This is a genomic window from Inquilinus sp. NPDC058860 (assembly GCF_042743185.1).
GTDB lineage: Bacteria > Pseudomonadota > Alphaproteobacteria > DSM-16000 > Inquilinaceae > Inquilinus.
Map to the genome: position 1 here is coordinate 1 of NZ_JBHYMS010000008.1, position 112583 is coordinate 112583.

104 protein-coding genes (1 of these 104 running past the window's edge) are annotated in these 112583 nt (G+C 70.4%); 48 read left to right on the plus strand and 56 right to left on the minus strand.

What is annotated here, in order from left to right:
• The 7 genes from ACFW16_RS07365 to ACFW16_RS07395 form a co-directional block, all read right to left on the minus strand.
• On the minus strand, positions 1–306 hold a 306-nt coding region (locus tag ACFW16_RS07365; protein WP_380303356.1), incomplete at its 3' end, for a bifunctional DNA primase/polymerase.
• A gap of 161 nt (positions 307–467) precedes the next feature.
• Positions 468–743: a c-type cytochrome gene (locus ACFW16_RS07370; RefSeq protein WP_380303358.1), complete on the minus strand. Its 276-nt coding sequence runs from the start codon at positions 741–743 to the stop codon at positions 468–470.
• A 32-nt stretch (positions 744–775) separates the two neighbouring features.
• A complete protein-coding gene (locus ACFW16_RS07375; RefSeq protein ID WP_380303360.1) occupies positions 776–2374 on the minus strand; it encodes a flavin monoamine oxidase family protein in 1599 nt (532 codons plus the stop codon).
• A gap of 237 nt (positions 2375–2611) precedes the next feature.
• Positions 2612–3121, minus strand: a complete 510-nt coding sequence (locus tag ACFW16_RS07380; RefSeq protein WP_380303362.1) for an OsmC family protein — start codon at positions 3119–3121, stop codon at positions 2612–2614.
• 9 nt (positions 3122–3130) lie between these two features.
• A complete protein-coding gene (locus ACFW16_RS07385; RefSeq protein WP_380303647.1) occupies positions 3131–3925 on the minus strand; it encodes an ABC transporter ATP-binding protein in 795 nt (264 codons plus the stop codon).
• Positions 3926–3941: 16 nt separating this feature from the next.
• Positions 3942–4769, minus strand: a complete 828-nt coding sequence (locus tag ACFW16_RS07390) for an ABC transporter permease (RefSeq protein WP_380303364.1) — start codon at positions 4767–4769, stop codon at positions 3942–3944.
• Positions 4766–5746, minus strand: coding sequence for an aliphatic sulfonate ABC transporter substrate-binding protein (locus tag ACFW16_RS07395; RefSeq protein WP_380303365.1), 981 nt, complete (start codon positions 5744–5746; stop codon positions 4766–4768). The genes ACFW16_RS07390 and ACFW16_RS07395 overlap by 4 nt, the downstream gene beginning before the upstream one ends.
• A gap of 190 nt (positions 5747–5936) precedes the next feature.
• Between ACFW16_RS07395 and ACFW16_RS07400 the strand changes: the two genes are divergently transcribed.
• Positions 5937–6323, plus strand: coding sequence for a nuclear transport factor 2 family protein (locus ACFW16_RS07400; protein ID WP_380303367.1), 387 nt, complete (start codon positions 5937–5939; stop codon positions 6321–6323).
• A gap of 104 nt (positions 6324–6427) precedes the next feature.
• On the opposite strand, the gene ACFW16_RS07405 is transcribed toward ACFW16_RS07400, so the two are convergent.
• From ACFW16_RS07405 to ACFW16_RS07460, 12 genes are all read right to left on the minus strand, one after another.
• A complete protein-coding gene (locus ACFW16_RS07405; protein ID WP_380303369.1) occupies positions 6428–6739 on the minus strand; it encodes a hypothetical protein in 312 nt (103 codons plus the stop codon).
• Between the two features lie 42 nt (positions 6740–6781).
• Positions 6782–8023, minus strand: a complete 1242-nt coding sequence (locus ACFW16_RS07410; RefSeq protein ID WP_380303371.1) for a chloride channel protein — start codon at positions 8021–8023, stop codon at positions 6782–6784.
• 103 nt (positions 8024–8126) lie between these two features.
• Positions 8127–8507 (minus strand): HesB/IscA family protein, encoded by a 381-nt coding sequence (locus ACFW16_RS07415; RefSeq protein WP_380303372.1) that lies wholly within the window; start codon positions 8505–8507, stop codon positions 8127–8129.
• 93 nt (positions 8508–8600) lie between these two features.
• A complete protein-coding gene (locus ACFW16_RS07420; protein WP_380303374.1) occupies positions 8601–9038 on the minus strand; it encodes an iron-sulfur cluster assembly protein in 438 nt (145 codons plus the stop codon).
• Positions 9035–9475, minus strand: a complete 441-nt coding sequence (locus tag ACFW16_RS07425; RefSeq protein ID WP_380303375.1) for a SufE family protein — start codon at positions 9473–9475, stop codon at positions 9035–9037. The genes ACFW16_RS07420 and ACFW16_RS07425 overlap by 4 nt, the downstream gene beginning before the upstream one ends.
• Positions 9476–9477: 2 nt before the next feature.
• The gene (locus ACFW16_RS07430) at positions 9478–10731 is read right to left on the minus strand and encodes a SufS family cysteine desulfurase (RefSeq protein WP_380303377.1); all 1254 of its coding nucleotides are present in this window, start codon (positions 10729–10731) and stop codon (positions 9478–9480) included.
• On the minus strand, positions 10731–12056 hold the full coding sequence (sufD, locus tag ACFW16_RS07435; RefSeq protein WP_380303379.1) for a Fe-S cluster assembly protein SufD: 1326 nt from the start codon (positions 12054–12056) through the stop codon (positions 10731–10733). The genes ACFW16_RS07430 and sufD overlap by 1 nt, the downstream gene beginning before the upstream one ends.
• A 7-nt stretch (positions 12057–12063) precedes the next feature.
• On the minus strand, positions 12064–12816 hold the full coding sequence (gene sufC / locus ACFW16_RS07440) for a Fe-S cluster assembly ATPase SufC (protein ID WP_380303381.1): 753 nt from the start codon (positions 12814–12816) through the stop codon (positions 12064–12066).
• A gap of 68 nt (positions 12817–12884) precedes the next feature.
• Positions 12885–14339, minus strand: coding sequence for a Fe-S cluster assembly protein SufB (gene sufB / locus ACFW16_RS07445; RefSeq protein WP_380303383.1), 1455 nt, complete (start codon positions 14337–14339; stop codon positions 12885–12887).
• Positions 14340–14573: 234 nt separating this feature from the next.
• Positions 14574–14900 carry a ferredoxin family 2Fe-2S iron-sulfur cluster binding protein gene (locus tag ACFW16_RS07450; RefSeq protein WP_034842035.1) on the minus strand — a complete coding sequence of 109 codons (327 nt, stop codon included), beginning with the start codon at positions 14898–14900 and terminating at the stop codon, positions 14574–14576.
• 83 nt (positions 14901–14983) lie between these two features.
• The gene (locus tag ACFW16_RS07455) at positions 14984–16081 is read right to left on the minus strand and encodes a cysteine desulfurase family protein (protein ID WP_380303385.1); all 1098 of its coding nucleotides are present in this window, start codon (positions 16079–16081) and stop codon (positions 14984–14986) included.
• Positions 16082–16091: 10 nt separating this feature from the next.
• Positions 16092–16559: an Rrf2 family transcriptional regulator gene (locus ACFW16_RS07460; protein WP_380303387.1), complete on the minus strand. Its 468-nt coding sequence runs from the start codon at positions 16557–16559 to the stop codon at positions 16092–16094.
• Between the two features lie 347 nt (positions 16560–16906).
• Here ACFW16_RS07460 and ACFW16_RS07465 point away from each other — a divergent pair, with 347 nt between their 5' ends.
• The 4 genes from ACFW16_RS07465 (at position 16907) to ggt (ending at position 21778) form a co-directional block, all read left to right on the plus strand.
• A complete protein-coding gene (locus ACFW16_RS07465) occupies positions 16907–17569 on the plus strand; it encodes an alpha/beta hydrolase (RefSeq protein WP_380303389.1) in 663 nt (220 codons plus the stop codon).
• Between the two features lie 35 nt (positions 17570–17604).
• Complete coding sequence (locus tag ACFW16_RS07470) at positions 17605–18456, plus strand: class I SAM-dependent methyltransferase (RefSeq protein WP_380303391.1); 852 nt, start codon at positions 17605–17607, stop codon at positions 18454–18456.
• Between the two features lie 128 nt (positions 18457–18584).
• Positions 18585–19829 carry a tyrosine--tRNA ligase gene (gene tyrS / locus ACFW16_RS07475; protein WP_380303393.1) on the plus strand — a complete coding sequence of 415 codons (1245 nt, stop codon included), beginning with the start codon at positions 18585–18587 and terminating at the stop codon, positions 19827–19829.
• A 179-nt stretch (positions 19830–20008) separates the two neighbouring features.
• Positions 20009–21778 (plus strand): gamma-glutamyltransferase, encoded by a 1770-nt coding sequence (gene ggt, locus ACFW16_RS07480; protein ID WP_380303395.1) that lies wholly within the window; start codon positions 20009–20011, stop codon positions 21776–21778.
• Here the strand turns inward: ggt and ACFW16_RS07485 are convergent, their stop codons facing one another.
• The gene (locus ACFW16_RS07485) at positions 21779–24991 is read right to left on the minus strand and encodes an AsmA-like C-terminal domain-containing protein (protein WP_380303397.1); all 3213 of its coding nucleotides are present in this window, start codon (positions 24989–24991) and stop codon (positions 21779–21781) included.
• An 80-nt stretch (positions 24992–25071) separates the two neighbouring features.
• On the opposite strand from ACFW16_RS07485, the gene ACFW16_RS07490 reads away from it, so the two are divergent.
• The gene (locus ACFW16_RS07490; protein ID WP_380303399.1) at positions 25072–28068 is read left to right on the plus strand and encodes a bifunctional [glutamine synthetase] adenylyltransferase/[glutamine synthetase]-adenylyl-L-tyrosine phosphorylase; all 2997 of its coding nucleotides are present in this window, start codon (positions 25072–25074) and stop codon (positions 28066–28068) included.
• A 34-nt stretch (positions 28069–28102) separates the two neighbouring features.
• Entirely contained in the window at positions 28103–28567 is a 465-nt protein-coding gene (locus ACFW16_RS07495; protein WP_380303401.1) for a peroxiredoxin, read from the plus strand.
• A gap of 6 nt (positions 28568–28573) precedes the next feature.
• Here ACFW16_RS07495 and ACFW16_RS07500 read toward each other — a convergent pair whose 3' ends face one another.
• Together ACFW16_RS07500 and ACFW16_RS07505 are read right to left on the minus strand one after the other, a co-directional pair.
• Positions 28574–28828: a hypothetical protein gene (locus ACFW16_RS07500; RefSeq protein WP_380303403.1), complete on the minus strand. Its 255-nt coding sequence runs from the start codon at positions 28826–28828 to the stop codon at positions 28574–28576.
• A 107-nt stretch (positions 28829–28935) separates the two neighbouring features.
• The gene (locus ACFW16_RS07505; protein ID WP_380303405.1) at positions 28936–29826 is read right to left on the minus strand and encodes a LysR substrate-binding domain-containing protein; all 891 of its coding nucleotides are present in this window, start codon (positions 29824–29826) and stop codon (positions 28936–28938) included.
• A gap of 97 nt (positions 29827–29923) precedes the next feature.
• On the opposite strand from ACFW16_RS07505, the gene ACFW16_RS07510 reads away from it, so the two are divergent.
• The gene (locus tag ACFW16_RS07510; protein ID WP_380303407.1) at positions 29924–30628 is read left to right on the plus strand and encodes a glutathione S-transferase family protein; all 705 of its coding nucleotides are present in this window, start codon (positions 29924–29926) and stop codon (positions 30626–30628) included.
• 21 nt (positions 30629–30649) lie between these two features.
• Here ACFW16_RS07510 and ACFW16_RS07515 read toward each other — a convergent pair whose 3' ends face one another.
• Positions 30650–31426, minus strand: coding sequence for a dioxygenase (locus ACFW16_RS07515; RefSeq protein ID WP_380303409.1), 777 nt, complete (start codon positions 31424–31426; stop codon positions 30650–30652).
• A 117-nt stretch (positions 31427–31543) separates the two neighbouring features.
• Here ACFW16_RS07515 and ACFW16_RS07520 point away from each other — a divergent pair, with 117 nt between their 5' ends.
• Both ACFW16_RS07520 and ACFW16_RS07525 read left to right on the plus strand, forming a co-directional pair.
• Positions 31544–32455 (plus strand): LysR family transcriptional regulator, encoded by a 912-nt coding sequence (locus ACFW16_RS07520; RefSeq protein WP_380303411.1) that lies wholly within the window; start codon positions 31544–31546, stop codon positions 32453–32455.
• Positions 32456–32493: 38 nt separating this feature from the next.
• A complete protein-coding gene (locus ACFW16_RS07525) occupies positions 32494–32862 on the plus strand; it encodes a cupin domain-containing protein (protein WP_380303413.1) in 369 nt (122 codons plus the stop codon).
• 93 nt (positions 32863–32955) lie between these two features.
• Here the strand turns inward: ACFW16_RS07525 and ACFW16_RS07530 are convergent, their stop codons facing one another.
• A complete protein-coding gene (locus ACFW16_RS07530; RefSeq protein WP_380303415.1) occupies positions 32956–33747 on the minus strand; it encodes a ferritin-like domain-containing protein in 792 nt (263 codons plus the stop codon).
• A gap of 313 nt (positions 33748–34060) precedes the next feature.
• On the opposite strand from ACFW16_RS07530, the gene ACFW16_RS07535 reads away from it, so the two are divergent.
• From ACFW16_RS07535 to ACFW16_RS07550, 4 genes are all read left to right on the plus strand, one after another.
• Positions 34061–34618 carry a YfiR family protein gene (locus ACFW16_RS07535; protein ID WP_380303417.1) on the plus strand — a complete coding sequence of 186 codons (558 nt, stop codon included), beginning with the start codon at positions 34061–34063 and terminating at the stop codon, positions 34616–34618.
• Positions 34615–35901, plus strand: coding sequence for a diguanylate cyclase domain-containing protein (locus ACFW16_RS07540; protein ID WP_380303419.1), 1287 nt, complete (start codon positions 34615–34617; stop codon positions 35899–35901). The genes ACFW16_RS07535 and ACFW16_RS07540 overlap by 4 nt, the downstream gene beginning before the upstream one ends.
• Positions 35885–36376: an OmpA family protein gene (locus tag ACFW16_RS07545; protein WP_380303421.1), complete on the plus strand. Its 492-nt coding sequence runs from the start codon at positions 35885–35887 to the stop codon at positions 36374–36376. The genes ACFW16_RS07540 and ACFW16_RS07545 overlap by 17 nt, the downstream gene beginning before the upstream one ends.
• A gap of 242 nt (positions 36377–36618) precedes the next feature.
• Entirely contained in the window at positions 36619–39507 is a 2889-nt protein-coding gene (locus ACFW16_RS07550; protein ID WP_380303423.1) for a hypothetical protein, read from the plus strand.
• A 2-nt stretch (positions 39508–39509) separates the two neighbouring features.
• Here the strand turns inward: ACFW16_RS07550 and rocD are convergent, their stop codons facing one another.
• Positions 39510–40721, minus strand: coding sequence for an ornithine--oxo-acid transaminase (rocD, locus tag ACFW16_RS07555; protein WP_380303425.1), 1212 nt, complete (start codon positions 40719–40721; stop codon positions 39510–39512).
• Positions 40722–40743: 22 nt separating this feature from the next.
• Positions 40744–41724: an arginase gene (rocF, locus tag ACFW16_RS07560; RefSeq protein ID WP_380303427.1), complete on the minus strand. Its 981-nt coding sequence runs from the start codon at positions 41722–41724 to the stop codon at positions 40744–40746.
• Positions 41725–41849: 125 nt separating this feature from the next.
• Here rocF and ACFW16_RS07565 point away from each other — a divergent pair, with 125 nt between their 5' ends.
• The 5 genes from ACFW16_RS07565 to ACFW16_RS07585 all read left to right on the plus strand — a co-directional run bounded on the left by ACFW16_RS07565 (position 41850) and on the right by ACFW16_RS07585 (position 44519).
• The gene (locus ACFW16_RS07565) at positions 41850–42287 is read left to right on the plus strand and encodes an Lrp/AsnC family transcriptional regulator (RefSeq protein WP_380303429.1); all 438 of its coding nucleotides are present in this window, start codon (positions 41850–41852) and stop codon (positions 42285–42287) included.
• Positions 42288–42407: 120 nt separating this feature from the next.
• Entirely contained in the window at positions 42408–43337 is a 930-nt protein-coding gene (locus ACFW16_RS07570; RefSeq protein WP_380303431.1) for a class I fructose-bisphosphate aldolase, read from the plus strand.
• 54 nt (positions 43338–43391) lie between these two features.
• The gene (locus ACFW16_RS07575; protein WP_380303433.1) at positions 43392–43853 is read left to right on the plus strand and encodes a thiamine phosphate synthase; all 462 of its coding nucleotides are present in this window, start codon (positions 43392–43394) and stop codon (positions 43851–43853) included.
• 91 nt (positions 43854–43944) lie between these two features.
• Positions 43945–44238, plus strand: a complete 294-nt coding sequence (locus ACFW16_RS07580; RefSeq protein ID WP_380303435.1) for an antitoxin of toxin-antitoxin stability system — start codon at positions 43945–43947, stop codon at positions 44236–44238.
• Positions 44235–44519 carry a type II toxin-antitoxin system RelE/ParE family toxin gene (locus ACFW16_RS07585; protein ID WP_380303437.1) on the plus strand — a complete coding sequence of 95 codons (285 nt, stop codon included), beginning with the start codon at positions 44235–44237 and terminating at the stop codon, positions 44517–44519. The genes ACFW16_RS07580 and ACFW16_RS07585 overlap by 4 nt, the downstream gene beginning before the upstream one ends.
• 10 nt (positions 44520–44529) lie before the next feature.
• Here ACFW16_RS07585 and ACFW16_RS07590 read toward each other — a convergent pair whose 3' ends face one another.
• The 4 genes from ACFW16_RS07590 to ACFW16_RS07605 all read right to left on the minus strand — a co-directional run bounded on the left by ACFW16_RS07590 (position 44530) and on the right by ACFW16_RS07605 (position 50485).
• Positions 44530–46755 carry a DUF3141 domain-containing protein gene (locus ACFW16_RS07590; protein ID WP_380303439.1) on the minus strand — a complete coding sequence of 742 codons (2226 nt, stop codon included), beginning with the start codon at positions 46753–46755 and terminating at the stop codon, positions 44530–44532.
• Positions 46756–46882: 127 nt separating this feature from the next.
• The gene (argS, locus tag ACFW16_RS07595; protein ID WP_380303441.1) at positions 46883–48649 is read right to left on the minus strand and encodes an arginine--tRNA ligase; all 1767 of its coding nucleotides are present in this window, start codon (positions 48647–48649) and stop codon (positions 46883–46885) included.
• Between the two features lie 30 nt (positions 48650–48679).
• Positions 48680–49495: a mechanosensitive ion channel family protein gene (locus tag ACFW16_RS07600; RefSeq protein WP_380303443.1), complete on the minus strand. Its 816-nt coding sequence runs from the start codon at positions 49493–49495 to the stop codon at positions 48680–48682.
• 426 nt (positions 49496–49921) lie between these two features.
• Positions 49922–50485, minus strand: coding sequence for a TetR/AcrR family transcriptional regulator (locus tag ACFW16_RS07605; protein ID WP_380303445.1), 564 nt, complete (start codon positions 50483–50485; stop codon positions 49922–49924).
• A gap of 111 nt (positions 50486–50596) precedes the next feature.
• Between ACFW16_RS07605 and ACFW16_RS07610 the strand changes: the two genes are divergently transcribed.
• Complete coding sequence (locus ACFW16_RS07610) at positions 50597–52006, plus strand: amidase (protein WP_380303446.1); 1410 nt, start codon at positions 50597–50599, stop codon at positions 52004–52006.
• A gap of 306 nt (positions 52007–52312) precedes the next feature.
• On the opposite strand, the gene ACFW16_RS07615 is transcribed toward ACFW16_RS07610, so the two are convergent.
• On the minus strand, positions 52313–53308 hold the full coding sequence (locus ACFW16_RS07615) for an NAD(P)-dependent alcohol dehydrogenase (RefSeq protein ID WP_380303448.1): 996 nt from the start codon (positions 53306–53308) through the stop codon (positions 52313–52315).
• Positions 53309–53438: 130 nt separating this feature from the next.
• Between ACFW16_RS07615 and ACFW16_RS07620 the strand changes: the two genes are divergently transcribed.
• Positions 53439–54344 (plus strand): LysR family transcriptional regulator, encoded by a 906-nt coding sequence (locus ACFW16_RS07620; RefSeq protein ID WP_380303450.1) that lies wholly within the window; start codon positions 53439–53441, stop codon positions 54342–54344.
• A 163-nt stretch (positions 54345–54507) separates the two neighbouring features.
• Complete coding sequence (locus tag ACFW16_RS07625; protein ID WP_380303452.1) at positions 54508–54768, plus strand: hypothetical protein; 261 nt, start codon at positions 54508–54510, stop codon at positions 54766–54768.
• A 135-nt stretch (positions 54769–54903) separates the two neighbouring features.
• Here ACFW16_RS07625 and ACFW16_RS07630 read toward each other — a convergent pair whose 3' ends face one another.
• The 4 genes from ACFW16_RS07630 to ACFW16_RS07645 all read right to left on the minus strand — a co-directional run bounded on the left by ACFW16_RS07630 (position 54904) and on the right by ACFW16_RS07645 (position 61386).
• Positions 54904–57981: an efflux RND transporter permease subunit gene (locus tag ACFW16_RS07630; protein ID WP_380303454.1), complete on the minus strand. Its 3078-nt coding sequence runs from the start codon at positions 57979–57981 to the stop codon at positions 54904–54906.
• Positions 57982–57988: 7 nt separating this feature from the next.
• Positions 57989–59143: an efflux RND transporter periplasmic adaptor subunit gene (locus tag ACFW16_RS07635; protein WP_380303456.1), complete on the minus strand. Its 1155-nt coding sequence runs from the start codon at positions 59141–59143 to the stop codon at positions 57989–57991.
• Between the two features lie 11 nt (positions 59144–59154).
• Entirely contained in the window at positions 59155–60678 is a 1524-nt protein-coding gene (locus tag ACFW16_RS07640; RefSeq protein ID WP_380303458.1) for an efflux transporter outer membrane subunit, read from the minus strand.
• Between the two features lie 87 nt (positions 60679–60765).
• Positions 60766–61386: a hypothetical protein gene (locus ACFW16_RS07645; protein ID WP_380303460.1), complete on the minus strand. Its 621-nt coding sequence runs from the start codon at positions 61384–61386 to the stop codon at positions 60766–60768.
• Between the two features lie 210 nt (positions 61387–61596).
• On the opposite strand from ACFW16_RS07645, the gene ACFW16_RS07650 reads away from it, so the two are divergent.
• From ACFW16_RS07650 to ACFW16_RS07660, 3 genes are all read left to right on the plus strand, one after another.
• Positions 61597–62325 (plus strand): response regulator, encoded by a 729-nt coding sequence (locus tag ACFW16_RS07650; protein ID WP_380303462.1) that lies wholly within the window; start codon positions 61597–61599, stop codon positions 62323–62325.
• Positions 62322–63602: an ATP-binding protein gene (locus tag ACFW16_RS07655; protein WP_380303464.1), complete on the plus strand. Its 1281-nt coding sequence runs from the start codon at positions 62322–62324 to the stop codon at positions 63600–63602. The genes ACFW16_RS07650 and ACFW16_RS07655 overlap by 4 nt, the downstream gene beginning before the upstream one ends.
• Before the next feature lie 98 nt (positions 63603–63700).
• The gene (locus tag ACFW16_RS07660; RefSeq protein WP_380303466.1) at positions 63701–65182 is read left to right on the plus strand and encodes an MFS transporter; all 1482 of its coding nucleotides are present in this window, start codon (positions 63701–63703) and stop codon (positions 65180–65182) included.
• On the opposite strand, the gene ACFW16_RS07665 is transcribed toward ACFW16_RS07660, so the two are convergent.
• Together ACFW16_RS07665 and ACFW16_RS07670 are read right to left on the minus strand one after the other, a co-directional pair.
• Entirely contained in the window at positions 65179–66090 is a 912-nt protein-coding gene (locus ACFW16_RS07665; RefSeq protein WP_380303468.1) for a LysR family transcriptional regulator, read from the minus strand. The two genes, ACFW16_RS07660 and ACFW16_RS07665, sit on opposite strands and share 4 nt — an antisense overlap.
• Before the next feature lie 37 nt (positions 66091–66127).
• Positions 66128–67012, minus strand: coding sequence for a LysR family transcriptional regulator (locus ACFW16_RS07670; protein ID WP_380303470.1), 885 nt, complete (start codon positions 67010–67012; stop codon positions 66128–66130).
• Between the two features lie 119 nt (positions 67013–67131).
• Here ACFW16_RS07670 and ACFW16_RS07675 point away from each other — a divergent pair, with 119 nt between their 5' ends.
• Together ACFW16_RS07675 and ACFW16_RS07680 are read left to right on the plus strand one after the other, a co-directional pair.
• Positions 67132–67860: a GNAT family N-acetyltransferase gene (locus tag ACFW16_RS07675; protein ID WP_380303649.1), complete on the plus strand. Its 729-nt coding sequence runs from the start codon at positions 67132–67134 to the stop codon at positions 67858–67860.
• The gene (locus tag ACFW16_RS07680; protein ID WP_380303472.1) at positions 67857–69050 is read left to right on the plus strand and encodes an MFS transporter; all 1194 of its coding nucleotides are present in this window, start codon (positions 67857–67859) and stop codon (positions 69048–69050) included. Before ACFW16_RS07675 ends, ACFW16_RS07680 begins: the two co-directional genes overlap by 4 nt.
• A gap of 124 nt (positions 69051–69174) precedes the next feature.
• Here the strand turns inward: ACFW16_RS07680 and ACFW16_RS07685 are convergent, their stop codons facing one another.
• Both ACFW16_RS07685 and ACFW16_RS07690 read right to left on the minus strand, forming a co-directional pair.
• Positions 69175–70023 (minus strand): hypothetical protein, encoded by an 849-nt coding sequence (locus ACFW16_RS07685; protein ID WP_380303474.1) that lies wholly within the window; start codon positions 70021–70023, stop codon positions 69175–69177.
• Between the two features lie 207 nt (positions 70024–70230).
• Positions 70231–70560, minus strand: coding sequence for an ArsR/SmtB family transcription factor (locus ACFW16_RS07690; protein WP_380303476.1), 330 nt, complete (start codon positions 70558–70560; stop codon positions 70231–70233).
• 124 nt (positions 70561–70684) lie between these two features.
• Between ACFW16_RS07690 and ACFW16_RS07695 the strand changes: the two genes are divergently transcribed.
• On the plus strand, positions 70685–71863 hold the full coding sequence (locus ACFW16_RS07695) for an MFS transporter (RefSeq protein ID WP_380303478.1): 1179 nt from the start codon (positions 70685–70687) through the stop codon (positions 71861–71863).
• A gap of 3 nt (positions 71864–71866) precedes the next feature.
• Here the strand turns inward: ACFW16_RS07695 and ACFW16_RS07700 are convergent, their stop codons facing one another.
• Positions 71867–72430 carry a GNAT family N-acetyltransferase gene (locus ACFW16_RS07700; RefSeq protein WP_380303480.1) on the minus strand — a complete coding sequence of 188 codons (564 nt, stop codon included), beginning with the start codon at positions 72428–72430 and terminating at the stop codon, positions 71867–71869.
• A gap of 141 nt (positions 72431–72571) precedes the next feature.
• Between ACFW16_RS07700 and wrbA the strand changes: the two genes are divergently transcribed.
• On the plus strand, positions 72572–73171 hold the full coding sequence (wrbA, locus tag ACFW16_RS07705; RefSeq protein WP_380303482.1) for an NAD(P)H:quinone oxidoreductase: 600 nt from the start codon (positions 72572–72574) through the stop codon (positions 73169–73171).
• Positions 73172–73223: 52 nt separating this feature from the next.
• Positions 73224–74213 carry a glutathione S-transferase family protein gene (locus ACFW16_RS07710; protein ID WP_380303484.1) on the plus strand — a complete coding sequence of 330 codons (990 nt, stop codon included), beginning with the start codon at positions 73224–73226 and terminating at the stop codon, positions 74211–74213.
• Between the two features lie 6 nt (positions 74214–74219).
• Here the strand turns inward: ACFW16_RS07710 and ACFW16_RS07715 are convergent, their stop codons facing one another.
• The 5 genes from ACFW16_RS07715 to argH all read right to left on the minus strand — a co-directional run bounded on the left by ACFW16_RS07715 (position 74220) and on the right by argH (position 78645).
• A complete protein-coding gene (locus ACFW16_RS07715; protein ID WP_380303486.1) occupies positions 74220–74618 on the minus strand; it encodes a low affinity iron permease family protein in 399 nt (132 codons plus the stop codon).
• A gap of 70 nt (positions 74619–74688) precedes the next feature.
• Positions 74689–75519, minus strand: coding sequence for an ABC transporter substrate-binding protein (locus ACFW16_RS07720; RefSeq protein ID WP_380303488.1), 831 nt, complete (start codon positions 75517–75519; stop codon positions 74689–74691).
• A gap of 32 nt (positions 75520–75551) precedes the next feature.
• Positions 75552–76316, minus strand: coding sequence for an amino acid ABC transporter ATP-binding protein (locus ACFW16_RS07725; RefSeq protein WP_380303490.1), 765 nt, complete (start codon positions 76314–76316; stop codon positions 75552–75554).
• A 3-nt stretch (positions 76317–76319) separates the two neighbouring features.
• Entirely contained in the window at positions 76320–77207 is an 888-nt protein-coding gene (locus ACFW16_RS07730) for an amino acid ABC transporter permease (RefSeq protein ID WP_380303492.1), read from the minus strand.
• 13 nt (positions 77208–77220) lie between these two features.
• Entirely contained in the window at positions 77221–78645 is a 1425-nt protein-coding gene (gene argH / locus ACFW16_RS07735; RefSeq protein WP_380303494.1) for an argininosuccinate lyase, read from the minus strand.
• A 125-nt stretch (positions 78646–78770) separates the two neighbouring features.
• Between argH and ACFW16_RS07740 the strand changes: the two genes are divergently transcribed.
• The 3 genes from ACFW16_RS07740 (at position 78771) to aroA (ending at position 81367) form a co-directional block, all read left to right on the plus strand.
• The gene (locus ACFW16_RS07740; RefSeq protein ID WP_380303496.1) at positions 78771–79673 is read left to right on the plus strand and encodes a LysR substrate-binding domain-containing protein; all 903 of its coding nucleotides are present in this window, start codon (positions 78771–78773) and stop codon (positions 79671–79673) included.
• 19 nt (positions 79674–79692) lie between these two features.
• Positions 79693–80037: a cupin domain-containing protein gene (locus ACFW16_RS07745; protein WP_380303498.1), complete on the plus strand. Its 345-nt coding sequence runs from the start codon at positions 79693–79695 to the stop codon at positions 80035–80037.
• A 70-nt stretch (positions 80038–80107) separates the two neighbouring features.
• Positions 80108–81367 (plus strand): 3-phosphoshikimate 1-carboxyvinyltransferase, encoded by a 1260-nt coding sequence (gene aroA, locus ACFW16_RS07750; protein ID WP_380303500.1) that lies wholly within the window; start codon positions 80108–80110, stop codon positions 81365–81367.
• Here aroA and ACFW16_RS07755 read toward each other — a convergent pair.
• Positions 81349–82311: a DMT family transporter gene (locus tag ACFW16_RS07755; protein ID WP_380303502.1), complete on the minus strand. Its 963-nt coding sequence runs from the start codon at positions 82309–82311 to the stop codon at positions 81349–81351. The genes aroA and ACFW16_RS07755 overlap by 19 nt on opposite strands.
• Positions 82312–82456: 145 nt before the next feature.
• On the opposite strand from ACFW16_RS07755, the gene ACFW16_RS07760 reads away from it, so the two are divergent.
• Complete coding sequence (locus tag ACFW16_RS07760) at positions 82457–83263, plus strand: hypothetical protein (protein ID WP_380303504.1); 807 nt, start codon at positions 82457–82459, stop codon at positions 83261–83263.
• A gap of 268 nt (positions 83264–83531) precedes the next feature.
• On the opposite strand, the gene ACFW16_RS07765 is transcribed toward ACFW16_RS07760, so the two are convergent.
• From ACFW16_RS07765 to ACFW16_RS07775, 3 genes are all read right to left on the minus strand, one after another.
• A complete protein-coding gene (locus tag ACFW16_RS07765; RefSeq protein WP_380303506.1) occupies positions 83532–84419 on the minus strand; it encodes a DUF72 domain-containing protein in 888 nt (295 codons plus the stop codon).
• A 114-nt stretch (positions 84420–84533) separates the two neighbouring features.
• Positions 84534–85688, minus strand: a complete 1155-nt coding sequence (locus ACFW16_RS07770) for a porin (protein WP_380303508.1) — start codon at positions 85686–85688, stop codon at positions 84534–84536.
• A gap of 340 nt (positions 85689–86028) precedes the next feature.
• A complete protein-coding gene (locus ACFW16_RS07775) occupies positions 86029–87207 on the minus strand; it encodes a porin (RefSeq protein ID WP_380303510.1) in 1179 nt (392 codons plus the stop codon).
• Positions 87208–87544: 337 nt separating this feature from the next.
• On the opposite strand from ACFW16_RS07775, the gene ACFW16_RS07780 reads away from it, so the two are divergent.
• Both ACFW16_RS07780 and ACFW16_RS07785 read left to right on the plus strand, forming a co-directional pair.
• Positions 87545–89134 carry a gamma-glutamyltransferase family protein gene (locus ACFW16_RS07780; protein WP_380303512.1) on the plus strand — a complete coding sequence of 530 codons (1590 nt, stop codon included), beginning with the start codon at positions 87545–87547 and terminating at the stop codon, positions 89132–89134.
• Positions 89135–89311: 177 nt separating this feature from the next.
• Positions 89312–90049: a creatininase family protein gene (locus ACFW16_RS07785; RefSeq protein ID WP_380303514.1), complete on the plus strand. Its 738-nt coding sequence runs from the start codon at positions 89312–89314 to the stop codon at positions 90047–90049.
• Here the strand turns inward: ACFW16_RS07785 and ACFW16_RS07790 are convergent.
• A complete protein-coding gene (locus ACFW16_RS07790; protein ID WP_380303515.1) occupies positions 90022–91776 on the minus strand; it encodes a VanW family protein in 1755 nt (584 codons plus the stop codon). The genes ACFW16_RS07785 and ACFW16_RS07790 overlap by 28 nt on opposite strands.
• 151 nt (positions 91777–91927) lie before the next feature.
• Here ACFW16_RS07790 and ACFW16_RS07795 point away from each other — a divergent pair, with 151 nt between their 5' ends.
• From ACFW16_RS07795 to ACFW16_RS07805, 3 genes are all read left to right on the plus strand, one after another.
• Positions 91928–92884, plus strand: a complete 957-nt coding sequence (locus ACFW16_RS07795; RefSeq protein WP_380303516.1) for a GlxA family transcriptional regulator — start codon at positions 91928–91930, stop codon at positions 92882–92884.
• Positions 92885–92991: 107 nt separating this feature from the next.
• Complete coding sequence (locus ACFW16_RS07800) at positions 92992–93915, plus strand: 3-keto-5-aminohexanoate cleavage protein (RefSeq protein ID WP_380303517.1); 924 nt, start codon at positions 92992–92994, stop codon at positions 93913–93915.
• Positions 93905–94882, plus strand: coding sequence for an L-carnitine dehydrogenase (locus tag ACFW16_RS07805; RefSeq protein ID WP_380303519.1), 978 nt, complete (start codon positions 93905–93907; stop codon positions 94880–94882). The genes ACFW16_RS07800 and ACFW16_RS07805 overlap by 11 nt, the downstream gene beginning before the upstream one ends.
• Positions 94883–94930: 48 nt before the next feature.
• On the opposite strand, the gene ACFW16_RS07810 is transcribed toward ACFW16_RS07805, so the two are convergent.
• Positions 94931–96034 (minus strand): hypothetical protein, encoded by a 1104-nt coding sequence (locus tag ACFW16_RS07810; RefSeq protein WP_380303521.1) that lies wholly within the window; start codon positions 96032–96034, stop codon positions 94931–94933.
• 77 nt (positions 96035–96111) lie between these two features.
• A complete protein-coding gene (locus ACFW16_RS07815) occupies positions 96112–97050 on the minus strand; it encodes a DMT family transporter (RefSeq protein WP_380303523.1) in 939 nt (312 codons plus the stop codon).
• Between the two features lie 355 nt (positions 97051–97405).
• Between ACFW16_RS07815 and ACFW16_RS07820 the strand changes: the two genes are divergently transcribed.
• From ACFW16_RS07820 to ACFW16_RS07835, 4 genes are read left to right on the plus strand one after another with little or no spacing between them, the layout of a single operon-like run.
• The gene (locus tag ACFW16_RS07820; protein ID WP_380303525.1) at positions 97406–98953 is read left to right on the plus strand and encodes a sugar ABC transporter ATP-binding protein; all 1548 of its coding nucleotides are present in this window, start codon (positions 97406–97408) and stop codon (positions 98951–98953) included.
• Positions 98950–99936 carry an ABC transporter permease gene (locus ACFW16_RS07825; RefSeq protein WP_380303527.1) on the plus strand — a complete coding sequence of 329 codons (987 nt, stop codon included), beginning with the start codon at positions 98950–98952 and terminating at the stop codon, positions 99934–99936. The genes ACFW16_RS07820 and ACFW16_RS07825 overlap by 4 nt, the downstream gene beginning before the upstream one ends.
• Complete coding sequence (locus ACFW16_RS07830) at positions 99933–100907, plus strand: ABC transporter permease (protein ID WP_380303529.1); 975 nt, start codon at positions 99933–99935, stop codon at positions 100905–100907. Before ACFW16_RS07825 ends, ACFW16_RS07830 begins: the two co-directional genes overlap by 4 nt.
• 29 nt (positions 100908–100936) lie before the next feature.
• Positions 100937–101938, plus strand: coding sequence for a substrate-binding domain-containing protein (locus ACFW16_RS07835; protein WP_380303530.1), 1002 nt, complete (start codon positions 100937–100939; stop codon positions 101936–101938).
• 94 nt (positions 101939–102032) lie between these two features.
• On the opposite strand, the gene purN is transcribed toward ACFW16_RS07835, so the two are convergent.
• Both purN and ACFW16_RS07845 read right to left on the minus strand, forming a co-directional pair.
• The gene (purN, locus tag ACFW16_RS07840; RefSeq protein ID WP_380303532.1) at positions 102033–102638 is read right to left on the minus strand and encodes a phosphoribosylglycinamide formyltransferase; all 606 of its coding nucleotides are present in this window, start codon (positions 102636–102638) and stop codon (positions 102033–102035) included.
• A complete protein-coding gene (locus ACFW16_RS07845) occupies positions 102635–103669 on the minus strand; it encodes a LacI family DNA-binding transcriptional regulator (protein WP_380303534.1) in 1035 nt (344 codons plus the stop codon). Before ACFW16_RS07845 ends, purN begins: the two co-directional genes overlap by 4 nt.
• A gap of 150 nt (positions 103670–103819) precedes the next feature.
• Here ACFW16_RS07845 and ACFW16_RS07850 point away from each other — a divergent pair, with 150 nt between their 5' ends.
• The 4 genes from ACFW16_RS07850 (at position 103820) to ACFW16_RS07865 (ending at position 110559) form a co-directional block, all read left to right on the plus strand.
• Positions 103820–104914 carry a hypothetical protein gene (locus ACFW16_RS07850; protein ID WP_380303536.1) on the plus strand — a complete coding sequence of 365 codons (1095 nt, stop codon included), beginning with the start codon at positions 103820–103822 and terminating at the stop codon, positions 104912–104914.
• Positions 104915–105103: 189 nt separating this feature from the next.
• Positions 105104–106348: a glycerate kinase gene (locus ACFW16_RS07855; RefSeq protein WP_380303538.1), complete on the plus strand. Its 1245-nt coding sequence runs from the start codon at positions 105104–105106 to the stop codon at positions 106346–106348.
• A 182-nt stretch (positions 106349–106530) separates the two neighbouring features.
• On the plus strand, positions 106531–109185 hold the full coding sequence (locus tag ACFW16_RS07860; RefSeq protein ID WP_380303540.1) for a beta strand repeat-containing protein: 2655 nt from the start codon (positions 106531–106533) through the stop codon (positions 109183–109185).
• Positions 109186–109347: 162 nt separating this feature from the next.
• The gene (locus tag ACFW16_RS07865) at positions 109348–110559 is read left to right on the plus strand and encodes a CHRD domain-containing protein (protein WP_380303542.1); all 1212 of its coding nucleotides are present in this window, start codon (positions 109348–109350) and stop codon (positions 110557–110559) included.
• A 157-nt stretch (positions 110560–110716) separates the two neighbouring features.
• Here the strand turns inward: ACFW16_RS07865 and ACFW16_RS07870 are convergent, their stop codons facing one another.
• Both ACFW16_RS07870 and ACFW16_RS07875 read right to left on the minus strand, forming a co-directional pair.
• Positions 110717–111484 carry an alpha/beta fold hydrolase gene (locus tag ACFW16_RS07870; RefSeq protein WP_380303544.1) on the minus strand — a complete coding sequence of 256 codons (768 nt, stop codon included), beginning with the start codon at positions 111482–111484 and terminating at the stop codon, positions 110717–110719.
• Positions 111485–111507: 23 nt separating this feature from the next.
• A complete protein-coding gene (locus ACFW16_RS07875) occupies positions 111508–111927 on the minus strand; it encodes a GNAT family N-acetyltransferase (protein WP_380303547.1) in 420 nt (139 codons plus the stop codon).
• Positions 111928–112023: 96 nt separating this feature from the next.
• Here ACFW16_RS07875 and ACFW16_RS07880 point away from each other — a divergent pair, with 96 nt between their 5' ends.
• Positions 112024–112583, plus strand: the 5' portion of a protein-coding gene (locus tag ACFW16_RS07880; RefSeq protein WP_380303549.1) for a GNAT family N-acetyltransferase. The gene runs 7 nt beyond the window's last position; only the first 560 of its 567 coding nucleotides appear in the window; it begins with the start codon at positions 112024–112026; the stop codon falls past the right edge of the window.

The window sequence follows — 112583 nt, forward strand, 5'->3', positions numbered from 1 at the left end:
CCGCTGGGCCGTGCCGGGCGCGGCGAACAGGAGCATCCGGCCCCGGAACTCGGCCACGGGACCCGAGCCCGGGCCCTCGTCCCACATCCGGTCCAGCATCCGGCGGCCGAAGACCGCGGGAACGCTCACCACGTCGAAGGCGGAGCCGCAGGGCAGGACGACCGGGGCCGCGGGCCGCTCCTCCCAGAGCGCGAGCGTGCTGCGCGGGTACGCACCCGCCGAGGCCAGCCAGGCGGCGCCGTCGGCGGTGACGTCCGAGGCGTGGGGCACTGCGTTGAGGGTGACGTTGCGCGTGCTGCTGCTCATGACGCATACATCTACCCGGCGTGAGGACCCGGCTCCGGCGGGTTGCGGGAAACCGGGACAGGAAGGCGGGGCGAGGAGTATCTTGCCCACCCGCGCGGCATATGCGGCTGTGCTAGTCGGTGCCGGTCCGCGCAGTGCGCGCCGGTCCGCGCCGGTCCGCGCTAGTCGGAGTGGGCGCCGCCGCGCATCAGGTCCCGCCCGAACTCCACCATCTTCTTGGCGTAGTCCTCGGTCCACTCGGCCCGCTCCGCGATGTCCGCCGTCGTCAGCCCCTGCCCGGCCGGCATGTGGCAGGCCTGGCAGACATTGGCGAACAGGGCCGCGCCGTCGGTCTCGGCGAAGGTCGAGGCCGGGCTGAGCATCGGGGCGTCCTGGGCGCCCGCGGCCGCGGACAGCAGCAGGGCGAACAGGATCGCGGCCACGGAGCGGACGATCATGGCAGGGCTCCTCATCGACAGGCTGAAGGCGGTCATGCGGCGATCACGCGGTGGTGCAGCCGCTCGATCGCGTTCAGCGCCGAGAGGATCGCCCCCTCCTGCCAGGCCGGGATGTAGGAGGCGTGCTCGCCGGCCAGCACGATGCGGCCGTCGATCTGGCACAGATTGTCGTAGTGCTGGGTCCGCGCCTCGTCGGTCCAGTCGCCGGCGCAACCCAGGGTGAAGGGCACGCGGTGCCAGGCCACCGAGATCCCGGTCTCGAACTCCGTCTCGTACTGCGGATGGATCTGCTGGCCGTATTCGACCGCGCGGCGCACCCGCTCGGCCGGGTCCATGGCGGTGAACTCGTAGGAGTTCGGGCCGTTCCAGCTGTAGGCGCCGAGCAGCACGCCCTTGCCGCCGAGATTGTAGCCGGTGCTGGGGTAGGAGATCTGCCGGATCGGCAGGTCGGTGTAGCTGATGCCGCCGTAGATCGCCTCGTCCTCCTCCCAGAAGCGGCGCTTGAACTGCAGCCCGACCTTGACCGAGGAGGCATAGGGCACCGCCTCGATCGCCGCCTGCATCTTGGCGCCGATATCGATCGGGATCTGGCTGAGGACGGTCAGCGGGATGGTGCAGACGCACCAGTCGGCCTTGGCCTGCAGCGGGCTGCCTGGGCTTTTCGTGTCCTCATAGGTCACGGTCACCCCGGCCTCGCCCTGCTGGATCCGGGTGACCTTGGCGTTGTACCGGATCAGGCCGCCGAGCTGCGCGGCGAAGGCCTTGCCGATCATGTCCATGCCGCCGACCGGCTGGAACATGGTGGTCTGGAACTCGTAGAGGGCGAAGCTCTGCAGGCTGCGCCACAGCCGTGAATTGAGGATGTCGGACAGGCCGATCGGCTCGCCGGGCACCGGCTCGGCCCCCAGCCCGCCGCCCGCGTCCTTGGCGTAGCCGCGGAACTCGGATGCGGTCTCGCCGGCCTTGTAGGCGTAGTCCTTGTCCAGCGCGCCCCAGGACTTCAGCGCCTGCAACAGGATCTCGCGATCCTCCTTCGACACCGCCTCGTCCAGCCTGCCCTGCTGCGTCGCCTTGGCCAGCAGCTCGGAGACGTGGCCCTGGAAGTCGGTCTTGATCTCGCGGATGCGCTGCGGCTTGCCGCCGAAGCCCTTGGTGTTGTGCAGGAGAGCGTTGTGGTTGAGCTGCTGGAACGGCTCCAGCGCCACGCCCAGGCGCCGGCAATAGGCCAGCACGCCGTGATGATGGTACGGGATGCGCCAGGGCCCGGGGTTGATGTACAGGCCCTGGTCGAAGCCGCAGGTCTGGGTGGCGCCGCCCAGCTCGGTGAAGCGGTCGCCGCCGCGCAGCGTCCAGTTGCGCCCGCCCGGCCGGTCGTTGAACTCCAGCACCTGCACCGAATAGCCGGCCTGGCGCAGCTCCAGCGCCGCGGTCATGCCGGCGAGGCCGGCGCCGAGCACCAGCACCATGGCACCCTTCGGGTCGCCGCTCAGGTCGACCGGCCCCTTGTAGCCGGACTCCGCCGCCAGGCCGAGGCTGGTCATGGCCTGATACATGGCGGCGCTGCCCGCCGTCATCCCGATCAGCGACAGCAGGCCGCGGCGGCTGACGCCGCCCCCCTGTTCCTCTTCCATCGTCCATGCCCCTTCGACAGTCGCGGCGGAGCGATCCGGCCGCGGATGGCGGCCACAGCAAGAACGATGCCAGAAGTGGCAAGAACGATGCCAGAACGGGAAAGCCTTGTCCCCGGCGCCGCCAGGGCCGGTCAGGCTCCCGTCCAGTGCCGAAGCAAAAGGCACCGGATCAGGCAAATATTAGGCAGCAATCAACCCAAGGATTCGGCTTGAATTTTCGCTAAATCAGCCATGGATTCAAGCATTCACCAAGTCGACCGTGAACTCGGCCGGCTGACGGAGCGTCTGGTAGACGACGCAGTAGCGCTCGGTCAGCTTCAGCAGGGTGGCCCGCTGCTCTTCGGTCAGGTCGCCCTCGACCGCGAAGCGCAGTCGGATGGCGCGGAAGCCGACCGGCGCGTCCTTCGCCACGCCCAGCGTGCCGCGGAAGTCGAGATCGCCCTCGGCCGAGACGGTGCCGCCGGTGATCGGCAGGGCCAGCGCCGTGGCCACCGCCTTCAGCGTCACCCCGGCACAGGCCACCAACGCCTCCAGCAGCATGTCGCCGGAGCACAGCGACAGGCCGTCGCCGCCGGTCGCCGGGTGCAGCCCGGCCTCGGCCAGGGCACGGCCGGTCTCGACCTTGCACGTCACGCCCTCCTCGCCCACCCGCCCCTTGGCGCGCAAAGTGATCAGGGCGGCGTCCGGCGCCTCGCGATACTTGTCCTTCAGCGGGGCCTGCAGGGCGCGCAGCGTCTCGGCATCCATCATCGTCTCTCAGATCGTGACGGGCACGGCCGAAGCCCGGGCCCCTGCGGCGCCCGCATCGCGGCCGGCCGCAGCGTCGCGCGGCGGCGCCAGCGAGGATAGCACGGCTTCGCGCAGCCGCAGCAGCTCCGGCGCCCCTGCCCGCTCGGCCCGCGGCAGCGGCACGGCGATGTCGGCCACGATCCGGCCCGGGCGGCCGGCCAGCACCACCACGCGGTCGGCCAGGGCCAGCGCCTCGTCGATGTCGTGCGTCACCAGCACCAGAGTGGGCTGCAGCCAGTCGCGGATCTCCAGCAGGTGGCGGTGCAGGTCGCGCCGGGTGAAGGTGTCGAGCGCGCTGAACGGCTCGTCCAGCAGCAGCACCTGCGGCCGGGCCACCAGAGCGCGGGCGATGGCGACGCGCTGGGCCATGCCGCCGGAGAGCTGGCGCGGCCAGGCCCGGGCGAAGCCGGACAGGCCGACCCGGGCGATCGCCTCCGCCGCCAGCCGCGCCGCCTCGGCCTTGGGCAGCCGGCCGAGGCCGAAGCGGATATTGGCCTCGACGGTCAGCCAGGGCATCAGCCGCGGCTCCTGGAACACCACGCCGACATCCTCGCCCGGCCCGTCGACCGGGTGGCCGGCGACCGACAGCGCGCCGGCCGTCGCCCGCTCCAGCCCGGCGATCAGACGCAAGAGCGTGCTCTTGCCGCAGCCGCTGGCGCCGACCACGGCGACGATGGCGCCGGACTCGACCGCGAGGTCGATGCCGGCCAGGGCGTCGAGCCCGTTCGGATAGCGCTTGGCGACGCCGGTGAGGGAGAGCATGGTCACGCCCCCATTCTCATGAGTTCTCTGGCCTGAAGCCGTCCTGCCAGCGCACCAGCCGGGCGCCGAGCGTGGCCAGGGCCATGTCGCTGAGCTTGCCGAGCACGGCGAACAGCAGGATCGAGGCCAGGATGGTGGCCGGGCGGCCTGTCATCTGCCCGTCGACCAGCAGATAGCCGAGACCCTTGCTGGCGCCCATGAACTCCGCCGCCACCACGAACATCCAGCCGAGGCCCAGCCCGCCGCGCAGGCCGGTGATGTAGGTCGGCAGGGCCGCCGGCAGCAGGATCCGGCGCACCAGGTCCCAGGTGCCGAAGCGGTAGATCCGCCCGACCTCGACCAGCTTGCGGTCGACCGAGGCGATGGCGCCGGCCAGGGTCAGGTAGACCGGGAAGAACACGCCGACCGCGATCAGCAGCACCTTCGGCGTCTCGAAGATGCCGAACCACAGGATGAACAGCGGCGTCCAGGCGATCGACGGGATGCTGCGCAGCGCCTGGATGCTGGGATCCAGCAGGCGGCGGGCCAGCGGCCAGACGCCGGTGGCGGCGCCCAGCGCCGTGCCGGCGGCGGCGCCGAGCAGGAAGCCCCACCACACCCGCCACAGCGTCGCCAGCACATGGTCGAGCAGCACGCCGCGGGTCGCGAGGTCGCCCAGGGTCCGCAGGATCTGCGAGGGCGGCGGCAGCAGGCGGGTGGAGACCAGCCCGAGGGTGGCCAGCACCTCCCAGCCCAGGGCCAGCCCGACCGGCAGGACCAGCCCGACGATCACCGTACCGAGCGCGCCGGCCGCCCTTGGCTCGCGGATCTCGGTTCCGGCCGCGGCTGGGTCAAGGCTGGTCATGGCTGCGCCAGGGCGGTCTTGAAGCGGGCGTCGAGCAGCGCGTCGACCGCGGCCGCGACATCGACCCCGGCATCGATCACCCCCGCCTGCTGCAGCGCCACCCCGGCGCTCAGGATGGTGTCGCGCTTCGGCGCATCGATCGCCGGGCCGGACAGGTCGGTGCGCTCCAGCTGCTTCGCCGCCACCGCGTCGGTCAGGCCGGCGGCCTGGACCAGGGCGGTGCGCAGCTCGTCCGGATGGGCCAGGGCGTAGGTGCGTGCCTGTTCATAGGCGCGGATCACGGTCTCGACGATCTCCGGATGGTCGGCGGCGAACGGCTCGTTCACGTTCAGCACGCCGTAGGTGTTCAGCTCGGGCTTGCGGTAGAACAGCCGCGCCCCCTGCTCCAGCTCCGCCTGCGCCATCATCGGGTCCAGCCCGGCCCAGGCGTCGACCTGGCCGGCGATCAGGGCGTTGCGGCCGTCGGCGTGCTGCAGCAGCACCACCTCGATGTCCTGTTCGGTCAGGCCGTGATCGGCCAAGGCGCGCAGCAGGAAGATGTAGGGGTCGGTGCCGCGGGTGACGGCGACGCGCCTGCCCTTGAGATCCTCGACCGTCTTGACGGGGCTGTCGCCGTTGGTCACCAGCGCCGTCCATTCCGGGCGGGAATAGGAGTAGACGGCCTTGATCGGGCTGCCGTTGATCCGCGCCAGCAGGGCCGCGGCGCCGGCGGTGGAGCCGAACTGGACGCTGCCGGAGTTCAGGAACTCGATCGCCTTGTTGCTGCCGGCGCTCTGCACCCAGGTGACCGACACGCCTTGCGGCTTCAGCGCCTCCTCCAGCCACCCCTTCTCCTTCAGCACCAGGCTGACCGGGTTGTAATAGGCCCAGTCGAGGGTGATGGCGGAGACCGGATCGGCGGCCCGGCCGAGCGCCGGAGCAAGAGCGGCAACGACGATCGAGCCTGCCAGCAGCAGGCGGCGCGACAGGGTGATCATGGTCGGTCCTTTCGGCCGGCAGGATCAACGATCCCGGCCCGTTGTTTGTCGGATGAAATACATTATTTTGGAAATGGTTTATGTCAAATGCATTAAATCACGCAATAACTTTGTTTATAACAGAACGCTCGACAACCGGGACTGCCTTCTGCATAATGAAACAAATTAGGAACAAATTGACCGAAATACCATGGACGACCACGTCGTCGCTGCTTTGTGGCGCGCTTTCGATGCGCGCGACTGGGCCCGCGCCCTGGGTTTGCTGTCCGATGATTTCGTGGCGGATTGGCCGCAGACCAGCGAGCGCGTCCGAGGCGCCGACGCCTTCATTGCCCTGAACGCCAACTACCCCGGCCGCTGGCGCTGCCATCTGCAGGAATTGATCGAGGCGGGAGAACGGGCGGTCTCCCGCGTGCTGATCACCAACGGCAACGACATCGTGCATGCGGTTTCGCTGTACCGCCTGCGCGACGGCCAGATCACCGAGGCGGTGGAGGTGTTCGCCGATGCCGGCGAGCCGCCCTACGACCGCAGCCGCTGGACCGAGCGCTACGAGCTGAAGCTGCCGACGGGGTGAGCTCGCAGGTTGGGTTCGCCGCGGCGAACCCAACATCGCGCAGCAGCACGGTGGTGGGATGCTGGGTTCGCGAATGCGAACCCAACCTACTCGCGAGCTCGCGCCTAACACGCCACCGTCAGCTCGACATACTCCGCCCGCATCGGGTTGTCGCCCGGGGCGACGTTGGTCACCTTGCAGGCCGACACCTGCTCGATCGCCTTGCGCTCGGCGGCCCGGACCTTGGCCCGGGACGGGCCGATCAGGCTCGGCCCCACCAGCCAGGCGCCCCAGGTCGACTGCGTCAGCCGGGTCACGCCGATGTCGAGACCGTTCACCGTCACCGTCCGCGACAGCACGGCAGGCGTCTCGACCGGCGGCTTCTGCGTGCAGCCGAAAAGCGCCAGCGCGATCAGCGCCGCAAGACCGTATCTCACCTGAACCCCCGAAGGTGTTTTTTTCCTTTGCGGGAGACGATATCAGGTTGTCGTCGAAGGATTCCAGCCGGCTCGCGCAAGAATTCGTTCGGCCAGCAGATGATACAGCCCGTGCCGCAGCACCAGCCGCGACCCGGCCCAGGCCAGGCCGACGGCCGGGATCAGGATGGCGAGGCCGCGGGATTCGCCCGTCATCTCCGCCAGCAGCACCAGGGCGGTGACCGGCGAATGGGTGACGCCAGTCAGGTACGCGGCCATGCCGACCAGCATCAGCGAGGGCACCAGGTCCGGACCCACCAGAGGGGCGAAGATCGCGCCGAAGCCGGCGCCGACCGAGAGCGACGGCGCGAACAGGCCGCCCGGGATGCCGGCCGAGGATGCCAGGGCGGTGGCGGCGAACTTGGCCGGGAAGAACCACCAGGCGAGGGCGTGGCCACCTTCCAGCGCCAGCCGCGTCGGCTCGTAGCCGGTGCCGAAGGTGGCGCCGCCGGCGGCCAGGCCGATCAGCCCGGCGACGAGGCCGCAGCTGGCGGCGGCGGCCAGCACCGACCAGCGGCCGAACCGGGCGAACAGCCGCGGCAGCAGCCGGGTCAGCGCCAGGACGCAGCGGCCGAACAGGCCGCCGAGGATGCCGGCGAGCAGCGCCACCACCAGAAAGACCGGAATCGCCCCCGCGGTGAAGTCGAGCGGGTGGCGGCCGAAATAGGTGTAGTCGCCGAGCACGGCGATGGCGACGGCCGAGGACAGGAAGATCGCGGCCAGCACCGCCATGCGGTTGCGGATGTCGAAGCCGCCGACCAGCTCCTCCAGCGCGAAGACGATGCCGGCGAGCGGCGTGTTGAAGGCACCGGCCAGGCCGGCCGCACCACCGGCGGTGATCACCCGCCGCAGCCGCGCCGGGGTGGCGCGCGGGGTCAGGCCGGCCAGGATCACGGCGCCGACCTGCACGGTCGGGCCTTCCCGCCCGATCGAGCCGCCGCAGGCCAAGCCGACCAGGCAGAGCAGGATCTTGCCGATGCCGGTGCGGGCGTTCAGCTGGCTCGGCACCAGCTCGAGCGGCCGGCGCATCGCGGCGATGCATTGCGGGATGCCGCTGCCGGGCGCGGCCGGGAACAGCCGCTGCGCCGCCAGGGCAGAGACGCCGAAGCCGATGGCGCCCAGGATCGGCGCCAGCCACAGCCGGCCGTCGGTGATCCAGAAGAAGAGCTGCTGCGCCTCGTCGGCGGCGCGGGCGAAAGCGACGGCCATGCAGCCGACCAGGATGCCGCCGATCGCAAAGCGCATCATCCGCCGCAAACGTGGCGGCGACAGCAGGCGGCGGAGGGTTCTCGGGGTCAGGTCCGGCGCGTCGCCGGCAGGATGTACCACGGCGACGTCGACGCCGGCGTCAGATGCCGGCGGGGGCCGGTTCCTTGCCCTCGGGCTGGGCCACCCGGAAGCTCTCGCCGCAGCCGCAGCGATCGACCTCGTTCGGGTTGTTGAACACGAAGCGGGCGCCGAACTCTTCCTGGACCCAGTCCATCTCGGTGCCGAGCAGGAACATGATCGCCGAGGGGTCGATCAGGACGGTGACGCCCTTGCTCTCGACCACATCCTCGAACTTCTTCCGCTCCTCGGCATATTCCATGAAGTAGCTGAGGCCGGAGCAGCCGCGCGCCTTGACCCCGACCCGCAGGCCGAGGATCGGCTTCGGCGACTTCGCGATCAGCTCGCGCACGCGGTCGGCGGCGCGGTCGGTCAGGGAAATCGGCGGCGGTAGGGCACGCATCCTGTTCACCTCTCGTCCTCGACCCATAAGATGGGCCGGTCGGGAAAAGACTTCAACGGTTTGCGGCGGCAGGGCTGGCCTGCCCGCCTCCCCTTACATCCCGAGCGCCAGGCGGGCATCCTCGCTGGCGCGCTCGATCGACCAGGGCGGATCCCAGGTCAGGTTGACCTTGGCCTCGGTCACGCCCGGCACCACCGCGGCGCCGCGCTCGACGATCGCCGGCATCGAGCCGGCCACGGGGCAGTTCGGCGCGGTCAGGGTCATGTCGATCTCGACCTTGCCCTCGGGCGACACCTCGACCCGGTAGATCAGCCCAAGCTCGACGATGTTGACCGGCAGCTCCGGATCGAACACCAGGGTCAGGTTGTCGAGCACGGCCGAGCGGGTGGCTTCGACATCGAGCGGATATTCGACCTTGGACAGCGGCGTGACGACATGGATCCAGTCCGGTTCCGGCACGTCGAGCGTGCCGGCGCGCATGAAGTCGTTCAGGCCGAGGCCGTCATCGGGGAAATGGGCGGGTCGCGTCATGATGATGTCGCCTCCCGCGCGGCCAGGTGGCGCCGCGCGATCTCCTTGATCCGTTCGACCATCGAGGCCAGGCCGTTGCGGCGGCCGCTGGTCAGATGGGTGTCGAGGCCGAGCCGGGTGAACAGGCCGCGCAGGTCCATCGCCGCCACCTCCTCCGGCCGGCGGCCGGAGAACACGCCGGTGACGATGGCGATCAGCCCCTTGACGATGCGGGCGTCGCTGTCGCCCTGGAACACGATATGGTCCGGCGCCTGGTCCTCGGGCCTGGCGATCAGCCAGACCTGGCTCTGGCAGCCATGCACCTTGTTGGCCTCGACCCGCTCCGCCTCCGGGAACGGCGGCAGCGCGTCGCCCAGGCTGATGATGTAGGCGTAGCGCTCCTCCCAATCGTCGAGGAGGGAGAAGTTCTCCTCCAGCTCTTCCGGGGACAGCGACATCGTCATCTCGCGAACAGCTTGATCACCTTGTCCAACGCCTCGGCCAACACATCGATCTCGGCCTTGGTGTTGTAAAGCCCGAAAGAGGCGCGCGCCGTGGCCGGCAGGTGCAGCCGCTCCATCAGCGGCTGGGCGCAGTGGTGGCCGGCCCGCACCGCGACGCCGGCCTGGTCGATGACCGTGCCGATGTCGTGCGGATGGGCGCAGTCCATGGTGAAGGAGATGATCGAGGCGCGCTCCCGCGCCCGGCCGACGATGGTCAGGCCCGGCACATGCGACAGCCGCTCGACGCCGTACTCCATCAGGTCGCGCTCATGCGCCGCAATGGTGTCGAGGCCGAGCCCGGTGACGTAGTCGATCGCCGCCTTCAGCGCGATGGTCTGGGCGATGGCCGGGGTGCCGGCCTCGAACTTCGCCGGCAGTTCGGCAAAGGTGGTGCCGGAGAAGCTGACGGTGCGGATCATCTCGCCGCCGCCCTGCCAGGGCGGCATCGCCTCCAGCAGCGCCTCGCGGCCGTACAGGATGCCGATGCCGGTCGGGCCGTACAGCTTGTGGCCGGAGAAGGCGAGGAAGTCGCAGCCCAGCGCCTGGACGTCGACCGGCATGTGGGTGATCGCCTGGGCGGCGTCCAGCAGCACCTTGGCGCCGACCGCATGCGCCCGCTCGATCACCGCCTTGACCGGAACGACGGTGCCGAGCGCGTTCGACATGTAGGCGACGGAGACCAGCCTGGTCCGCGGCGACAGCAGCTTCTCGAACTCGTCGAGCAGGAAGTTGCCGTCGTCGTCGATCGGGGCGACCTTGAGGACCAGCCCCTTCTCCTGCGCCAGCAGCTGCCAGGGCACGATGTTGGAATGATGCTCCAGCACCGAGACGATGATCTCGTCGCCCGGCTGCAGGAAGGCGCGGCCGTAGCTCTGGGCCACCAGGTTGATCGCCTCGGTGGTGCCGCGGGTGTAGACGATCTCCTTGATCGAGGCGGCGTTGATGAAGCGCTTCACCGCCTCGCGCGTCGCCTCGAAGGCGTCGGTCGCGGCGCCGCTGAGATAGTGCAGGCCGCGATGGACGTTGGCGTATTCCTCCTCGTAGACGCGGCTCTCAGCATCGATCACCGAGCGCGGCTTCTGCGCCGAGGCGGCATTGTCGAGATAGACCAGCGGCTTGCCGTAGACGGTGCGCGACAGGATCGGGAAGTCCGCCCGGACGGCGTTCACGTCATAGGCGTTGATGCCGCTCATGTGCAGCCGCGTGTCCATCATCCCTCCTGGTGCCGCGCGGCGAGCCACAGCCCGACCGCGGCCTCGAACTCCTCGCGCACCGCCTCGTCGGCGACCTCCTCCAGCGCCTCGCGCAGGAAGGCCTCGACCAGCATGGCCCGGGCGACGCGCTCGTCGATGCCGCGGGCGCGCAGGTAGAACAGCGCCTCGGCGTCGATCTCGCCGACCGTGGCGCCGTGGCTGCATTTGACGTCGTCGGCGTAGATCTCGAGCTCGGGCTTGCTGTCGATCTCGGCCGTCCTCGACAGCATCAGCGCCCGGTTCAGCTGATAGCCGTCGGTGCGCTGGGCGTCGCGGCGGACGATGATCTTGCCCTGGAAGACGCCCCTGCCCTTGCCGTCCAGCACGCCCTTGAACACCTCGCGCGACCGGCAGTCCGGCACGGCGTGATCGATCAGGGTGGTGGTGTCGATGTGGCGGGTGCCGTCCGCCAGATAGGCGCCGGTGACATGGCCGTTGCCGCCGCGGCCGGTGAAGGTCGCGACCACCTCGGTCCGCGCCAGGTCGGCGCCGAGGCTGAGGGTGAAGCTGTCATAGGTGGCGTCGCGGCCGATGCGGGCGCTGCCGTTCAGCAGATGCACCGCGTTCAGCCCCTCGCTCTGCCGCCGGTAGTGGCGCAGCCGGGCGCCGTCGCCGATCTCCGCCTCGACCACGGCATTGGTGAAATAGCCGGTGCCGTCGGTGCCGTGATAGGCCTCGATCAGCGTCGCCTGACTGTCGGCGCCGGCCAGGATCAGGATCCGGGGGTGGCTCGCCACCGCCACGGCGCCGGGGGCCGTCAGGAAGACCAGGCGGACCGGCGCTTCGATCACCGCGCCGGGAGCGATGCGCAGCACGGCGCCGTCCTCGACCAGGGCGGTGTTCAGCTCGACCAGCGAGGCCGCGTCGGCGGCCGCGGCGAAGCGGGATTCGACCTCGGCGTCGCCGGCCTCCAGCGCCGCGGCGTAGCCGTCGAGGCGCAGCCCCTGCGGCAGGCTGTCGAGATGCGACAGCTCCGGCCGCAGCCGGCCGTTGACGAAGACCATGGCCGGGCCCTGCGCCGGCACGAAGGCGCGCAGCGCCTCCGGCAGCGTCGCGTCCGCCGGCGCCGTGGCGCCGTTCAGGCCCAGCCTCTCCAGCCGCCGCAGGTCGGTGTACTTCCAGGCCTCCTGCTTGCGCGTCGGCAGGCCCAGGCTCTCGAACCGGGCCATCCCCGCCTCGCGGCGACGGGCGACGGTGCTGCGGCCGACGCCGGGCAGCGCCGACCGGCTGGCGGCGAATCGCTCGCGCTGGGCGGCGACGACGGGCGAGATCGCTTCGCTCATCTCTGCCTCACGCGGCCGCCGCCGGCACAACGCCGGCGTAGCCCTTCTCCTCCAGCTCCAGCGCCAGCTCCTTGCCGCCGGACCGGACGATCCGGCCGTCGGCCAGGATATGGACGTGGTCGGGGACGATGTGGCTCAGCAGGCGCTGGTAATGGGTGATCACCAGGAAGGCGCGGTCGGGCGAACGCAGCTTGTTCACGCTCTCGGCCACCACCTTCAGCGCATCGATGTCGAGGCCGCTGTCGGTCTCGTCCAGCACCGCGAGGGCGGGCTCGAGCAGCGCCATCTGCAGCGCCTCGTTGCGCTTCTTCTCGCCGCCGGAGAAGCCGACATTGACCGAGCGCTTCAGCATCTCGGTGTCGATGCCGAGGCCCTTGGCCTTCTCGCGCAGCAGCTTGGTGAACTGCATCGGGTCCAGCTCGGCCTCGCCGCGATGCTTGCGGTGGGCGTTGTAGGCGGTGCGCAGGAAGGTCACTGTGCCGACGCCGGCGACTTCGAGCGGGTACTGGAAGGCCAGGAACAGGCCGGCGCGCGACCGCTCCTCCGGCTCCATCTCCAGCAGGTCCTCGCCCTCGAAGGTGATCGCCCCGCCGGTGACCTCGTAGCCGTCGCGGCCGGCGATGACGTAGCTCAGCGTCGACTTGCCGGAGCCGTTCGGCCCCATGATGGCGTGGATCTCGCCCTTGTTCAGGGCGAGCGAGACACCCTTCAGAATCTCCTTGCCGTCGACGGCGACGTGCAGGTCCTTGATCTCCAGCATTCCGCGTTCCCTCGCCGCTTCACCGCGGCCTGTCCTCGAACAAGATGGCCGCGCAAGCGCGGCGGGTCTCAACCGACCGAGCCTTCCAGGCTGATGCCGACCAGCTTCTGCGCCTCGACCGCGAACTCCATCGGCAGCGCCTGCAGCACCTCGCGGCAGAAGCCGTTGACGATCAGGCCCAGCGCCTCTTCCGTGCCGATGCCGCGCTGGCGGCAGTAGAACAGCACGTCGTCGCTGACCTTGCTGGTGGTCGCCTCATGCTCCACCTGCGCCGTCGGGTTGCGGCTCTCGATATAGGGCACGGTGTGGGCGCCGCACTGGTCGCCGATCAGCAGGCTGTCGCACTGGGTGAAGTTGCGCGCGCCCTCGGCGCCCGGCAGGATCCGCACCAGCCCGCGATAGGTGTTGTCCGACTTCCCGGCCGAGATGCCCTTGGAGATGATCCGGGAGGTCGTGTTCTTCCCGATATGGATCATCTTGGTGCCGGTGTCGGCCTGCTGGCGGTTGTTGGTGATCGCCACCGAGTAGAACTCGCCGACCGAGTTGTCGCCCTGCAGGATGCAGCTCGGGTACTTCCAGGTGATGGCCGAGCCGGTCTCGACCTGGGTCCAGCTGACCTTGGAGTTGCGGCCGCGGCAGGCGGCGCGCTTGGTGACGAAGTTGTAGATGCCGCCCTTGCCCTCCTCGTCGCCCGGATACCAGTTCTGGACGGTGGAGTACTTGATCTCGGCGTCGTCGAGCGTGACCAGCTCGACCACCGCGGCGTGCAGCTGGTTCTCGTCGCGCTGCGGCGCGGTGCAGCCCTCCAGATAGGAGACGTAGCTGCCCTCGTCGGCGATGATCAGGGTGCGCTCGAACTGGCCCGTATTCTCCGCATTGATGCGGAAATAGGTCGACAGCTCCATCGGGCAGCGCACGCCCTTGGGGATGTAGACGAACGACCCGTCGGTGAAGACGGCCGAGTTCAGCGTGGCGAAGTAGTTGTCGGAATAGGGCACCACTGAGCCGAGATACTGGCGCACCAGCTCGGGGTAGCGCTGCACCGCCTCGGAGATCGAGCAGAAGATCACCCCGACCTTCTCCAGCTGCTCCTTGAAGGTGGTGACCACGGAGACGCTGTCGAACACCGCGTCGACGGCGACGCCGGCCAGGCGCTCCTGCTCGCGCAGCGGGATGCCGAGCTTCTCGTAGACGGCCAGGACCTCGGGGTCGACCTCGTCGAGGCTGCCGAGCTTCGGCTTCTTCTTCGGCGCGGCGTAGTAGTAGGCGCCCTGGTAGTCGATCGGCGGGTGGCTGATCCGCGCCCAGTGCGGCTCCTCCATGGTCTGCCACAGCCGGAAGGCGCGCAGCCGCCACTCCAGGAGCCATTCGGGCTCGTTCTTCTTGGCGGAGATGAAGCGGACGGTCTCCTCGGTCAGCCCCTTCGGCGCCGTCTCCATCTCGATGACCGAGACGAAGCCGTGCTTGTAGCGGCTGTTCGTGATCTCTTCGACCTGCCGGACCGTCTCCTGGACCGCCGCCATGCCTCGCTCCTCAACCCTGTGCCAGAACCGATTAACCGAGTGGGCTAGTCGGGTACTCCGATGCGGAAGGCCCCAAAGGTTGCCCCTTGGGAGGCCAATGTTGCCGCCCTTCTCTCGCCAATAGATAGGCGTTTCGGCGGCGAATGCCAGCGAAAACCCGACTGCGAGAGTCGTTCTCAGCCGCGCTCCGCTGGACCCCGGCATGCGGACCGCTCATGCCGGAAGGTCCTTGTATCACATCATGTTGTTGCTGCCGCCCGGCAGCCGGACGGTCAGCCCGTCGAGCTCGTCATTCATGATGATCTGGCAGCCGAGGCGCGAGGTCTTGGTCAGGCCCCAGGCGAGGTCGAGCATGTCTTCCTCGTCCTCCCGCGCCGGCAGCAGCTTCTCGTACCAGTCCGGCTCGACGATCACATGGCAGGTCGAACAGGCCAGCGAGCCCTCGCAGGCACCTTCCAGATCGACGTCGTATTTGTGCGCGATCTCCATGATCGACAGCCCGGCCGGGGCGTCGATCTCGCGCCGGTTCCCGTCCGGCTCGATGAAGATGATCCTGGGCATTCCGGCCCGTACTCCTGCTCGAAGACGTGGTGTTCTACGAAAGCGCCGCAAAGGGGGCAACCGGCGAAACCTCATGCCACCTCTCAAGCGACCGCACGGCTGCGCCTCCGCTGGGACAGATCGGCCCAGGCGGCAACGCAGCGGTCGATCGCCGCGGCGTCGGTTCCAGGGCCCAGGCTGATGCGGATGGCGCTTTCGGCCAGATCCGCCGGCAGCCCCATCGCCTCCAGCACATGGCTGCGGCGGACCTTGCCGGAGCTGCAGGCCGAGCCGGCGCTGACCGCCACGCCAGCGAGGTCGAGCCCCGCGACCTGGGTCTCGGCGGTGACGCCGGGCATGGCGACGCAGCTGGTGTTGGCGACGCGCGGCGCGGCGGCGCCCAGCACCACCGCGCCTTCGGCGGTCAATCTCTGTTCAAGCTCGTCGCGCAGCGCTGCGATCCGCGGCATATCCGCCCGGTCGGCCACGGCCGCCGCGGCGGCGCCGAAGCCGGCGATGCCGGCGACGTTCTCGGTGCCGGCGCGGCGCCTTCCCTCCTGCGCCCCGCCGCGCAGCAGCGGCGCCAGCGGCAGCCCGTCGCGCAGCGCCAGGGCGCCGATGCCCTGCGGCCCGCCCAGCTTGTGGGCGGAGAGGCTGAGAGCATCGATCTCGGCTCCGACCACAGGCAGCGCGATGCGTCCAGCGGCCTGGACCGCGTCACAATGCAGCAGCGCACCGTGACAGCGGGCGATCGCGGCGGCCTCGGCCACCGGCTGGATCACGCCGGTCTCGTTGTTGACCGCCATGATCGAGACGATCGCCGGCTCCGGATCGGCCGCCAGCAGCCGCTCGAGAGCGCCGAGATCGACCCGGCCGTCGCCGCCGGCCGGGATGCGGTCGGTGGCCCAGGCCAGGGCGCTGTCATGCTCGACGGCGGAGGCGAGGACCCGGCGCCGGCCGAGGCCGGTGAGCGCCAGGGCGTTGGCCTCGGTGGCGCCACCGGTGAAGACGATCTGGGCCGGCGTGACGCCGGCGAGGGCCGCGACTCGGGCGCGGCCGGTCTCGACCAGCCGGCGGGCCTCACGGCCGAAACGGTGCACCGAGGACGGGTTGCCGACCGACTCCAGCGCCGCGAGCATGGCGGCGCGCGCCTCCGGCCGCAGCGGCGCGGTGGCGTTGTGGTCGAGATAGACGAGGGTCATGGCGTCCGCCTCATTCGGCGGCGACGGTCACGCCCGGCCCGGAGGGGAACAGATGGCTGGAGCCGAGCACCCGGCGGTTGACCACGTCCTCGACCGTCACCGAGGACAGGTACATGTGGATCTGGTTGCCCAGCTCCTCCCACAGATCGTGGGTCAGGCAGCGGCTCTTGTCGCTGTGGCAGCCGAGCGGGCTGTGCTTCTCGCAGCGGGTGGCCTGGATCGGCTCGTCCACCGCGAAGATGATGTCGGAAATGCGCACCGTGCCGCAGGGCCGGGCCATGAGGTAGCCGCCGCCGGGCCCGCGCACGCTGCGGACCAGGCCGCCGCGGCGCAGCTTGGCGAACAGCTGCTCCAGATATGGCAAGGAGATTTCCTGGCGGAGCGCGATGTCGGCGAGCGCCACCGGCCCGTCGGCCCCGTGCCGTGCCAGGTCGACCATCGCCATGACGGCGTAGCGTCCCTTGGTGCTCAAACGCATCTTCTGCGCCCCCAACGGCCCGACCTGCCCGCCGGACCGGAATTCACTTTGCTGTCCGCGCCCCGGACCGGATGCCCATCGTCTCCGACGGCCCGATCCGCGGCGCAATCCGCGCCTCTCAACCCCGCCCGGTCCGCCATGCCTCGATCAAGACCCTTGAACACGAAGGCCGTCCCGATGCTATACGAACATTTCGCGTGGATCGTGTTGACGGCGGGTGGCCGGCACGGTCTGCGTCGTGGCAGGGTGAGTGACCGCTTAGATATAGATATCCGAGCGCAATGGTCAAGAAAGCCGCCCCACCGCGTCGGTCCGCCACGCCGCCACCTCGAGGAGCTTAACGGCCGATGCCGGACGTCATCTTCAACGGGTCCGAGGGACGCCTCGAAGGCCGCTATACCCCGAGCAAGCGCACCAATGCGCCGATCGCCCTCTTGCTGCATCCCGATCCGCTGGGCGGCGGGACGATGTTCAACAAGATCGTCCACACGCTGTACCAAGCGTTCAAGAAGCACGAATTCACCGTGCTGCGCTTCAACTTCCGCGGCGTCGGCCGCAGCCAGGGCATCCACGACCGCGGCGAGGGCGAGCTGTCCGACGCCGCCTCGGCGCTGGACTGGATGCAGGCGCTGAATCCGAACGCCGAGGCCTGCTGGGTCGGCGGCTTCTCCTTCGGTGCCTGGATCGGCATGCAACTGCTGATGCGCCGGCCGGAGATCGACGGCTTCATCTCGATCGCGCCGCCGGCGAACAAATACGACTTCACCTTCCTGGCGCCCTGCCCCTCCTCCGGCCTGATCGTCCAGGGCGACAAGGACGACCTGGTGCCGCACGACGCGGTGCAGAAGCTGGTCAACAAGCTGTCGCAGCAGAGGGACATCAAGATCGACTACCGGGTGATCCCGGGGGCGAACCACTTCTTCACGCTGCACAACGACCAGTTGCTGGCCCATATCGACGACTACCTGACCAAGTCGGTGAAGCTGGCGCCGCCGCAGGCCGCGGACTGAACCGCACGGCCCCGTGCCGGGCAAGGGGATCGAGCATGGCGACGAACGAAGCCGAGACGCCGAACGCCGACCAGATCGCCTATTGGAACGAGGCCGGAGGATCGGTCTGGGTCGAGATGCAGGCGCAGCTCGACCGCATGACCGCGCCGTTCAGCCGGCAGACGATCGAGGCGCTGGCGCCCGCGGCGGGCGAGCGGCTGCTCGACATCGGCTGCGGCAGCGGCGGTAGCACGCTGGAGCTGGCGCGGCGGGTCGCCCCCGGCGGACAGGTGCTCGGGCTCGACATCTCCGCGCCTATGCTCGGCCTGGCCCGGCGCCGCGCTGCCGAGGCCGGGCTGGACAATGTCCGCTTCGTCGAGGCCGACGCCCAGACCGCCCGCATCGATCCGGGCGGCTATGACGGGCTGTTCTCGCGCTTCGGCGTGATGTTCTTCGACGACCCGGTCGCCGCCTTCGGCAACCTGCACGGCGCGCTGCGGCCGGGCGGGCGCCTCGCCTTCGTCTGCTGGCGCAGCATGGCCGAGAACGGCTGGGCGACGGTGTCGCTGGCCGCGGCGCTGCGCCACCTGCCGGCGCCGCCGCCCCCGGTCCCCGGCGCCCCGGGCGCCTTCGCCTTCGCCGATCCCGACCGGGTCCGCGATATCCTCGGCCGCGCCGGCTTCACCGGGATCGCGGTTACGCCTTTCGACACCAAGGCCGGGGTCGGCGACCTGGAACAGACCCTCTCCCTGGTGCTGCGCAGCGGCCCGGTCGGCGCGCTGCTGCGCGAGCACGAGGACAAGCGGGAGGTCGTCGCCGCCGCGGTGCGCGAGGCGCTGGCGCCGCACCAGACCGCCGACGGCGTGCTGCTGGACACCGCCGCCTGGATCGTCACCGCCACGGCGTGAACCGCCGCGCCCCGATCCATCATTTTGGGGGAAGTTCGGTTTGAGGCACGGGCGGCCCTCGTGCTACAGCCGTTCGGTCAGTCAGCACTGGCAGACTCCAGACACCTTCCGACAAGCAGTCGACGATCATGACCGGATTCCGCTCCGACTTCCTGCGCACCCTCGAGGCGCGCGGCTTCATCCATCAGGTGACGGATGCCGAGGGCCTGGACGCCCTGGCGGCGAAGGGACCGGTCACGGCCTATATCGGCTACGACGCCACGGCGGACAGCCTGCATGTCGGGCATCTGGTGCAGATCATGATGCTCCGCTGGCTGCAGAAGACCGGCGGCCGGCCGATCGCGCTGATGGGCGGCGGCACCACCAAGATCGGCGATCCGACCTTCCGCGACGACGCGCGGCCGCTGCTCGACGACGCCACGATCAACGGCAACATCGCCTCGCTCCGCCGGGTCTTCGCCAGCTTCCTCGATTTCGAGGGCGGCGCGATCATGGTCAACAACGCCGACTGGCTGGACGGCCTGGCCTACATCCCGTTCCTGCGCGAGATCGGCAGCCACTTCACCATCAACCGCATGCTGAGCTTCGATTCGGTGAAGCTGCGGCTGGAGCGTGAGCAGCCGCTGACCTTCCTCGAATTCAACTACATGATCCTGCAGGGCTACGATTTCCTGGAGCTGTCGCGGCGGCACGGCTGCGTGCTGCAGATGGGCGGCTCGGACCAGTGGGGCAACATCGTCAACGGCATCGACCTGACGCGGCGGCTGGCCGGGCGCGAGGTCTACGGCCTGACCTCGCCGCTGCTGACCACTTCCTCCGGCGCCAAGATGGGCAAGACCGCGGCCGGCGCCGTCTGGCTGAACGAGGATCGCCTCCCCCCCTACGACTACTGGCAGTACTGGCGGAACACCGAGGACGCCGATGTCGGCCGGTTCCTCAAGCTGTTCACCGAGCTGCCGCTGGACGAGATCGACCGGCTGGCGGCGCTGGGCGGGGCCGAGATCAACGAGGCCAAGAAGATCCTGGCGACCGAGGCCACGGCGCTGCTGCATGGCCGCGACAAGGCCGAGGCGGCGGCCGAGACCGCCCGCCAGGCCTTCGAGCAGGGCGTGTCGGCCGAGGGCCTGCCCTCGACCGAGGTGCCGCGGGCCGAGCTGGCGGCCGGCATCCAGGCCTTCCGGCTGTTCGTCCGGGCCGGCCTGGCGGCCTCGAACGGCGAGGCCCGGCGGCTGATCCAGGGCGGCGGCGGCCGCGTCAACGACGCCGCCATCACCGATCCGGAGCAGCCGATCGGCGACCGCGACATCGGCGCCGACGGGGTGATCAAGCTGTCCGCCGGCCGCAAGAAGCACGCGCTGGTGCGGCCGGCTTGAAGCGTCCTTCGGCAGGAGATACGTCATCCTCGTAGGTTGGGTCCGCGAATGCGAACCCAACCTACGGGCCATGTGCTTGCAGTCTGCGAGCATTGCGGAGGACCACCAGTCCGGGCAGCATGCCTCCCGAGTCCCGCGCCGCCGCGACGGCGCGGCCGAGTCACGACAGGAGGGGCATGATGATCCGCCATGCGATGGCATCGTTGGCGCTGGCGGCCTGTGCGCTGGGTCCGGTGGCGATCCAGGCCGCATCGCCGCCTGCGGTGGAAGGGGCGGACGGCATGGTGGTGTCGTCGCAGCATCTCGCTTCCGAGGCAGGGGCCGAGATCCTGCGGGCCGGCGGCAACGCCGTCGATGCCGCGGTCGCCACCGGCTACGCCCAGGCCGTCACCAACCCCTGCTGCGCCAATATCGGCGGCGGCGGCTTCATGGTCATCCATCTGGCCCGCGAGAAGCGCGACACCTTCCTGAACTTCCGCGAGACCGCGCCGGCGGCCGCGACCGAGACCATGTATCTCGACGCCGCCGGCAATCCGGTGAAGGGCGCCAGCCTGTACGGCTATCTCGCCGTCGGCGTGCCGGGCAGCGTGCTGGGCCTCGACACCGCGCTGCAGCGCTACGGCACCCTGCCGCGCGAGACGGTGATGGCGCCTGCCGTCAGGCTGGCGCGGGAGGGCTTCATCCTGACTCGCGGCGACACCGACATCCTCGACGCCGGCGCCGCCCTGCTGAAGAAGGACCCCGTGGCCGCAAAGATCTTCTTCCGCCCCGACGGCTCGCCATTCAAGCCGGGCGACCGGCTGGTGCAGACCGATCTGGCCGACACGCTGGAGGCGATCGCCAAGGGCGGGCCCGACGCCTTCTACAAGGGCGCGATCGCGCAGAAGGTCGAGGCGGCGATGAAGGCCAATGGCGGCATCATGACCGCGCAGGACTTCGCCGCCTACACCGTGACTGAGGCGGATCCCGTCACCTGCAGCTATCGCGGCTACGTCTTCGTGTCCTCGCCGCCGCCCTCCTCCGGCGGCACGACCATGTGCGAGATCCTGAACATCCTGGAAGGCTACGACCTGAAGGCGCTGGGCTGGCATTCCGCCGCCGGGGTGCATCTGATGGTCGAGGCGATGCGCCACGCCTATATGGACCGCAACACCTATCTCGGCGATCCGGCCTTCGTGAAGAACCCGCTCGACCGGCTGCTGAGCAAGGACTACGCGGCCCAGATCCGAACGAAGATCCTGCCGGACAAGGCGACGCCGTCCACGGAGGTGCAGCCCGGCGTCCAGCCGCACGAGAAACCGGAAACGACGCACTACTCGGTGGTCGACAAGGACGGCAACGCGGTTTCGGTCACCTACACCATCAACGGGCTGTTCGGCGCCGGGGTGATCGCGCCCGGCACCGGCTTCCTCCTCAACGACGAGATGGACGACTTCACGGTCAAGCCCGGCGTGCCGAACCTGTTCGGCCTGGTCCAGGGCAAGGCCAACGCGATCGCGCCGGGCAAGCGCCCCCTGTCCTCGATGGCGCCGACGCTGGTCACCAAGGACGGCGAGATCGCACTGGTGCTGGGCAGCCCGGGCGGGGCGCGCATCATCACCATCACGCTGCAGGCGGCGCTCAACATGATCGATTTCGGCATGGCGCCGCAGGAGGCGGTGGATGCGCCGCGCATCCACCACCAGTGGCTGCCGGACGAGGTCTTCGCCGAGCCCCGCGCCCTGTCGCCCGACACGGTGAAGCTCCTGGAGCAGATGGGCCACAAGGTGACCGTGCAGTCGCCCTGGGGGGCGGCCGAGCTGATCGCGCTGCAGCCCTCGGCCGTCGCGGCCGCGTCCGGCGCCGCCTCCTCCGGCAACGATCGGGCCTTCGGCGGCAAGATGCTGCCCGGCTTCGTCTACGGCGCCAACGACAACCGCCGCCCGGCCGGGCTGGCGGTGGGCGAGTAGCTACCGGTCGCTGCCGCGGTCGCGCGGCGGCCGCTGCGGCTGGGGCGCCGCCGGCCGCGGCGGGCCGCCCTCCGTGGATGGCGTCTCCTCGAAGAACAGGCGCCGCAGGAAGCCGGGGGCCAGCACCGACAGCGGGTTGACCGAGACCGACGGGTCGGCGAAGGAGCCGCGGATCGAGTAGGTGAAGGCGAACAGCCCGCCGCCCTCGCCGCCGGTCAGGATGTCGCCGATCAGCGGGATCGCGCTGATCACGCTGTTGATGTGGTAGATCGGCACGATGGTGCCGGCCAGGTCGATGGTCTCGGCCCGGAGATCGATCACGCCGTCGAAGGCCAGGCCGAGGTCGCCGCCGGCCCCCCGCCCCTGCTTCAGCGTGACCCGCCGCTGCGCCGCGGCATAGGTGAAGTCGGCGTCGAGCCGGTTGAAGGTCAGCCCGCTGGTGCCGAACAGGTCCTGCAGCCCGGAGGGCGAGGTGGCGGCCAGGAGCCGCGCCATGCCCGGCGCATCGTGCAGCACGAAGCCGCGGGCGTCGAACTGCCCCTCGATCGCGCCGGTGACGCCGTTGCGCGTGCCGGTGGCCAAGAGGCTGCCGCCGGTGATGTTGTCGGCGATGTCGAGGACGCGCAGCGCTTCGCCCGCATCCTCGCTGCGCAGGGTCAGGATCTGCCGGTCCGGCTGGCCCTGCTGCGGCGTCAGGCGCAGATCGATCGGCCGCCCGCCCGGCAGCTGCGCCGCCAGGGTGACGTCCTGCAGGTTGGTGGTGCGGCCGATCGCCCGCCCGTGCACCGCCTTGAGCGAGCGCCTGTCACCCAAGGACAGCTCCCCGACATCGAAGGTGACGTCGATCCGCGGGCCGGGGGCCGGGTCGGCGTCAGGATCGCTCCCGGCATCCGCCTTGCCGCCCTGCCCTGCGGCGCGCCGCTGCTCCAGGACGCCGGAGACGTCGAGATGCGAGCCGGTGAGCGCCAGGCGGTAGCTGTCCGGCCCCAGCACCTCGACCTGGCCCTTGACGTCGTTCGCTCCTTGCCGGAACGAGGCGATGCTGAGCTGCGCCAGCGAGCCGTCGCGGGCGAAGTCGGCGCTGCCGGAGGCGGCGATATCGCCCCCCGAGACGCTGAACTGCGAGACCTTGGCGATGCGGTCGCCGGCCAGGGCCAAGCTGACCGCTGCATCGGCTTTGCCGCCCGCGGGCTTGACCCAGCCGATCGGGTCGATCGCGATTCGGGCGTCGGTGAGGTCGAGCTTCGCGTCGAGCGTCGTTGCCCCGCCGGAACGCTTGGCAAGATCGAGATCGGCGCCGACGGTGCCGTCGACCGGTCCGAAGACCGGGATCTTCAGCGCCTCCCGCGCCGCCGGGGTCAGGGTGGCCTGGGCCGAGACCCTGGTCTGGACCGCCGAATCATCGAACGCCTCGCGCCAGGAGAAGGCGATCGGCACGGCATTGACCTGGGCCTTGCCCGCCAGCGTCATGCCCGACTTGTCGAGCGCCAGCCTGGCATCCGCGCCGGCCAGGTCGTAGCCCGGCTTGACGGCGGCGATGCCGACATTGTCCAGCGTGCCCTCCACCCCCATGCGGATCGCCTCGAACGGCAGGTCGGCGAGCAGCGAGAAGCCGAAGCGCATCCGGGCCGTCGCCCGGCCCGACATGCGGTCCGGCACCAGCCCGACCCTCTTGGCGTAGCCGAGCCGCGGCAGGTCGAGCACGGACATGATCGTCTTCACCGGCCCTTCGACCCGGGCGTCGATGTCGATCACCTGGTCCTTCAGGTCGAGGCCGGTGATGGTGATGTCGGAGGGTTGCAGCGCGATGTCCTGCAGGTGCCCGCCGGCCGTGGCGATGCGCATGGTCGACCGGTTGAAGCTGGCCGCGGCGTTCAGGCCGGTGATCGGCGGCAGCCCGTCGAAATAATGCACCGTCATGTCGCGCGCCTGGATCGTGCCGTCGGCCGCGACCAGGGTCACCGCTTCCGGATCGGAGACCGGAGCCCGGGCGTGCAGGCTGAATTCGGTGCGATCGATGACACCGTCATGCAGGTTGGTGGTGATCCAGTCGCGGGCGCCGCTCGGCACGCCAGGCGGCCACAGGCTGTCCAGCAGGTCGACCGGCAGATCGGTGACGGTCCCGGCCGTGATCGCCTCGATCGTGTCGCCGACCGCGTCGACCTGACCGGACAGCGAGATCTTCGGCCCACCGAGATCGATGCTGAAATCGTCGAGCGTCAAGCGCCGCTTCGGCAGGTCCACCGAGCCCGACAGGCTGGTGCGGGCGGCGCCGAACGATCCGGTCCACAGCGGCGGCAGCTTGAGCCGGGTCTCGATGCTGGTCAGCGAGAATCGCCCCGTCGTCGGCTGGAAGCGGGAATCGAACTCGACCTCGAGCCGGCCCGACACCGGGCTTTCGATCGCCTCCAGCGGCGCCAGAACCGGCGAGATCCGGGTCAGCGCGGCCGGGATGACGTTGGCGAAGGTGACGGTCGCTCTGCCGTTGCGGCTGGCCCGCAGATAATGGATCTCTCCGCCGAGCTGGGCCATCCGGTCGCCGGAGACAACGGACAGCGACGTCCGGCCGTCGACGCCGGTCGCGGTGCGGCTCAGATCGGCCGAGGCCTTGGGCGCGATCCAGCTTCGCCCCAGCACGCGGTCGTCGATGCGGACGCTGCCGTCGACCACGGTCAGGCGGGTCAGCGAGGCGATCGGGCTGTCCTCGCTGCCGACCCGGGCATCGAGCGCCGCCAGCAGATCCTTGACCACGTCGCGGGTCGGCGCCCCTTCCGCCGGCGTCGACGCCCCTTCCTCCCCGGCCTCGCCGCCGCCGAGCCCGAAGCTGAACTCCCCGGCTTCCGTCCGGGTCACCCGCAGATGCGGCCGGATCAGATCGATCCGCAGCGGCGCCACCACCCCGCGCAGCAGCTTCGGCATGCTGACATCGGCCGTTCCTTCCGGCGTCACCGCGACCAGCGTCCCGTCCTTCTGCCGCACGCGCACGTTGCGGGCCGCCAGCACCGCCGGCCGGTCGAACCCCTCCCAGCGCAGGGCCAGCGCGCCGATCTCCACCGAGACGTCGCGCTCGGAGAGAGCCTGCTCGACATAGGGGGTGAGAAAGTCGATCTCCAGCGGCCCGGAGGACAGGCGCCACGCCAGCACGACGGCAGCGAGGGCGAAGCCGGCGACCGCCAGCCCGACGATCTCGGCCAGGATCTTCAGCGCCCTCATCCCGAACGTTTCACCCTCGCTTGACCCGTTCCCGCGGGAACCCGATGCTGCGCCCGCACCTTAGGCACATGGACAGGGTGATGCCACGTTACGAAGCCGAATTGGCCGATGCCGTCTGGCCCCGCGCGGGCGATCCCGACCGTGCCCGGCGCGGAGTCGAACGGTGGCTTGAACGCGCGACCGATCAATCCGATCCCGAGCTTCGCGATTTCTCCCTCGCATTGCCCGGCGACCCGCGGGGACGGGCCTTGCTGGAGGCCGTGTTCGGCGGCAGCCCCTACCTGACCGAGCTGGCGCTGAAGGCCCCGGCGACGATCCGGCGCTTCCTCTCCGACGGCCCGGACGCCGCCGTCGCCGCCGAGCTGGCGGCCCTGCGCGCCGACACCGCCGCCGAGGCCGACACCACCCGGCTGATGCAGGCGTTCCGCCTGGCCAAGCGACGCATCGCCCTCTTGATCGCGCTGGCCGATATCGGCGGGCTGTGGCCGCTGGAGCAGGTCACGGGCGCCCTCTCCGAGCTCGCCGAGACCACCCTGGACCTGGCCACGGCCCATCTCCTGTCCCGCGCCGCGGCGCGCGGCCTGCTGCGCCCGGAAGCCGTGGCGGCGCCGGACGCTTCGGGGCTGATCGTGCTGGGCATGGGCAAGCTGGGCGCGCGCGAGCTGAACTATTCCAGCGATGTCGACCTGATCATCCTCTACGACGCCGACAAGGTGCCGACCGACCGGCCGGACGACCTCGGCCAGACCTTCAGCCGGATGACCCGCGACCTGGTGCGGATCATGGAGGAGCGGACGGTCGACGGCTATGTGTTCCGCACCGATCTGCGGCTGCGGCCCGATCCCGGCGCGACGCCGCCGGCGGTGTCGCTGGCAGCGGCCGAGAGCTACTACACCAGCCTGGCGCAGAGCTGGGAGCGCGCGGCGATGATCAAGGCCCGGCCGGTGGCGGGCGACCGCGCCGCCGGTGACGACTTCCTCGACTTCCTGACGCCCTTCATCTGGCGCCGCAACCTCGATTTCGCGGCGATCCAGGACATCCATGCGATCAAGCGTCAGATCCACCATCATCACGGCCACGGCGCGGTCGCCATCGAGGGCCATGACCTGAAGCTCGGCCGCGGCGGCATCCGCGAGATCGAGTTCTTCGTGCAGATGCAGCAGCTGATCTTCGGCGGCCGCGAGCCCAAGCTGCGCCTGCGCGGCACGGTGGCCGGGCTGGACGCGCTGGCCGAGGCCGGCCGGGTCGACCGCGGCACTGCCGCCAGCCTGGCCGAATGCTACCGCTTCCTGCGCCGCGTCGAGCACCGCATCCAGATGCTGGAGGACCACCAGACCCACGCGCTGCCGGAAGACCCGCGCGAGATCGACGCGCTGGGCCGCTTCCTCGGCTTCCCGGACCCGGCCTCGTTCCGCACCACCCTGACCGACACGCTGCGGCTGGTCGAGAGCCGCTACGCCGAGCTGTTCCAGGAGGATCGCCCGCCCGAAGGCGCTGTTACCCTGGTCTTCGCCGGCGTCGACGACCATCCCGGCACGGTCGAGACGCTGCAGCGTCTGGGCTTCGCCCGGCCGTCGGAGGCGATCGCCGTGGTGCGCGGCTGGTTGCACGGTCGCTACCGGGCCTTGCGCAGCGAGCGGGCGCGCGGCCTGATCACCGGGCTGGTGCCGCGGCTGCTGTCGATCGTCGGCGGCACCGCCGATCCCGACGCCACGCTGCAGCGGCTGGACGGGTTCCTGGCCCGGCTGCCGGCCGGCGTGCAGCTCTTCTCCTTGTTTAACGTCAACCCCGATCTCCTTGATCTCCTTATCGATATACTCGGTTTTGGCGGCCGGATCGCGGATTATCTGACGGCCCATGCCGGCCAGCTCGAGGCGGTGCTGGCGCCGGGTTTCTTCAGCAATCTGCCGGGGCGGGAGCGGCTGCAGGAACGGCTGGCCGCGGAGCTGGCGACAGCGCGCGACTTCGAGGACATGCTCGACGTGCTGCGGCGCTGGACCAACGACCAGCGCTTCCGCGCCGCAGTGCACATCCTGCGGCGCCTGTCCGAGACGCCGACCTGCGCCACGTTCCTGTCCGACGTCACCGAGCTGGCGCTGCAGGCCCTGGTGCCGCGGGTGGAGGCTGAGTTCGCAAGACGGCACGGCCGCTTCCCGGAAGGCGGCCTCGCCCTCCTCGCCATGGGCAAGCTGGGCGGCCGCGAGATGACGATCCGCTCCGACCTCGACCTGATCATGATCCACGACGCCGGCGCCGATCAGATGTCGGACGGCGAGAAGCCGATCGGGCCGATGGTCTACTACACCCGCCTGATCCAGCGCCTGGTCTCGGCGATCACCGCGCCGACCGCGCAGGGCGCGCTGTTTGAGGTCGACATGCGGCTCCGCCCCTCCGGCAATGCCGGGCCGCTGGCCACCAGCCTGGAGGCCTTCAGCGCCTATCAGCGCGGCGACGCCTGGACCTGGGAGCACATGGCCCTGACCCGGGCCCGGGTGATCCATGCCGACGGCCCGCTGCGCGAGCGGATCGAGGCCGAGATCCAGGCACTGCTGGGGCTGCCCCGCGACCCGGACAAGCTGCGCCGCGACATCGCCGAGATGCGCGGCCGGATGGCGCGCCAGCGCGACACCGGCGATGTCTGGAACATCAAGCATTTCCGCGGCGGGCTGGTCGATGTCGAGTTCATCGCCCAGTACCTGCAGCTGCGGCACGCCGCCGAGCATCCGGAGATCCTGCACCAGGCCACCGCCGAGGTGCTGCGCCGCGCCGAGGCCGCTGGCGTCCTGCCGGGAGCGGAGGCGGAGACGTTGCGGCGGGCGCTGGCAACCTGGCAGCGGGTGCAGGCCTTCCTGCGCTTCGCCGTCGAGGACAGGTTCGATCCGGCCGAGGCCTCCGACGCCATGATCCGCGGGCTGCTCCGCGCCGTCGCCGAGGACGCCGCCGCCGACCCGCCGGAGGATCTCGACGCCGCCGCGGCCGGGATGCGGCGCCAGGCGGCCGAGGTGATGGCCGTGTTCGACCGCCTGATCGGGCCGCCGCCGACGGACGAGCTTGCCTCCAAGCCTGCGGCATCCTAGTCAAACGCAGCGAACCGCGCGTGGAGAGACCCGAATGACCGTCGAGATCGGCAAGCCCGCCCCGGACTTCACCCTGCCCAAGGCGGGCAGCGGGACGGTCTCGCTTTCGGCCCTGCGCGGCCGGAAGGTGATCGTCTACTTCTACCCGAAGGCCGACACCTCGGGCTGCACCAAGGAGGCCTGCGGCTTCAACGACGCGCTGCCGGAGTTCGAGGGCGTCGACGCCGCGATCATCGGCATCTCCAAGGACCCGGTGCCGGCGCTGAACAAGTTCGCGGCGAAATACGGGCTGACCTTCACCCTGGCCTCGGCCAAGGACGACGACACGGTCGAGCGCTACGGCGCCTGGGTCGAGAAGTCGATGTACGGCCGCAAATACATGGGCATCGACCGGTCGACGGTGCTGGTCGACGAGCAGGGCATCGTCCGTGGCCTGTGGCGCGGCGTGCGTGTGCCCGGCCATGTCGAGGCGGTGCTGGCCGCGGCACAGAAGGGGTGACGGCTGCTATTGAGGCGGATGTTCCACCAGGTCGAGCCGTCGCTCGATGCGGTCGAGCCGAGCTTTGATCTTGTCGACGACGTGCCGGTCCTCGACTGTCTCGGCATAGTTCGACGCCTGATCGCGGACGAGGCGGGCCAAGCCGATCTCGATCTGCGCGAGTCGCGATACGATCTCCTGGTCGCGCTCCCTGGATGCGGTCTGCTCGGCCTGGATCCGCTTCAGGTGCTCCAGCACCAGATTGGTGGTTTCGTCGGTCATGTGTGGCCAGAACCTGCCGGTTGCTGTCGCTCAGCCTACACCAGAAATATGGTCGTTCCGCAATTTGTGGAAGAGGTGGTCACGAGGATTTCCCTCGACGAGCTTGGCTAGCCGGCCTCCTTCGCCAGGAAGTCGATGACGGCGCGGACGGCCGGCAACTGGCCACGCCGGGACGGCGTCAACAGCGTCGTCCACACCGTTCCGGCTTCCCACTCCGGCAGGACCGGCGCCAGCGTGCCGGCGGCGCGGGCCTCGGCCGACATGGTCTCGGGTGCGCAGACGACGCCCAGTCCCGCGGCCGCCGCCTTCAGCAGCACGACGGATTCATCGGCCACGAAACCTGACACCGGCGCGACCTGCGCCTCGCGACCGTCGCGGTGGCGCAGCCGCCAGACCGTGGCCGAGGGGCCGGTCAGCAGGCCGTCATGGTCCTTAACATCCGCGGGCTCCTGCGGTATGCCGCGGCGTGCCAGATAGTCCGGCGCCGCCACCAGGGTGATCCGGTCGACGCTCATCCGCCGCTGCACCAGCTCGGAATCCGGCAGCGGCGCGAAATGGCTGCGCACCGCGATGTCGAAGCCCTCCTGCACCAGGTCGACGAAGCGGTCGGTGACGTGGAGCTGCAGCCGGATCTTCGGATAGGCCCGCGCCAGCGCCGGCAGGCGTCCGGAGAGTTCGAACTGCGCGGTCGGCACCGAGGCGGTGATCCGGACCGTGCCGCTGGGCTCGGCCAGGCGGCGGCGGACCACGCTTTCGGCCGCCTCCGCCTCGATCATCGCCGCCTGGGCGTGGTCGTAGAAGTCGCGCCCGAGCTCGGTCAGCACGAAGCTGCGCGAGGTGCGGTGGATCAGCCGGGCGCCGAGCTCCGCCTCCAGCTCGGCGACGCGCTTGCTGATGGTCGATTTCGGCAGCCCCAGCCGCCGTCCCGCCGCGGCGAAGCCGCCGCTGTCCACGGCCCGGACGAACAGGGTCAAGTCGTTGAGGTTGAGCACATCCATTGTCCATATCTGTGGACTTTGGGTTCACGAAAGCACGGCTACAGCCTCAAAGTCCACATGGGCATATTCCTGTGACCGAAACACAGGGAACCCCAACATGGAACCGATCCTCTTCTACGGCGTGCCGTCGGGCTGCTCCTTCGGCTCGATCGTGGCGCTGGAATGGCTCGGCGAGCCGTACCGGCTGAGCCGCATCGAGATGCCGGAGGTGGTGCAGGGCGAGGCCTATCGCCGCCTCAACCCGGTCGGCGAGACGCCGACGCTGATGACGGCGGACGGCCGGGTGATCAGCGAGAGCCTGGCGATCCTGAACCATCTCGGCGCCCGCGGGATCGACAAGGGCCTGTCCTTCGCCCAGGGCACGCCTGGATTCGACCGGCTGAACCAGGCGCTGGGCTTCCTCAACACCGCCTTCTTCAACGCCTTCAGCCCGCTGTGGTATGCGCTGGAGCATGGCGCCGAAGGCGCGGAGCGCAACGCGCTCAGGGCCTATGGCGCGGCCAAGGTGGCGAAGGCTCACGCCGATCTGGAGGCGATGCTGGGTGGCCAGGACTGGCTGCTGGGCGACCGGACGCTGGCCGACGCCTATTTCATCGGCATCGCCCGCTGGACCAAGTATCACGACGTGGTCGACCGCCGCGACTACCCCGGGCTGCAGCGCCTGTTCGAGCGGCTGGAGGCCGACCCGGCCGTGCAGTTCGCCCATGCGATCGAACGCGGCGAACCCGCTCGCGGCACCGGCGGCTTCCGGGGCGAGATCGGCCTGGAGGAGGCGCTGGGCCGGGTGAAGCTGGCGGCCTGACCGCCGCCAGCGTCCTCCGCCTCAGAAGGAATAGGCGTCCATCGCCAGCGCGCCCATGGTGACGCTGGCGTGGAGCCGGCGGCCGGGCAGGTCGCCGGCCCCGAGGGCGACGAAGAAGGGCAGGAAATGCTCGTCCGCCGGATGGTTCTTCGCCGCCTCGGGCGCTAGGCGGCGGTAGTCCAGCAGATCCTCGGTGCGGCCCTCCTCCACCGCCGCGGCCACCCAGTCGATGAACGCCCGGGCCCAGCCGGAGACCGGGGCGTCCGGCCCGCCGCGCCAGTCCAGCGCCCGCAGATTGTGGGTCAGCGACCCCGAGGCCAGGATCATCACCCCGTCGTCCCGCAGCCCGCGCAGCGCCTGGCCCACCGCGTAGTGATGCGCCGGGTCGAGATGCGGCTGGATCGACAGGGTCGCGACCGGGATGTCGGCGGCCGGATACATCCGGCGCAGCGGCACCCAGGCGCCGTGGTCCAGCCCGCGCTTGTCGTCGATCTTGACCGGCAGGCCGGCCGCGGCGATCCGCTCGGCGGCGAGGCGCGCCAGGCCGGGCGCCCCGGCGGCCGGGTAGCGGACCTGGTACAGCGGCTCGGGGAAGCCGTGGAAATCGTGGATCGTCTCCGGCTGCTGCACCGCGCCCAGCGTCGGCACCTCGGTCTCGAAATGGGCGGAGGCCAGCAGGATCGCATCCGGGCGCGGCAGCGACGGCCCGAGCGCGTCGAAGAACCGCCCCGCCGGCTCGTCCGACAGCGCCAGCATCGGCGAGCCGTGGGAGACGAAGAGCGCGGGCATCGTGGACATGATTGATCTCCAGAGCGTTCGGCGCGGATGGCCTCCGCCGATGCCGATATTGGACCTCTCGTCGATTTTGATAATCCGGCGTGACATCAAAAGATTGTTGATCCACCTTTGACAATCATGGATCGCCTGACCACGCTGGACCTGTTCGTGCGGATCGTCGATGCCGGCAGCTTTGCCGCCGGGGCGGAGCAGCTCGGCCTGTCGCGGGCGCTGGCCAGCCGAGCCATCCTGGACCTCGAGACCCGGCTCGGCACCCGTCTGCTGAACCGCACCACCCGCCGGCTGAGCCTGACCGAAGCCGGCGCCGCCTTCCACCGCCGGGCGCAGCGCATCACCGCCGACGTGGCCGAGGCCGAGGAGGAGGCGGCGGCCCTGCACGCCCGGCCGCGCGGGCTGCTGCGGGTCAATGCGCCGATGAGCTTCGGCGTGCTGCATGTCGCCCCGGCCCTGGCCGCCTATCTCGAGCGCTATCCCGAGGTCTCGGTCGACCTGATCCTGAACGACCGCGTCGTCGACCTGCTGGAGGACGGCACCGACCTGGCGATCCGCATCGGCCGGCTGGCCGATTCCTCGCTGATCGCCCGCCGCCTGGCTCCCTGCCGCATCCTGCTCTGCGCCGCCCCGTCCTATCTCGCGGACCATGGCACGCCGGAGCACCCGTCCGATCTCGCCCGGCACCGCTGCATCGCCTACGCCTATGGCGGCGACCGCGGCGACTGGGTGCTGACCGGGCCGGAGGGCGAAGTGCGCGTGCGCGTCAGCGCCCGGCTGCAGATCAACAACGGCGACGCCATCCAGGCGGCGATCCGCGAGGGCTACGGCATCGCCCGGCAGCCGGACTTCATCGCCGCCCCCGATCTCGCGGCCGGCCGGATGGTCCAGGTGCTGCCGGAATGGCGGCTGCCGGAGCTCGGCATCCACGCCGTCTACCCGCCGGCCCGCACCCTGTCGGCCAAGGTCCGCAGCTTCGTCGACTTCCTGGCCGAGCGCTTCGCCCGCCCGTCCTGGAGCCTCGACAGCAGGGGCTGAAGCCGGCAGTGTCGCCGCGTTCCGCAAGCGAGATCCCTATGAGCAAGACCGCCGCCGACATCATCGATTTCGCCATCGCCTCCTCCGAGGATGCGACCTATCGGCCCGATCCGGCCAAGGTCCTGAGCGGCGATCCGCTGCAGACGGTGCGGAGTTTCTACAGCGACCCAACGGGCCAGTTCTCGGCCGGGATCTGGGAGGGCGCCGTCGGATCCTGGCGCGTCGGCTACACCGAGGAGGAGTTCTGTCACCTGCTCTCCGGCACGGTGGAACTGACCGACGGCGCCGGCGCCGCCCGCCGCTTCGAAACCGGGGCCAGCTTCGTCATCCCGGCCGGTTTCGAAGGCACCTGGCGGAACCTGACGCCGGCACGAAAGCTGTACGTGATCTACGAACGAAAAGACTAAGCAACAAGATCGAGTAGGTTGGGTTCGCCTCGGCGAACCCAACGGCGCGGCCGGATGCTGTTGGGTTCGCTGCCGCGAACCCAACCTACGGCGCTACTCCGCCAACGGCTCATAGAAGGCGGCGGCGAAGCCGGCGAGGTCGCGGGCCGGCACGTTGAACGGCCGCTTCAGCCTGGCCCGGAAATAGCGCCGCACCAGCTCGTGATAGGTCGGGATCGGCGCCCTGCCCTGCCGGCCGCATTCCCATTCGAACCAGCGCCGGCCGGCGGCGACATGGCCGATCTCGTCGGTGTAGATGCGGTGCAGGATGCGGGCGCTGTCGGGATCGCCGGCGCGCTCCAGCCGCTCCACGGTCTCCGGCGTCACGTCCAGGCCGCGCGCCTCCAGCACCAGCGGCACGACCGAAAGCCGGCCGAGCAGGTCCTCCGCCGTCTCCTCCGCCGCCTGCCATAGCCCGTCATGCGCCGGCAGGGCGCCGTAGGCGGAACCGAGCTCGCCCAGCCGGCGCGACAGCAGGCCGTGATGCGTCGCCTCCTCGTCGGCGACCTTGACCCAGTCGTCGAAGAACCCCTCCGGCGTCTCCGCCGTGGCGAAGCGGGCGATCAGGTCCCAGGTCAGGTCGATCGCGTTCAGCTCGATATGGGCCAGGGCGTGCAGCAGGGCGATCCGCCCCGCCTCCCCGCCCAGCCGCCGCTTCGGCATGTCGCCCGGTCGCCGCAGCTCTGGCCGCGCCGGCCGGGCCGGGCGCAGCGGCGGGCGGCGCAGGCCCAGCACCGGGACCGCGCGCTGCCGCCAAGCCGCGGCGGCCTGGTGGCTCAGCTCGATCTTGCGCAGCGGATCCGCCGTCTCCAGCACGTCGACGGCGAGGTCGGTCAGGGCGTCCATGCCTCCTCTTACACCAGGATGGCGGCGCCCTGAAATGACGGCGGTCCCGGCCGATCGTCTCAAGACCGGGACCGTCTCGGGATGCCGCCACGAGGCAATGATGTTATCCTGCCGTTGTCTGCCGGCCTCGCGAATGGACGGCGGGCACATGATCATTGCCGAAGCCCGAGATTGTCCCGAGATCCTGTTGTCCCGATGCAGCGCCGATCGCGCCTGCCCCGCCACAGCGCCCCAGCAGATGACCGGCCGGTCCCCGTCGCTCCCGATCGCCGCCGGACCGCCGCGCGCGCCTGACCGGAACGGGCGCGCCGGGATGTCCGGATGCCGCCGATGGCTGCCGCGCCTTCGCCGCGCCGCGACGGCGGGCGCGGCGCTGCTGGCCTTGGCCGGCCCCGGCGGGGCGCTGGCGCAGGATCCGCCCGAGGACAGCCCGGCGGCGGTCCGGCAGGTGGTGATGGGTATCATCAGCTACACCCGCTGGCCGGTCGAGCCGCCACAGCTGCGCCTCTGCGTGATCGGCCCGGCCGACTACGCGGGCGACCTGCTCGCCGGCGCCACGCAGCCCTCCGGGCGGCCGGTCCGGACGGTCCGCCTGGGACTCGACGGGTCGCCCGGCGGGGACTGCGACGTGGTCTATCTCGGCCGGATCGGCGATGCGGAGCGGCGGCAGCTGTTCGCCCGCATGGCCGGCCACGCCGTGCTGAGCATCAGTGAGCAGGACGAGAGCTGCACGGTCGGCAGCATGTTCTGCCTGGACGTCCGGGGCCTCCAGGTCTCGTTCCAGATCAACCTCGATTCCGTGGCCCGGAGCGGCGTGCGGGTGAGCCCGAAAGTGCTGCAGCTCGGCCGGCGCAGGGAGACGTCGCCGTGACCCGGCGGCGCGAGGAGCCGCGGCCGCCGCTGCGGCGGGTGCTGCGGCGGGCGCATCTCGGCGTCGCCCTGCTGGCGGTGACGCTGGCGGGGCTGACCCTGACCGTCGCCGGCTTCGCCGCCCTGCGGGCCTATGCCGGCAGCAACCTGCAGCTGATCGCAGCCTCGATGAGCTACACCGTGGAGGCCGCGGTGGTGTTCAGGGACCGCGCCGCCGCCGAGGAGGCGCTGGGCCTGATCGCCGCCACCGAGGGGGGCGTGACCGAGGCCGATGTCTTCGACGCCCATGGCGCGCTGTTCGCCCATTGGCAGCGCCCCGCCCGGCCGTCTCTGTTCGGAGGGCTGGAGCGCCGCCTGGCGGACATGGTCTTCTCGTCGCCCGTGCGCCAGCCGATCACCCATGACGGCGCGGAGATCGGCCGGGTCGAGCTGCATGGCAGCGCCGCGGGGCTGCTGCGGTTCCTGGCGATCGGTCTGGCGGTGGTGCTGGTCTGCCTGGCCCTGAGCGCCCTGAGCGCCCTCCTGCTGTCGCGTTATCTGGTGGCCGGCATCGTCGGCCCGCTGCACACGCTGGCGACGGTGGCGCACCGGGTCCGCAGCGAGCGGACCTTCGACCGGCGCGTGCCGCCGGCGGCGATCGCCGAGCTGAACGAGCTGGCCGGCGACTTCAACGCGCTGCTCGGCGAGCTCGAAGCCTGGCAGGCCGGGCTGCAGCGCGAGAACGAATCCCTGGCCCATCAGGCCAGCCACGACAGCCTGACCGGCCTGCCGAACCGTGCCCTGTTCGAGGTCCGGCTGCGCACCGCGCTGCAGGAGGCCGAAGCGGCCCATGGCCGGGTCGCGGTGCTGTTCCTCGACAGCGACAACTTCAAGCAGACCAATGACGATCTCGGGCACGCCGCCGGCGACGCGGTCCTGGCCGCCGTCGCCGCCCGGGTGCGGGACCGGCTGCGCAAGACCGACTTGGTGGCGCGGCTGGGTGGCGACGAGTTCGGGGTGCTGCTGGCCCCGGTCACCGAGACCGCCGACGCGCTGCAGGTCGCCGACGACATCCTGGCCAGCCTGCGGCAGCCCATCCGGCTGCCCGACGGCGACGCCGTCACCGCCTCGGTGAGCATCGGCATCGCCGTGTTCCCCGACCATGCCGGGGACGGGGCCACCCTGCTGCGCCAGGCCGACACCGCCATGTATCTCGCCAAACGCCTGCGGCCCGGCGGCCGGGAACTCGCCGCCGGGCCCGACCCATTCGAGGAACGGGGGACCCATCTTGCATCTCGTCACTAGGCGCACCGCCGCCGGGCTGGTCCTGGCCGGCCTTCTCGCCGCGACCCTGGCCGGCTGCCAGTCCGGGCTGACGCCGGCGCAGATCGCGCTGTTGAAGCAGCAGGGCTTCGAGCTGACCGACGCCGGCTGGGAGTTCGGCATGTCGAGCAAGCTGCTGTTCGGCACCAACGAGGCGACGCTGGCCTCCGGCCAGCGCGAATCCATCGGCCAGCTGGCCCGCGCATTGCTGTCGGTCGACATCCACCGGCTGCGGGTCGAGGGCCACACCGACGACTACGGCACGGCGGAGTACAACCAGCAGCTGTCCGAGCGCCGGGCGAAGGCCGTGGCCGAGGCTCTGGTCGCCGCCGGCATCCCCGCCCAGGACCTGCAGGTGGCCGGGATGGGCATGAGCGCGCCGGTCGAGGACAACCGCTCCTCCGCCGGCCGGCGGGAGAACCGCCGTGTCGCGATCATCGTCTCGAACCAGCAGTAGCCGATACCGAGCCCAGGCGACATCGTTACAGAAATATTGCATTCGCCAAAAATACCAGTAAGAGCGAATACACATCCGGCACTGTTCCAGTTCCTGGAACCCCGGCGTCGCGCCTGTCTGCTTCTATGTCGCCGCAGTGCCGGTCAACCGCGACGAATCGATCTGTAATTCCGGGACAGGAGATTGGATTCTTCTTTCCCGATCGGCCAAGCTAATCGGATATCATTGGAAGGGCGTCCGGGATGGTCACTCCGCTCGACAACCGCAGATGGCCGCAGATCAAGCCGGTCCACGCCACCACCAAGACGGACGACTTCCAGCGCAGCGTCGATCGGGCCGACCGTCGGCTCGACGGCGGCGTCATCATCCACAGCATCCAGAACGGCGAGTCGGCGCTCAAGGTCGGGGGCGAGCACGGGTTCTCCCTGGCCGAGCTGACGCTGATGAACCCGAAGCTGGCGAAGAACCCCGGCTGGATCCAGCGCGGCGACACCCTGATCCTGGTCGACAAGGCCCTGTTCAAGGAGGTCACCGACGCGATCAAGACCGTCGAGCAGGCATCGCAGAACAAGGGCTCGCGGGTCGCCGCGGAAACGGCGGGCGAGCTGCGCCAGAAAGCGGAGCTGCAGCTGGCGCCCGGCTTCATCGAGGCCGGGCTGCCGGTCGCCTGGGACAAGGCCAAGCTGAAGGCGGCGCTGGACGCGCACGAGCAGCCGGTCGCCGGGCTGGGCAGGCGCCAGCCGGGCTTCGCCGAGATCGCCTCGCGCGCCAAGCTCTCCGCCCAATCCGATCTCGACACGGTGTTCGAGCCGCTGCGGGCCTCGATCGCGGCGGCCCGGCACAGCGGCGACTGGAGCGGGGTCCAGGCCGAAGCCGAGACGCATCTGGCGGCGCTGTCCAAGGGCAGCCCGGACCTCAAGGCGGCGATCGACGGGCTGACCGACCTGCTGATCCAGGGCGGCCCGAAGCAGGGCTCGAAGACCGATCCCGGCTACGAGACGGCGATCAGGACCGCGCAGACCCAATTGCTGACCGAGCGGCCGGCCAAGCCGATCCTCGACCTGGCGGCGAAGCACCAGAAGACGGTGGTCGGCAGCGACATCGCCAAGCCGGAATACAGCAGCGCCATCGCGCCGGAGCTGACCAAGGCGGAGGAGGTCACGCGCGACCGGCCCGGCCACACCGTGTCGCCGGAATGGGCGACGCAGATCCTGGGCGACCCGAAGGTCCAGTCGGCGCTGGACACGGTGATCCAGGACTACCCGGACGGCCCGGCCCAGCGCGGGGCGAAGACCATCGACACGCTGTCGGCCCTGTCCGACCGGACCGGCCGGACCAAGGACGGCGAGAAGATCGTCGACCGCTACGCCAGCCAGCTGGTGGCGATGGCCGAGAAGGCAGGACGGAACGGCGCCGGCATCTCGCCCGATTTCGTCCAGGAGTTCGGCAGCGCCTTCAAGGACAGCATCGCCGCCGGCCGCACGCCGACGCTCGCCATCCGGGTCGCCTACCATCTCGAGAAGAACGGCCATCTCGACGAGGCCAGCCTGCTGCTGGACCAGACGGGCCAAGGGGTGAAGGACCAGGTCAAGCACACCGGGGACACCGGCAAGACCTTCAAGTCCGACGTGCTCTATCCGAACCAGGTCGCCGCACCCGGCGCAGACGACCAGCAGAAGCTGGCCGGGCTGCAGGGCCTGCTGGAGCAGCAGAAGCCGCTGGTCGACAGGCTGGACCAGGCCGGCGCCTCGCTGGTGCTGACCCGCGCCGCCATCGAGAACGCCCCCCGCGACCTGCTGGACGGGCTGCCCGGCGGCGGCACCGTGGACGAGGCCTACGGCACGCTGGTGAAGGAGGCCGGCACCGACGGCAGCGATGTCAACCTGGCGCTGCGCCTCAGCCCGAAGGCCGCGGTCGAATGGGGCCGCATGGTGCAGCAGGACCAGCGCGAGCAGGTCGGGACGCTGCCAGACAAGGAGCTCGACCAGATCCTGGCCAGGCTGGACAAGCTGCCGGCCGACGATCCGGCGGCCGAGATCCGGGAGAAGCTGGGCAAGGGCGACGCGGCGCGCCGCGCGCTGCGGGCCGATCCAGACCTGACCCTGACGCTGATCCAGCAGCTCGGCGGCCAGGATGCCGAGAACGGCGCCGAGGTGCCGAAGCAGCCAACCGGCATGTTCATCGTCCGCAACGGCGACGACTTCATCCGGGCGATGCAGGGCGCGCCGGCCACGCCGCTGACCTCGATCTTCTCCGCCATCGGCGGCGTCGAGTTCATCCGGCCGAAGGAGACGCTGGACGTGATCACCGGCGCGCCAACGCTGGACCCGAAGACCATCAACAACGCCTGGGGCTACTGGTTCGCCGGCAATGCCTGGAAGACCTGGAAGGTGTCGCTGGGCAAGCCGACCCCGATCATGGGGCCGATCCTCGACAAGAGCCTGATGCCGCTGACCCTGGCCACCACCGCCGAGGCCCTGGTGCATGGCCGCCCGCTCGACGCCGTGTCCTGGCTGCCGGCGATCATCGGCAGCCTGAAATCGGTCGGCCCCAAGACCGGCGGCGCGCTGTGGCTGCTGACCGCGATCGCCGTGGTCGGCAAGTCGCAATACACCCGGGTGAAGGCGTCGAACCACACCGAGCCGATGCTGGGCGCCTGGCTGAAGTCGGCATACCCAGACGTCGACAAGCCCGAGAGTCTGGCCAATTGCGACGAGGAGGGCCGGCCCTTCCTGGCGATGCTGCCGACGCTGGGCAAGCGGCTGGGTTTCAAGCAGGACGAGCTGCCGCAGCTGGTCGACTGGCTGTACCAGCTGCCGGTGCGCAAGCGCGACTTCTTCATCGACAACGCCCTGCAGGTCGAGCCGAACGACAAGGGCGAATACCCGATGGGCCAGTACGACGCCAATGCCCGCCGCGGCCCGAACATCCAGCGCTACCAGATCCACACCATCGAGGACGTGGTGCTGTTCGCCGAGCAGTACGACTTCGAGCTGCCGAAGCCGCCGGGCGCCGCCCAGCCGGAACCGGAGAAGACGGAGAAGAGCCCCTCCCCCTCTCCCACCGAATCCCGGCAGCCCTGGCAGTATGACTGGATCCTGCCGACGCCGTCCGCGACGCCGCGCGACTGACCTTAGGCCGTGCCGGTCATCACCGCGGCGAACTGCTCCATCGCCCAGTCGACCTGGTCGCGGGTGATCACCAGCGGCGGCGCGATGCGGATCGTGTCGCCATGGGTGTCCTTGGCCAACACGCCCCGCTTCTGCAGCGCCTCGCAGTAGCGGCGGGCGCCGCCGGCCTCCGGATGCAGCTCGACCGCCAGCATCAGGCCGCGGCCCCTCACCTCGCGGATCAGGTTGCTGCGCAGCCCGGCCAGCTGGGCCTGGAAGTAGTCGCCCTGGCGCTCGGCGTTCTCGATCATGCCCTCCTCGACCAGCACCTTCAGCGCGGTGCGGGCGACGGCGCAGGCCAGCGGGTTGCCGCCGAAGGTGCTGCCGTGCTGGCCGGGCTTGAGCACGCCCAGCACCTCGGAGTTCGAGAGCACGGCCGAGACCGGGTAGAAGCCGCCGGACAGCGCCTTGCCGACCAGGGTGACATCGGCCTCGATGCCCTCATGCGCCTCGGCCAGCAGCTTGCCGGTGCGGCCGAGCCCGGTCTGGATCTCGTCCAGGATCAGGGTGACGTTGTGGCGGGTGCACAGCTCGCGCACGGTCCTGAAGTAGCCGGCCGGCGGGATCACCACCCCGGCCTCGCCCTGGATCGGCTCGACCAGGAAGGCCACGGTGTCCGGGGTGATCGCGGCCTCGAAGGCGGCGGCGTCGCCGAAGGGCACCACCTTGAAGCCGGGCGCGAAGGGCCCGAAACCGCCCCGCGCATCCGGGTCGGTCGAGAAGCCGACGATGCCGAGCGTGCGGCCGTGGAAGTTGTTCTCGCAGACGATGATCTCGGCCTGGCCATCGGGCACGCCCTTGACCTCGTAGCCCCACTTGCGGACCGCCTTGACCGCCGACTCCACCGCCTCGGCGCCGCTGTTCATCGGCAGCACCTTGTGCGAGCCGGTGAGCGCCGCGATCTCGTCGTAGAACAGCGCCAGCTGGTCGTTGCGGAAGGCGCGCGAGGTCAGGGTCAGCTTCTGCGCCTGCTCGACCATCGCCGCCAGGATCTTCGGGTGGCAATGGCCCTGGTTGACCGCGGAATAGGCCGACAGGCAGTCGAGATAGCGGTTGCCGTCGACATCCCAGACCCAGACGCCCTCGCCGCGCGACAGCACGACGTCGAGCGGCTTGTAGTTGTGCGCGCCGAGACGGGCTTCGGTCTCGATGAGGCGACTTGCCGTCGTGGCCATGATCCTGCTCCTGTCCCGTCTCTTACTGCGCGCCCGAGGCCGCGCGCTCCAACGCCCCGGCCGGCTCGATGATCTGCCGGCCGAACAGGCTGGAGACCAGGTCGACCAGCAGCAGGGCGCTCCTGCCGCGGTCGTCGAGGAAGGGGTTCAGCTCGACCACGTCGAGCGACCCGACCAGGCCGCTGTCGTACAGCATCTCCATGATCAGATGAGCCTCGCGGTAGGTCGCCCCGCCCGGCACGGTGGTGCCGACGCCCGGCGCGATCGACGGGTCGAGGAAGTCGACGTCCAGGCTGACATGCAGCACGCCGCCGCTGGCCGCGACCTTGTCGAGGATCCGGCGCATCAGCACCGAGACGCCGTATTCGTCGACCAGGCGCATGTCGAACACCTCGACGCCGCGGCGGCGCAGCAGCGCCCGCTCCTCGCGGTCGATCGAGCGGGCGCCGAGGATGGTCAGGTTCTGCGGGTCCAGGCGCTCGCGCGGCTCGGCCCCGAACACGTCGTCGAGGCCGGGCTCGCCGCACAGCAGGGCGGCCGACATGCCGTGCATGTTGCCGGAGGGCGTGGTCGCCGGGGTGTTGAAGTCGGCATGGGCGTCGAGCCACAGCACGAACAGCTCGCGCCCGGCCTCGCGGCAATGGCGCAGCACGCCGTTGACCGTGCCCATCGACAGGCTGTGGTCGCCGCCGAGGAAGATCGGCAGCGTGCCCTGCTGCATCAGCGCATGGGCGCGGTCGCTGAGCACCCGGGCCCAGCCCGCGATCTCCGGCAGGAAGCGCATCTGCGGCGTCTCGGCGACGGCCGGCAGCGGCCGCGCGGGCGCCACGTCGCCCTGGTCCTCGACCTCGAAGCCGAGGCCCTGCAGGCTCGGCAGCAGGCCGGCGGTGCGCAGCCCGGCCGGGCCCATCACGGCGCCGCGATGCCCGGCCCCGACTTCGACCGGCGCGCCCACCAGGGCGATGCGCGAGGGCCGCTGCTGCGTGCGATCGGTTCCGTCCATGTCCTGCCATCCCTGTCGGCGGGGTTCGAGGCCCGATTATCCGCCCGCGAGGAGGTGACATAAAGATGGCATCTTGGCTATTTTGCTCAATGGATCGAGCAGATTGGCAAGGGGCGTTGATCAGAATGGACGATCTCGACCACAAGCTGCTGTCGCTGCTGCGGGCCGACGCCCGCACCCCGGTCTCCACCCTCGCGCCGGCGCTCGGGGTCTCCCGCGCCACGGTGCGGGCCCGGATCGACCGGCTGGTCGACACCGGCGTGATCCAGGGCTTCACCATCGTGGTCAAGGCCGGCAGCCAGCCGAACCCGATCCGCGCCATCACCATGATCGAGGTCGAGGGCCAGGCCGCCGACCGGGTGATGCAGCGGCTGCGCGGATTCCCGGAGGTGCGGGCCCTGCATTCGACCAACGGCCGCTGGGATATCCTGGCGGAGATCGAGACGGCGACGCTGGAGGAATTCGACCAGACGCTGCGCCGGATCCGGCAGATCGACGGCATCTCGCAGACCGAGACCAGCCTGATGCTATCGTCGATCCGGACGCGGACCGAAGCGGCATGAGGCCGGCGAATTCGTCGTACATTTATCACGAAACATTTGTGCGTCGGCGGCGTTGAACATGCCGACCCGCTCGGCTAGGGATTGCAGCCGACCGACCCACCGCATCGAGGAAGACGGACGATGAGAATCAGCCCGCGCGTGCAGAAGATCCTGTCGAACTACGACAGCGAAAACCCGGCCGTGAAGGCCAAGCTCGCGCAGCTCCTGATGAACGGCCGTCTCGGCGGCACCGGCAAGATGATCATCCTGCCGGTCGACCAGGGGATCGAGCACGGGCCAGCCCGCAGCTTCGCCGTGAATCCCGGCGGCTACGACCCGTTCTACCATCACCAGCTGGCGATCGATGCCGGGCTGAATGCCTATGCCGCGCCGCTCGGCCAGCTCGAGGTCTCGACCGGCAAGCTGTACGGCCAGGTCCCGACCATCCTGAAGCTGAACCACTCGAACAGCCTGTCCCGCCTGAAGGAAGACGCCGACCAGGCGATCTTCGGGTCGGTCGAGGACGCGCTGCGGCTGGGCTGCACCGCCATCGGCTTCACCATCTATCCCGGCTCGGACCAGGGGCTGGAGCAGATGGAGGAGATCGCCGAGCTGATCCGCGAGGCCAAGGCGGTCGGCCTGCCGACCGTGCTGTGGTCCTATCCGCGCGGCGGGGCCATCACCAAGGACGGCGAGACCGCGATCGACGTGGTGGCCTATGCCGCGCATCTGGCCAGCCAGCTCGGCGCCCATGTTATCAAGGTGAAGCTGCCGACCGACTTCATCGAGCAGAAGGAAGCCAAGAAGGAGTTCGACGGCGCCAGGATCGCGATCGGCACCCAGGCCGAGCGCGTCGCCGAGGTCATGCGCTCCTGCTTCGCCGGCCGCCGCATCGTCGTGTTCTCCGGCGGCGCCGCCAAGGACACGGAATCGGTGCTGGCCGACGCCCGCGCCATCCGCGATGGTGGCGGCAACGGCTCGATCATCGGCCGCAACTGTTTCCGCCGGCCGCGGGAAGAGGCGCTGCAACTGCTGGATACCCTGGTCCGCATCTTCCAGGGCAAGGAATAGACCCTGAGCGACTCCCGCATCTACATCGCGATCCCGCCGGAGCTCGATCCGGCGGTGCTCGCGGCCGCCCTCGGCGCCGGCGACGTCGCCTGCGTCGAGATGGCGGTGCCGGCCGATCCGGCCGCGGCCAAGGCCGCGGTCGACCGGCTGCGCGGCATCGCCCAGGAGCAGGGCGTCGCCTTCCTGCTGCGCGACGATGCGGCGCTGGCCGCACGGTCGGGCTGCGACGGCGTCGTGGTCGGCCCCGGCGGCTATGCCGCGGCGCGCAAGGCCGTCGGCAATCAGGCGATCGTCGGCGTGCTGGCCGGCACCAGCCGGCACGAGGCGATGGAGGCCGGCGAGGCCGGCGCCGACTTCATCGGCTTCGACGCCGATGCCGAGATCGTGTCCTGGTGGACCGAGATGATGGAAGTGCCCTGCGTCGCCGCGGTCCCCGAGGCGGATTTCCGGCGTGTGACGGCGGAGGGCTGGACCGATCCGGAGGCGGCCGAGGCGGCGATCCGGAGCGTGGGCTGAAGCGGTCGGCATCTCGGAGGTCACCCGATTTGCTATCCGGTAATGAAATCGTATATACTTCCTCAGTATCTTCGGATGCGGGATGATTGCCATGCCGAAAGAAGCCGTTTTCACGATGAAGCTCGAGGCGGAGCTCCGCGACGCCTTCATGTCCGAGGTTGAAGCAGCCCATCGGCCGGCGTCGCAGGTGGTGCGGGAGTTGATGCGCGAGTTCATCCAGCGCCGCCGTGAGGAACGTGAGTACGACGAGTTCCTGCGCCGGAAGGTCGAGATCGCGCGTGCGTCGATGCGGGCCGGCCGTGGTCGGTCGAATGAAGACGTCGAAGCCGAATTCGCTGCCCTGCGTGCGGAACTGGAGCGCGAGGCTGACGAGACCGGTTCGTGAAGGTCATCTGGACGCCGGAAGCCGAGCAGGATCGTACCGACATTCGAGATCGTATAGCCGGCGACAACCGATTGGCGGCAAGCCGGATGGATCGGCGTTTCGGCGACGCAGCGGCAAAGCTGGCCGATTTTCCGATGCTCGGCCGTGCCGGCAAGGTCCTTGGCACAAGAGAGTTGATCCCGCACGAGAACTATCGCCTCGTCTACGAAGTCCAAGGCGACACGGTGTGGGTCTTGGCGCTGATCCACACCGCCCGCCAATGGCCTCCGACGGCGGACTGAAGCCGCCCCCCTACTTCACCACCTTCAGCGGCCGGCCGGTGCGGCCGCGGCGGACGGGCTTGGCGGGGGCCGCCGCCGCCGCGGCGAAGGCCTCGCGCATGCGGTCGAGGCGGAGCTTGACCTCGCCCGTCACCGGGCCGGCGGCGGAGGCTGCCGCCTCGATCACGGCGAAGGCGTCGTCGCGGGTCGCGGCATCGTCCGGCAGCAGGCCCGGCAGGGCGGTCATCGCCTCCTCCGGCAGCCAGCGCAGGATCAGGTACTGCCGGCGCATCGCCGCCTTGAACTCGGCCAGCGAGGCCCAATGCCCGGGCAGCCGGTCGGCGTAGAGCTGGCGCAAAGTGGCGAAGCCGCGCTCGTCCACCGCCCGCATCGGCCAGATCACGTAGAGGATGGCGCGCAGCACCGCCGCGTGGACATCGCCCTCGGCGACCTTGCCGCGCAGCGCCTCCCGCTCCTCGTCCGGCTCGTTCCGGCGCGGCGGGCGGCGGTCGGCCAGGGTCTCGTCGCCGATGCCCAACGCCGCCTGCAGCACCGGGTTGCCGTAGATCGCGGTGAAGCTGCTCTCGATCCAGCGGTCGCGCAGGTCGCGCCAGCCGTCCAGCGCCGTGACGATCTGGCTCGACACCAGGTCCTGGAAGGCCAGGAACGGGTTGTCGGGCGCCGCCGGGCGGCGGTTGGCGCGCACCTGCTCGGCCGCCATCGCCACCGGCAGCATCGCCGGGTTGCGGTTCGAGAACAGCGAGTACTGCAACCGCGCCGGGCTCAGCCGCCGCCCCAGCTCCGCCGCCGGCTCGCTGGCCATGGCCTGGACCCACGGCCGGGCGGTCGAGGTGTAGAGCGCGCGGTTGATCTCGGACACCCGTGCGGCGGTGGCGAAGGCCTTGTCCTCCTCCGCCGTGTTGATGCCGAGGGCGCGCAGGTCGTTGATGCTGCGCGCCTCGAACCGCACCACATGGTCGCCGCGGATCAGACCGGCATTGGGGTCGTCGGCCTGCTTCTCGATGATCACCGCCTCGTACAGGCCCGGCGCCAGCGTGTCGATCAGGTCGATGTTCTGAATGAACTCGTTGTGTTCCTTCGCCGCGACGCGGCCGGAGACGAAGATGCCGAGATGGCCGATGTCGTCGTGGATGGCGTAGATGATGGTCTGGCCGTTGGCGACGATGTCGTCGGTCGAATCGTACAGGTCGAGGATCCAGCCCAGCGCCTGCTGCGGCGGGGTGATGTTGTCGCCCTGCGAGCAGAACACCACGATCGGCGAGGTGATGTTGCGCAGGTCGATCTTGCGGCCGTCGGAGACCTCGAGCTGCCCGGCGGTCAGCTTGTCGCCGACGAACAGGTCCTCGGTGATGGTCTCGATCTCGTTGGCGTTGAGCTGGACGTAGCCGCCCCACCACTTCTCGAAGCTGAGATAGCGCGCCACCTCGGTGTCGACCTTGCTGTACAGATTGTACTGCTTGGACCACAGCGTGTTGGACGGGTTCAGGCTCTCGAAGTTCTGCACCAGATGGGCGCCGTCGTAGCGGCCGTTGCCCATGTCGCTGGCCAGCGCCGCCGGCCAGCCGCCGCCGGCCAGGCCGCCGAGATAGCGCATCGGGTTCTTGCCGCGCGGCCCGTCCCAGTAGGACAAGGGCGCGCCGGCCAGGATCATCGGCCCGACGATGCCGGGCTTGACCGCGGCCAGCATCGCCAGCGCCCAGCCGGCCTGGCAGTTGCCCATGACGCAGGGCTTGCCCTCGGCCTTCGGGTGGCGCTCGGCGACGATGCGCAGGAACTCGGCCTGCGCCCGGCCGATATCCTCCAGCGTCTGGCCGGCGACCGGCACCGGCAGGAAGCCGATGAAGTAGCAGGGATGGCCGGCGCGCAGGGCCCGGCCGATCTGGCTTTCCGGCTTCATGCCGCCGATGCCCGGGCCGTGGCCGGCGCGCGGGTCGACGACGACGAAGGGCCGCTTGTCCGGGTCGACCGTCACGCCCTCGGGCGGCACGATCCGCACCAGCATGTAGTTGCAGGGCCGCTCCAGGGTGCGGCCGTCGAGGATCACCTCGAACTGATAGGACAGCACATGCGGCGTCGGGTCGGCCGCATGCGCGAGGTACTGGTTGCCGCGCTGGCGCATCACGTCCCAGAACAGCACGCTGCGCTGCGTCGCATCGACCCAGTATTCGACGGCAGACGCCCAGGGCTCGGCCCAGGCGGCGCTAAGCGCGGCGCTCCGGTCGGCAGTACCGGTCATGGTCACCCGTCCTCTTCCTTCGACTGCGGACGATTGTCCGCGGCGGGGCTTTCTGCCCTCAAGGTAGAACGAACGGGCATACTCCGTCGTTCCGCCTTTGGTCGGACGATACACCAGATCCGTTCGTTTACATACGGTCCGGAATTTCGATTCCGAGCAGGTCGAGCACCTGCTCCAGCTGCCGCAGCGTCAGCGCCGCCAGGCCGAGCCAGGAGGCGCGGCGCGCCGGATCCGGCTCGCTCAGCACATGGCAGGCGTCGTAGAAGCGGCTGAACTCCCGCGCCAGGGCGTAGGCGAAGTCGCACAGCTCGTTCGGCGCCCGCTTCTCATAGGCGTTGCGCACGGCGTCGGGCAGCTGCCCCAGCTGCAACATCAGCGCCCGGTCGGCCTCGTTCGCGGCCGGCAGGATCGTGCCGGGCGCGTCGCCCTGCCCCTCCGCCCGGCGCAGCAGCGACTTGGCGCGCACCGCCGCGTATTGCAGGTAGGGGCCGGTCTTGCCCTCGAAGCGCAGCATGCGGTCGAGATCGAACACGTAGTCCGAGGCCGGGTTGTTCGACAGGTCGGCGAACTTCACCGCGGCGATGCCGACCCGGCGGGCGATCCCGCGCCGCTCCTCCTCCGGATAGCCCTCGGCCAGATGCGCCTCCTCCAGCCGCTTCAGGCCGATCTCGGTGGCGGTGTCCAAGAGGTCGTACAGCTTCATGACGCCGCCGGCGCGGGTCTTGAACGGCTTGCCGTCCGGCCCGTTCATGGTGCCGTAGCCGAGATGCTCCAGGCCGGACTTGCCGTTCAGCCCGGCCTTGCGGGCGGCGCGGAACACCTGCTCGAAATGCAGCGACTGGCGCCGGTCGACGACGTAGAGGCCAAGGTCGGGGTCGAGCGACTGCCGCCGGTCGACGATGGTGGCGAGGTCTGTGGTGCCGTAGGTGAAGGCGCCGTCCGACTTGACCAGGATCAGCGGCGGCACCTCCTTCCGGTCTCCCTCCTCGGCGACACGGACGATGACGGCGCCGTCGTCGGTCTCGGCTAGGCCGCGGGCCTCGAGGTCCGCGACCATCGGCTCGATCAGGTCATGGACCACCGCCTCGCCCTTCCACAGGTCGAAATGCACGCCAAGCGAGTCGAACTCGCGCTGCATGCCGGCGATCGAGACGTCGATGAAATGCTGCCACAGCGCCCGATAGCCCGGCCGGCCGGCCTGCAGCTCCGCGGTCGCCCGGCGGCTTTCCTCCATCCGCGCCGGATCGGCCTTGGAGGCCTGGGAGGCGGCCGGATACAGGACCTCGAGGTCCTCCATCGTCACCGGGCTGGCGTTCGGGTACGGGCCGGTGAAGTCCGGGTCGAAATAGGGCAGGTCCGGCTGGCGGCGGGCGATCTCGCTGATCACCATGCCCATCGGCGTGCCCCAGTCGCCCATATGCACGTCGCCGATCGCCTCGTCGCCCGCGAACCGGAACAGGCGGCGCAGGCTGTCGCCGATGATCGAGGCGCGGAGATGGCCGACATGCATCGGCTTGGCGATGTTCGGCCCGCCATAGTCCAGCACCACCCGGCGCGGCGGGTTGGTCTTCGGCACGCCCAGCCGCTCGTCCTTCGCCTGGGCGTCGACATGGCCGGCGAGGACGGTGTCGGCCAGCGACAGATTGATGAAGCCGGGGCCGGCCAGCGACACGGCGCTGAACTGCGGGTCCGCCTTCAGCCGCTCCGCCACCTTCTCCGCGATCTGGCGCGGGTTGGCGCCCGCGCGCTTGGCCGCCGGCAGCGCACCGTTGCACTGGAACTGCCCGAGATCGGGACGGTTCGAGACGATGACCTGGCCCAGTTCGGGCGGCAGGCCTTCCGCGGCGAACGCGGCGGCGACGGTTTCGGTCAGCTTCGAGGCGAGCGAGGACATGCGGGCAGATCTTCCGGTTGCCCGCGGTTTTTAGGAGGCGGGAGCGTCCGAGGCAAGGCCGCCCGCGGTCAGGCGTCCCATGCTCTGGTTGATCCGCTGCATCAGCGCCGTCTTCACCGCGCCGACATCGGCGGTGGCCACGGGCGCCGTGACCGTCAGCTCCACCACCCCGGCGCCGGGCTTGGACAGGTCGACCAGCTTCGACACGGCGACCGCGGGCTCCGCCCCCGGCGCCAGGCGCGGATCGGCCTTCAGCGCCGCGACGATGTCGCGGGCCAGGTCCTCGCCCGCCGGGCCGGCCGGCGCCGGGAAGGTCAGCTCCATCTTCGCCAGGCCGGGATAGGTCGAATTGTTGACGATGGCGGCGCCCCAGACCGCGCCATTCGGCAGCAGGATCTGGACATTGGCCGGCGTCACCAGCTCGGTCATGAACAGCGACAGCGACCTGACCGTGCCGGCCTTGCCCGCGACCTCGACGGCGTCGCCGATCTTGAACGGGCGGAAGATCAGCAGCATGACGCCGGCCGCGAGATTGGACAGCGTGCCCTGCAGCGCCAGGCCGATGGCCAGCGATGCGGCGCCCAGCACCGCCACCAGGCTGGTGGTCTGGATGCCGAAGATCTGCAGCACGGCGATGACGACGACCGCCAGCACCAGGTAGCGCGCCAGCGACGCCAGGAAGTCGGCGATGGTCGGGTCGACATGCCGGGTGCGGGCGGCGAGGCGCAGCAGCCAGCGCTCGACGAAGCGCGCCAGCCACCAGCCGAGGCCGAGCAGCACCATCGCGTAGAGCGCGTTGAGGCCGTAGAAGGCGAACAACGCCCACAGGTTGTCGAAATTGATCATCGGCGGTCCGGGAGTCCTGCGGTGTCGGGCGAAGGCCGCCCGCGGCGGCGGGCGTCATTTTCGCTAACACGTCGCGGCGAGGATCGATCCCGACCGGTGCCGGACCGGCCGATCACCCGGAGTCTGGGGCGTCGGGGTCGTCGCGATAGGTGCCGAGGCCGAGGGAGCAGCAGATGCGCTCGGAATGAAGCCCGAGCGGTTAAGCAATGAACATTGCGTTAACCGCCGTTGCGGCGGCGTCGGGCTGGATCGCCACGGCGCTTCGCGCCTTCATGACGGTATGGCTGCGGGCAGAGGACCGACTCCGATTGCCGCAGCCGTCACAGCCCAGACGCTGTAATTCCGGGACTTGTAGATGATGGACGTCGTGCGACCCCTGGACTGGCTGTCCCGGTTTTGTCAGTGGCTCAAGATCGATCACGTCGTCTACGCCGGCAGGAGCCCCGTTGCTTGGTAGCTTTCGATCAAGGTGTCAAATAGAGAGATGTCCGAGCGGCTCCTCGCCATGAGCTGGGCGCCGGCGACGGCAGCGAAAATGGCGCGAGCCCGCTCTTCGCTTTTTTCGGGACTGACCACGTCGGCAGCGGAAAGAACCTTGCTCAGCCAGGCCACATTGACGTCGGCAAAGGCTTGGACCTCCTTCTTCACCGGTTCCGGAAGGTCGTCATATTCGGCAGACATGAAGCTGCAAAGGCAAAGCCGATTGCCGCTCTCAAGCGATCTACGAAAAATCTGCGGGTACTGGCGGAGCGCGCTGACCGGATCGGACGCTTCCGCCAGCATGGCGTCGAGGTCGGCGCTTGTGTCCTCCCAATAACGCCTCGTGACCGCTGCGCCGAGGTCTGCCTTGCTGGGGAAGTGATGGTAGATGCTCGCGGCCTTGATCCCGACCTCGTCGGCGAGGTCACGAAAATTCAAGCCGCCGTAGCCGTGCGCCTGTGCACCTTGTCTGGCGGCCGCCAGGATCGCTTCCTTGGAGTTTGTGCTCATTTCGATTCCCTAACCGTCAGCGGCCATTAGCCTACCATGTGTTAGATAGGGATTGACCGAGGAAAATAGACGCCTATGCTTTCCCTACCAACTGCCAGGTAGGGTTCCGCTATGAGCAACGACATCATCTTTTCCGACGCGACCAAGCTGGCCGAACTGATCCGCACCAAGGAGGTCTCGCCGGTCGAGGTTGTGCAGGCACACCTCGATCGCATCGAAGCTGTAGACCCCAGGATCAATGCGATCGTCACGATCGCGGACGGCGCGCTCAAGGCCGCGAAGGCAGCGGAGGCAGCGGTTCTGTCGGGTGAGGATCTTGGCCTGCTGCACGGTGTCCCCTTCACGGTGAAGGACTCCATCGACACCGCAGGGGTGTTGACCCAGCGCGGTTCGCCGATCTTCAAGGGCCGTGTTCCGGACACCGACGCGACCAGCGTGGCGCGTATGAAGAAAGCGGGCGGTATCCTGCTCGCGAAGACGAACCTTCCCGAATTCTCCTACTGGATCGAAAGCGACAATCTGCTCAGCGGCAGATCGAACAACCCCTGGGATGTCGAGCGCACGCCAGGGGGCTCAAGCGGCGGTGAATCGGCGGCCATCGCGGCGGGCATGTCACCCATCGGTCTCGGCACCGATCTCGCCATCTCCGTGCGTGGACCGGCGGCGCAAACCGGCATCGTCTCCCTCAAGGCGACGCATGGTCGCGTGCCGATGACAGGCATCTGGCCGCGCGTGCCGCGTCGCTTCTGGCATGTCGGTCCGATGGCGCGCTCAGTTCGCGACCTTGCGCTCGCCTTCTCGGAGTTGGCTGGGCCCGACGGCCTGGATGCCTTCGCTACGAGCACCGCCCCGTTCGATGCTGGGGCCGGCCGCTCGCCCTATCGCCAGCTCCGGGTAGGTTGGCTGGTCGAGCCCGGCTTCGGGCCGATCGACCCGGAGGTTGCCGCCACGGTGCAGGCGGCGGCCGAGGCGCTCAAGGGCGTCGGCTGCTTCGCGGAGCCTGTGCGCATCCCGGCGCTCGAGCGCGACTTCGCCCTCGACGTGTTCAACCGCCTTCACGTGATGGAGATGAAGCCCGCGTTCGCGGAAGCGACCGCCGGTCACGGCGACGGTGAGCTTTACAAGATGGCCAAGACCATGCTCGCGCTGCCCGACACGTCCATGAAGGACTACATCGACGCCGAGCAGGCGGCGGAGCGGCTGCGGGACGGCTACGCCGACTACTTCACGCGCTATGACGCGCTGCTCACCCCCGTGCTGCCGCTTCCGGCCCACAAGCATGGCCAAGCGGAATTCACCATCAACGGACAGACCGTGGACGCCACCTACCTCCAGGGCGCGACCGTGCCGCTCAACGTCACCGGGCTGCCCGGCCTGTCGATGCGGTTCGGCACCAGCAGGGAAGGGTTGCCGATCAACGTGCAGCTCGTCGGCAAGTGGCTGGCGGAGTCCACGATCCTGCACCTGGCTTCGCTGCTGGAAGGAGTGAGCCCGGTCCGCAACCTACACCCGAAGATCTGACAAGGAGCGGTGGCACAACGAGCGTCGTACCGCGGGGCTTCGCCTAGAGACGCGTCGAGCAAAGTCCGACGCGGTGACCTTGAAGGAGAGTGCGATGGTGGAACGAGCACTCCAGGTCGACCAGAAGCGAGTCGTCCGCTTCGATCGAGCAATCCGGACGTCGCGCCGCTCCGTGCCGGAGAACCGCTTCTCACCCAAAGCGGCCGGGCGGCAGGGCAACGCCGTGCGTTCCTCATAATATCCGCTTCCCGCCCAAAGGCGGCACTCGCTGCGCGGAGGTTCGCGGTTGCGCCCGGACGCCTACGGTCACCCCACCCGCAGCACGATCTTGCCGAACGGCCCGCGGTCCAGATGGTCCAGCGCGGCCGGCAGCTCGGCGAAGCCGTATTCGGCGCCGATCACGGGCTCGAGCCCGGTGAGGTCGACGGCGCGCACCAGATCCTCCAGCCCGCGGCGATGGCCGACGGAGATGCCGCGGATCACCGCCTGTTTCATCATCACCGGGATGGTCGGGGCCGAGAAGCCCAGGCCGTCGAGCAGGCCGATCAGGGCGACGCGGCCGCCCTGGGCCAGCGCCTCCGCCGTCTGCGCCATGTCGCCGCCCGCCAGCTCCAGCACATGGTCGGCGCCGCGGCCACCGGTCAGGTCGCGCACCGCCCGGCCCCATCCGGGCGCGGCGCGGCGGTCGAGGCCGTGGGCCGCACCCAGGGTCTTCGCCCGCTCCAGCTTGGCCGGGTCGCCGGAGACCACGATCGTCTCGGCGCCCTGGGCGCGGGCGAGCTGCAGCCCGAACAGCGCGACGCCGCCGGTGCCCTGCACCACCACCGTCTCGCCGGCGCGCAGGCCGCCTTCGACCAGGCCGGTCCAGGCGGTCAGCCCGGCGCAGGGCAGCGTGCTGGCGGCCGCGTCGACCAAGCTCCGCGGCGCCGCCACCGCCCAGTCCTGCGGCAGCACCAGATACTCGGCCAGAACGCCCGGCCGCGGCCCGCCCAGCGCCGCCCGCGGCCCGGCGGCGAGGCCGTCGATCCAGCCCGGCCAGAAGGTGCCCAGCACCCGGTCGCCGACGGCGAAGCGGGTCACCCCCTCCCCCGCCTCCGCCACCGTCCCGGCCATGTCCGAGCCCGGGGTGAAGGGGAATTGCAGCGCCATCCCCATGCCGTCCTCGGCCACCAGTCGGTCGCGATAGTTCAGCGACACCGCCCCGACCCTGACCAGGATCTCGCCCGGCCCCGGCCGCGGCACCGCCACCTCCACCAGGCTCAGGCTGTCGCGCCCGAACCGGGCCATCTGCCACCGCTTCATCGCTTCGCTCGTCCTTTCCTCGCGATCCCCGTCCATCGGGTTCGCCGAGAGCGTAGGCGAGCTTCTCTGTCCTGAGTGGCGGCGATTTCTCCTCATATTGTAGAATGGAAAGAACCAATCGGAGACCGAGATGGACCGCCTCACCGGCCTCAGCCTCTTCGTCCAGGTCGCGGAGGCCGGCAGCTTCGCCGTCGCCGGCGAGCGCATCGGCCTGTCGCGCTCCGCCGTCGGCAAGGGCATCGCCCGGCTGGAGGAGCGGCTGGGGACGCGGCTGTTCCACCGGACGACGCGCAGCCAGAGCCTGACCGAGGCGGGCCACGCCTTCTACGAGCGCTGCCGGCGGATCCTCGGCGAGCTGGAGGCGGCGGAGGCCGACCTCGACGCCGGCCGGTCGGCCCCGTCCGGCCGGCTGAAGGTGACGGCGCCGGTGCTGGTCGGCCGCCGCTGCGTCGCGCCGATCCTGCTCGACCTCGTCCGCCGGCACCCGGCGCTCCGGCTGGAGATGTCGTTCACCGACCGGCCGGCGGACCTAGTGGAGGACGGCTTCGACCTCGCAGTGCGCGCCGGGCCGCTGCCGGACGTCACCGGGCTGGCGGCGCGGCGGGTCGGGCGCATCACCATGGCGGTCTGCGCCGCCCCGGCCTATCTGGACCGCCACGGCACACCGTCTGGCCTGGGAGATCTGCCTGGCCATGCGCTGCTGGTCTATGGCCGCGCCGGCCGGCTGACGGCCTGGCGCTTCCCGGAGCCCGACGGCAGCCTGCGCGACCTGGCGCCGGACGGCCCGGTCCGCTTCGACGATCTGGAGGCGATTGCGGATGCCGCGGCGGCCGGGGCCGGCATCGCCTGGCTGCCCTGCTGGCTGGTCGCCGACCGGCTGCAGGACGGCCGGCTGGTCAGGCTGATCGCGGATCGGCCGGGCTTCGCCTTCGACGTCCATGCGCTGTGGCCGCAGGGCCGGTATCTGCCATCGAAGACCCGCGCCGCCATCGACGCACTGGCGGCGCGGCTGCCGGCGATGCTGGAGGCGGGGTGAGCGGTCACGCCTCACTTACGCCCGTGCTAGAGGATCGCTAAAATTGCACTGCCTCCACATTCCTTCACTATGAATTCAGAGGATTATTAAGATAAATTCTGTCATTTGACTCGATATTACTTTGAATATATCTCGGATTTCTTTCTTGTCGGAGGGCGAACAGATGATCGATGACAGTGCTGCATGGGACGCCTATTGCCAACAATATGCCGCGAGATCGGCGACGGTGCAGGATTTCTACAACAACGCGAAAAATGACGTGCAGAACTGGCAAAATGCAAAATTCATTCTGTACGCATATCCTGCCGGAGGCGCCGAACATGATTTCATCGGAGACTGGTCCGACGGCGACACGGTTTTATGGTCGTGGACAGGAAATCTGAACAGCGGCCTCTCGGTTACGGCCGACCTCTACATCCAATAGGTTCGATACGGCGGCGGACCGGCGAAGGCCGCGAAACCATCCGGGGCGGCGTGAACCGGCCCCTGGATGGCTTCGTCGGCTTCGCCTCCCCGCAATAACGGCGAGGACGCTTCCGGACAGCCAAGAAGGCGGCAGTCACGCCTCGCTCGGCCTCGCCTCCGCTTCCTTCGCGCCCTCGGCATGGTGGTCGGCGGCAAGGATCATGTACACGGCAGGCACCACGAACAGGGTGAAGATCGTGCCGATGGTCAGGCCGCTGGCGATGACGAGGCCCATGTTGAAGCGCGACACCGCGCCGGCGCCGGTCGCCAGGATCAGCGGCACCACGCCCAGCACCATCGCGCCCGTGGTCATCAGGATTGGCCTGAGGCGGATCGAGGCGGCGCCTTCGATCGCCTCGCGCTTGGTCTTGCCGGCCTGCTGCAGGCCGTTGGCGACCTCGACGATCAGGATGCCGTGCTTGCTGATCAGCCCCATCAGGGTGACCAGCCCGACCTGGGTGTAGATGTTCATGGTGGCGCCGCCGACGCCGACGCTGATGAAGGCCAGCGCGCCGGCGATCGACATCGGCACCGAGACCAGGATGATCAGCGGGTCGCGGAAGCTGTTGAACTGGGCCGCCAGCGCCAGGAAGATGATGATCAGCGCCAGCGCGAACATCTGCACCAGGCCGCTCGATTCCTGCACCGTCTGGCGCGACTGGCCGCCATAGTCGACCGTGTAGCCCGGCGGCAGCGTCTGGTCGGCCAGCGACTTCAGCTGCGCCAGCGCCTGGCCGGTCGAGATGCCGGGCGCGGGGACGCCCTGGATGGTGGCCGAGTTGAGCTGCTGGAAATGCGAGATCGAGCGCGGCGCCGCCTCGGTCCTGATCGTGGCGATCGAGGACAGCGGGACCTGGGTGCCGTTCAGCGCGGTGACCGGGTAGTTCAGCACCTGGTCCGTGGTCAGGCGCGAGCGCTGCTGCACCTGCGGGATCACCTGGTAGGAGCGGCCGTCGATGCTGAAATAGTTGACGTAGCCGCCGCCGAGGATGGTGGCCATGGCGTTGCCGACGTCGCTCATGGTCAGGCCCAGCGCGGCCGCCTTGTCGCGGTCGATCACGATCTCGGCCTGCGGCTTGTCGATCTGCAGGTCGCGGGTCAGGAACACGAACAGGCCGGTCTTCTGCGCCGCCTGCTGGAAGGCGGCGGCGACGTCGTTCAGCTCCTGGAAGCTGCCGGTGGTGCCGATCGCGAACTGGATCGGCAGGCCGTTGCTGCCCGGCAGCGGCGCCGGCTGGAAGGCCACGCTCTGGGCCGCGGCGATCCTGTTGATGTCCTCCTGCAGCAGGGTCTGCACCGTGCCGGCGGTACGCTCACGCTGGTCCCAGGGCTTCAGCACCTGGACCGCGATCGAGGTGCCGCTGCTGTCGATGCCGAGGGTGTGGTCGGTCTCCGGATAGGCCCGCATCGCCTGGGCCACCTGGTCGGAGTTCGAAGCCTTCAGCGCCAGCGTCGCCTGCGGCGGGTTGGTGGTGGAAACGAGGACCGCGCCCTGGTCCTCGTTCGGCGCCAGCTCGGTCTGCGCGTCGGCATAGAGGAAATAGATGCTGCCGAGCACGATGGCGGCGAAGACCATGGTCACCGGCACGGTGTTCAGGCTGCCGTGCAACAGGCGCTGGTAGGGCCGGCGGATGCGCTCGAAGCAGCGGTCGATGAAATCCGTCAGCCGCTCCTCCCAGCCGCTGCGGTCGGCCAGGTGCGGCTTCAGGATGCGCGAGCACATCATCGGCGTCAGCGTCAGCGCCACCACCATCGAGACGGCGACGGCGCCGACCAGGGTGAAGGCGAATTCGGTGAACAGCGCGCCGGTCAGGCCGCCCTGGAAGCCGATCGGGACATAGACCGCGACCAGCACCACGGTCATGGCGATGATCGGCCCGACCAGCTCGCGCGCCGCGTCGAGCGCGGCCTGCAGCGGCGTCGCCCCCTCCTCGATATGCCGGTTGACGTTCTCGACCACGATGATGGCGTCGTCGACCACCAGGCCGATCGCCAGCACCAGCGCCAGCAGGGTCAGGAGGTTGATGGAGAAGCCGAAGGCCAGCATCATCGCGAAGGTGCCGACCAGCGACAGCGGGATCGCCACCACCGGGATGAAGACCGAGCGCGGCGAGCCGAGGAACAGGAACACCACCAGCACCACGATCACCAGCGCCTCGACCAGGCTGGTCACGACCTCCTCGATCGACGAGGTGACGAAGGCGCTGGAATCGTAGATCACCGTGGTGTTCAGGCCGCTGGGCAGTTGCGCCGCGATCCCCGGCATCGCCGCCTTCACCCCGGCGACGACGTCGAGCAGGTTGGCGGTCGGCGCCACCTGGATGCCCATCATGATGCCGGTGCGGCCGTCGACGGTGGACCGGCTCTCATAGTCCTGCGAGCCGAGCACGACCTGGCCGAGATCCTTCAGCCGGATCACGGCGCCGTCCGACTGCTTGACCACCAGGTTCCGGAACTCCTCGACATCGTGCAGGTCGGTCGAGGCGGTCAGGGTGACCTGGGTGGCGTTGCCCTTGGTGGTGCCGATGCCCGAGATCGAATTGTTGTTGCCGAGCGCGGTGTAGACGTCGGTGGCGGTGAGACCGTAGCCGGCCAGCTTGTCGGGGTCGAGCCAGACGCGCAGCGCGAACACCTTGGGGCCCAGGAGCTCCGCCGTCTGCACGCCCTGCACCGCCTGCAGCTTCGGCTGCACCACGCGGGTCAGGTAGTCGGTGATCTGGTTCGCCGCCAGGACGTCGGAGTAGAAGCCGATATACATGGCGTCGATGGTCTGGCCGACCGACAGGGTGATGGTCGGCTGCTGCGCCCCGGACGGCAGCTGGTTGAGCACCGAGTTGACCTTGGTGTTGATCTCGGTGACCGCGGCGTCGGAGTTGTAGTTCAGCCGCAGGTTGACCGTGATGGTCGAGACCCCGCTGGTCGAGGTCGAGGTCATGTAGTCGATGCCGTTCGCCTGGGCGATGGCGTTCTCCATCGGCGTGGTGATGAAGCCGGCGACCACGTCCGGATCGGCGCCGGAATAGGTGGTGGAGACGGTGACGACCGCGTTCTCGGTCTTCGGATACTGGCGCACCGCCAGCGAGGCATAGGACTGGTAGCCGAGGACCACGATCAGCAGGCTGACCACCAGCGCCAGCACCGGCCGGCGGATGAAGATGTCGGTGATGTTCATGGCCGTCTCAGCTCGGGTCCGCCGGGGCGGCGTTCGGGTCGTTCGGCGGCGTCACGCTGTTGTTGACCGTGACCGGCGAGCCGTTCTGGAGCTTCAGCTGGCCGGAGGTGACGACGGTGTCGCCCTCGGCCACGCCCTTGGCCACCGCGACCTGGTCGCCGCGGCTGCCGGCGGTGGTGACGAAGATCTGCTTCACGGTCTGGGCCGCCCCCTGCCCGTTCGCCCCTTGGCCCGCCACGACATAGGCGATGTCGCCATAGGGGTTGGACACGATCGCCGTCGCCGGCAGGGTGACGTAGCGCTGCGGCGCGCCGACGGCGACCGTCGCCTTGCCGTACATGCCGGGCAGCAGGACGTGGTCGGGGTTGGCGAAGCTGGCCCGCACCGTCAGGCTGCGGGTGGTGCTGTCGACCAGCGGGCTGATCGCGGTGATCTTCCCTTCGAAGCTCTGGCCCGGATAGGCGTCGAGCGTCGCCGCCACCGGCTGCCCGACCTTCAGCTTGGCCAGGGCCTGCTGCGGCAGGGTGAAGTCGAACAGGATCGGGTCGAGCGACTGCAGCGTGACGATTTCGGTACCGGCGCTCAGATACTGGCCGAGATCGACCTCGCGCACGCCGAGCCGGCCGGCGAAGGGGGCCTTGACCGACTTCTTGTCGATCGCCGCCTGCTGCGCCGCCACCTGGGCCTGCGCCTGCTTCAGCGTGGCGAGGTCGCTGTCGACCGTGGCCTGGCTGACGCCCTGGGCCTTGAGCTGGCGCAGGTCGCGGTCATAGGTGACCTGGGCGTTGTCGGCGGCCGCCTGGTACTGCTTCAGCGTCGCCAGATCCTCCTCGGCGCGCAGCTGCAGGAGCGGCGTGCCGGCGGCGACGTCCTGGCCGTCCTGGAAGCCGATCGCCTCGACGATGCCCGATACCTCGGAGGACAGGCCGGCGCCGTTCACCGCGCGGAAGGCGCCCACCGCCTCCAGCCGCTCCTGCCAGTCGCTGGAGGTCGCGGTGGTGGTCGACACCGTCTGGGGCGGGTTGCTGCGGGCCGCGATCGCCTGGGCGATCATCTGGCTCTTGAAGGCCTGGAAGCCGAAGATGCCGCCCAGGATCACGCCGATCACGATCAGCATCACCACCATGCGAAGGATCAGCGAAGCCGTTCTGCTCTTGGCCATGGTCTCGTCCGTCAATCGGGCAGGCTGGGGGTCGGCTGTTTCCGGCCGGCGGGGGTGTCGGTGCGGTTCCACCAGCCGCCGCCGAGCGCCTGGTACAGCGCGGCGGTGTCGCTGAGCCGCAGGGCCTGGGCCTGGATCCGGCTGATCCGGGCGTTCAGCAGGGCTGTCTGCGCGGTCAGCACGGTGGTGTAGGTGGTGGCGCCGGCCTGGTACTGGCTGCGGGCGATGCCGAGGCTGCGCTGGGCCGCCTGCTCCGCCGCCAGCTGCGCCTTCAGCGTGTCGGCGTCGTACTGGATCGCGTGCAGCGTGTCGGCGACGTCCTGGAAGGCCGACAGCACGGTGCTGCGGTACTGCGCCGCCGCCTGGTCGAAGCCGGCCTCGGCCGCGCGCTTGTCGTGCAGCAGCGCGCCGCCGTCGAAGATCGTCTGCACCACCTGCCCGGCCAGGCTCCAGGCGATGGTGCCCGGCGAGAACAGGTTGCCGAAGCTGTTCGCGCTGCTGCCGTAGCTGGCGCTGAGCGTGATCTGCGGCAGCATGTTGGCGATGGCCACGCCGATCTTGGCGCTGGCCGCCCCGAGCTGCGCCTCCGACGACCGGATGTCCGGCCGCTGCTCCACCAGCTTCGACGGCAGGCTGAGCGGCAGGTCGGACGGCAGGGTCAGCCCGGCCAGCTCGAAATCGTCGCCGGAGATCTCGCTGGGGAAGCGGCCGAGATAGACGGCGAGCTGGTTGCGCTGCTGCGCCAGTTGCTTCTGCAAGGGCGGCAGCAGCGCCTCGTCCTGCGCCACCGTGGCCTGCTGCGCCGCCACATCGGCCTGCGAGATGCCGCCGAGCGAGAATTGCTGCTGCAGGATGCCGAGATAGGAGCGCTCGGCCTTGATGATGTCCTCGGTGGCCGCGATCTGGGCCCGCAGCGAGGCTTCCTGGATCGCCGCCGTCACCACGTTGCTGCTGATGGTCAGGTAGCTGGCCTCGAGCTGGTAGCGCTCGTAATCGGCCGTGGCCTGCAGCGATTCGATGTTGCGCCGGGTGCCGCCCCAGACGTCGAGGTCGTAGGACACGTCCACCGACGCGCCGGTGACGTTGTAGACCGAGGTCACGGTGCGCGCACCGGCGGTGGTCGACACCGTGCTGTTGCTCTGCTCCCGCGTGGCGGAGCTGGAGCCGCTGACGGTCGGGAACAAGGCGCCCTGCCCGGCGGCGACGTTCTCCTGCGCCTGGCGCAGCGCCGCCTGAGCCGACTGGATGTCGGGGTTGGCCTTCAGCGCCTCGGTGACCAGCCGGTTCAGGGGCTCGGACCGGAACACGCGCCACCAGTCGCCCGGGATGTCCCGGCCGTTCCGGATGGTCTGCGCGGCGCCGCCCGGCACGGCGGCCGAGGCGGTCTGCGCCAGCGGCGTCCCGGGCGTGTACTGGCCGACGCCCGGCGCGGCCGGACGCTGGAAATCGGGGCCGACCGCGCAGCCCGCCAGGATCAGGGCAGCCGTAGTCAGGGCGGGCAGCGACGCGGTGCCCCGCAGAAGATGTGATCTCACGATGACCGATCAGTGTCGGGAAGAGGCAGAAACCATCGGGCCGACCCGGTTGCGTGGGGGGAACACCGGGCCGGCCCGACCGGTCCGTCAGCCGGCGTGGGGCACCGGACGCTCGGCCGGGGGGCCGAAGCGCTGGTCCTGCGGACCGGGACCAGGGAGGGGGCGCGGCGGCGGCCCCATGCGCCGCTCTGCCTGCTGCAGCAGGGCGACCTGCTCCGGCGACAGCTTGTCGCGCAGCGCCGTGATCGCCGATTTCAGCGTCTCGGCCGCGTCGGCCCGGGCGATCGCGGCGTCGGCCAGGCGCTCGGCCGGCGCGAAGGCCTCCGGGCCCTTGCCATCCACCGGCAGGGGCGGCCGCGGCGGCTCCGCCACGGCCAGGAGGGCGCTGGTGTAGTCGCGCCAGGCGTCGAGCTGGTCGGCGCGGATGCCGATCAGGGTCTCCAGCCCGGCGAGGTCGCGCGCCAGCTTCATCTTGAAGTCCGGCCGATGGCCCCAGCCGGGACCGGGCTTGTCCGGTCCGCCAGGACCGCCCAGACCACCGGGTCCCCACGGCATCACATACGACGCGTCGGTGTGGATCATGTTGGTGTTGACGGGGGCGTTGACCGGGTCGGCCAGGGCGGTGCCCCCCGGGCTCATCACCGTGCCGAGGGTGAGACCGATGACACCGGCCGTCGCAACACCGATGATGGCGACAGTGGATTTCATCGATAACTCCTGTTGCTGTGAACGAGGCGAAGCTAGGCGTGCCGTGTTGCTGCCCTTGGTCCCCCTGTTGCCGAATATGAACCGGCAGAGGAAATTGGTTGCCCAACATTGCCGGCGGCCGGCCGGCAATACTCCGTTGCAGAAAATCGGTCGCCCGTCGCGTCCGGCCTCGTAAAGATCATGACAACAGCCCAGGCGACGCCCCGATCGATGCAGACTTCTCCCCATATCCTTGTCGTCGACGACGATCCCGAGATCCGTCGTCTGCTCGGCCGCTATCTCGACAGCCAGAATTTCCGGGTCACCCTGGCCGCCGACCGGCGCGAATGCGAGGAGCGCCTGGCCGCCGGCCGGATCGACCTGCTGGTGCTCGACGTCATGCTGCCCGACGGCTCCGGCCTCGAGATCTGCCGCGAGCTGAGCCGGCGCAAGCCGCACCTGCCCGTCATCCTGCTGACCGCGCTGAAGGAGGATGTCGACCGCATCATCGGCCTCGAGATCGGCGCCGACGACTATCTCGGCAAGCCGTTCAACCCGCGCGAGCTGGTGGCGCGGATCCGCGCCGTGCTGCGCCGGACCGCGGCGACCTTGCCGGAAGAGGCGCCGCCGCCCGGCCGCTACCGCTTCGCCGGATTCGTCGCCGACCCCGCCACCCGGCGCATCGTCGACGACACCGGCGAGGAGGTGATCCTGACCGGCGCCGAGTTCGAGCTGCTGCTGGCCTTCCTGGAGCGGCCGGGCCGGATCCTGTCGCGCGACCAGCTGCTCGACCTGACCCAGGGCCGCGAGGCGGAGCCGCTGGACCGATCGATCGACGTGCTGGTCAGCCGGCTGCGCCGCAAGCTGGGCGACGGCGGCCGGTTCCAGCTGTTCAAGACGGTGCGCAACGGCGGCTACCAGCTCGCCGTCCCGGTCGAGCCGATGGGAGGGCCGGCGTGAACACGCTGCGCGCCCGCATCATCCTGCTGCTGGCGGTGTCCATCGTCGCCGTGGTCGGCATCGCCAGCTTCGTCGCCCTGCTGCTGCTGCGCGAGCCCTCGCCCTCCCGCACGGTCGAGCCCTTCGCCCGCCAGATCCGGCTGATCGCCGACCTGGTCGAGAACGGCATCGGGCCGGCCGACAACCCCGGACGGGCCGCCGATTTCGAGCTGCATCCGAACCCGGCCCCCGGCGAGCCGGACCCGCGCGGGAGCGAGGTCCTGCAGGATGCGATGCGCGCCACCGGCCCCAACCTGCGGGTGATGGTGACCCGGCAGAGCCGGGACGAGCAATCGGTCCTGTCGGTGCAGATCGACCCGGCCCGCTGGCTGTGGCTGCCGATGCCCGACCTGCCTGTGCCGCAGGGCGTGCCGACGGCGTTCGCCGGCTGGATGCTGCTGCTGGTGCTGGGCGCGATCGGCATCGCCGCGGTCGCCGCCGACCGGGTGGTCCGGCCCCTGGCGCTGCTGGAGGGCACCATCGCCCGGATCGGCCCGGACGGCACCCTACCCGAGCTGCCGGAGACCGGCTCGGCCGAGATGAAGACCACGGCGCGGACGCTGAACCGCCTGTCGGCCCGGCTGCGCGCGGCGATGGAGAGCCGCATGCGCTTGGTCGCCGCCGCCGGGCACGACCTGCGCACGCCGATGACCCGGATGCGGCTGCGCGCCGAGTTCCTGCCGGAGGAGGAGCGCGACGCCTGGCTGCGCGACCTCGACGAGCTCGACCGCATCGCCGACAGCGCCATCCGGCTGGTGCGCGAGGAGGTCGAGGGCGGCGACGCCGAGCCGGTGCGGCTCGACTGGCTGGTCGAGACCGTCTGCACCGAGCTGGCCGAGCAGGGCCTGCCGGTGACGCTGCTGCGGGCCGCGCCGGCCTCGGTCAAGGCCGGCCCCCTGGCGCTGAAGCGGGCGCTGCGCAACCTGGTGATCAACGCCGCCACCCACGGCAAGGGGGCCGAGGTGGCGCTGGACGCGGCCGGGAGCGAGGGCGAGGCCCGCATCACCATCGCCGACCGCGGTCCCGGCATCCCGCCGGAGTTGCTGGCCCGGGTGTTCGAGCCGTTCTTCCGGGTCGACCCGGCGCGGCGCCAGACGGTGCCGGGCGCCGGCCTCGGCCTCGCCATCGCCAAGGAGATCGTCGACCGCACCGGCGGCCGCATCGAGATCGCCAACCGGCCGGAGGGCGGGCTGGTCCAGGCCGTGACGCTGCCGCTGAAGGATGCGGCGGCGGCCTGATCCGCAAGGCTGCTCTCGGCCATTCGCCGCCCTCCCCTCTCCCATTGTCGCTAGGATTGCAGGCCCCGACTCGCGCGGGGCGGGAGGAAGCGGCAAGAATGACCCTGACCCAGTCCGAGATCCGCACCATCGTGCTCGGCGCCCTGCTGGCGCTGTTCCTGTCGGCGCTCGACCAGACCATCGTCGCCACCGCCCTGCCCTCGATCGGGCGCGAGCTCGGCGATTTCGAGCTGATCTCCTGGGTCGTCACCGCCTATCTGCTGACCTCGACCTGCGCCACGCCGATCCTCGGCAAGCTGAGCGACCTGTACGGCCGCCGGCTGATGCTGCTGGCCTGCCTGGTCGTATTCCTGGTCGCGTCGGCGCTGTGCGCCCTCTCGACCTCCATGACCATGCTGATCGCGGCCCGCGCGCTGCAGGGGCTGGGTGGCGGCGGCCTGCTGACCCTGGCCCAGACCGTGATCGCCGATGTGGTGGCGCCGCGCGAGCGCGGCCGCTACGCCGCCTATTTCGCCACGGTCTGGGCCGGTTCCGCCCTGATCGGCCCGACCCTCGGCGGCGCCTTGACGCAGTATGCCGGCTGGCCCTGGATCTTCTGGATCAACCTGCCGCTGGGCCTGCTGGCGCTCGGCATCATCGACCGGTCGCTGCGCAAGCTGCCGGTGCCGCGGGTCAAGGCGCGGATCGACTTCGTCTCGGTCGCCCTCCTCACCCTCGGCACCGTCGCCCTGCTGCTCGGCCTGTCCTGGGGCGGCACGGCCTTCCCCTGGGCCTCGGCGCCGGTCGTCGCCGCGGCGGCGGTGGCCGTCCTCGGCGGCTGGCTGTTCTTCCGCCGCCAGAGCCGGGTCGACGAGCCGATCCTGCCGCCGCGCTTCCTGGGCGACGCCGTGGTCGGGCCGGTGCTGACCTCGGTCTTCCTCGCCTTCGGCGGATATCTGGTGCTGGCGGTGCTGGCGCCGACCTATCTGCAGGTGGCGCTGCAGGCCGGGACCGGCGAGGTCGGGCTGATGATGATCCCGCTGATGGTGTCGACCACCCTCACCGCCTCGCTGTCCGGCCGCTACATCACCCGCACCGGCACCTATCGCCGGCCGCCGATGATGGGGCTGCCGGTGGCGATCCTGGCGGCGCTGGCGCTGGCGGCGGTGGCGACGCACGCTACGCCGCTGGTCGCCTCCGGCCTCCTGATGATCGTCGGGCTCGGCATCGGCCCGATCTTCCCGGCCAGCATGGTGGCGGCGCAGAACGCCGCGGCGGTGCGCGACCTCGGCGCGGTGACCGGCGCCGTCGGCTTCTCCCGCGCCCTCGGCGGCGCCATCCTGGTCGCCGGCGGCTCGGCGCTGGTGCTTGGCCTGATCGTGGCCTGGAGCCCGTCGGTCGCCTCGGTGTCGGGGCTGGAGGAGCTGGTGCGCCGGCCGCTGGGCGAGGCCGAGCGCGTCGCCATCGCCCGTGCCTTCGCCGTGCTGTTCGCGGCGGTGGCGGCGGTCTTCGCCCTCAGCCTCGTGACCTATATCCGGGTCGAGCACCGCCCGCTGCGCAGCCGGACGCATGGCGGCGGCGCCGATGGTGGGGCGGGTTAGGGCACCGGCCGCCTTTCCCAGATCGGCTCTTTCGCGAAGCGCTCGACCAGGAAATCCACCACCGCGCGGACCTTGGGCGCCAGGTTGCGGTTGTGCGGCCAGACGGCGTAGATCGCGCCGAACGGGTTCTCGTAGCCGGTCAGCAGCGGCACCAGGCGCCCGGCGGCGAGGTCCGGGCCGACGATGAAATCCGGCGACAGGGCCACACACGTGCCGGCGCGCAGCGCCGCCAGGGTCACCTCGGCGCTGTTGGCGTGCAGCCTGCCGTCGACCCGCACCGTCTCGACCCGCCCGTCCGGCCCGACGAACTCCCATTCGTTCTGGTCGGTGGCGTAGCTGTAGAGGACGCAGTCGTGGCGGGCGAGATCGGCCGGTACCTGTGGCACGCCGTGGCGCTCGAGATAGACCGGCGCGGCACAGACCAGCCGCCGGCACGAGGCGAGGCGCCGGGCCACCAGGCTGGAATCCTGCAGCCGGGTGATGCGGATCACCAGGTCGAAGCCCTCGGCCACGACGTCGACGAAGCGGTCCTCGAACAAGGCTTCGATCCGCAGCTCGGGCCAGCGCGCCAGCATCTCCGGCACCAGCGGCGCCACGTATTCCCGGCCGAAGCTGGCCGGCGCGTTCAGCCGCAGCAGGCCGCGCGGCTCGGCCGAGAGATGGGTGATCGCCCGCTCCGCCTCCTCCACCTCGCGGGCGACACGGATGCAGCGCTCGTAGAAATCCTGCCCGGCATCGGTCGGGCTGAGGGTGCGGGTGGTGCGGTTCAGCAGGCGGGCGCCGAGCCGGTCCTCCAGCTTCGCGATCTGCTTGCTGACCGCGGATTTCGACAGGCCGAGCCGCGCCGCCGCGGCCGAGAAGCTGCGGCTGTCGACGACCTGGGCGAAGACGATCATGGCACCGGGCATGTCCATCGCCGCAAGGTCTACGAGGCGAAGCGCAGGGTCAACGACCGAGCGATGCCTGCCGCAGCGCCGCGATGGTTTCGCGCAGGCCCCGGGCCAGCGGCTTGTCGCGGCGCAGCACCAGGCCCAGCCGGCGGTGCAGCCGCGGCGACAGCGGATGGACGATCAGGCCCGGGGCGTGCTCCACCGCCATGCTGGGCAGAATGGCGCAGCCGAGGCCGGCGCCGACCAGCTCTTTTATGGCCTCGACGCTGCCCAGCTCCATCACCGGCTTCAGGCTGATCCCGGCGCGGGCGAACCAGTCGTCGACGATGCGCCGGGTGTGGCCGCCCGGCTCGTAGGCCACCATCGGCCGGCCGGCCAGCGAGGCTGGCGTCACCGCCGGCGGCAGGTCGTCGGCTTCGGCCGGGACGACGGCGACGAACTCCTCCTCCATCAGCGGCGTCACGGCGAAGGCGCGGCCGGGCGCCGGCAGGGTGACGAGGCCGAGATCGAGCGCGTTCTCCTCCAAGAGGCGCAGGATGCCGGCGGTATTGCCGGTCGAGACCACGATCTCGAGCGACGGCAGGCGGCGGCGCAGCGCCCGCAGCACCGGCGGCAGCAGGTAGATGCAGGCGGTCGAGCCGGTGCCGAGCCGCACCCGCCCGGCGGCACCGCCGGCGTGCTCCGCCATCGCCTCGGCCGCCGCCGCGACCTCGGCCTCGATCCGCCCGGCATGGACCAGGAGATCCCGCCCCGCCGCGGTCGGCGTGGCCCGCCGCCCGACCCGCTCGACCAGCCGGATGCCGAGCCGGGTCTCGAGCTGCCGGATCTGCAGGCTGACCGCCGGCTGGGTCAGGTTCAGCCGGGCCGCGGCACCGGAGAAGCTGCTGGCCCGGATCACCTCGGCGAAGGTCCGCAGCTGGTCGAGGCTGAGCCCGCGCATCCAAAGATTTCCTTATCCTCTGCATTGTATATCCAAATTTCCCTTATCCGTCACGAAAGCGCAATCTCGACGAGTCCCCACCACGGCCATGCCCGATGCCTTGCCCTGCCTTGTCCGAGATGCTGCATTGGTTCGCCGCCTCGCCGCAGTCCCGCCGGCGCCAGCTGGAGCTGCTGCGCGGGCTCGACGACCGGCGCCTGGCCGATCTCGGCATCAGCCGCGGCGAGGCGTTGCGCGGCCGCGCCGATCCTGACCGCCCAGGTACTGACCAAGAGACCATCATGCCAGACCGTCCCCTCGCCTCCCCGATCACCATCCGCGACGCGGCGGAGGCGGACCTGCCGGCCGTCCAGGCGATCTATGCCCGGCACGTGCTGCGCGGCTTCGCCAGCTTCGAGGAGGTGCCGCCGGAGACGCCGGAGCTGGCGGCGCGGCGGGCGGCGGTGCTGGCCCAGGGCCTGCCCTATCTGGCGGCGGAGATCGAGGGCCGGCTGGTCGGCTACGCCTATGCCGGCGCCTACCGGCCGCGCCCGGCCTATCGCCATACCATCGAGGATTCGGTCTATGTCGCCGACGGGCTGGCCGGCCGCGGCATCGGCCGGGCGCTGCTGGGCGCGCTGATCGAGCGCTGCGAGGCCGGGCCCTGGCGGCAGATGGTGGCGGTGATCGGCGACAGCGGCAACGCCGGTTCGATCGCGCTGCACGAGGCGTTCGGCTTTCGCCGGATCGGCATCCTGCAGTCGGTCGGCTTCAAGTTCGGGCGCTGGGTCGACAGCGTGCTGATGCAGCGGGCGCTCGGCCCGGGCGACGCCGCTCCGCCCCAGCCCTGGCCGGGCCGCGGCGCGTGATCCGCCGCGGAACCGTTCTCTGTCTGGGCCTGGCCCAGCTGGTCAGCTGGGGCACCACCTACTACCTGATCGGCGGCTTCGGACCGCGGATCATCGCCGAGACGGGCTGGAGCCACACGCTGGTGCATGGCGGCTTCTCCGCCGCCCTCCTGGTGATGGGGCTGTCCTCCGCCTGGATCGGGCGGCTGATCGACCGGCGCGGCGGCCGCTTCGTGATGACGGCCGGGTCGGTGCTGTCGGCCCTCGGCTGCGCCGGCCTGGCCCTGGCCCGGGACCCGGTCTCCTACTATGCCGCCTGGCTGGTGCTGGGCCTGGCGATGCGCTGCACCCTGTACGACGCCGCCTTCGCCGCGCTGGCGCGGATCGGCGGGGCGGAGGCGCGCCGGCCGATGGCGCAGATCACGCTGCTCGGCGGCCTGGCCTCCACCGCCTTCTGGCCGATCGGAGAGCAGCTGGCCGCCGCCCTCGGCTGGCGCGGCGCGGTCTTCGCCTATGCCGGCTTCGCCCTGCTGACCGTCCCGCTGCACCTGGCCCTGCCCGCCGGCCGCACCGAGCGCGCGCGGCCGGCCGCGGCGGCGTCCCGGCCCCTGGCCGGAACCCGGCGGGAGCACTGGATCGCCGGCGGGCTCTACGCCCTGATCATCACCCTGACCAACGCGCTGAACGCCGGCATGTCGGCGCATATGATCGGCATCCTGGCCGGGCTCGGCCTCGCCGCGCCGGTCGCGGTGTGGGTCGCGACCCTGCGCGGCATCGGCCAGTCCGGCGCCCGCCTGGCGGAGGTGCTGTTCGGCGGCGGGCTGTCGCCGCTGGGGCTGACGCTGGCGGCGTCGGCCGTGCTGCCGGTCTGCTTCCTGGCCGGGCTGTGGGGCGGCCAGGTGCCGGCGGCGGCGATCGCCTTCGCCTTCCTCTACGGCGCCGGCAACGGCCTGTTGACCATCACCCGCGGCACGCTGCCCCTGGTGCTGTTCGACCCGGACCGATACGGCGCCATCGCCGGCCGGCTGCTGGTGCCGGGATTCCTGTGCTCGGCCGCGGCGCCGGTCGCCTATGCCGCGGTGATCGAGCGGCTGGGCGAGGCCGCGGCGCTATGGCTCTCCGCCGCCCTGGCCGCCGTCACCCTGGCGGCGGCGGCAGGGCTGTGCGCGACGTTTCGGACCGGCCGGGCGGCGCCGATGTCAGATCCTTAGAGTGGAATGAATTCGGGCAGGGCTCGCAAAATGTCGAGCGTCTTCACTTTGCCTCTCCCGCCTGGCGGGAGAGGCAATACCTCACGGCCTTGGTACGATCAGGATGACCCGACCTCACCTGACCTCAGGCCGAATTGGCCCAGTAGGCCTCGCGGCGGTCCACCACCAGGTCGGCGCGGCCGCTGTGGCCGGCGTCCTTGCGGCCGCCCTTGACGTGATCCATGAAGCGGCCGAGGCGCGAGTTGATCAGCACATGCTTGGCCCGCGCGCCGATGCCTTCGGCGATGTCGTGCGAGCGGTGGCCGGCCTGCTCCACCTGCCGGCGGACCACGTCGAACAGGAAGGCGTCGTGGAACTCGTATTCCCGGAACAGCCCGTCCTCGGTGTACAGCCGCTCGAACGCCGCCAGCATCTCCTGCGTCGCCGGGTGGCGCAGGTTGTAGGCGAGGAAGCCGCATTCGGTGTAGGTCGGCCGCTGCAGGCAGCCGACGAAGCAGTCCGGCGGGACGAAGCTCTCCAGCTCCGCCCGCGTCGGCGCGGCGAAGAACAGGCTGTCGGCGTCGACCCAGATCAGCACGTCGCTGTCGCAGGTCTTGGCGGCGTGGAAGATGGCGAAGGCCTTGTGGGCGAAGCGCACAGCGTCCCAGCGGAAGCCGGCGCCCCAGTTCCGCTCGCCCAGCTTGATCCGGTTCTTGTACGGGTTGCGCGACAGGCGGAAGCGGTAGCGTTGGGTCTGGCCGTGCGCCAGCGGGTTGTCGGCGTGGCGGCGCTTGAACGCGACCAGGTCCGGGCAGCTCGCGATCAGGTCCCGCACGACGATCCGGTCGCTCGGCACCTCGGGCACGAAGTTCTCGCGATACAGGATCAGGGGAATCTCGTCCGGCCAGTGCCGATCGAAGGTCTCGACCATGCGTCGGCCGTATTCGGCATAGCCGGCGGCGTGGCAGGTCGTGACGACTGAGAATGTCCGCATGGGCTGACTCGGACAACGCAAGGGCGTCATCATCTGGGGATTGCGCTGGGTCTTGGGCTCGAAACACTCGGGGCCGCGCTGCGTTCCCGAACCTCTGCCCCGAGCCTTTGCGATGCGGGCACCATAGCCGGCCGGGCAGACGACACGAAATTACCATTCCGTAACCGGAAGGTCCGGACAGCCGCGGGTCTGCCGGCCGGGGCGAGGCTAGGACGCCGTCCCGCCGAGCTTCGCCCTGCGCGCATTTGTCACGACGGAATCCAGCAGCCCGGGGAACTTCTCGTCCAGGTCGTCGCGCCGCAGCGAGATGAGGCGCTGGGTGCCCACGATCCGCGTCCGGGTGACGCCGGCCTCGCGCAGCTTGGCATAGTGGTAGGACAGCGCGGTCTTGGTGGCGGCGTCGCCGAAGCTGCTGCAGGAGACCTCGCCCACCTCGGACAGCGTGGCCACGATGCCCAGCCGGGTCGGGTCGCTGAGCGCGGCGAAGATGATGACGAGGTCGAGCTGGTCGCGATCGGGGTGGAAGGGCGGGCGCATGCCGCGACATCTAGCCGATCCGCGGCCTTGTTGCAATGTTCAACGATTATTGAACAATACCCTTGACGACCGATCTCCGGACGGCGGTATAGTTCAAAGATCATTGAACAATGGAACACCACCGATGCCCGCCTCCCTGGTCTGGCTCGCGATCGGCGCTTTCGCCATCGGCACCGAAGGCCTGATGATCGCCGGGCTGCTGCCCGCGATCGCCGCGGATTTCCATAGCTCCGTCGCCACCGCCGGGCAGCTGATCACCATCTTCGCCCTCGCCTATGCGGTCGGCTCGCCGATCCTGTCGGCGCTGTGCGGCGGCCTCGACCGGCGCCGCCTCCTGATCGCCGCGCTCCTCGCCTTCGCCCTGGCCAACCTGCTGGCGGCGCTGACCCACAGCCTGTGGCAGCTGGTCGCCGTCCGGGTGCTGCTGGCGCTCAGCGCCGGGCTGTTCATGCCGACCGCGTATGCCGTCGCGGCCTCCCTGGTCCCGCCCGAGCGGCGCGGCCGGGCGATCGCCACCGTGACCACCGGCCTGACCATCGCGACCGCGCTGGGGGTGCCGCTCGGCGCCTGGATCGGCAACCATGCCGACTGGCGGTCGACCTTCCTGATCGTCGCCGGGCTCGGCCTGGCCGGGGTGGCGGGCCTGCGCTTCGGCCTGCCGGCGAAGCTGCCGCTCGGCGCCTCGACGCTGTCCGAGCGGCTGGCCGTGGCCCGCCGGCCGGTGGTGCTGCGGGCCCTGATCGTGACCTTCTTCTGGATCGCCGCGGTCTTCGTCGTCTACACCTTCATCGCGCCGTTCCTGGAACGTGCGGCCGGGATCGGCCCGGACGGCGTCACCGCCATGCTGTTCCTGTTCGGCATCGGCTCCGCGATCGGCAATGCGATCGGCGGCCAGCTGACCGACCGGATCGACCCGGTGCGGCTGCAGCTCGGCGCCCTCGCCTTCCTGACCCTGGCCCTGGCCGGCCTGTCCGCCGCCACCGCGCTGCCGAGCGGCCAGGCGCTGATCGCCGTGGTGCCGTTGATGCTGGTCTGGAGCATCGCCGGCTGGGCCTTCCACCCGGCGCAGACGACACGGCTGATCCGGCTGGCGCCGGAGGTCGGGATGATCGCGGCGTCGCTCAACGCCTCGGCGCTCTATGCCGGCACCGCCTTCGGCTCGGCACTCGGGACCGCGACGCTGGAATGGGGCGGCGTCACGGCGCTCGGCTGGGTCGGCGCCCTGTCGGCGGCGATCGCCCTCGCCCTGCTGGCGGCGACAGCGCGGCGCCGGGCGACAGCCGCGGCGGGCCAGCCGGCGTGACGTTCAACCCCCGGCCGTCTGCTGCTGCCGATAGGCCCGCCACTCCTCGCGGGTGATCTCCCACAGCTCGGAGGTCAGGCGGCCGGAGACATAGTCCTTCTCGACCGTCGCGATCACCCGCATGCCGCATTTCTCCGAGATCCGGCGCGACGCGGCGTTCGCGATCGCCTTGGGAACGCGCAGCACCGGGAAGCCGAGGTCGTCGAACCAGTGGTCGGTCACCCGGTCGCTGGCCTCGGTCATCAGCCCCTGGCCGTGCCAGGGCAGGCCGAGCCAGAAGCCGCGATTGTCGCGGTCCCCGGCCATCAGGCCGATGCAGCCGATCAGCTCGTCCGGGGCGGATCTCAGGCGCAGCGACCAGTGCCAGGCCTCGCCCTGTGCCATGGCCGGCAGGAGGACGTCGCGCAGATGGACCAGCGCCCCGTCCGGCGGGTAGGGCCACGGCACCTGGGCGTTGAGGTGGCGCACGATCTCCCAATGCGGGAACAGCCGCTGCACCGCCGGCGCATCGGCGAGGGTGAGCGGGCGGAGGACCAGGCGGCGGGTCTCGAGGACGGGGATCGTCATGCCGCAACGATAGCAGATCGCCGGGCCCGATCGTCTCCCTCCAGGAAACAATCCTGTGCCGGATCGGCGGGTTATCCCGCCTCGTCCCGAGGGTTACCTTTCACCCGCAGCACAGGCTGCCAGCCCGAAGGGAAACATCCGATGACGAAGGTCCTGGTCCTCTACTACAGCTCGTACGGCCATATCGAGACCATGGCCACGGCGGTGGCCGAAGGCGTGCGCGAGGCGGGCGGCGAGCCCGTGATCAAGCGCGTGCCCGAGCTGGTGCCGGAGGAGGTCGCCCGCGCCTCCCACTTCAAGCTCGACCAGGCGGCGCCGGTCGCCACGATCGACGAGCTGGCGGATTACGACGCCATCATCTTCGGCGTGCCGACCCGCTTCGGCATGATGGCCGCGCAGATGAAGAACTTCCTCGACCAGGCCGGCGGGCTGTGGATGAAGGGCGCCCTGATCGGCAAGCCCGGCAGCGTCTTCACCTCCTCGGCGACCCAGCATGGCGGCCAGGAATCGACCATCCTGAGCTTCCACACCGTGCTGCTGCACCAGGGCATGGTGGTGGTCGGCCTGCCCTATTCCTTCCAGGGCCAGATGACGCTGGACGAGATCACCGGCGGGTCGCCCTACGGCGCCTCGACCATCGCCGGCGGCCAGGGCCAGCGCCAGCCGAGCGCCAACGAGCTCGCCGCCGCCCGCTTCCAGGGCGCGCATGTGACCAAGATCGCTTCGAAGCTCGCCGGCTAAGATCTGCAGGATGATGCCGCCGGGCCCCGCCCGGCGGCCGACGGAGGACGCGATGGGCCTGCTGATCGAGGGCCGCTGGACCGACCAGTGGTACGACACCAGATCGACCGGCGGACGCTTCGTGCGGCAGGAGAGCGCCTTCCGCGGCACGGTGACGGCCGACGGCAGCTCCGGCTTCAGGGCCGAGCCCGGCCGCTACCACCTCTACGTCTCCTACGCCTGCCCTTGGGCGCACCGCACCCTGATCGTGCGGGCGCTGAAAGGGCTCGAGGACGTGATCTCGGTCGACGTGGTCGACCCGTTCATGGGCGCCCAGGGCTGGACCTTCGCCGACCTCCGCACCGGCATCCGCTCGCCCGGCGCCACCGGCGACCGGGTCAACGGCCGCGCGGCGCTGCACGAGGTCTACACCCTGGCCAGGCCGGACTACACCGGCCGGGTCACCGTGCCGGTGCTGTGGGACAAAGAGACCCGCAGCATCGTGAACAACGAGTCGGCCGAGATCATCCGGATGCTGAACTCGGCGTTCGACGAATTCGCCGACCGTTCGGTCGACCTGTCGCCGGCCGACCTGCTGCCCGGGATCGACGCGATCAACGCCGAGGTCTACGACCGGGTGAACAACGGCGTCTACAAGGCCGGCTTCGCCACCGACCAAGCGGTCTACGAGGAGGCCGTGACCCGGCTGTTCGAGACGCTGGACACGCTGGAGACCCGGCTGTCGGCGCATCGCTGGCTGGTCGGCGACCGGCTGACCGAGGCCGACATCCGGCTGTTCACCACCCTCTTGCGCTTCGACCCGGTCTATCACGGCCACTTCAAGTGCAACCTGCGGCCGCTGCACGAATACCCGGCGCTGTGGGGCTTCACCCGCGAGATCGCGCAGCGCCCCGGCGTGGCCGCGACGATCGAGATGACGCATATCAAGCGGCACTATTACGAGAGCCACCGCACCATCAACCCGACCGGCATCGTGCCCAAGGGCCCGGTGCTGGACCTGTCGGCGCCGCACGGGCGAGAGCGGCTGCCGGAGGCCCGCTGAGGGCGATCAGGCCGACTCGGACCGGCTGATGCCCTTCTTGCGGCGCTCCTTCTCCGCCAGCTTCTCGTACTCCTCGCGAATCTGGCGGATCTCCTCCTCGGAATGCTCCTCGAGGTCGAGCAGCGAGTTTCGCGCCGTCTTGGTGGCGCGGATCAGCTCGTCCAGCTTGATCTGCAGCGCCGCGGTGTCGCGGTTCTGGGTGCTCTGGATCAGGAACACCATCAGGAAGGTGACGATCGTCGTGGCCGTGTTCACGGTGAGCTGCCAGGCGTCGGAAAACCCGGCGAACGGCCCGATCACCGCCCACACCACGATCACGCCCGCCGCCACGCCGAAGGTGACGGGATGGCCGGCGAGCTGCGCGATCCGGGTGGCGAAACGGTCGAACCAGGGACTGTCCTTCACGGCATCCTCCGGGCAAGGGTGGATGCCGTGAGAACGGGATGAAGGGGCGGTTCGTGCCGAAGCGGGGCGGTTACTGCCCCTGGTTCAGGGCCGCCGGCAGCGTGTTGGCCTGCAGGCCGTACTTGGCCAGGATCTGGTCGTAGGTGCCGTCGGCCTGCAGCGTCTCCACCGCGGCCTTGACCGCGTCGCGCAGCTGCGGCTCGGATTTCAGCACCGGGATGCCGACCAGGGATTCGGTGAAGGCCGCGCCGATCGGCACATAGGTGTCCGGCTCCAGCTGCTGGAAATAGGGCAGCGTCTCGTTGCCCTGGGCCGCGGCCTGCAGCCGCTGGGTCTTCAGCTGGGTGCGGGCGTCGGCCGAGCCCTCGGTGCCGACCACGGTGATCGCCGGCTTGCCCTTGGCGACGCAGTTGGCCTCGCTCCAATCGCCGATCTGCTGCGGCCAGTTGGTCGAGCGGCTGGCGCCGACCGTCTTGCCGCACAGGTCGTCCGGCGTCTTGATCTCACCGGCCAGCGCGGTGATCGTGTAGAATTGCGCGCCCGACTTCATGTAGTCGACGAAATCGGCGATGTCGCGCCGCGCCGGCGTGTCGCTCATTCCCGCCATCACCATGTCGATACGGCCGGTCTGCAGTGACGGCAGCATCTGGGCGAAGGCGATCTCCTGGAACTCGGCCTCGACGCCCAGCTGCTTGGCGATCGCCTTGCCGAGGTCGATGTCGACGCCCTGCAGCTCGTTGGTTGCCGGGTCCTTGAAGATGATCGGCGGATAGTTGTTGTTGGTGCCGATGATGATCTTGCCGGCCTGCTTGATCCGGTCGGGCACAGTCTGCGCCGAGGCGGATGCGACGGCGAACGCGGCAACGGCCGTCGTGGCGGCGAGCAGAGCGATACGGGTCATGAGAGCCTCTCCTGTTGTCGTTGGTCCGCCGGTCACGACAGGACGGCGGCGATGAAGTCGCGGGTGCGCGGCTCGCGCGGGCTGCCCAGCACCTGCTGCGGCGGACCGATCTCGACGATCCGGCCGCGGTCCATGAACACGACCCGGCCGGCGACCTCGCGGGCGAAGCCCAGCTCGTGCGTCACCACGATCATGGTCATGCCGCTGGCGGCCAGGTCGCGCATCACCGCCAGCACCTCACCCACCAGCTCGGGGTCGAGGGCCGAGGTCGGCTCGTCGAACAGCATCAGCTTCGGCTTCATCGCCAGGGCGCGGGCGATGGCGATGCGCTGCTGCTGGCCGCCGGACAGCTCGGCCGGATAGGCGTCGCGCTTGTCGGCCAGGCCGACGCGCCGCAGCAGGGCCATGGCCTCGGCCACCGCCTCGGCCTTCGGGCGCTTCTGCACCGTGACCGGGCCTTCGACGATGTTGCCCAGCACGGTCAGATGCGCGAACAGGTTGAAGCGCTGGAACACCATGCCGCTGGCCAGGCGCTGGCGCGCTGCCTCGCGATCGGTCAGGGCGTAGAGGGCGTCGCCCTCCTGCCGGAAGCCGGCGAGCTCGCCATCGACCCAGACCGCGCCGCCGTCGACGCTCTCGAGCTGGTTGATGCAGCGCAAGAGCGTGCTCTTGCCCGAGCCGGAGGGGCCGATGATGCACAGCACCTCGCCGCGCTCGACCTCCAGCGACACGCCCTGCAGCGCGTGCAGCGACCCGAAATGCTTGTGGATCTCGGCGGCGACCACCATCGGCGGCATGGCTCAGGCCTCCTTCGGCTGGTCGGGGACCGCGCGCCTGGCCCGGTTGTCGCCGCGCCCGCGGGCGAAGCGCTTCTCCAGGAAATGCTGGCCGATGCTGAGCACCGTGACCACCACCAGGTACCAGATCGCGGCGACGATCAGCAGCTCGATCACCCGGGCATTGGCGTAGTAGATGGTCTGGGCGTTGCGCAGCATCTCGGCGTATTGGATGACGCTGGCGACCGAGGTCAGCTTGACCATGCTGATCACCTCGTTGCCGACCGGCGGAATGATCACCCGCATCGCCTGCGGCAGCACGATCCGGCGCAGCGCCACCAGCCGGGTCATGCCGATCGCCTTGGCCGCCTCGGTCTGGCCGAGATCGACCGACAGGATGCCGCCGCGCACCACCTCGGCGGTGTACGCGCCCTGGTTGATGCCGAGCCCCAGCAGAGTCGCCACGAAGGGCGTGATCAGGTCGACCGTCCGCCCCTCGAGCAGGCCGGGGATCCCGATGGTCGGGAACACCAGCGCCAGGTTGAACCACAGCAGCAGCTGCAGCAGCAGCGGCGTGCCGCGGAAGAACCAGATGTAGCCGACCGCCACGGTCTTCAGCACCGGGTTGGGCGACATCACCATGATCGCGAACAGGACGCCGAGCGCGATGCCCAGCGCCATGGCGCAGACCGTCATCAGGATGGTGTTGGCCAGGCCGGACAGGATCGCGGGCGCGGTGAAGAACTGGCCGACGACGGGCCAGGCGATCTGGCCGACGGCGAAGGCCCGCACCACCGCCGCCAGGGCCAGCAGGATCAGCGCCGCCGCGACCCAGCGGCCATAGTGCCGGCGCGGCACATGGCGCAGATGGGCGATCGAATAGGGCGAGGTGCCCGTGGTGATGTCGGTCATGCGATGCCCCTGTTCAGCCGCGCGGGCCGTCATAGGCCTGGGCCCAGCTGTCCTGCTCGACCAGCAGCTCGCGCAGCCGCGCCAGCTGCTCGCGCACCCGGTCCGGCGCGGTGCCGCCATGGCCGCTGCGGGCGGCGACCGCCGCCTCCGGCGTCAGGCAGGTGCGGATCTCCGGCGCCAGCCGCGGGTCGACCGCCGCCAGGTCGGCATCCGCCAGGTCCTCCAGCCCGATGCCGCGGTCCTCGCAGCGGCGGACCAGGGCGCCGGTGATCTCATGCGCCTCGGAGAAGGGCACGCCGCGCCGGGCCAGCCAGTCCGCCACCTCGGTCGCCAGGGTAAAGCCCTCGACCGACTGGCGCTTCAGCGTGTCGACATTGATCCGCATCGTGCGCAGCATCCCGGCCATCGCCGGCAGCACCGCGTCGAGCGTGTCGACCGCCTCGAAGGCGGCGCGCTTGTCCTCGGCCAGGTCGCGGTTGTAGGCGAAGGGCAGGCCCTTCAGTGCCGTCAGCATGGCCGTGAGCCCGCCGATCAGCCGGGACGCCCGACCGCGCGTCAGCTCGGCGATGTCGGCGTTCTTCTTCTGCGGCATGATCGAGGAGCCGGTGGCGTAGGCATCGTCCAGCTCGACCCAGCGGAACTGGCGCGACGACCACAGGAACACCTCCTCCGCCAGCCGCGACAGATGCACCGACAGCATCGCGGCGACGAACAGGAACTCCGCCACATGGTCGCGGCTGCCGACCGCGTCGATCGAGTTCTCGCAGGGGCCGTCATAGCCCAGCTCGGCGGCCGACAGATCGGGGCGCAGCGCGATGGCGGAGCCGGCCAGGGCCGCGGCGCCGAGTGGCGAGCGCGCGCTGCGCCGGTCCCAGTCCTGCAGCCGCTCGACGTCGCGGGCGAAGGTCTGGGCGTGGGCCAGCAGCTGGTGGGCGAAGGTGACCGGCTGGGCCGGCTGCAGATGGGTGAAGCCCGGCGCGAGGGTCTCGACATGCGCCTCGGCCTGCGCCACCAGCGCCTGCTGCAGCGCCATGACATGGCCGGCCAGGCGGCGGGCGACGTCGCGCAGGTAGAGCTTGAGGTCGTTCGCCGCCTGGTCGTTGCGCGAGCGCCCGGCGCGCAGCTTGCCGCCCAGGGACCCGAGCCGTTCGGTCAGCGCGCGCTCGAGGAAGGTGTGGACGTCCTCGTCGCCCTGGTTCGGCCGCACCGTGCCGGCGGCGACGTCGCGCGCCAGATCGGACAGGGTCGCCGCGATGGTGCCGCCCTCGGCCTCGGTCAGGATGCCGGCGCGCACCAGCTCGCGGGCATGGGCGGCGGAGGCGGCGAGGTCGTAGGGGGCGAGGCGGAAATGGCTGGGGTCGGAGCGCGACAGGGCCATCAGCTCCGGCGCAGGCGCAGCGCGGAAGCGGGCGCCCCAGAGACGGGTCGGTTCGGTCATGCTCGGCTCCCTGTTCGGCAGGGATGCTGGCAAGCGGCGCGAAGTGCCACAATGGAAATGATTTCCCCGCGATAGTCCGGAATGGAATATCGTGCGCGTCAGTCCGAATGGTCATAGCCGGAGACATGCCGCAGATCCCCCTGCCCTCCACCACCGCGCTGCGGGTCCTGGCTGCGCTGGTCGAGCACGGCTCGGCCTCGGAGGCGGCGAAGAGCGTGCACCTGACCCAGAGCGCGGTCAGCAAGCAGCTGCGCAGCCTGGAGGAGATCGCCGGCCTGCCGCTGTTCGCCCGCACCGGCCGCGGCCTGGTGCCGACCGAGGCCGGGCGGATCTACGTCACCCAGGCGCGGATCGCGCTGGGGGCGCTGGAGACCGCGGCCGGGCGCATCGCGGCCTTGCGCGGATCGCCCAACGCCATCCGGCTGCATGTGCTGCCGATCCTGGGCGACCGCTGGCTGGTGCCGCACCTGTCGCTGCTGGCCAAGGCGCGGCCGGAGCTGGAGGTGCAGTTCACCACCCAGGCGACCGGCGACACCATCGAGGAGGCCGACGGCGTGTTCCGCTTCGGCGAGGGCGACTGGCCGGGCCAGCAGGCGGCGTACCTGTTCGGCCGCAATGTCGCGCTGGTCGGGGCTCCGGCGCTGCTGACCCGGATGGGCGGCATCGCCGGGCCCGAGGATGTGCGCCGCTACACCGTGCTGGACCACCGCCACACGCCGCTGCGCTGGAGCGAGTTCGCCGAGGCCCAGGGGCTGGCCGAGTTCACCCCGGCCCATATGGTGCATTTCGGCTTCTACGCGCTGGTGATCCGCGCCGCGATCGCCGGCCAGGGCCTGGCCCTGGTGCCGCGCTGCCTGATCGGCGAGGAATTGCTGACCGGTCGATTGGTCAATCCGGCGGGTCTGGGCTTCCACAGCCGCCACGGCTACTGGTTCACCGTGGCGGCGGACCGCACGCCGCGCCCCGGCCTGGTCGCCTTCCGCGACTGGCTGCTGGGCGAGGCCCGGACGCTCGGGCCGGATCAATGAAACGCGAAGGGAGACCGCCATGAAGCCCGTCATCGACCGCCAGGCCTGGGCCGAGGATCCGGAGCGCTGGCATGGCGAGATCCAGCTCGGCAAGCACGGCGCCCATGTCTCGGTGATCTTCTTCGACCGGGCCGAGCCCGGCGGCGGGCCGAAGCTGCACCGCCACCCTTATCCCGAGACCTTCATCATCCGCGCCGGCCGCGTCTTGTTCACCCTGGGCACCCAGGAGATCCTGGCCGAGGCCGGGCAGATCGTGGTAGTGCCGCCGAACACGCCGCACAAATTCACCAATCCCGGCCCCGGCCCGCTGCAGACCATCGACATCCACGAGAACGGCACCTTCATCACCGAATGGCTCGAATGAGCCGATCGCGCTGGTTACGGGCCGCGGGGACCGCTAGGACAGGACGATCACACGAGGGCGGACGACCGGCATGGATGCGCGCGCAAACGGTTTGACGATCAAGGCGCCGGGCCGGCCGCTGACCGGCCGCGTCACCCCACCGGGGTCGAAGTCGATCACCAACCGCGTGCTGCTGCTGGCGGCGCTGGCCCGCGGCACCAGCCGCCTGACCGGCGCGCTGAAGAGCGACGACACCAAGCTGATGGCCGCCGCCCTGCGCGCCATGGGCGTAACGGTCGAGGAGCCGGACGACACCAGCTTCACCGTCACCGGCACCGGCCGGCTGCAGGCCCCGGCCGGGCCGCTGTTCCTGGGCAATGCCGGCACCGCCACGCGCTTCCTGACCGCCGCCGTGACCATGGTCGACGGCACCGTGGTGGTCGACGGCGACGCGCATATGCGCAAGCGGCCGATCGGCCCGCTGGTGCAGGCGCTGCGCTCGCTCGGCATCGATGTCACCGACACCAACGGCTGCCCGCCGGTGACGGTGCGTGGCCATGGGCCCTTCGCCGCCGGCCGGGTCGAGATCGATGGCGGCCTGTCCAGCCAGTACATCTCCGCCCTGCTGATGGCCGCCGCCTGCGGCACCGGGCCGGTCGAGGTGGCGCTGACCGGCAGCGAGATCGGTGCCCGCGGCTATGTCGACCTGACCGTGGCGGCGATGCGCGCCTTCGGCGCCGAGGTCGAGCAGGTCGACGAGGCGACCTGGCGGGTGCAGCCGACCGGCTACCGCGCCGCCGACCATGTGATCGAGCCCGACGCCTCGGCCGCGACCTATCTGTGGGGTGCCGAGGTGCTGACCGGCGGCGCCATCGACCTGGGCGTGCCGGCCTTCACCCAGCCCGACGCCAAGGCCCAGGCGCTGATCGCGCAATTCCCGAACCTGCCGGCGGTGATCGACGGATCGCAGATGCAGGATGCGGTGCCGACCCTGGCGGTGCTGGCCGCCTTCAATGAGACGCCGGTGCGCTTCACCGGCATCGCCAATCTCCGGGTCAAGGAATGCGACCGGGTCGCCGCGCTGGCGACCGAGCTGTCGCGCATCCGCCCCGGCCTGGGCCACGAGGAGGGCGACGACCTGATCGTCGCCTCCGACCCCGCCCTGGCCGGCCAGGTGCTGCCGACCCGGATCGAGACCTATGCCGACCATCGCATCGCCATGAGCTTCGCCCTGGCGGGCCTGAAGATCGGCGGCATTACCATCCTCGACCCGGGCTGCGTGGCGAAGACCTATCCCGGCTACTGGGATGCGCTGGCCTCGCTGGGAGTGGCTTACGACGAAGTGGCCTGACCGAACGATCGGTCAATCGCGCGCCGCGCTTTCGCGAACAGCCTGCCGTCCAGCGCGATCAGGCCGAGGGCGATCAGCGCCATGCCTGCCCAGGCGCGGCCGGACAGGACCTCGCCCAGCACCAGGTGGCCGAGCAGCAGCGCGCTGGGCGGGATCAGCAGCGTCACCAGCACCGTGTTGGTGGCGCCGACCCGGGCCAGCAGCTTGAAGTAGAGGACATAGGCCAGCGACGTGCTGAGCAGCGCCAGCCCGACCAGCGACAGCAGCGTCGCTCCGCTCGGCATCGGCAGCGTCCAGGGCCGGTCGACCAAGCAGACGACCGGCAGCATCATGACGCTGGTGGCGCTGACCTGGCCGGTGGCGGTGACCATCGGCGGCAGGGCGCGGAAGCGGCGGCCGAAGATGCCGGCGAAGGCATAGGACAGGGCGGCGCCGAGGATCGCGATCTGCGCCGTCACCTCGCCGCCCAGCCCGCCCAGCACCTGCGGGCCGATCATCACGACGACCCCGGCGAGGCCGAGCACCACCCCGGCCAGCCGCTTCGGCGTCAGCCTCTCGTCCGCGGTCAGCACATGGGCGACCAGCACTGTGAACAAGGGTGTGGTGGCGTTCAGGATGGCGGCGAGGCCGCTGCCGATCCGGGTCTGGCCCCAGACGATCAGGCAGAACGGGATCAGGTTGTTGAGCAGCCCCATGCCGAAGAAGGCGGCCCAGATCCGCCGGTCGCGCGGCAACGGCTGGCCGATCAGGCGCAGCACCAGAAGCAGCGCGATGGCGGCCAGCCCGACCCGGGCGAAGACGACGGTCAGCGGCGGCACCTCGGCCACCGCCACCTTGGCGAAGAAGAAGGAGCCGCCCCAGACGAGCGACAGGCCGATCAGCAGCAGCCAGTCGGTCAGGCCCATGGACGGCGGCGCGGGACGGGAGGGGTGCGGCGAACTCATGCCGCTGTTCTGGCCGAGACCGGAGAGGTGCGCCACCCGGTTCTTGCGGCCCAATCCCGCTGCGCAGGACAGGCCCGAGAAACCGTCGGTCCGCAGGCGAGGCCGGATGGTCTAGCAAGGAGGACGGCCCGCCTGGAGATTCGCCGTGACCGACCCGTTCTGGCTCCTGTTCGCCGCCAAGCTGGCGCTGGCCGCCGGGATCGTGGTCGCCGCCTCGCTGCTGGTCGAGCGCAGCGGGCCGGTGCTGGGGGCGATGATCGCGACGCTGCCGATCTCGGTCGGGCCGGCCTATGTCTTCCTGGCGATGGAGCATGATTCCGGCTTCATCGCCGGCAGCGCCGTGGCCAGCCTGGCGGTCAACACGGCGACCGCCGTGTTCCTGACGCTGTATTCCCTGCTCGCCCGCTCGCGCGGCCTCGCCGCCAGCCTGCCTTTGGGGCTGCTGGGCTGGGCCGGGACGGCGGCCGCGGTCTCCCGGGTCGACTGGACCCTGCCCGGCGCCGTGGCGCTGAACCTGATCGTCTTCGCCGCCTGCCTGCCGATCGCGCTGCGGCGCCTGGCGGCGACGCCGCCGGTGCGGGCCGCCGGCCGGCGCTGGGACATCCCGGCGCGGGCGGCCGCGGTGACCGGCCTGATCGCCGCGGTGCTGCTGATCGGCCGCGCCCTCGGACCGGCGGCGGCCGGCTTCGCCGCCCTGGCCCCGGTGGTCACCGGCAGCCTGGCCCTGCTGCTGCATCCGCGCATCGGCGGCCCGGCGACGGCGGCGGTGTTCGCCAACGCGCTGATCGGCATGGTCGGGTATGTGCCGGCGCTGGCGCTGCTGCACCTGGCGGCCGAGCCGTTCGGCTCCGCCGCGGCGCTGGGCCTGGCCCTGGCGGCCTGCGTGCTGTGGAACGCCACCATGCTGGCGCTGCGCGGCCGCGGCCGCAGGACGGCGACAGCCCGCCCCTAGCTAGCCCGCATTTCTCACACTCCCTGTGCCCTGCGTCGTCTTGCGGCGAGTCGGATGCGGGGGCGGGACGCGAAAAGCATAGCGGCGCTACGGTTGAGCGGCCCGCCCCCGCAGGCGGCCGCCGCAAGACGACCCTCCGGGCCGGTTGAAAATGCCGACAGGGTGCGTCGAACGGCTTGCCCGATGCAGAAGCATCGCGCTGCGCCGCTCTCCTGCCCCGTCGGCATTTTGAACCGGCGCAGGGCACAGGGAGTGTGAGAAATGCGGGTTAGCGGCCCAGCCGGTCCTCGACCCGGCGGATCAGCCCCTTGGCGTCGGCCGGCGCGCGCACCTTGGCGTCGTTGTCGAAGTAGACGTAGATGTCGCGCCTGGCCCGCTTCGGCCCGGGCCGGTCGATCACCCGCTCGGCGTCCTTCGGCTCGCGCCCGATGGCCCAGGCGGCGACGCGGTCGGCCCAGGTGTCGAGCGCCGCGTCGTCATAGCCGCTGACATACAGCTGCTCCGACCCATGCAGGCGGCAATAGACGAAGTCGGAGGTCAGGTCCATGCGCCGCGGCCAATCCACCGTGTCGGCGCAGACCAGGGCCACCCGATGGCGGCGCAGCAGCCGGATGAAGGCGGGATCGAGGAAGCTGTCGTGGCGGATTTCCATGGCGTGCCGCATCGGCCGCTTGCGGTCGGTCCTGGTCCAGGCCCGGCCGGCATAGCGTTCGTCGTGGCGGCGGGCGATCTCCGCCGCGGCCTCGGTGTCCTTCGGCAGCAGCGTGAAGAAGGCCTCGATCCGGTCCGGGTCGAAGCGGAAGCTGGGCGGGAACTGCCACAGGATCGGCCCCAGCTTCGGCCCCAGCCGCAGCGGTCCGGAGGCCAGGAAATTGGCCAGCGGCGCCTCCACCTCGCGCAGGCGGCGCAGATGGGTGATGTAGCGCGGCCCCTTGACCGCGAAGACGAAGTCCCGCGGCGTCTCGGCGGACCAGCGGCCATAGCTCTCCGGCCGCTGGGTGCCGTAGAAGGTGCCGTTGATCTCGACGGTCGGAAAGCTCTCGGCGGCGAAGGCCAGCTCGCGCTTCTGCGGCAGGCCCTTCGGGTAGAACACGCCGCGCCAGGGCCGGTAGGTCCAGCCCGAGATCCCGATCCGCACCTGTCCGGCCTTGCCCATCGCGGTCCTCCGCTGAACAAACGCCGCAAGACGCGGTACCGTGCCCTGAAACGAAGAGGGCGGCCCCTGGCGCCGCCCTCTCCTTCGCTCGGTCGGTCGGGACGTTGTCTTCGATCAGAAGGCGAGGACCAGGCCCGTGGTCAGCGCGGTCGCCTCGTAATCCTGTCCGGCGCGGAACTCGTTCTTCTCGTAGGCCAGCTCGGTGAAGCTGTTGAGGCCCGGGGCGAAGTTGTAGAGGAACGAGCCGATGATGCTGTGGTTGGTCTTCAGGTCGGCGCCGTTGGTGAAGGAGGAGTTCAGGCCGTTGTTCTTCTCCGCCGTGGTGTAGGCATAGCCGACCGAGGCGACGAACGGGCCGCTGGCGTAGGACAGGTCGCCGGTGATCGAATCGATCGCCTTGTCGGCGCGGAAGGTGCTGGAGAAGTGCACCCAGTTCACGCTGGCGCCGAAACCGCTGGAATGGACCAGCTGACCGCCGAGGCTGTAGGCCTCGTAGTCGTGGTTGCCGACGACGCCGTTGCCGTTGCCGGCCGAGCCGAGCAGGGTCACCGTGCTGCCGTCGAAGGTGTTGGTGTACTGGACGCCGGCGGTGACGATGTTCTCGTAGCGGGTGCTGCCGTCGTTGGTCAGGTCGTTGCGGCCGCCGTTGCCGGCATGGCCGTTGCCGCCGGCCACCGGCGTGAAGTCGACGCCGAAGGAGAAGCCGGAGAAGCTCGGCGAGGTGTACTTGATCTTGGTGTCCTTGCCGTTCAGGCCGCCGATGCCGTAGCTCGGATCCACGGCGTAGAAGGTGTCGGAGCCGCCGAACAGGTTGAACTTGCCGTCCAGCCCGTCGCCCCAGCCGGCGCCGAGGCCGAGCTTGCCGTTCAGCGTGTCGTGGACGTAGACGTAGCCGAAATCGGCGATGGCGTAGGGCGCGTCACCGAAGGTGACGGTGCCGAAGCCGCCCTTGACGTAGAGATAGGTGCGGTCGATCGTGACGTCGTTCCGGCGGTCGACGTTGTTCATGCGGATGCGGGCGCCGTATTCCAGGCCGGAATCGGTGACGTTCTTGACGTCGAACTGCAGCCGCGCGTTGGACACGAAGTCATAGTCGCGGTCGAAGGTGTCGTCGGCGGTGTTGCTGATCGACAGGCCGGCCATGAAGCCGATCCAGCCGCTGATCTTCAGCGACAGGCCCGAGGTGACGTTCGCATCCGCCGCCTGGGCAATACTCGTCCCTCCCGTGGCGGCCGCAAGGCACACCCCGAGCAACAAAAACTTCCGCATTTTACTTCCCCTCGCGTGTCGGGCGCGCGTCTCCGCAGTCGAAGCGCCAACCCTTCCTGTAACGCGAGGCTTATACGAAACGGTAAAGTTACAAATCAACCGTTGCCTGCGACAAAAGGACAGATTGTTCGTAAATTTCACAGAACGGTCATGCCGCATCGACGCCGCCCGATGGCTGCGCATCGGGTGGCCCGGTCGATCGATCGGCTCCGGCAGACCGTCCGGGGCCGGGAACGGCGGGCGAGGGGGGCCGCGGTCCGCACCGGCATCGGGCAAGAGGAAGGGCGGCCCCTGGCGCCGCCCTCCAAGTCTGCTGGGTGTCAGTAGGGTCGGTCGGCGATCAGAAGGCGAGGACCACGCCCGTGGTCAGCGCCGTCGATTCATAGTCCTGGCCGATGCGGAATTCGTTCTTCTCGTAGACCAGCTCGGTGAAGCTGCCGAGCCCCGGCGCCAGGTTGTAGAGGAACGACAGCGAGGCGCTGTGATTGGTCTTCAGGTCCTCGCCGTCGGTGAAGGATGATTCGAGGCCGTTGTTCTTCTCCGCCGTGGTGTAGGCATAGCCGAGCGAGATGACGTAGGGGCCGCTGGCGTAGGACAGGTCGCCGGTGATCGAATCGATCGCCTTGTCGGCGCGGAAGGTGCTGGAGAAGTGCACCCAGTTCACGCTGGCGGCAAAGCCGCTGGCGTGGACCAGCTGGCCGCCGAGGCTGTAGGCCTCGTAGTCGTGGTTGCCGCTGACGCCGTTGCCGGTGCCGGCCGAGCCGCGCAGGGTCACCGTGCTGCCGTCGAAGGTGTCGGTGTACTGGACGCCGCCGGTGACGATGTTCTCGTAGCGGACGTCGTCGTTGCTGACCAGCGGCGTCCCGTTGTTGTTGAACAGGTCGTTGCGGCCGGTATTGCCGGCATGGATGTTGCCGCCGGCGACCGGCGTGAAGTCGATGCCGAAGGAGAAGCCCGAGAAGCCCGGCGAGGTGTATTTGACCTTGGTGTCCTTGCCGTTCAGGCCGCCGATGCCGTAGGTCGGGTCGAAGGCGTAGAAGGTGTCGGAGCCGCCGAACAGGCTGAACTTGCCGTCCAGCCCGTCGCCCCAGCCGGCGCCGAAGCCGAGCTTGCCGTTCAGCGTGTCATGGGCATAGACGTAGCCGAAGTCGCCGATGGCGTAGGGCGCGTCGCCGAGGGTGACGATGCCGAAGCTGCCCTTCAGGTAGACATAGGTGCGGTCGACCGTGACGTCGTTGCGGCGGTCGACGTTGTTCATGCGGATGCGGGCGCCGTATTCCAGGCCGGAATCGGTGACGTTCTTGACGTCGAACTGCAGCCGTGCGTTGGACGCGAAGTCATAGTCGCGGTCGAAGCTGTCGTCGTCCGTGTTGCTCAGCGACAAACCGGCCAGGAAGCCGATCCAGCCGCTGATCTTCAGCGACAGGCCCGAGGTCACATTGGTGTCCGCCGCCTGGGCCGCACTGATCCCTCCCGTGGCGGCCGCAAGGCACACCCCGAGCAACAAAACCTTCCGCATCGCTCGTCCCCCGTTGACGGATTGTTATCCCGTTCCATGACGCCTCGGTCGTCCCCCGGCCGTGGCGCGACGAACTTATGTGTGCGGTCCGATGAAGGCAACAGATATTCAGTTAAAAACTTGGGGATCGGGATTTTTTTCTGCTGATCGTTGAGTTGTTGTTGAATTGGTTTGAGCATCCATGAATGTATGTCAGTAAAATTCAGCCTCGAATGTATGTTTTGATTGTGCGGTCGTTGGGCGCAGCCGGCCCGGCCTCCGGTCCCCGCCGTGTGGTTGCCAACGGTCCCCGCGGCCGATATCAACCAGGGGGTCATATGGATAGAGGACACGGCGCATGCAGCGGGATTTCGGCCAGCCGGGGCGCTCGGCGCTGATCGCGGGCGAGGCGGCGATCGCTACCTCGCACCCGCTGGCCTCGGCCGCCGGGCTCGAGGTGCTGATGGATGGCGGCAACGCGGTCGACGCGGCGCTGGCCGCGGTCGCGGTGCAATGCGTGGTCGAAGCCCACATGACCGGCATCGGCGGCGACTGCTTCGTGCTGTACGCCCCGGCCGGGCGCGACGCGCTGGCGCTGAACGGCAGCGGCCGGGCCCCGCGCGCGGCCTCGGCGGAGGCGCTGGCGGCCCAGGGTCTGACGGCGATCCCGCAGCGCAGCCCGCATGCGGTGACGGTGCCCGGCGCGATCTCGGCCTGGTGCCGGCTGCATGCCGAGCACGGGTCGCTGCCGCTCGACCGGCTGTTCGCCCGGGCCATCCTGTATGCGGAGGAGGGCTATCCGGTGGCGCCGCGCGTCGCCTGGGACTGGGCCGAGGATGCCGGCTTCCTGGCCGGCGACCCCGGCTGCAGCGCCGTGTTCCTGCCCGGCGGCCGGATCCCGGCGGTCGGCGACCGCCATGCCCAGCCGCTTCTCGGCGCCCGGCTGCGCGACATCGCCGCCCGCGGTGCCGCCGCCTTCTACGAGGGCGCGGTGGCGGAATCGCTGGTCCGCCTGCTGAAGGCCCAGGGCGGGCTGCACACGCTCGACGATTTCGCCGCCGGCCGCGAGGTCGCCGACTGGGTCGACCCGATCCGGCTCGACTATCACGGCACCGAGGTGGTCGAGTGCCCGCCGAACGGCCAGGGGCTGGCGGCGCTGATGATCCTCGGCCTGCTCTCCGGCCACGACCTGGCGGCCGAACTGCCGGAGGCCGACCGCATCCATCTGCATGCCGAGGCGACCAAGATCGCCTATCACCACCGCGACGCGCTGATCGGCGACCCCGACCACCTGCCGCACGACCCGCGGACGCTGCTGTCGCAGGAGGTGCTGGGCACGCTGCGCCGGCGGATCGATCCGAAGCGCGCCGGCCGGCCGGCGCTGTGGACCGAGCCGGAGCACCGCGACACCATCTATCTCTGCGTCGTCGACCGCGACGGCAATGCCGTCTCCTTCATCAACTCGATCTTCGACAGCTTCGGCAGCGGCCTGCTGGACCTCGGGACCGGCGTGCTGCTGCACAGCCGCGGCCGGTCGTTCCGGGTCGATCCGGGGCACCCGAATTCGATCGGGCCGGCCAAGCGGCCGATGCACACCATCATCCCCGGCCTGCTGCGTCGCGGCGGCCGCACCGCCGGCGTGTTCGGGGTGATGGGCGGGCACTACCAGGCGGCCGGCCAGGCGCAGTTCGTGTCCTCGATCGTCGACCGCGGCCTCGACCCGCAGGCGGCGCTGGACCTGCCGCGCAGCTTCGCCTTCGACGGCGTGCTGCAGCTCGAGACCCGGATCGGCGCGGCGGTGGCGGCGGACCTCGCCGGGCGTGGCCACACGGTCGACCGGCGGGACGAGCCGCTGGGCGGCGGCCAGGCGATCCTGATCGACCATCAGCGCGGCGTGCTGATCGCCGGCTCCGACCCCCGCAAGGACGGCTGCGCGCTGGGGATTTGACGCCAGCCACACTCATATTGTCATGCCCGGGCTTGACCCGGGCATCCAGAGAGCGTCGACATTTTCTGGATTGCCGGGTCAAGCCCGGCAATGACAGTGGAGGGACAGCCGGCCTTTCCAAGGAACTCCCGGGCCGCTCCCGGATTGGACAAGGCGAGCCCAGGAAACGGAGGACCCATGCAGCTTCAGCTCAGCTCCTGGCCGGAGATCGAGGCCTATCTCAAGACCTCGCGCGGCGCGATCATGCCGATCGGGTCGACCGAGCAGCACGGCCCGAACGGGCTGATCGGCACCGACGCGCTGTGCGCCGAGGGCATCGCCCGCGGCGTCGGCGACCGGACCGGGGCGGTGGTCGGCCCGACCATCGGCGTCGGCATGGCGCATCACCATATGACCTTTCCGGGCAGCATGACGCTGAAGCCGTCGACCCTGGTGCTGGTGATCCGCGACTATGTGATGGCGCTGGCCGAGCACGGCTTCGACCGCTTCCTGTTCGTCAACGGCCATGGCGGCAACATCGCCACCATCCAGGCCGCCTTCTACGAGATCTATTCCGAGCGGCGCGCGCTCGGCAGCCCGTCGATCCGCTGTCGCCTGATCAACTGGTGGGACAATCCCGGCGTGCAGCGGCTGTCGAAGGAGCTGTACGGCGTGGCCGAGGGCAGCCATGCCACGGCCAGCGAGGTGGCGGTCACCCAGTATCTGTTCCCCGACCACATCAAGACCGCCGAGTTGGACCCGCCGATCGCGCCCACGGGCCGGTTCTACGATGCCGCCGATTACCGCCGCCGCTTCCCGGACGGCCGCATCGGCTCCAACCCCGGCCTGGCGACGCCGGAGCACGGGAAGCAGTTCTACGATGCGGCGGTGGAGGCGATCGCCGGCACCTATGCGGAGTTCCTGGCGGAAGCCTGAAGCCGCTGAGGGGCATCGCCGAGCGCCTGAAGCAGCGCTTCTCGCAGGGCCGCGGCGTCGTCCTCCGGCACCAGGGTGACGCCCGGCCCTTCGTCAAGGCCGCAGGCGGCGGTGGCGATCACCGGGATGCCCAGCGCCATGGCGCGCAGCAGCGCCCGCGGCTGGTGCTCGACGATCGCCGGCAGCACCACCGCCGCGATCGGGTCGGGCCAGGGGCCGGCGGGCAGCACCCGGGCCGCGACGTTGCGCCAGAACGGCTTGTCGTCTTCGCGTGCCCGGCCGGTCACGGCCAGGTCGATGTCCAGCCCCTCGACCGCCTCGCGCAGGGCATAGGCGCCCTTGCGGGCCAGGGGCGAGGCCGGGAACAGGATGGTGCGGCCGCCGATTGCCGGACGCGGCGCCGCGGCGACGTCCGGCAGCACCCAGTCGAGATGCACCGCCCGGTCGGCGAAGCGCGCGGCGATGCCGCCATGCGGGGTGTAGAGGCGGGTCGCGGCAGCCAGCGCCCCGGCCTCGGCCATGACGATATCGTCCGGCGCGCGGAAATCTCCCAGCGTCGGGCTCTCGGGGCGGCGGACCAGGGCGCGGTCCAGCCGCGCCTGCAGCGCCGCCAGCGGCCAGCGCTCCATCAGCACGTCGAAGCTGCGGCCCTGCAGGCAGCCGAGGCGCCAGAGATGCGGCAGCAGCCCCTGGCCGACCACCAGATGGGTGTGGCGATGGGACAGGCGGCGGGCATAGGCCTCGGCCAGCCGCCGGTCGAAGCCCAGCATCGCCCGCGGCAGGGCGCCGCCCACCACCGGCAGGCGGCGCAACGCCCGGGCGCGGGCCAGCGCGACCAGGGTGGCGCGGCTTTCGCCGCCGGCCAACTCGGGCCAGGCATAGCGGGTCCGCCGGCGCATCGGCAGGAACAGCCGATCCTGCGGCCCGGCCTGGGCACGCATCAGCGCAGCGAATTCCGGCCAGCTTCCGTCGACCAGCCAGGCGGCCGGCCGTCTGGTGATCTCCGCCCCCCTCGGCAGGCGGCGGCGGCAGTCCTCACGGGCGCAGCCGACGCAGTCATGCGCCGACTCGCGCGGGACAGGGAAGGGGACCACAATGCCTGCGGCCGGGGCGGCGGCGCTGCGGAAGCGGATCTCCAGCTCCGTTGCCGTCAGCCGCGCCTCGATGCGGAAGCTCGCCCGGCTGCGGAAGCGCAGGTCGACATAGTTCCAGAATACGGTGGCGTCGCGCCCGGCGGCGGCGCGCGAGCCCGGCACCAGCCGGCTGTGGGCGTGGCGCTCGACGATCTCGAAGCCGGCGGCCAGCGCCGCTTCGTACAGCCCGTTCGACAGCTGGCACAGCCCGCCGCCGGTGCTGGCGACCAGGCAGCCCTCGCGCAGCTCGCGCCCGGCGACGAAGCCGCGCCGACGTGAGGCGCGGCCGATCTGGCGCCAGAAGCTGAACACGGCGCCGGCCGGCACCTCCACGCCGTCGAGGGCGCGCACGGCCAGTCGCAGATTGTGGATCTTGCCGGCGGTCAGGTCGTGCTCCCCGCCCGGCCCGGACCACAAAGGCGAGCGGATCCCGGCGACCACGGCGGCGTCGCGCAGCCCGTCCGCGCGCGGATGGCGGGCCGGCCGGCGGCCGATCTCGACCACGGCTCGGCGGCCGCGCAGCAGCACGGCCCTGGCGCCGAAGACCAGCGCGTCCCGACGCGACGGGACCTTGTGATCCGCGGGTATCGTCATAGCTGTCACGCCCCTCCCGGCCGAAGGAAGAGTGGGCGCCGGGAAGATGGCCGGACGATGTCGCGGCGATGGCAGGGCGGTGTGCTGCGCGCGGACTTGACGTCCGGGCCCGCCAGCTTGATGAAAGGCGACGCTTCCGATCGGGCCTGCCATGACCGACGCCCCCCGCCGCATCGGCTTCCTGCTGCTGCCGCAATTCTCGATGATGGCCTTCGCCTCGGCGCTGGAGCCGCTGCGCGTCGCCAACCGGCTGTCGCGGCGCCAAGCCTATCACTGGACCATCTTCTCCGCCGACGGCGCACCGGTGCCGGCCTCGAACGGCCTGCCGCTGCCGGCCGATGCCGTCGCCGGCAGCGCCGACGACTTGCCGATGCTGATCGTCTGCGCCGCCTTCGAGCCGCTGGCCGCCGTCACCCCGGCGCTGACCCGCTGGTTCCGCCGGCTGGACCGCGCCGGCGCCGTGCTCGGCGGCATCGATACCGGATGCTTCGCGCTCGCCTCCGCCGGGCTGCTCGACGGCTACCGCGCCACCGCGCATTGGGAGGCGCTGGACGGCTTCGCCGAGCAGTTCCCGCGGGTCGAGGCGCGCGCCTGCCTGTTCGAGGCCGACCGCCGCCGCCTGACCTGCGCCGGCGGCACCGCGGCGCTCGACCTGATGCTGCAGATCATCCGCATGGACCACGGCGCCGGGCTGGCGGCGGCGGTGTCGGAGCAGTTCATCTACAACACCCTGCGCCACGCCGAGGACCGGCAGCGCCTGTCGGTGCCGCGGCAGCTCGACATCCGCGACAGCCGCCTGGCCCGGATGGTCGAGATCATGGAGCGCAACGTCGCCAGCCCGATCGCGGTCACAGCCCTGGCCCGCACCGTCGACATGTCGCCGCGCCAGGTCGAGCGGCTGTTCACCCGCCATCTCGGCCGCGGGCCGCAGGGCTTCTACCAGTCGCTTCGGCTGCAGCGGGCGCGGTCGATGGTGCAGTATTCGGACGACCCGCTGCTGGAGGTCGCGGTCGCCTGCGGCTTCGGCAGCTACGAGCATTTCTGCCGCTGCTACCGGCGCGAATTCGGCGTGCCGCCCAGCCGCGACCGCCGCGCCTCCGCCGCCTAGCGGAAAGCGTCAAGCCGCCGTCGCTCCCGATCAAGGTTGGGGCTGCCGGCCGGGCGTAGCCTGACCCCAGGTGCCGGTTCGCCGGCGAGACGGGGAGGTGGCCGGCGATGGCCTTGCAGACTGACATCAACCGGCGCGTGATCGTGACCTGCGCCGTCACCGGCGCCGGCGACACGGTGGGCAGGCATCCGGCGATCCCGGTGACGCCGCAGCAGATCGCCGATGCGGCGCTGGAGGCGGCGAAGGCCGGCGCCACCGTGGCCCATATCCATGTCCGCAACCCCGAGACCGGCAAGCCCAGCCGCGACCCGGCGCTGTACTGCGAGGTGGTGGACCGCATCCGCTCCAGCGGCGTCGACATCGTCATCAACCTGACCGCCGGCATGGGCGGCGACCTGGTGATCGGCCCCGAGGACAGCCCGACGACATTCGGCCCCGACACCGACCTGGTCGGCGGCATCGACCGGCTGCCGCATGTCGAGCAGCTGCTGCCGGAGATCTGCACCCTCGACTGCGGCTCGCTGAATTTCGGCGACGGCTCGCTGGTCTATGTCTCCACCCCCGACATCCTGCGCCGGCAGGCCAAGCGGATCCAGGAGCTGGGCGTGAAGCCGGAGCTCGAGATCTTCGACACCGGCAACCTGTGGTTCGCGCGGAAGATGGTCGAGGAGGGGCTGCTCGACGCGCCGCCCCTGTTCCAGCTCTGCCTCGGCATTCCCTGGGGCACGCCGCCCGACCCGCGGATGATGCTGGCGATGCGCGACATGCTGCCGGACGGCGCGGTCTGGGCCGGCTTCGCCATCGGCCGGCTGCAGTTGCCCTTCGTCGCCCAGGCGGTGCTGCTGGGTGGCCATGTCCGGGTCGGGCTCGAGGACAACCTCTATCTCGACAAGGGCGTCTTCGCCTCGAACGGCAGCCTGGTCGAGCGGGCGCGGACCATCATCGAGGCGATGGGATCCAAGGTGATGACTCCGGCCGAGGCGCGCAGCCATCTCGGCCTCAAGCTGAAGGGTCAGGCCCATGCCGCGTGAGATCCGCACCCTCGGCGTCGTCGGCGGCGGCGTCATCGGCAGCGGCTGGGCCGCCCGCGCGCTGGCCCGCGGCCTGAACGTCGTCGCCTGGGACCCGTCGCCGACCGGCGAGCAGGCGCTGCGCGACGCCGTCGCCAATGCCTGGCCGGCTTTGACCCGCATGGGTCTGGCCGAAGGCGCCAACCCGGAGCGGCTGGCGGTCCTCGGCTCGGCCGAGTCGGTCGCGGCCGTGGCCGATTTCGTGCAGGAGAGCGCGCCGGAGCGGATCGAGCTGAAGCGCAAGCTGCACCACGCCATGGCGGCGGCCGCGCCGGCCGACGTCATCCTCGGCTCCTCCTCCTCCGGCCTCCTGCCCAGCGAGATCCAGGAGGGCGCGCGGCATCCGCAGCGGATCGTCATCGGCCACCCGTTCAATCCGGTCTATCTGCTGCCGCTGGTCGAGGTGGTGGGAGGCAGGCAGACGGCACCGGAGACGATCAAGACGGCGTCGGCCTTCTACGCCTCGCTCGGCATGAAGCCGCTCTATGTCCGCAACGAGATCGACGGCTACATCGCCGACCGCCTCTTGGAGGCGCTGTGGCGCGAGGCGCTGCACCTGGTCGCCGACGGCATCGCCACGACCAGGGAGATCGACGAGGCGATCTGCTTCGGCGCCGGCATCCGCTGGGCTTTCATGGGCACCAACCTGACCTACCACCTGGCCGGCGGCGAGGGCGGCATGCGGCATATGCTGGAGCAGTTCGGCCCGGCGCTGGAGCTGCCCTGGACCAGGCTGGTGGCGCCGAAGCTGACCGACACCCTGATCGACCGCATGGTCGACGGCACCCGCGAGCAGGCCGGCGGCTGGCCGGTGAAGAAGATCGAGCGCTGGCGCGACGAGCGCATCATCCGGATCCTGCAGGCGCTGGAGGCCGCCGACCGCGAGACCGGCCACCCGACCTACGACCCGCGGCCGGGCTCCGCCTGACTCCGCCCGGCCGGATCCTTCCCCGACCGGGCGGTCTTTCATCCGGGGTCAGCGCAGGCCGGCGCCCGGCTGCCGCAGCCTGGCAAAGGCCGCCTTCAACCGCGCCGCATAGGCCGGGTCGGCCGATGCCGTGGGCGCCGGCGGCCGCCGTCCGGGTGCCGCGGCCGCGATCGCGGCCCGGAGGCGCACGGCCTCGCCCTCGGTCACCGAGGTACCGCCGAGCAGGCCCATATAGGTCTTGGTGTCGTGCTGCTGCAGCACCTCGTCGAGCCAGGGGCCGACCGGGGAACTCGGGTCGGGCGTCAGCCAGGTGCCCGGCAGCGACTGGCTGTCCGGAATGTCGGTGTAGGACACGCCGCAATGCAGCAGCCAGAAATCATAGCCCAGGATCGCGGTGGCGATCGCGACCGGCGCCAGCAGGCCGGGGCCGACATCGGCGTAGATCAGCGGGATCTCGTCCAGGTCGGCCATCGCCTTCGGCACCATGTCGAGCGTGTTGCGGTAGCAGGCCGCCGTCGGGAAGGCGCTGCGGAAGGCCTCGGCGAAGGCCTGGTTGCCTGCGGTCGGCGCCGCGTAGGTGGTGGGCACGATGGCGGGGGACAGGCCCTGCTGCCCCAGCTGCGACTGCAGCCACGGCGCCAGCACGGTGGTGACGCAGCCGCCCAAGCTGTGCCCGGTCACCTGCAGCGGCACCTGCCCGTTGCCGGCGGTGCCGTAGAAGCCGGCCAGGAAGCCGACCAGGGACTGCCCGCCCGCGGTCATGCCGGAGATCCGGGACAGCGCGTCGGCCGTGCCGTCGGCGATCAGCGTGCCCGTCGCGGTCGTCCAGGGCGGCGCCTGCTGGCTGTCGGCGTCGAGGTCCTGGACGATCTGGTTCCACAGCCCCAGCAGCGGGACGTCCCAGTCGGTGCCGCGCACGACGACGGCCAGGGACAGGGTCTGCCCCGACGCGCTGCGAACCGCGACATAGGCCAGGTTGGCCCCGGACGGGTCCTGCGCCGGCCCCCAGGCCAGCGACCAGCTGCCGCCGCCCGATGCCGGCCAGGCCAGCGGGAAGCTGCCCGGGATGGCGGAGGGGTCGAGATAGGAGATCTGGCACAGCTGGAGCAGGCTGATGCTCGCGGCATCAGCCGTTGCAGTTTGAATGGGCATGATCAATTCCTCGAATTAATAATAAAATTAGATAATCTGACAAATATTATTATAGCAGAAGAGAAATGCCTCGAAAGCTATTTCACATGCGCCCGCAGGGTGCGGCCGCGGACGCGCTCGCGGTGCATGATGTAGAGGCTGGAGGCGATGACGATGCCGGCGCCGATCACGACGAAGGGGTCGACGGCATTGCCGAAGAACAGGCTGCCATAGGCCAGCGCCCAGACGATCATGGTGTACTGCATCGGCGCGATGGTGCTGGCCGGCGCCAGCGACAGCGCCCGCACCACCAGGAACTGGGCCGACCCCATCAGGAGGCCGGCGGCGCCGACGCGCAGCAGGTCGAACCAGCTCGGCAGCTCGAACACGAACAGCGCGACCGGCAGGCTGGTCGCCAGCAGCCCCAGCATCACCGCCGTCACCATCACCGCGCGCTGCTCGTCGCGGCTGATCTTGCGCATGATCAGCACGACCCCGGCGCCGGTGAAGACCGAGCCGAGCGCCGAAAGGTGGCCGAGCGTCAGCGTCTCGAAGCCCGGCCGCACCATCACCAGGATACCCAGGAACCCGGCCACCACCGCGGCCCAGCGATGGGCGCGCACCTGCTCGCCCAGGATCGGGATCGACAGGATCGTCACCACCATCGGGGTGCAGAAGGCGATGGCGTAGACATCGGCCAGCGGCAGGGCGGAGAAGGCGTAGAAGCCGAAGATGGTGCCGATCCCGGCCAAGAGGCCGCGCAGCACGATCAGCCGCGGATGCGCCGCCCGCATCCGGCCGAGCCCGCCGTCGCGCCGCAGCATGATCAGGATCGGGATGCAGGCGAAGGCGACCTGCATCGGGATGATCTGGAAGATCGAGTAGCTGGCCGTCAGCCCCTTCACCAGCGCGTCGCTGGACGCGAACATCAGGTTGGCGAAGAGCGAGCAGAGCACGCCGAGCAGCGGCGTCTCGACGCCGGAGGAGGGGAGGGGCGTCGCGGCCGGAGGCGCCGTCGTCGCACGCATGGGGGCCATCGGGACAGTCTCGTCGCCGCGCCGCCAGAGTCGCATGGTCGTCTCGATCCCCTCCGGGGCGGCGGTCTGCCCGTCCTGCCCCGATGGTCAGAGATACGCCTGTGGCCGGAAAACGGGTGGCGAAAGCCGGAAGGGCTGGCATGCGCGCCGGGCGGCCGTCACGGCGTCGGATCGTGGAAACGTTTTAACAAGGGCGATCCGCAGCGATCCTGCAGGCCGACGGAACGAGTGTCCCGGGATGCCGCTGGACGGATGTTGACGTTCACACGGATTCATCCAAACATGGTCAACGGTCTGATGAATAGGCGCCGGCGCGGGGGCATCCCCGCGGGCGAAGAGCGCCGAGGGGAGGGATGTGAGCGCAGCGGAAGTCGCCTGGTCCGATCGGTCCGCCGGAACGCCGGCGGTCATCGCCGCCGAGGGCATCTCGAAATCCTTCGCCGGGGTCGAGGTGCTGCGCGGCATCGACCTCGCCTTGGCCGGCGGCGAGATCCACGCCCTCCTGGGCGAGAACGGCGCCGGCAAATCGACCTTCGCCCGCATCCTCGCCGGGGTGCACCGGCCCAGCGCCGGGCGCCTGCTGCTGCAGGGACGGGCGGTCGAGATCGGCTCGCCGCTCGAGGCGCAGCGCCTGGGCATCACCCTGATCCATCAGGAGCCGATCTCCTTCCCGCATCTGTCGGTGGCGGAGAACCTGTTCATCGGCGGCGGGGGAGGCGGCCCGTTCAGCCGGGTGCGCTGGCGCGGCATGGCGGCCGAGGCCCGGCGGCTGATGGACGATCTCGGCGTCGCCATCGACGTCGGCCGGCCGACCGGCGGCCTGTCGATCGCCGACCAGCAGATGGTCGAGATCGCCCGCGCCCTGGCCGCCGACAGCCGCCTGATCCTGATGGACGAGCCGACGGCGCCCCTGACCCCGCGCGAGGTCGAGACCCTGTTCGCCATCGTCCGCCGGCTGCGCGACGAGGGTCGCGCCGTGGTCTTCATCAGCCATCGGCTGGAGGAGGTGCGGGCGCTGTGCGACCGGGTCACCATCTTCCGCGACGGCGAGCGGGTGGCGACTGCACCGGCCGCCGACCTGCCGGACGGCGAGATCATCCGGCTGATGATCGGCCGGCCGCTCAAGGCCTTCCTGCACAAGGAGAAGGCAGCGATCGGCGAGACCGCGCTGGAGGTCGAGGGGCTGGGCCGCGCCGGCCGTTTCGCCGGCATCGGCTTCACGCTCAGGCGCGGCGAGGTGCTGGGCATGGCCGGTCTGGTCGGCGCCGGCCGCACCGATGTGGCGCGGGCGCTGTTCGGCATCGCCCCGGCGGATCGCGGCCGGATCAAGGTGAAGGGGCGGGAGGTGGCGATCACCGACCCGGCCCGGGCGATCGGCCTCGGCCTCGCCTATGTGCCGGAGGACCGGGCGGCCGCCGGCATCTTCCGGTCGCTGCCGGTCGACCAGAACATCACCGCCGCGGCCCCCGGCCGGATCGCGCGGCGCGGCGTGATCAGCCCGGCGGCGGAGCGGGCGGCGGCGCGCGGCGCGATCGACAAGCTGCGCATCCGCCTGGCCTCGCCGCGCCAGCCGATCGGCGAACTGTCCGGCGGCAACCAGCAGAAGGCGATCCTGGCGCGCTGGCTGATGACCGATCCGGAGATCCTGATCCTCGACGAGCCCACGCGGGGCATCGACATCGGCGTGAAGGCGGAGTTCTACGACATGATCAATGCGCTGGCGGCGGACGGGCGGGCGATCCTGCTGATCTCGTCCGAGTTGCCGGAGTTGCTGACGCTGAGCGACCGCATCCTGGTGATGTCCGAGGGCCGGCTGACCGCCGAGTTCAGCCGCGCCGAGGCGACCCAGGAGGCGATCATGGCGGCCGCCGTCCCTCGCAGCCGGGTGGAGACCGGGACATGACCGCGCTCACCCGCCTGCTCGCCGCGCGGGAGGCCGGCATCGTGGTGATGCTGGTGCTGTTCTACGCCGTGGTCGGCGCCATCGAGCCGCGCTTCCTGACCTGGGAGACGTTCCGCATCGTGCTGCTGGCCATCCCGCTGATCCTGGTCGCGGCGATGGGGCAGATGATGGTGATCCTGGCCCGCCACGTGGATCTCTCGATCGGCTCGGTGCTCGGCTTCGCCGCCATCGCCGTCGGCATGATCTTCCGCGACGTGCCGGACTTCCCGATCTGGCTCGGCTTCCTGCTGGCCGTCGCGATCGGCGCCGGCCTCGGCCTGGTCAACGGCCTCGTCGTCACCCTGTTCGGGCTGCCCTCGATCATCGTCACCCTCGGCACCATGAGCCTGTTCCGCGGGCTGGTCTTCATCCTGTCCGGCGGCCGCCAGGTCGACCCGAACCACATCCCGCCGGGTCTCATCCGCATGGCCCAGACCTCGCCGGTCGGGATCCCCTGGATCGTGCTGATCGCCCTGGCCGTCGCCGTCGCCACCCATCTGGCGCTGCGCCATCTGCGCGTCGGGCGCGAGATCTACGCCATCGGCTCGAACCCGCCGGCGGCGCGGCTGCGCGGCATCCGGGTGGTGCCGGTCACGCTCGCAGTCTTCGCTCTGTCCGGCGCCTGCGCCGGCCTCGCCGGCCTGCTCTACGCCGCCCGCTTCGGCTATGTGAACCCGGGCATCACCGGCGTCGGCTTCGAGCTGACGGTGATCGCCGCCGTGGTCATCGGAGGGGTCAGCATCAATGGCGGCACCGGCAGCGTCGCCGGCACCGCGCTCGGCGTGCTGCTGCTCGGCTCGGTCACCGTGGCGCTGCCGATCCTCGGCATCTCCGGCTTCTGGCAGAACGCGATCTACGGCGCCATCATCATCCTGGCGCTGGTGATCGACCGCTCGGTCCGCGAAGGCGGCTTCGCCCATCTCTGGCGCCGGGGGCCGGCATGACGGTGCTGCCGATGGAACGACCCGCCACCTCCTGGCGCCGCGCCCTGCTGCGGCCGGAGACGATGACCTTCCTGCTGCTGGTCGCCGCCGCGGTCGTCGGCACCCAGCTGTCGCCCTTCTTCGCCGATCTCGGCTTCGTGCTGGAGAGCGCGACCTATTCGATCGAGTTCGGCATCGTCGCCCTGGTCCTGACCATGATCGTGGTCTCGGGCGAGATCGATCTGTCGGTGGCGGCGATGATGGCGCTGTCCACCTGCCTGTTCGCCCTGGCCGCCAAGGCCGGGCTGCCGATGCCGGCGGCCATGAGCTTGGGCGTGCTGGCCGGGGCGGCGATGGGCGGGTTCAACGCGCTCCTGGTCACCTGGCTGCGCCTGCCCTCGATCATCGTCACCATCGGCACCATGACGCTGTATCGCGGCATCGCCCAGATCTTCGCCGGCGACCGCTCGATCGGCGGCTTCCCGGCCTGGTTCGTCGGCATCGACTTCGTCGAGGTCGGCATCGTGCCGGTGCCGGTGATCGTTTTCATCGTGCTGGCGCTGGCGCTGGGCCTGCTGCTCGGCCGCACCGTGCTCGGCCGGCAGATCTACCAGATCGGCACCAGCGAGACGGCGGCGCGGCACGCTGGCATCCGGGTCGACCGCATCAAGTCGATGCTGTTCGTCGCCTCCGGCGTGATCTCGGCCCTGGCCGGGCAGATGATGGCCTCGCGCCTCGGCTCGGTGCGCTACGACCTGGCCGCGGGCGGCGAGCTGCAGATGGTGCTGATCGTGATGCTGGGCGGCACCTCGATCTTCGGCGGCCGCGGCACCATCGCCGGCACCTTCCTGGCGCTGTGGCTTCTGGTGATCATCCAGACCGGCATGACCGTGGCCAACATCGCGATCGAGGCGCAACTGACCGTGCTGGGCCTGCTGCTGATCCTGTCGATCATCGCCTCGAACGCCATCACCGCCGTCCGACGACGCTGACCAGAACACCATCAAACAAGGAGGAAACGATGCCCCGGACCAAGCTTCTCACCGCCCTGGCGGTCGCCGCCGGCCTGTTCGCCGGCTCCGCCCTCGCGGCCGACCCGGTCAAGATCGTGTACATCCCGAAGAACACCGGGAACCCCTATTTCGACAGCATCATCAAGGGCTTCGAGGACGGCTGCAAGGAACTGGGCTGCGAGTTCACCACGGTCGCCCCGGCGACGCCGGAGGCGACTTCGCAGATCCCCTTCGTCACCGCCCAGATCCAGCGCGGCGTCAACGTCATCGCCATCTCGCCGAACAGCCCGGACGCGCTGAACCAGATCTTCGACCGGGCCCGGTCGCGCGGGGTGAAGATCATCGTCGTCAACTCCGACGTGCCGGGCAATGAGGCGCATCGCGACGCCGCCATCCTGCCGGTCGATTTCAGCCAGACCGGGTCGGCCCAGGTCGAGCTGATGGGCTCGATGATCGGCTACAAGGGCGAGGTCGCGATCCTGTCGGCGACCACCGACGCGCCGGACCAGAATGTCTGGATCGCCGACATGAAGAAGGTGCTGGAGGGCGACGCCAAGTACAAGGACATGAAGCTGGTCACTATCGCCTATGGCGACGACGACCCGCAGAAGAGCACGACCGAGACCGAGGCCCTGCTGGCCAACTACCCGAACCTGGCCGGCATCATCTCGCCGACCACGGTCGGCGTCGCCGCCGCGGCCCAGGTGGTGGAGACGGCGGGCAAGGCCGCCAAGGTCAAGGTCACCGGCCTCGGCACCCCGAACCAGATGCGCCGCTTCATCGAGAACGGCACGGTCACGGCGTTCCAGCTGTGGAGCCCGTACAACGAGGGCTGGCTGGCCTCGCATCTCGCGGTCGGGGTGCTGGGCGGCAAGGTCGAGCTGAAGCCGGGCTCCAGCTTCGAGGTGCCGAAGCTGGGCACGATCAAGATCGGCGACAACGCGCAGATCCTGACCCAGTCCCAGCCGACCACCTTCGACAAGAGCAACATCGGCCAGTTCAACTTCTGACGAAGCCAGCCCGTGCGTAGGTTGGGTTCGCCCAGGGGCGAACCCAACAGCCTACCATCCGAAACGATGTTGGGTTCGCTGTCGCGAACCCAACCTACGAAATCGCCAACCGGCCCGCCGCGATGCCCTGCAGCACCTCGACGAAGAAGGCCGGCTCCGCCTCGGCGATGCGCTGCTGCAGTGTCTCGACCGTGTCGCCCGGCAGAACCGGAACCTCGCGCTGCGCCACGACCGGACCATGGTCGTATTCGCCGTCGACGATATGGACCGTCATGCCGCTGACGGTCCGGCCTGCGGCCAGCACCGCAGCGTGTACGTGCCGGCCGTACATGCCCCCGCCGCCGAACTCCGGGAGGAGGGCGGGATGGATGTTCAGGATCCGGCCGCGGTAGCGGTCGAGCGTGAGGGGGCCAACCTTGCGCAGATAGCCCGACAGCACCAGCCATTCGGCGCCTGCCTCTTGCATCTCCCGGCAGATAGCCAAGTCGGCTGCAGCCTCGCCGCCTTCGCTGGTCGCGCTGATGTGGCGGTGCGGGACCCCGGCCGCCTCGGCGAAGCGCAGGGCCGGCGCGTCCCGGTTGTTGCTGACCACGAGGCAGGCCTCGCCTGCCAGCGTGCCGTCGCCGATCGCCCGGACGATCGCCCGCAGGCTGGTGCCGCCATGCGAGGCCAGGAAGCCCAGGCGCAAAGCCGCATTCACCGAGATTTCCCCTTCGGCCGGCCGATCGAGCCGTGCAGCACCACGCTGCTGCCCAGCAGCACCCGGCGCGGTGGGGCGTCGAGGCCGCTCAGCCGCTCCAGCAGCATCCGCGCGGCGGTGGCGCCGACCTCGGCCATGTCGCGGTCGATCACCGTGATCGGCGGGTCGACCAGCTCGGCCAGCACCCGGTCGTCGGCACCGGCCAGCGACAGGTCCCGCGGCACCGCCAGGCCCAGCAGCCGGATCGCGCGCAGGGCGCCCTGGAAGATCTCGTTGCCGCCGGCGATCAGCGCGGTCGGCGGCTTCGGCCCGGTCAAGAGGTCATGCGCTTCGGCCGCGCCGTATTCCGCGGTCTGAGCGCGGGAGCGGATCAGCCGCTCCTCCACCGCCAGCCCGGCCTCGGCCAACGCCTTGCGGAAGGCGTCGGCGCGGGCCCGGCCGGGGCGGATCTTCTCCGACGCCGTGATCAGCGCGATCCGCCGGTGGCCCTGCGCCGCCATCTGCCGCACCAGCGTGTCGATCGGCCGGGCGTGGTCGCTGTAGACCACGTCGGCCGCCACCGGCACGTCGCGGTCCAGGATCACCAGCGGCACGCCGACCCGGCCCAGCCGCTCGATCACCGGCGCATGCGTCTCGTCCGCCAGGGTGACGATCAGCCCGTCCATCTGGCGCTGCTGCGCCGCCTCCAGGAAGGCCAGCTCGCGGGCGGGCGAGCGGTTGGAGGAGACGGCGAACAGCATGTAGCCGGCGGCGGACAGCACCGGCTCCGCCCCGATGGCGACGCGCGAGAACACCGGGTTTGCCATGTCCGGGATCAGGAAGCCGATGGTGCGGGTGCGGCTGGTGCGCATGGTGCGGGCGGCGGCGTTGGGCTGGTAGCCCGTCTCCGCCATCGCCGCCAGCACGCGGGCCCGTGTCGCCTCCGCCACCCGGGCGCTGCCGCCGGCGACGCGCGACACGGTGCCGATCGACACCGAGGCCCGCGCCGCCACGTCGCGGATCGTCGGCCGGCGCGTCGGGAAAACGTTCACAGGGGAGGGCTTCGTGCGATCGGCCATGGCTCGCCGGGATTTTCGCCGGAATCCCCGCCGGCTGCAATCGGCCGATGGTGTTGACGTTTACACGCTCGCACCGTGGCGGCATCGATGCTACCTCGCTGCGAGGCCATCCGGGAGAAGGCGATGATCGAGTTCGGCGTCGATACGGTCCAGATCGTGTTCAACCCGGCGGGCGGGCATCTGCACGATGTCGTGATGCGCTGGCAGGGGCGGGAGATCCGGCCGCTGCACCGGGCGCCCTGGGTCGACAGCGGCGAGGCGCTGCCGGACGACATCCCGCTCGGCCTGCGCAACCTGGCCGGCGACTTCTTCTGCGCCCCCTTCGCCGACAGCGACCTGGACGGCGCCCCCGGCCATGGCTGGACCGCCAACGGCCACTGGACCCTCGACGGCATCGATCGGGAGGCGGGCGGCGTCACCGCACGCTTCACACTGCGGGAGACGGTGTTCGGCGCCACCGTGCGCAAGGCGATCACGCTGCGCCACGGCCAGCCGATCGTCTACCAGCGCCACGTCTTCGAAGGCGGCGCCGGGGCGCTGCCGATGGCGCATCACGCCATGATCCGGGCGCCCGGCGGGGCGGCGCTCAGCTTTTCGCCGAAGGCCTTCGGCACCACCCCGCCGACCCCGGTCGAGCCCGATGCCGCGCGGGGGCGCTCGGCGCTGGCCTATCCGCAGCGCTTCGCCGGGCTCGGCGCCTTACACTTGGCCGACGGGCGCACGGTCGACGCCTCGCGCTACCCCTTCGCCGACAGCCATGAGGACATCGTGCTGCTGGCCGAGGCGCCGGGCTCGCCGCTCGGCTGGTCGGCGGCGCTGGCGGCGCATGAGGGGTTCCTGTTCTTCGGTCTCAAGGACCCGCGCCGCCTGCCGTTCACCATGCTGTGGATGAGCAATGGCGGCCGCGACTATCTGCCCTTCTCCGGCCGGCACCGCCATGTGCTGGGGATCGAGGAGGGCTGCATGTACCTGCATCTCGGCCACCGCGCCTCGATCGGGCCGAACCCGCTGACCGCCGAGGGCTACCCGACCGCGATCGCGCTGGAGCCGGCGGGCCGGGTCGAGATCGCCTACGCCTTCGGCGCTGTCCCGGTCGAGCCGGGCTGGGACCGGGTCGAGGCGATCAGCCACGGCCCCGGCGCGCTGGACCTGCGTATCGCCGGCGGCCCGGCCCTGACGCTGCCCTTCGAGGCGGGGCGGATCGGGCTCACATCGTAGGTTGGGTTCGCTTCGGCGAACCCAACACTGGTTCGGGCTGCACGATGTTGGGTTCGCGGCCGCGAACCCAACCTACTTTTCCGCAGTGTGGAACGATAGCCGGCCGCTCGCTTGCGATTCGCTCTTGAACCGCGGCCGGTCCTCGCCTTCGATGGGCCGCCTGCAGCCGCATCCAGAAAGAAGGGCTTCATGTCCGCGTCCGATCGCGCCGTCCTCGAGGCCCTGTTCCAGGCCGCGCTCAGCGCCGCCTATCCGGAGACGCGGATGCAGCACCTGCTGCCGCAGCCTTCGCAGGGCTGCACCATCGTGCTCGGCGCCGGCAAGGGCGCGGCGCGGATGGCCCGGGCCTTCGAGACGCTGTGGCCGCATCCCTGCGAAGGCCTGGTCGTCACCCGCTACGGCCACGGCACGCCGACCGAGCGGATCGAGGTGGTCGAGGCCGCGCATCCGGTGCCGGACGCCGCCGGCAGCGCCGCCGCCCGGCGCATCCTCGACCTCGCCCGCGCCGCCGGGCCGGACGACCTGGTGGTCTGCCTGATCTCGGGCGGCGCCTCGGCCCTGCTGTCGCTGCCGGCCGACGGGCTGGCCCTGGCCGACAAGCAGGCGGTGAACAAGGCGCTGCTGCGCTCCGGTGCGCCGATCCAGGAGATGAACGCGGTGCGCAAGGCGATGTCCGCGATCAAGGGCGGGCGCCTGGCCGCCGCCGCGGCGCCGGCGCGGGTCGTCACCTATCTGATCTCCGACGTGCCGGGCGACGAGCCGGGCGTGATCGGCTCCGGCCCCACCGTCGCCGGCGGCGCCGACCCGGAGACGGCGCTGGCGATCCTGCGCCGCTACGAGATCTCCGTCCCGCCCGCGGTCGAGCGGGCGATCCGCGCCAACGCCGCGCCGGCCGAGCTGCCGGCTGCCGATCTGCACATGCTGGCGACGCCGCAGATGGCGCTGGAGGCGGCGGCGGCGAAGGCGCGGGAACTGGGCCTGACCCCGGTGATCCTGGGCGACGCGCTGGAGGGCGAGGCGCGCGAGGTCGGCCGGGTCCTGGCCGGCATCGCCGAGCAGGCGCTGCGGCACGGCCAGCCGGCGGCGCGGCCCTGCGTGCTCCTGTCCGGCGGCGAGACCACGGTGACGGTGAGAGGGCAGGGCCGCGGCGGCCGCAATGTCGAGTTCCTGCTGGCCCTGGCGATCCAGCTGCAGGGCCGGCCCGGCATTTCCGCCATCGCCTGCGACACCGATGGCATCGACGGGTCGGAGGACAATGCCGGCGCCTGGGCCGATGCCGGGACGCTGGCGCAGGGCAGGGCGCAGGGGCTCGCGGCAGCCGAGTTCCTGGCGAACAACGACGCCTACAGCTATTTCGCGGCGCTCGACCGGCTGGTGGTGACCGGGCCGACCCTGACCAACGTCAACGACTTCCGCGCCATCCTGGTGCGGTAGCGCCGGCGTGCGGTCCGGGCCGCACGGTCGTTTACGAGGCGCCGCGAGGCCGGCGTGTGAACCGGCGTCCATTATCCATATCATTCCCGTTCGTATAATTTTGTTCTCCTCCTCACCTTCCGATGGCGCTTTTCCGATAAGGCCCGTCATCGGCAACGGATTCGATGGGGAGGTTTTCCGTCATGACCGTCAACGCCAGCTCGCTCACCCGGATCTCGGTCGACAGCAGCGGCACCAGCGCCAACAACATCGCCACCGGCGGCGTGATGTCGGCCGATGGCCGCTATGTCGTGTTCCAGAGCACCGCGACCAACCTGGTCGGCGGTGACGCCAACGGCGTCTTCGACGTCTTCCTGCGCGACACGCTGACCGGCACGACCACGTTGATCTCCACGGCGACCGGCGGGACGCAGGGCAACAACGTCTCCAGCGTTGCCGCGATCACCGATGACGGCCGCTACGTGTTCTTCAACAGCAGCGCGACCAACCTGGTCGGCGGCGACACCAATGCCGGTCTCGACGTCTTCATGCGGGATACGCTGACCGGCGTCACCACCCGGGTCTCGACCACCTCCGCCGGCGGCGAGGCCAACGGCGCGTCGCAGAATGTCGACGTCACCGGCAACGGCGCCTTCATCGGCTTCCAGAGCACCGCGACCAATCTGGTCGCCGGCGACAGCAACGGCTTCAGCGACGCCTTCGTCAAGAACCTGTCGACCGGCGCCGTCACCCGCATCTCGGTGGCGGATGACGAGTCGCAAGGCAACGGCAACTCCCTGGTCACCCGCCTGTCCGACGACGGCAACCGGGCCTCCTTCGTCAGCACCGCCAGCAACCTGACGGCGAACGACAGCAACGGCGCCGTCACCGACGTCTTCGTCCGCGACATCGGCGCCGGCACCACCACCCTGGTCTCGGTCTCGACCGGCGGCGGGTCGGGGGACGGCCAGTCCTCCGGCGCCTCGATCTCCGGCAACGGCCGCTACGTCGTGTTCCAGAGCGACGCCACCAATCTGGTCGCCGGCGACAGCAACGGCGCCACCGACATCTTCGTCCGCGACCTGCAGACCAACACCACCACCCGGGTCTCCACCGCCGGCGACGGCAGCCAGGCCAACGACCTGTCGATCCAGGCCGTGATCTCGGCCGACGGCCGGTATGTCGTCTTCCTCAGCAACGCCAGCAACCTGGTGCAGGGCGACACCAACGGCCTCCGCGACATCTTCCTGAAGGACATGGTGACCGGCACGGTGACGCGCCTGTCCGTCGCCGCCGACGGGTCGCAGTTGAACGACCTTTCGAACACGCCCTCGATCTCGGCCGACGGGCGCACCGTCACCTTCCAGACCCAGGCCACCAACACCGGCGTGGGCGCTGAAGGCAACGGCACCGGCTTCGACGTGTTCCGCATCTCGCTCGTCGCCTCGGCCGGGGCCGACCGGATGCTCGGTTCCGACGGCAACGACACGATCGACGGGCTGGCCGGCGACGACATCCTTCTCGGCGGCTTCGGCAACGACGTGCTCACCGGGGGCGCCGGGGCGGACCAGATCTCCGGCGCCGACGGTACCGATACCGCCAGCTACGCGGCCTCGGCGGCCGGGGTGGTCGTCGATCTCGTCGTGGGAACCGGCACCGGCGGCGACGCCCAGGGCGACACGCTGTCCGGGATCGAGAACCTCACCGGCTCCGCCCACGCGGACCGCCTGTACGGCAACGGCAGCGCCAATTCGCTGGTCGGCGGGGCCGGCGACGATCAGCTTCGCGGCGGGGCCGGCGCCGACATCCTCAACGGCGGCGACGGCTCGGACTTCGCCAACTACCAGGGCTCGGCCGCCGGGGTCGTGGTCAACCTGCTGGCGGACAGCGCCTCGGGCGGCGACGCCCAGGGCGACCAGCTCGACAGCATCGAGAACCTGTACGGGTCGAGCCACGACGACCAGCTGACCGGTGACAACGCCCGCAACATCCTCGGCGGCGAGCTCGGCAACGACACGCTCGCCGGCAATGGCGGCGACGACGTGCTCTCGGGCGAGGCCGGGAACGACACCCTCGACGGCGGCGACGGCAACGACCGGCTCGTCGGCGGGGCGGGCGCCGACATCATCCATGGCGGCATCGGCAACGACTCGGTCGATGCCGGCAGCGAGAACGACCAGGTCTTCGGCGACGCCGGCGACGATGTTCTCCTGGGCGGCACCGGCGACGACCAGCTCGACGGCGGCGCCGGCAACGATCTTCTCGAAGGGGCCGGCGGGGCGGATGTTCTGACCGGCGGCGCCGGCATCGACACGGTGAGCTATGCCGGCTCCTCCGCCGGGGTGACGGTGGACCTGGCCACCGGCGCGGCCTCGGGCGGCGACGCCGCGGGCGACAGCTTCTCCGGGATCGAGCAGCTGCTGGGCTCGGCGTCCAATGATGTGCTGACCGGCGACGTCGGGGCCAACACCCTGTGGGGCATGGCCGGCGACGACGTGCTCACCGGCGGTGCCGGGGCCGATGTGCTGAAGGGCGGGGCCGGCAACGACCGCTTCGTCTACACGGCGATCGGCGACAGCACCGTGGCGGCAGCCGGCCGGGACGTGATCTCGAACTTCGCGGCCGGCGACAAGATCGACCTGTCCGGCATCGACGCGGACGGCAGCAGCGGCAACGGCGACACCGCCTTTACCTTCGGCACCGGCAACTTCACCGGAGTGGCGGGACAACTGCGGGTCGTCGATTTCGGCGACGGCCGCCAGGGCGTCTATCTCGACGTCGACGGCGACAAGACCCAGGATTCGATCATCACCGTCTATTCCGACCACGCCCTCACCGCGTCGGATTTCGTGCTCTGAGTCCCAGGGAGGCGCCGCCGGCCGAGCGGCGCCTCCCTCCCCGTGATGCCCGAATCCGGCGATCTCCCAGCGTGATGCTTCCCGGCCGCGCCTCGAAGCGAAACGGGTGCATCCGTGCGGCCGAACAGTATCCGGGCCACCATGGGAAAGGGGAGATTCGCCATGACCACCACCTTCACCGCGATCCTCGACTCCAGCCAGGAGATCGGGACGGGCAGCACCGAGACCGCGACCGGCACGGCCACGCTCTCGCTGAACACCGCCGGCACGGCCCTGACCTATTCGGTCACGGTCTCCGCCGGCATCGATTTCGGCGAGCTGATCGACGGCACTCCACGGACCGCGGATCCGCTCGACGACGCCGTCCTGATGCACATCCACGCCGCGGCGCGCGGCGTCAATGGCGGGGTCGTGTTCGACATCCTGCCGCTGGGCATGACCGACGATGACGACGACCTGCAGATCGTGGAGAACCCCGACGGCTCGGTCACCATCAGCGGCGTCTGGGAGACCACCGACAGCGATCCGCTGCCGGCCGGCATGGTCACCGCGCTGCAGGCCGGGACCGGGCCGAACGACGCCTCCTTCTACTTCAACATCCACACCGCCCAGTTCGGCGGCGGCGCGATCCGTGGGCAACTGGTCACCCGTGCCGGCGAGAACGCCGACAGCTTTGTCGGCACCGGTGCGGCCGACGTCATCGACGGCTTCGGCGGCGACGACAAGCTGCGCGGGGGCGGCGGGGCCGACAGCCTGACCGGCGGGGCCGGCAACGACCTGCTGGTCGGTGGGGCCGGCGGCGACACCCTCGCCGGCGGCGCCGGTATCGACACCGCGTATTATACCGGCAGCGCGGCCGGGGTGACGGTCGATCTCGGCGCCGGCACGGCCTCGGGCGGCCATGCGACCGGCGACGGCCTGAGCGGCATCGAGCAGCTCTTCGGATCGGGCCTCGCCGACCGGCTGACCGGCAATGCCGGAGCCAACGGGCTGTGGGGCGACGGCGGCAACGACCTGCTGGCCGGGGGCGCGGGGGCCGATACCCTGAAAGGCGGCGCCGGCGCCGACACCTTCGCCTACGCCAGCACGGCCGACAGCACGGTGACGGCCGCGGGTCGCGACACGATCAACGACTTCACCGCCGGCGACAGGATCGACCTGTCGGCGATCGACGCCAACGGCGCCGGGGCGGGCGACGCGGCCTTCACCTTCGGCACCGGCGGTTTCACCGGCGTCGCAGGCCAGCTGCGGGTGGTGGCCTTCCCCAACGGCTACCAGGGCGTCTATCTCGACACCAACGGCGACAAGAACCCGGATTCCATCATCGTCGTCCTCTCCGACCACACCCTGGCGGCAGGCGACTTCGTGCTGTAGCCCGGCGGCAGGGCGTGGGATCAGTCGAGTCCGATCCGCCTCGCGGCGTCCCGAAAAACGCGCTGGTCCTCGGGGGCGAACTGCATGACCGCGAGGAAATCGGCGCCGTGGTCGTGCCCAGCGAGTACCTCGAGGTCGTCGTCACCAGGGCGTGAGATCAGCCCCGCGGCGCATCCCCCAGGAACGCGGCGATGGCGAGGCCCAGCTCGGGCTTCGCCACCGCGCTCATATGATTGCCGGGGATTTCGGCGTGGCGGCCCTGCAGCAGGGCGGCGGCGAGATCCGCGGCCGAGCCGTTGTCGTCGTCCTCGGCGCCGGCCACCACCAGGGTCGGCACCGCGATCCGCGCCAGCGCCTCGCGCGGCGTGTCGACCGAGGTGCCGAGGACCTGCAGCAGCGCCTCCGGGTCGCCGCCGACGGTCTTCAGGAAGGCCTCGGCCATCCATTCCGGCGTGCCGCGCTGGAAGCTGCCGAGGCTGGTCAGGATGCGGCGGAAATAGGCGTTGCGCCCGCCGGCGCTGACGATGCCGTCGAGACCCATCCCGGCCACGATCGCCCGCCCCGGCGCGGCGCCGCGCAGCAGCATCCGCACCACCGTCCGCCCGCCCAGCGAATAGCCGCCGAGATCGTAGTCGGCGAGGCCGAGCTGCTCGACCAGCGCCAGCCCGTCATCGGCCAGGATGTCGGGCGGATAGGCGGCGGGGTCATGCGGCCTGGCGCTGTCGCCATGGCCGCGCAGGTCCGGCATGACCACGCGATAGCCCCGCGCCGCGATCGCCTCGGCATGGCCGTAGCGCAACCAGTTCACCGTCGCGGTCGAGAAGAAGCCGTGGATCAGGACGAGCGGCCGGCCGGTGCCGAGCTCGCGATAGGCGAGGGCGACGCCGTCGCGGCCCTGGAACTGACGGGCGGGAAGGTCGGTCATGCCGGTTGTCCTTGTCTGCGGGGTCAGCGTTCGCGCTTGTACGAGAAGGCGTCGGCGATCCGCGTCATCCCCGCCCGCTCGTAGAAGCCGACCGCCTCCGGCACCGAGGCCAGATACAGGCTGACCTGCGGCCCGAGCTGGCGTCGCGCTTCGTCCAGCAGCCCCTTGCCGACGCCGAGTCCCTGGGCCGAGGAGGAGACGGCGAGGTCGGAGAGATAGCAGCACCAGACCGAATCGGTGACGCCGCGCCCGACCCCGACCAGCGGCCGTCCGGGCCGGTCCAGCCGGGCGGTCACGATCAGGTTGGCGCCCTCGATCATGGCCTGCAGCCGCGGCGTGTCGTCGACCGGGCGGATGCGGCCGAGGCCGGATTCGACCAGTACGCGCCGGAACTCGACCGCGTCCAGGTCCTGCTCACGGCCGTAGAGGATGCGTTCGCTCATGGCCGGGAGACTGCACCATCCCGGGCGGATTCGGAACGGTTTCCGGAGCCGGAGCGGTCGCCCGGGTGTTGATCGGAAGCAAGCGGGAGAACCGGCATGAGCTTCGCCATCCATCCGCTGACGCCGGAGCTGTGGCCGGCGCTGGAGGACCTGTTCGGCCCGATGGGGGCGGTCAATGGCTGCTGGTGCATGCATGGCCGAATCGGCGCCGCCTATCGCCGCCGGCCGCGGGACGAGAACAAGGCCGATTTCCGCGCGGTGGTGCAGCAGGGGCCGCCGCCCGGCCTGCTCGCCTTCGCCGACGGCGGCCTGGCGGTCGGCTGGTGCCAGCTCACCCCCCGCGCGGCGCTGCCGGAGCTGGACCGCAACTGGCGGCTCAGGCGTGTCGACGACCTGCCGGTCTGGGCGCTGTCCTGCCTCTATGTCCGCAAGGGCTGGCGCCGGCGCGGCGTCAGCGCCGCGCTGATCGAGGGGGCGCTGCGGGCGGCGAAGCGGGCGGGCGCTCCGGCGCTCGAGGCCTATCCCTTCGACGCCGCGGTGTCGCCCAGCGCGTCGGGCTGCGGCTACGCCTCGACCTTCGCCCGCCTCGGCTTCCGCATCGTCGCCCGCCGCATCCCCGCCCGGCCGGTCATGCGGCACGACCTGGCGGGGATCGG

Coding starts and splice junctions, on each gene's coding strand:
- ACFW16_RS07535 (WP_380303417.1), top strand. CDS start 34,061: ATGTCCGGATGCCGCCGATGGCTGCCGCGCCTTCGCCGCGCCGCGACG.
- ACFW16_RS07505 (WP_380303405.1), bottom strand. CDS start 29,826: ATGGATGTGCTCAACCTCAACGACTTGACCCTGTTCGTCCGGGCCGTG.
- ACFW16_RS07525 (WP_380303413.1), top strand. CDS start 32,494: ATGAGCAAGACCGCCGCCGACATCATCGATTTCGCCATCGCCTCCTCC.
- ACFW16_RS07615 (WP_380303448.1), bottom strand. CDS start 53,308: ATGAAGCGGTGGCAGATGGCCCGGTTCGGGCGCGACAGCCTGAGCCTG.
- ACFW16_RS07465 (WP_380303389.1), top strand. CDS start 16,907: ATGCCGGACGTCATCTTCAACGGGTCCGAGGGACGCCTCGAAGGCCGC.
- ACFW16_RS07780 (WP_380303512.1), top strand. CDS start 87,545: ATGCAGCGGGATTTCGGCCAGCCGGGGCGCTCGGCGCTGATCGCGGGC.
- ACFW16_RS07755 (WP_380303502.1), bottom strand. CDS start 82,311: ATGAGTTCGCCGCACCCCTCCCGTCCCGCGCCGCCGTCCATGGGCCTG.
- ACFW16_RS07430 (WP_380303377.1), bottom strand. CDS start 10,731: ATGGACACGCGGCTGCACATGAGCGGCATCAACGCCTATGACGTGAAC.
- ACFW16_RS07380 (WP_380303362.1), bottom strand. CDS start 3,121: ATGGATGCCGAGACGCTGCGCGCCCTGCAGGCCCCGCTGAAGGACAAG.
- ACFW16_RS07665 (WP_380303468.1), bottom strand. CDS start 66,090: ATGCCCGGTGCCATGATCGTCTTCGCCCAGGTCGTCGACAGCCGCAGC.
- ACFW16_RS07450 (WP_034842035.1), bottom strand. CDS start 14,900: ATGCCCAGGATCATCTTCATCGAGCCGGACGGGAACCGGCGCGAGATC.
- aroA (WP_380303500.1), top strand. CDS start 80,108: ATGGATGCGCGCGCAAACGGTTTGACGATCAAGGCGCCGGGCCGGCCG.
- ACFW16_RS07415 (WP_380303372.1), bottom strand. CDS start 8,507: ATGCGTGCCCTACCGCCGCCGATTTCCCTGACCGACCGCGCCGCCGAC.
- ACFW16_RS07805 (WP_380303519.1), top strand. CDS start 93,905: ATGCCGCGTGAGATCCGCACCCTCGGCGTCGTCGGCGGCGGCGTCATC.
- ACFW16_RS07620 (WP_380303450.1), top strand. CDS start 53,439: ATGGACCGCCTCACCGGCCTCAGCCTCTTCGTCCAGGTCGCGGAGGCC.
- ACFW16_RS07725 (WP_380303490.1), bottom strand. CDS start 76,316: ATGCCGCCGATGGTGGTCGCCGCCGAGATCCACAAGCATTTCGGGTCG.
- argH (WP_380303494.1), bottom strand. CDS start 78,645: ATGACCGAACCGACCCGTCTCTGGGGCGCCCGCTTCCGCGCTGCGCCT.
- wrbA (WP_380303482.1), top strand. CDS start 72,572: ATGACGAAGGTCCTGGTCCTCTACTACAGCTCGTACGGCCATATCGAG.
- ACFW16_RS07635 (WP_380303456.1), bottom strand. CDS start 59,143: ATGGCCAAGAGCAGAACGGCTTCGCTGATCCTTCGCATGGTGGTGATG.
- ACFW16_RS07800 (WP_380303517.1), top strand. CDS start 92,992: ATGGCCTTGCAGACTGACATCAACCGGCGCGTGATCGTGACCTGCGCC.
- ACFW16_RS07740 (WP_380303496.1), top strand. CDS start 78,771: ATGCCGCAGATCCCCCTGCCCTCCACCACCGCGCTGCGGGTCCTGGCT.
- ACFW16_RS07495 (WP_380303401.1), top strand. CDS start 28,103: ATGACCGTCGAGATCGGCAAGCCCGCCCCGGACTTCACCCTGCCCAAG.
- ACFW16_RS07650 (WP_380303462.1), top strand. CDS start 61,597: ATGCAGACTTCTCCCCATATCCTTGTCGTCGACGACGATCCCGAGATC.
- ACFW16_RS07565 (WP_380303429.1), top strand. CDS start 41,850: ATGGACGATCTCGACCACAAGCTGCTGTCGCTGCTGCGGGCCGACGCC.
- ACFW16_RS07855 (WP_380303538.1), top strand. CDS start 105,104: ATGTCCGCGTCCGATCGCGCCGTCCTCGAGGCCCTGTTCCAGGCCGCG.
- ACFW16_RS07520 (WP_380303411.1), top strand. CDS start 31,544: ATGGATCGCCTGACCACGCTGGACCTGTTCGTGCGGATCGTCGATGCC.
- ACFW16_RS07790 (WP_380303515.1), bottom strand. CDS start 91,776: ATGACGATACCCGCGGATCACAAGGTCCCGTCGCGTCGGGACGCGCTG.
- rocF (WP_380303427.1), bottom strand. CDS start 41,724: ATGGACGGAACCGATCGCACGCAGCAGCGGCCCTCGCGCATCGCCCTG.
- ACFW16_RS07580 (WP_380303435.1), top strand. CDS start 43,945: ATGCCGAAAGAAGCCGTTTTCACGATGAAGCTCGAGGCGGAGCTCCGC.
- ACFW16_RS07865 (WP_380303542.1), top strand. CDS start 109,348: ATGACCACCACCTTCACCGCGATCCTCGACTCCAGCCAGGAGATCGGG.
- ACFW16_RS07730 (WP_380303492.1), bottom strand. CDS start 77,207: ATGACCGACATCACCACGGGCACCTCGCCCTATTCGATCGCCCATCTG.
- ACFW16_RS07530 (WP_380303415.1), bottom strand. CDS start 33,747: ATGGACGCCCTGACCGACCTCGCCGTCGACGTGCTGGAGACGGCGGAT.
- ACFW16_RS07500 (WP_380303403.1), bottom strand. CDS start 28,828: ATGACCGACGAAACCACCAATCTGGTGCTGGAGCACCTGAAGCGGATC.
- ACFW16_RS07630 (WP_380303454.1), bottom strand. CDS start 57,981: ATGAACATCACCGACATCTTCATCCGCCGGCCGGTGCTGGCGCTGGTG.
- ACFW16_RS07375 (WP_380303360.1), bottom strand. CDS start 2,374: ATGGAAGAGGAACAGGGGGGCGGCGTCAGCCGCCGCGGCCTGCTGTCG.
- ACFW16_RS07775 (WP_380303510.1), bottom strand. CDS start 87,207: ATGCGGAAGGTTTTGTTGCTCGGGGTGTGCCTTGCGGCCGCCACGGGA.
- ACFW16_RS07690 (WP_380303476.1), bottom strand. CDS start 70,560: ATGCGCCCGCCCTTCCACCCCGATCGCGACCAGCTCGACCTCGTCATC.
- ACFW16_RS07490 (WP_380303399.1), top strand. CDS start 25,072: ATGCCACGTTACGAAGCCGAATTGGCCGATGCCGTCTGGCCCCGCGCG.
- ACFW16_RS07815 (WP_380303523.1), bottom strand. CDS start 97,050: ATGGCCCCCATGCGTGCGACGACGGCGCCTCCGGCCGCGACGCCCCTC.
- ACFW16_RS07860 (WP_380303540.1), top strand. CDS start 106,531: ATGACCGTCAACGCCAGCTCGCTCACCCGGATCTCGGTCGACAGCAGC.
- ACFW16_RS07420 (WP_380303374.1), bottom strand. CDS start 9,038: ATGACGCGACCCGCCCATTTCCCCGATGACGGCCTCGGCCTGAACGAC.
- ACFW16_RS07675 (WP_380303649.1), top strand. CDS start 67,132: ATGCTGCATTGGTTCGCCGCCTCGCCGCAGTCCCGCCGGCGCCAGCTG.
- ACFW16_RS07550 (WP_380303423.1), top strand. CDS start 36,619: ATGGTCACTCCGCTCGACAACCGCAGATGGCCGCAGATCAAGCCGGTC.
- ACFW16_RS07390 (WP_380303364.1), bottom strand. CDS start 4,769: ATGACCAGCCTTGACCCAGCCGCGGCCGGAACCGAGATCCGCGAGCCA.
- ACFW16_RS07710 (WP_380303484.1), top strand. CDS start 73,224: ATGGGCCTGCTGATCGAGGGCCGCTGGACCGACCAGTGGTACGACACC.
- ACFW16_RS07850 (WP_380303536.1), top strand. CDS start 103,820: ATGATCGAGTTCGGCGTCGATACGGTCCAGATCGTGTTCAACCCGGCG.
- ACFW16_RS07570 (WP_380303431.1), top strand. CDS start 42,408: ATGAGAATCAGCCCGCGCGTGCAGAAGATCCTGTCGAACTACGACAGC.
- ACFW16_RS07610 (WP_380303446.1), top strand. CDS start 50,597: ATGAGCAACGACATCATCTTTTCCGACGCGACCAAGCTGGCCGAACTG.
- ACFW16_RS07470 (WP_380303391.1), top strand. CDS start 17,605: ATGGCGACGAACGAAGCCGAGACGCCGAACGCCGACCAGATCGCCTAT.
- ACFW16_RS07625 (WP_380303452.1), top strand. CDS start 54,508: ATGATCGATGACAGTGCTGCATGGGACGCCTATTGCCAACAATATGCC.
- ACFW16_RS07685 (WP_380303474.1), bottom strand. CDS start 70,023: ATGCGGACATTCTCAGTCGTCACGACCTGCCACGCCGCCGGCTATGCC.
- ACFW16_RS07395 (WP_380303365.1), bottom strand. CDS start 5,746: ATGATCACCCTGTCGCGCCGCCTGCTGCTGGCAGGCTCGATCGTCGTT.
- ACFW16_RS07370 (WP_380303358.1), bottom strand. CDS start 743: ATGATCGTCCGCTCCGTGGCCGCGATCCTGTTCGCCCTGCTGCTGTCC.
- ACFW16_RS07590 (WP_380303439.1), bottom strand. CDS start 46,755: ATGACCGGTACTGCCGACCGGAGCGCCGCGCTTAGCGCCGCCTGGGCC.
- ACFW16_RS07460 (WP_380303387.1), bottom strand. CDS start 16,559: ATGCGTTTGAGCACCAAGGGACGCTACGCCGTCATGGCGATGGTCGAC.
- ACFW16_RS07770 (WP_380303508.1), bottom strand. CDS start 85,688: ATGCGGAAGTTTTTGTTGCTCGGGGTGTGCCTTGCGGCCGCCACGGGA.
- ACFW16_RS07400 (WP_380303367.1), top strand. CDS start 5,937: ATGGACGACCACGTCGTCGCTGCTTTGTGGCGCGCTTTCGATGCGCGC.
- ACFW16_RS07795 (WP_380303516.1), top strand. CDS start 91,928: ATGACCGACGCCCCCCGCCGCATCGGCTTCCTGCTGCTGCCGCAATTC.
- ACFW16_RS07825 (WP_380303527.1), top strand. CDS start 98,950: ATGACCGCGCTCACCCGCCTGCTCGCCGCGCGGGAGGCCGGCATCGTG.
- ACFW16_RS07670 (WP_380303470.1), bottom strand. CDS start 67,012: ATGCGCGGGCTCAGCCTCGACCAGCTGCGGACCTTCGCCGAGGTGATC.
- sufB (WP_380303383.1), bottom strand. CDS start 14,339: ATGGCGGCGGTCCAGGAGACGGTCCGGCAGGTCGAAGAGATCACGAAC.
- ACFW16_RS07385 (WP_380303647.1), bottom strand. CDS start 3,925: ATGCTCTCCCTCACCGGCGTCGCCAAGCGCTATCCGAACGGGCTCGAC.
- ACFW16_RS07830 (WP_380303529.1), top strand. CDS start 99,933: ATGACGGTGCTGCCGATGGAACGACCCGCCACCTCCTGGCGCCGCGCC.
- ACFW16_RS07765 (WP_380303506.1), bottom strand. CDS start 84,419: ATGGGCAAGGCCGGACAGGTGCGGATCGGGATCTCGGGCTGGACCTAC.
- ACFW16_RS07785 (WP_380303514.1), top strand. CDS start 89,312: ATGCAGCTTCAGCTCAGCTCCTGGCCGGAGATCGAGGCCTATCTCAAG.
- ACFW16_RS07835 (WP_380303530.1), top strand. CDS start 100,937: ATGCCCCGGACCAAGCTTCTCACCGCCCTGGCGGTCGCCGCCGGCCTG.
- ACFW16_RS07485 (WP_380303397.1), bottom strand. CDS start 24,991: ATGAGGGCGCTGAAGATCCTGGCCGAGATCGTCGGGCTGGCGGTCGCC.
- argS (WP_380303441.1), bottom strand. CDS start 48,649: ATGTCCTCGCTCGCCTCGAAGCTGACCGAAACCGTCGCCGCCGCGTTC.
- ACFW16_RS07515 (WP_380303409.1), bottom strand. CDS start 31,426: ATGTCCACGATGCCCGCGCTCTTCGTCTCCCACGGCTCGCCGATGCTG.
- ACFW16_RS07510 (WP_380303407.1), top strand. CDS start 29,924: ATGGAACCGATCCTCTTCTACGGCGTGCCGTCGGGCTGCTCCTTCGGC.
- sufD (WP_380303379.1), bottom strand. CDS start 12,056: ATGAGCGAAGCGATCTCGCCCGTCGTCGCCGCCCAGCGCGAGCGATTC.
- ACFW16_RS07425 (WP_380303375.1), bottom strand. CDS start 9,475: ATGTCGCTGTCCCCGGAAGAGCTGGAGGAGAACTTCTCCCTCCTCGAC.
- ACFW16_RS07605 (WP_380303445.1), bottom strand. CDS start 50,485: ATGAGCACAAACTCCAAGGAAGCGATCCTGGCGGCCGCCAGACAAGGT.
- sufC (WP_380303381.1), bottom strand. CDS start 12,816: ATGCTGGAGATCAAGGACCTGCACGTCGCCGTCGACGGCAAGGAGATT.
- ACFW16_RS07600 (WP_380303443.1), bottom strand. CDS start 49,495: ATGATCAATTTCGACAACCTGTGGGCGTTGTTCGCCTTCTACGGCCTC.
- ACFW16_RS07455 (WP_380303385.1), bottom strand. CDS start 16,081: ATGACCCTCGTCTATCTCGACCACAACGCCACCGCGCCGCTGCGGCCG.
- ggt (WP_380303395.1), top strand. CDS start 20,009: ATGATCCGCCATGCGATGGCATCGTTGGCGCTGGCGGCCTGTGCGCTG.
- ACFW16_RS07720 (WP_380303488.1), bottom strand. CDS start 75,519: ATGACCCGTATCGCTCTGCTCGCCGCCACGACGGCCGTTGCCGCGTTC.
- rocD (WP_380303425.1), bottom strand. CDS start 40,721: ATGGCCACGACGGCAAGTCGCCTCATCGAGACCGAAGCCCGTCTCGGC.
- ACFW16_RS07410 (WP_380303371.1), bottom strand. CDS start 8,023: ATGCGCTTTGCGATCGGCGGCATCCTGGTCGGCTGCATGGCCGTCGCT.
- ACFW16_RS07660 (WP_380303466.1), top strand. CDS start 63,701: ATGACCCTGACCCAGTCCGAGATCCGCACCATCGTGCTCGGCGCCCTG.
- tyrS (WP_380303393.1), top strand. CDS start 18,585: ATGACCGGATTCCGCTCCGACTTCCTGCGCACCCTCGAGGCGCGCGGC.
- ACFW16_RS07695 (WP_380303478.1), top strand. CDS start 70,685: ATGCCCGCCTCCCTGGTCTGGCTCGCGATCGGCGCTTTCGCCATCGGC.
- ACFW16_RS07700 (WP_380303480.1), bottom strand. CDS start 72,430: ATGACGATCCCCGTCCTCGAGACCCGCCGCCTGGTCCTCCGCCCGCTC.
- ACFW16_RS07645 (WP_380303460.1), bottom strand. CDS start 61,386: ATGAAATCCACTGTCGCCATCATCGGTGTTGCGACGGCCGGTGTCATC.
- ACFW16_RS07810 (WP_380303521.1), bottom strand. CDS start 96,034: ATGCCCATTCAAACTGCAACGGCTGATGCCGCGAGCATCAGCCTGCTC.
- ACFW16_RS07745 (WP_380303498.1), top strand. CDS start 79,693: ATGAAGCCCGTCATCGACCGCCAGGCCTGGGCCGAGGATCCGGAGCGC.
- ACFW16_RS07870 (WP_380303544.1), bottom strand. CDS start 111,484: ATGACCGACCTTCCCGCCCGTCAGTTCCAGGGCCGCGACGGCGTCGCC.
- ACFW16_RS07875 (WP_380303547.1), bottom strand. CDS start 111,927: ATGAGCGAACGCATCCTCTACGGCCGTGAGCAGGACCTGGACGCGGTC.